The organism is Variovorax sp. Varisp36 (genome assembly GCF_047304235.1).
Classification (GTDB): domain Bacteria; phylum Pseudomonadota; class Gammaproteobacteria; order Burkholderiales; family Burkholderiaceae_C; genus Variovorax.
This window is the reverse complement of the sequence record NZ_JBGLYU010000026.1, coordinates 1-84915: the sequence shown is the minus strand read 5'-3', so window position 1 is coordinate 84915 and position 84915 is coordinate 1. Positions and strand designations below refer to the sequence as shown.

The 84915-nt window shown below is 66.9% G+C and carries 84 protein-coding genes, 1 other RNA gene and 2 pseudogenes; 43 read left to right on the top strand and 44 right to left on the bottom strand.

Going from position 1 to position 84915, the window contains the following annotated elements; translation table 11 throughout:
- Nucleotides 1-451: pseudogene (locus tag ACCD11_RS16885) on the bottom strand (hypothetical protein); the annotation flags it as partial.
- Between the two features lie 179 nt (nucleotides 452-630).
- Here ACCD11_RS16885 and ACCD11_RS16880 point away from each other — a divergent pair.
- From ACCD11_RS16880 to ACCD11_RS16850, 7 genes are all read left to right on the top strand, one after another.
- Entirely contained in the window at nucleotides 631-1128 is a 498-nt protein-coding gene (locus tag ACCD11_RS16880) for a (2Fe-2S)-binding protein (protein WP_413314757.1), read from the top strand.
- Nucleotides 1129-1141: 13 nt separating this feature from the next.
- The gene (locus ACCD11_RS16875; RefSeq protein WP_413314756.1) at nucleotides 1142-3526 is read left to right on the top strand and encodes a xanthine dehydrogenase family protein molybdopterin-binding subunit; all 2385 of its coding nucleotides are present in this window, start codon (nucleotides 1142-1144) and stop codon (nucleotides 3524-3526) included.
- Nucleotides 3527-3545: 19 nt separating this feature from the next.
- The gene (locus tag ACCD11_RS16870; protein ID WP_007829330.1) at nucleotides 3546-4337 is read left to right on the top strand and encodes an FAD binding domain-containing protein; all 792 of its coding nucleotides are present in this window, start codon (nucleotides 3546-3548) and stop codon (nucleotides 4335-4337) included.
- Nucleotides 4338-4404: 67 nt separating this feature from the next.
- Nucleotides 4405-5307, top strand: coding sequence for an AAA family ATPase (locus ACCD11_RS16865; protein WP_007829333.1), 903 nt, complete (start codon nucleotides 4405-4407; stop codon nucleotides 5305-5307).
- Between the two features lie 30 nt (nucleotides 5308-5337).
- Nucleotides 5338-6552: a vWA domain-containing protein gene (locus tag ACCD11_RS16860; RefSeq protein ID WP_413314755.1), complete on the top strand. Its 1215-nt coding sequence runs from the start codon at nucleotides 5338-5340 to the stop codon at nucleotides 6550-6552.
- A gap of 33 nt (nucleotides 6553-6585) precedes the next feature.
- Nucleotides 6586-7194: a CoxG family protein gene (locus ACCD11_RS16855; RefSeq protein WP_413314754.1), complete on the top strand. Its 609-nt coding sequence runs from the start codon at nucleotides 6586-6588 to the stop codon at nucleotides 7192-7194.
- Between the two features lie 16 nt (nucleotides 7195-7210).
- Nucleotides 7211-8224 (top strand): XdhC family protein, encoded by a 1014-nt coding sequence (locus ACCD11_RS16850; protein ID WP_007829339.1) that lies wholly within the window; start codon nucleotides 7211-7213, stop codon nucleotides 8222-8224.
- 98 nt (nucleotides 8225-8322) lie between these two features.
- Here the strand turns inward: ACCD11_RS16850 and mnhG are convergent, their stop codons facing one another.
- From mnhG to gyrA, 21 genes are all read right to left on the bottom strand, one after another.
- On the bottom strand, nucleotides 8323-8679 hold the full coding sequence (gene mnhG / locus ACCD11_RS16845) for a monovalent cation/H(+) antiporter subunit G (RefSeq protein ID WP_007829341.1): 357 nt from the start codon (nucleotides 8677-8679) through the stop codon (nucleotides 8323-8325).
- Nucleotides 8676-8954 (bottom strand): K+/H+ antiporter subunit F, encoded by a 279-nt coding sequence (locus ACCD11_RS16840; protein WP_007829342.1) that lies wholly within the window; start codon nucleotides 8952-8954, stop codon nucleotides 8676-8678. Before ACCD11_RS16840 ends, mnhG begins: the two co-directional genes overlap by 4 nt.
- Nucleotides 8951-9442 (bottom strand): Na+/H+ antiporter subunit E, encoded by a 492-nt coding sequence (locus ACCD11_RS16835; RefSeq protein ID WP_413314753.1) that lies wholly within the window; start codon nucleotides 9440-9442, stop codon nucleotides 8951-8953. The genes ACCD11_RS16840 and ACCD11_RS16835 overlap by 4 nt, the downstream gene beginning before the upstream one ends.
- Nucleotides 9439-11097 carry a monovalent cation/H+ antiporter subunit D gene (locus tag ACCD11_RS16830; protein WP_413314759.1) on the bottom strand — a complete coding sequence of 553 codons (1659 nt, stop codon included), beginning with the start codon at nucleotides 11095-11097 and terminating at the stop codon, nucleotides 9439-9441. Before ACCD11_RS16830 ends, ACCD11_RS16835 begins: the two co-directional genes overlap by 4 nt.
- A 41-nt stretch (nucleotides 11098-11138) precedes the next feature.
- Complete coding sequence (locus ACCD11_RS16825; RefSeq protein ID WP_056510360.1) at nucleotides 11139-11489, bottom strand: Na+/H+ antiporter subunit C; 351 nt, start codon at nucleotides 11487-11489, stop codon at nucleotides 11139-11141.
- A 219-nt stretch (nucleotides 11490-11708) separates the two neighbouring features.
- Entirely contained in the window at nucleotides 11709-14615 is a 2907-nt protein-coding gene (locus ACCD11_RS16820; protein WP_413314752.1) for a monovalent cation/H+ antiporter subunit A, read from the bottom strand.
- Between the two features lie 77 nt (nucleotides 14616-14692).
- Nucleotides 14693-15073, bottom strand: a complete 381-nt coding sequence (gene crcB, locus ACCD11_RS16815; protein WP_413314751.1) for a fluoride efflux transporter CrcB — start codon at nucleotides 15071-15073, stop codon at nucleotides 14693-14695.
- Nucleotides 15074-15104: 31 nt separating this feature from the next.
- Nucleotides 15105-16406 (bottom strand): TRAP transporter large permease, encoded by a 1302-nt coding sequence (locus ACCD11_RS16810; RefSeq protein WP_413314750.1) that lies wholly within the window; start codon nucleotides 16404-16406, stop codon nucleotides 15105-15107.
- Entirely contained in the window at nucleotides 16399-16908 is a 510-nt protein-coding gene (locus ACCD11_RS16805; RefSeq protein WP_413314749.1) for a TRAP transporter small permease, read from the bottom strand. The genes ACCD11_RS16810 and ACCD11_RS16805 overlap by 8 nt, the downstream gene beginning before the upstream one ends.
- 21 nt (nucleotides 16909-16929) lie before the next feature.
- Nucleotides 16930-17898, bottom strand: coding sequence for a TRAP transporter substrate-binding protein (locus ACCD11_RS16800; RefSeq protein ID WP_413314747.1), 969 nt, complete (start codon nucleotides 17896-17898; stop codon nucleotides 16930-16932).
- 145 nt (nucleotides 17899-18043) lie between these two features.
- Nucleotides 18044-18373, bottom strand: coding sequence for a ComEA family DNA-binding protein (locus tag ACCD11_RS16795; protein WP_413314746.1), 330 nt, complete (start codon nucleotides 18371-18373; stop codon nucleotides 18044-18046).
- Nucleotides 18374-18511: 138 nt separating this feature from the next.
- Nucleotides 18512-19681: a lipopolysaccharide assembly protein LapB gene (gene lapB, locus ACCD11_RS16790; RefSeq protein ID WP_413314745.1), complete on the bottom strand. Its 1170-nt coding sequence runs from the start codon at nucleotides 19679-19681 to the stop codon at nucleotides 18512-18514.
- On the bottom strand, nucleotides 19671-20006 hold the full coding sequence (locus ACCD11_RS16785) for a lipopolysaccharide assembly LapA domain-containing protein (RefSeq protein ID WP_007829364.1): 336 nt from the start codon (nucleotides 20004-20006) through the stop codon (nucleotides 19671-19673). Before ACCD11_RS16785 ends, lapB begins: the two co-directional genes overlap by 11 nt.
- Nucleotides 20007-20064: 58 nt before the next feature.
- Entirely contained in the window at nucleotides 20065-20391 is a 327-nt protein-coding gene (locus ACCD11_RS16780) for an integration host factor subunit beta (RefSeq protein ID WP_007829365.1), read from the bottom strand.
- 78 nt (nucleotides 20392-20469) lie between these two features.
- Nucleotides 20470-22158, bottom strand: a complete 1689-nt coding sequence (gene rpsA, locus ACCD11_RS16775; RefSeq protein ID WP_007829366.1) for a 30S ribosomal protein S1 — start codon at nucleotides 22156-22158, stop codon at nucleotides 20470-20472.
- A gap of 231 nt (nucleotides 22159-22389) precedes the next feature.
- Nucleotides 22390-24402 carry a bifunctional 3-phosphoshikimate 1-carboxyvinyltransferase/cytidylate kinase gene (locus ACCD11_RS16770; RefSeq protein ID WP_413314743.1) on the bottom strand — a complete coding sequence of 671 codons (2013 nt, stop codon included), beginning with the start codon at nucleotides 24400-24402 and terminating at the stop codon, nucleotides 22390-22392.
- 1 nt (nucleotide 24403) lies between these two features.
- Complete coding sequence (locus ACCD11_RS16765; protein ID WP_007829368.1) at nucleotides 24404-25294, bottom strand: prephenate dehydrogenase; 891 nt, start codon at nucleotides 25292-25294, stop codon at nucleotides 24404-24406.
- A gap of 19 nt (nucleotides 25295-25313) precedes the next feature.
- Nucleotides 25314-26438, bottom strand: a complete 1125-nt coding sequence (pheA, locus tag ACCD11_RS16760) for a prephenate dehydratase (RefSeq protein WP_413314741.1) — start codon at nucleotides 26436-26438, stop codon at nucleotides 25314-25316.
- A 24-nt stretch (nucleotides 26439-26462) separates the two neighbouring features.
- Nucleotides 26463-27593: a 3-phosphoserine/phosphohydroxythreonine transaminase gene (gene serC / locus ACCD11_RS16755; protein WP_413314740.1), complete on the bottom strand. Its 1131-nt coding sequence runs from the start codon at nucleotides 27591-27593 to the stop codon at nucleotides 26463-26465.
- A gap of 7 nt (nucleotides 27594-27600) precedes the next feature.
- Nucleotides 27601-28191 (bottom strand): DUF2059 domain-containing protein, encoded by a 591-nt coding sequence (locus tag ACCD11_RS16750; RefSeq protein WP_007829373.1) that lies wholly within the window; start codon nucleotides 28189-28191, stop codon nucleotides 27601-27603.
- On the bottom strand, nucleotides 28188-30833 hold the full coding sequence (gene gyrA, locus ACCD11_RS16745; RefSeq protein ID WP_007829380.1) for a DNA gyrase subunit A: 2646 nt from the start codon (nucleotides 30831-30833) through the stop codon (nucleotides 28188-28190). The genes ACCD11_RS16750 and gyrA overlap by 4 nt, the downstream gene beginning before the upstream one ends.
- A gap of 224 nt (nucleotides 30834-31057) precedes the next feature.
- On the opposite strand from gyrA, the gene ompA reads away from it, so the two are divergent.
- From ompA to ssrA, 4 genes are all read left to right on the top strand, one after another.
- A complete protein-coding gene (gene ompA / locus ACCD11_RS16740; protein WP_007829381.1) occupies nucleotides 31058-31708 on the top strand; it encodes an outer membrane protein OmpA in 651 nt (216 codons plus the stop codon).
- A 132-nt stretch (nucleotides 31709-31840) separates the two neighbouring features.
- Nucleotides 31841-32569, top strand: coding sequence for a bifunctional 2-polyprenyl-6-hydroxyphenol methylase/3-demethylubiquinol 3-O-methyltransferase UbiG (ubiG, locus tag ACCD11_RS16735; protein WP_413314739.1), 729 nt, complete (start codon nucleotides 31841-31843; stop codon nucleotides 32567-32569).
- Nucleotides 32569-33234: an HAD family hydrolase gene (locus tag ACCD11_RS16730; protein WP_042672795.1), complete on the top strand. Its 666-nt coding sequence runs from the start codon at nucleotides 32569-32571 to the stop codon at nucleotides 33232-33234. The genes ubiG and ACCD11_RS16730 overlap by 1 nt, the downstream gene beginning before the upstream one ends.
- Before the next feature lie 12 nt (nucleotides 33235-33246).
- Nucleotides 33247-33631: a transfer-messenger RNA gene (gene ssrA / locus ACCD11_RS16725) on the top strand.
- A gap of 66 nt (nucleotides 33632-33697) precedes the next feature.
- Here ssrA and ACCD11_RS16720 read toward each other — a convergent pair.
- Both ACCD11_RS16720 and ACCD11_RS16715 read right to left on the bottom strand, forming a co-directional pair.
- On the bottom strand, nucleotides 33698-33901 hold the full coding sequence (locus ACCD11_RS16720; RefSeq protein ID WP_413314738.1) for a hypothetical protein: 204 nt from the start codon (nucleotides 33899-33901) through the stop codon (nucleotides 33698-33700).
- A gap of 9 nt (nucleotides 33902-33910) precedes the next feature.
- Nucleotides 33911-34186, bottom strand: a complete 276-nt coding sequence (locus tag ACCD11_RS16715; protein ID WP_007829385.1) for a hypothetical protein — start codon at nucleotides 34184-34186, stop codon at nucleotides 33911-33913.
- Nucleotides 34187-34534: 348 nt separating this feature from the next.
- Here ACCD11_RS16715 and ACCD11_RS16710 point away from each other — a divergent pair, with 348 nt between their 5' ends.
- The 12 genes from ACCD11_RS16710 (at nucleotide 34535) to ntrC (ending at nucleotide 48154) form a co-directional block, all read left to right on the top strand.
- Complete coding sequence (locus tag ACCD11_RS16710) at nucleotides 34535-36106, top strand: class I SAM-dependent methyltransferase (RefSeq protein ID WP_237726042.1); 1572 nt, start codon at nucleotides 34535-34537, stop codon at nucleotides 36104-36106.
- Nucleotides 36107-36143: 37 nt separating this feature from the next.
- On the top strand, nucleotides 36144-37880 hold the full coding sequence (gene ggt, locus ACCD11_RS16705) for a gamma-glutamyltransferase (protein ID WP_413314737.1): 1737 nt from the start codon (nucleotides 36144-36146) through the stop codon (nucleotides 37878-37880).
- Nucleotides 37881-37941: 61 nt separating this feature from the next.
- Entirely contained in the window at nucleotides 37942-38691 is a 750-nt protein-coding gene (locus ACCD11_RS16700) for a pseudouridine synthase (RefSeq protein ID WP_007829390.1), read from the top strand.
- 90 nt (nucleotides 38692-38781) lie between these two features.
- Nucleotides 38782-39789 (top strand): YncE family protein, encoded by a 1008-nt coding sequence (locus ACCD11_RS16695; protein ID WP_007829392.1) that lies wholly within the window; start codon nucleotides 38782-38784, stop codon nucleotides 39787-39789.
- On the top strand, nucleotides 39773-40585 hold the full coding sequence (locus ACCD11_RS16690) for a polysaccharide deacetylase family protein (protein WP_413314736.1): 813 nt from the start codon (nucleotides 39773-39775) through the stop codon (nucleotides 40583-40585). The genes ACCD11_RS16695 and ACCD11_RS16690 overlap by 17 nt, the downstream gene beginning before the upstream one ends.
- A gap of 13 nt (nucleotides 40586-40598) precedes the next feature.
- On the top strand, nucleotides 40599-41573 hold the full coding sequence (locus ACCD11_RS16685) for a sterol desaturase family protein (RefSeq protein WP_413314734.1): 975 nt from the start codon (nucleotides 40599-40601) through the stop codon (nucleotides 41571-41573).
- A 50-nt stretch (nucleotides 41574-41623) separates the two neighbouring features.
- Nucleotides 41624-42514, top strand: a complete 891-nt coding sequence (locus ACCD11_RS16680; RefSeq protein ID WP_007829399.1) for an EI24 domain-containing protein — start codon at nucleotides 41624-41626, stop codon at nucleotides 42512-42514.
- Nucleotides 42511-43311: a competence/damage-inducible protein A gene (locus ACCD11_RS16675; RefSeq protein ID WP_413314733.1), complete on the top strand. Its 801-nt coding sequence runs from the start codon at nucleotides 42511-42513 to the stop codon at nucleotides 43309-43311. The genes ACCD11_RS16680 and ACCD11_RS16675 overlap by 4 nt, the downstream gene beginning before the upstream one ends.
- Nucleotides 43312-43457: 146 nt before the next feature.
- The gene (glnA, locus tag ACCD11_RS16670) at nucleotides 43458-44873 is read left to right on the top strand and encodes a type I glutamate--ammonia ligase (RefSeq protein ID WP_007829403.1); all 1416 of its coding nucleotides are present in this window, start codon (nucleotides 43458-43460) and stop codon (nucleotides 44871-44873) included.
- A gap of 135 nt (nucleotides 44874-45008) precedes the next feature.
- On the top strand, nucleotides 45009-45515 hold the full coding sequence (locus tag ACCD11_RS16665; protein ID WP_007829405.1) for a hypothetical protein: 507 nt from the start codon (nucleotides 45009-45011) through the stop codon (nucleotides 45513-45515).
- A gap of 4 nt (nucleotides 45516-45519) precedes the next feature.
- Complete coding sequence (gene glnL, locus ACCD11_RS16660) at nucleotides 45520-46599, top strand: nitrogen regulation protein NR(II) (protein ID WP_056510423.1); 1080 nt, start codon at nucleotides 45520-45522, stop codon at nucleotides 46597-46599.
- A gap of 22 nt (nucleotides 46600-46621) precedes the next feature.
- Nucleotides 46622-48154, top strand: coding sequence for a nitrogen regulation protein NR(I) (gene ntrC / locus ACCD11_RS16655; protein ID WP_413314732.1), 1533 nt, complete (start codon nucleotides 46622-46624; stop codon nucleotides 48152-48154).
- A gap of 102 nt (nucleotides 48155-48256) precedes the next feature.
- Here the strand turns inward: ntrC and ACCD11_RS16650 are convergent, their stop codons facing one another.
- Both ACCD11_RS16650 and xth read right to left on the bottom strand, forming a co-directional pair.
- The gene (locus tag ACCD11_RS16650) at nucleotides 48257-48784 is read right to left on the bottom strand and encodes a hypothetical protein (RefSeq protein WP_413314731.1); all 528 of its coding nucleotides are present in this window, start codon (nucleotides 48782-48784) and stop codon (nucleotides 48257-48259) included.
- Between the two features lie 3 nt (nucleotides 48785-48787).
- A complete protein-coding gene (gene xth / locus ACCD11_RS16645) occupies nucleotides 48788-49573 on the bottom strand; it encodes an exodeoxyribonuclease III (RefSeq protein ID WP_413314730.1) in 786 nt (261 codons plus the stop codon).
- A gap of 417 nt (nucleotides 49574-49990) precedes the next feature.
- Between xth and ACCD11_RS16640 the strand changes: the two genes are divergently transcribed.
- The 6 genes from ACCD11_RS16640 to ACCD11_RS16615 are packed head-to-tail and all read left to right on the top strand — an operon-like array spanning nucleotide 49991 to nucleotide 56300.
- The gene (locus ACCD11_RS16640; protein WP_086012090.1) at nucleotides 49991-51304 is read left to right on the top strand and encodes an MFS transporter; all 1314 of its coding nucleotides are present in this window, start codon (nucleotides 49991-49993) and stop codon (nucleotides 51302-51304) included.
- Nucleotides 51305-51336: 32 nt separating this feature from the next.
- Nucleotides 51337-52530, top strand: a complete 1194-nt coding sequence (locus ACCD11_RS16635) for a serine hydrolase domain-containing protein (RefSeq protein ID WP_413314729.1) — start codon at nucleotides 51337-51339, stop codon at nucleotides 52528-52530.
- Nucleotides 52531-52535: 5 nt separating this feature from the next.
- On the top strand, nucleotides 52536-53264 hold the full coding sequence (locus tag ACCD11_RS16630; protein ID WP_413314728.1) for an aspartate/glutamate racemase family protein: 729 nt from the start codon (nucleotides 52536-52538) through the stop codon (nucleotides 53262-53264).
- A 48-nt stretch (nucleotides 53265-53312) separates the two neighbouring features.
- Nucleotides 53313-54740, top strand: a complete 1428-nt coding sequence (hydA, locus tag ACCD11_RS16625) for a dihydropyrimidinase (protein WP_413314727.1) — start codon at nucleotides 53313-53315, stop codon at nucleotides 54738-54740.
- A gap of 23 nt (nucleotides 54741-54763) precedes the next feature.
- Nucleotides 54764-55525, top strand: coding sequence for an aspartate/glutamate racemase family protein (locus ACCD11_RS16620; RefSeq protein WP_413314726.1), 762 nt, complete (start codon nucleotides 54764-54766; stop codon nucleotides 55523-55525).
- Nucleotides 55526-55583: 58 nt separating this feature from the next.
- Entirely contained in the window at nucleotides 55584-56300 is a 717-nt protein-coding gene (locus ACCD11_RS16615; RefSeq protein ID WP_413314724.1) for a GntR family transcriptional regulator, read from the top strand.
- Between the two features lie 81 nt (nucleotides 56301-56381).
- Here ACCD11_RS16615 and ACCD11_RS16610 read toward each other — a convergent pair whose 3' ends face one another.
- The 3 genes from ACCD11_RS16610 to ACCD11_RS16600 form a co-directional block, all read right to left on the bottom strand.
- Entirely contained in the window at nucleotides 56382-56621 is a 240-nt protein-coding gene (locus ACCD11_RS16610; RefSeq protein ID WP_007829428.1) for a hypothetical protein, read from the bottom strand.
- A 203-nt stretch (nucleotides 56622-56824) separates the two neighbouring features.
- On the bottom strand, nucleotides 56825-57349 hold the full coding sequence (locus tag ACCD11_RS16605) for a dihydrofolate reductase (protein ID WP_193386530.1): 525 nt from the start codon (nucleotides 57347-57349) through the stop codon (nucleotides 56825-56827).
- Nucleotides 57350-57354: 5 nt separating this feature from the next.
- Nucleotides 57355-58197: a thymidylate synthase gene (locus ACCD11_RS16600; protein ID WP_413314723.1), complete on the bottom strand. Its 843-nt coding sequence runs from the start codon at nucleotides 58195-58197 to the stop codon at nucleotides 57355-57357.
- Between the two features lie 70 nt (nucleotides 58198-58267).
- On the opposite strand from ACCD11_RS16600, the gene nthA reads away from it, so the two are divergent.
- From nthA to ACCD11_RS16580, 4 genes are all read left to right on the top strand, one after another.
- The gene (nthA, locus tag ACCD11_RS16595) at nucleotides 58268-58939 is read left to right on the top strand and encodes a nitrile hydratase subunit alpha (protein WP_413314722.1); all 672 of its coding nucleotides are present in this window, start codon (nucleotides 58268-58270) and stop codon (nucleotides 58937-58939) included.
- On the top strand, nucleotides 58936-59601 hold the full coding sequence (gene nthB, locus ACCD11_RS16590) for a nitrile hydratase subunit beta (protein ID WP_413314720.1): 666 nt from the start codon (nucleotides 58936-58938) through the stop codon (nucleotides 59599-59601). Before nthA ends, nthB begins: the two co-directional genes overlap by 4 nt.
- Nucleotides 59598-59966, top strand: coding sequence for a nitrile hydratase accessory protein (locus tag ACCD11_RS16585; protein WP_007829434.1), 369 nt, complete (start codon nucleotides 59598-59600; stop codon nucleotides 59964-59966). Before nthB ends, ACCD11_RS16585 begins: the two co-directional genes overlap by 4 nt.
- A 197-nt stretch (nucleotides 59967-60163) precedes the next feature.
- On the top strand, nucleotides 60164-61384 hold the full coding sequence (locus ACCD11_RS16580; protein WP_413314719.1) for a glutamate carboxypeptidase: 1221 nt from the start codon (nucleotides 60164-60166) through the stop codon (nucleotides 61382-61384).
- A 7-nt stretch (nucleotides 61385-61391) separates the two neighbouring features.
- Here the strand turns inward: ACCD11_RS16580 and ACCD11_RS16575 are convergent, their stop codons facing one another.
- The 4 genes from ACCD11_RS16575 to ACCD11_RS16560 all read right to left on the bottom strand — a co-directional run bounded on the left by ACCD11_RS16575 (nucleotide 61392) and on the right by ACCD11_RS16560 (nucleotide 65681).
- Complete coding sequence (locus tag ACCD11_RS16575) at nucleotides 61392-62096, bottom strand: glutathione S-transferase N-terminal domain-containing protein (protein WP_413314717.1); 705 nt, start codon at nucleotides 62094-62096, stop codon at nucleotides 61392-61394.
- A gap of 82 nt (nucleotides 62097-62178) precedes the next feature.
- On the bottom strand, nucleotides 62179-63015 hold the full coding sequence (locus ACCD11_RS16570; protein WP_413314716.1) for a phosphate/phosphite/phosphonate ABC transporter substrate-binding protein: 837 nt from the start codon (nucleotides 63013-63015) through the stop codon (nucleotides 62179-62181).
- 143 nt (nucleotides 63016-63158) lie between these two features.
- On the bottom strand, nucleotides 63159-64769 hold the full coding sequence (locus tag ACCD11_RS16565) for a class I adenylate-forming enzyme family protein (RefSeq protein WP_413314715.1): 1611 nt from the start codon (nucleotides 64767-64769) through the stop codon (nucleotides 63159-63161).
- A 96-nt stretch (nucleotides 64770-64865) separates the two neighbouring features.
- Nucleotides 64866-65681, bottom strand: coding sequence for a hypothetical protein (locus ACCD11_RS16560; protein WP_007829458.1), 816 nt, complete (start codon nucleotides 65679-65681; stop codon nucleotides 64866-64868).
- Between the two features lie 206 nt (nucleotides 65682-65887).
- Between ACCD11_RS16560 and ACCD11_RS16555 the strand changes: the two genes are divergently transcribed.
- The gene (locus tag ACCD11_RS16555) at nucleotides 65888-66550 is read left to right on the top strand and encodes a DUF1345 domain-containing protein (protein WP_413314714.1); all 663 of its coding nucleotides are present in this window, start codon (nucleotides 65888-65890) and stop codon (nucleotides 66548-66550) included.
- A gap of 21 nt (nucleotides 66551-66571) precedes the next feature.
- On the opposite strand, the gene ACCD11_RS16550 is transcribed toward ACCD11_RS16555, so the two are convergent.
- Genes ACCD11_RS16550 through ACCD11_RS16540 form a run of 3 tightly spaced genes read right to left on the bottom strand, consistent with a single transcriptional unit; the run spans nucleotide 66572 to nucleotide 69651 of the window.
- Complete coding sequence (locus tag ACCD11_RS16550; protein WP_413314713.1) at nucleotides 66572-67513, bottom strand: DMT family transporter; 942 nt, start codon at nucleotides 67511-67513, stop codon at nucleotides 66572-66574.
- 29 nt (nucleotides 67514-67542) lie between these two features.
- Nucleotides 67543-68040, bottom strand: coding sequence for a methylated-DNA--[protein]-cysteine S-methyltransferase (locus ACCD11_RS16545; protein ID WP_413314712.1), 498 nt, complete (start codon nucleotides 68038-68040; stop codon nucleotides 67543-67545).
- A 6-nt stretch (nucleotides 68041-68046) separates the two neighbouring features.
- A complete protein-coding gene (locus ACCD11_RS16540) occupies nucleotides 68047-69651 on the bottom strand; it encodes a DNA-3-methyladenine glycosylase 2 family protein (RefSeq protein WP_413314710.1) in 1605 nt (534 codons plus the stop codon).
- Between the two features lie 111 nt (nucleotides 69652-69762).
- Between ACCD11_RS16540 and ACCD11_RS16535 the strand changes: the two genes are divergently transcribed.
- Nucleotides 69763-71145 carry a phosphomannomutase/phosphoglucomutase gene (locus tag ACCD11_RS16535; RefSeq protein ID WP_413314709.1) on the top strand — a complete coding sequence of 461 codons (1383 nt, stop codon included), beginning with the start codon at nucleotides 69763-69765 and terminating at the stop codon, nucleotides 71143-71145.
- 4 nt (nucleotides 71146-71149) lie between these two features.
- Nucleotides 71150-72532: a 3-deoxy-D-manno-octulosonic acid transferase gene (locus ACCD11_RS16530; RefSeq protein ID WP_007829468.1), complete on the top strand. Its 1383-nt coding sequence runs from the start codon at nucleotides 71150-71152 to the stop codon at nucleotides 72530-72532.
- A 129-nt stretch (nucleotides 72533-72661) separates the two neighbouring features.
- On the opposite strand, the gene ACCD11_RS16525 is transcribed toward ACCD11_RS16530, so the two are convergent.
- The 4 genes from ACCD11_RS16525 to ACCD11_RS16510 are packed head-to-tail and all read right to left on the bottom strand — an operon-like array spanning nucleotide 72662 to nucleotide 76010.
- Nucleotides 72662-74200 carry a TolC family outer membrane protein gene (locus ACCD11_RS16525; RefSeq protein WP_413314708.1) on the bottom strand — a complete coding sequence of 513 codons (1539 nt, stop codon included), beginning with the start codon at nucleotides 74198-74200 and terminating at the stop codon, nucleotides 72662-72664.
- Nucleotides 74201-74221: 21 nt separating this feature from the next.
- Nucleotides 74222-74569: a rhodanese-like domain-containing protein gene (locus ACCD11_RS16520; protein ID WP_413314707.1), complete on the bottom strand. Its 348-nt coding sequence runs from the start codon at nucleotides 74567-74569 to the stop codon at nucleotides 74222-74224.
- A gap of 16 nt (nucleotides 74570-74585) precedes the next feature.
- The gene (locus ACCD11_RS16515) at nucleotides 74586-75263 is read right to left on the bottom strand and encodes a protein-L-isoaspartate O-methyltransferase family protein (RefSeq protein ID WP_007829474.1); all 678 of its coding nucleotides are present in this window, start codon (nucleotides 75261-75263) and stop codon (nucleotides 74586-74588) included.
- Nucleotides 75264-75284: 21 nt separating this feature from the next.
- Nucleotides 75285-76010, bottom strand: coding sequence for a TetR/AcrR family transcriptional regulator (locus ACCD11_RS16510; protein WP_413314706.1), 726 nt, complete (start codon nucleotides 76008-76010; stop codon nucleotides 75285-75287).
- 104 nt (nucleotides 76011-76114) lie between these two features.
- Here ACCD11_RS16510 and msrA point away from each other — a divergent pair, with 104 nt between their 5' ends.
- From msrA to ACCD11_RS16490, 4 genes are all read left to right on the top strand, one after another.
- Nucleotides 76115-76666 (top strand): peptide-methionine (S)-S-oxide reductase MsrA, encoded by a 552-nt coding sequence (gene msrA / locus ACCD11_RS16505; protein WP_413314705.1) that lies wholly within the window; start codon nucleotides 76115-76117, stop codon nucleotides 76664-76666.
- Nucleotides 76667-76688: 22 nt separating this feature from the next.
- Nucleotides 76689-77060, top strand: a complete 372-nt coding sequence (locus ACCD11_RS16500; protein ID WP_042672802.1) for a hypothetical protein — start codon at nucleotides 76689-76691, stop codon at nucleotides 77058-77060.
- Nucleotides 77061-77140: 80 nt separating this feature from the next.
- Nucleotides 77141-79234, top strand: a complete 2094-nt coding sequence (locus tag ACCD11_RS16495; RefSeq protein ID WP_413314704.1) for a TonB-dependent receptor — start codon at nucleotides 77141-77143, stop codon at nucleotides 79232-79234.
- Between the two features lie 154 nt (nucleotides 79235-79388).
- Nucleotides 79389-80342: an AEC family transporter gene (locus ACCD11_RS16490; protein ID WP_413314703.1), complete on the top strand. Its 954-nt coding sequence runs from the start codon at nucleotides 79389-79391 to the stop codon at nucleotides 80340-80342.
- A gap of 139 nt (nucleotides 80343-80481) precedes the next feature.
- Here the strand turns inward: ACCD11_RS16490 and ACCD11_RS16485 are convergent, their stop codons facing one another.
- Nucleotides 80482-80835 carry a hypothetical protein gene (locus ACCD11_RS16485; RefSeq protein WP_413314702.1) on the bottom strand — a complete coding sequence of 118 codons (354 nt, stop codon included), beginning with the start codon at nucleotides 80833-80835 and terminating at the stop codon, nucleotides 80482-80484.
- Between the two features lie 24 nt (nucleotides 80836-80859).
- Between ACCD11_RS16485 and ACCD11_RS16480 the strand changes: the two genes are divergently transcribed.
- Nucleotides 80860-82065, top strand: coding sequence for an OmpA family protein (locus tag ACCD11_RS16480; protein ID WP_413314701.1), 1206 nt, complete (start codon nucleotides 80860-80862; stop codon nucleotides 82063-82065).
- Nucleotides 82066-82077: 12 nt separating this feature from the next.
- Here the strand turns inward: ACCD11_RS16480 and pdxH are convergent, their stop codons facing one another.
- The gene (pdxH, locus tag ACCD11_RS16475) at nucleotides 82078-82731 is read right to left on the bottom strand and encodes a pyridoxamine 5'-phosphate oxidase (RefSeq protein ID WP_007829484.1); all 654 of its coding nucleotides are present in this window, start codon (nucleotides 82729-82731) and stop codon (nucleotides 82078-82080) included.
- A gap of 38 nt (nucleotides 82732-82769) precedes the next feature.
- Here pdxH and ACCD11_RS16470 point away from each other — a divergent pair, with 38 nt between their 5' ends.
- Nucleotides 82770-83330 carry a nucleotidyltransferase family protein gene (locus ACCD11_RS16470; RefSeq protein ID WP_413314758.1) on the top strand — a complete coding sequence of 187 codons (561 nt, stop codon included), beginning with the start codon at nucleotides 82770-82772 and terminating at the stop codon, nucleotides 83328-83330.
- 19 nt (nucleotides 83331-83349) lie between these two features.
- Here ACCD11_RS16470 and ACCD11_RS16465 read toward each other — a convergent pair whose 3' ends face one another.
- Together ACCD11_RS16465 and ACCD11_RS16460 are read right to left on the bottom strand one after the other, a co-directional pair.
- The gene (locus ACCD11_RS16465) at nucleotides 83350-83889 is read right to left on the bottom strand and encodes a superoxide dismutase family protein (RefSeq protein ID WP_007829486.1); all 540 of its coding nucleotides are present in this window, start codon (nucleotides 83887-83889) and stop codon (nucleotides 83350-83352) included.
- Complete coding sequence (locus ACCD11_RS16460; protein WP_081502616.1) at nucleotides 83886-84590, bottom strand: gamma-glutamylcyclotransferase; 705 nt, start codon at nucleotides 84588-84590, stop codon at nucleotides 83886-83888. Before ACCD11_RS16460 ends, ACCD11_RS16465 begins: the two co-directional genes overlap by 4 nt.
- Before the next feature lie 135 nt (nucleotides 84591-84725).
- Here ACCD11_RS16460 and ACCD11_RS16455 point away from each other — a divergent pair.
- Nucleotides 84726-84848, top strand: a pseudogene (locus ACCD11_RS16455) (OmpA family protein); the annotation flags it as partial.
- Nucleotides 84849-84915: the final 67 nt, after the last annotated feature.

The window sequence follows — 84915 nt, the reverse complement described above, 5'->3', positions numbered from 1 at the left end:
GGGGGCCGGGGGGGGGGGGGCGGGTGGCGCGCCCCCCCCGCGCCCCGCGGCGGCGGGGGCGGGGGGGCGCTGGGGGGGGGGGGGCGCCGCCGCCGCCGGGCAGGTTGCCCACGTCGATCACGATGCCGTCGGCATTGGTCAGGATGGCGAAATAGCGGGTGTCGGCGATGGCGCGCGAAAGCCGGTCGATCACCGGCCGGGCCGCGGAAACCAGCGCCCGGTTGTGTTCAGCGACATCGCAGCCGACAGCCCGGCTCACCGGATCGAAGCTGACCCTCTGCTGCGGCCGGCGGCCGGCCTCGATGCAGCGCTGCCAGGAACGGGTGATCCACGAATCGACGCACGCGGCACCGCGCGCACGGGGCGGCGACTCGCCCTCGATCAGTTCGCGGCGGGCTTGGGCAATGGCCAGGGAACGCTCAGGAGGTGGCGAAACGACAGTGGCGGGCATCGTGGTTTTTCGCGCGTGTGGGGCGGCTTTTCCCGGCTCGCCGGGCGGCAAGCTGTTTCATTTTGAGAATTTCGTTCGCTCTGTGCAAGAGTCGAGGGTTTTGCCTAGGATAGTGCGAAAGGTGGGCATCCAAGATGCTTTTTGCTGAACCAGCCATCACCTTTCACGGAGACAGCCAAATGCAGGTCGCTTTCAAGATCAACGGCCGTCAGGTCACGGTCGACGCTCCTCCCAATACTTTCCTCGTCCACGCCATCCGAGAGCACCTCCACCTCACCGGAACCCACGTCGGCTGCGACACCGCCCAGTGCGGCGCCTGCACCGTCCACGTCAACGGCAGGGCAGTCAAGTCGTGCAACATCCTGGTCGCGCAGGCGACGGGCGCGGACATCACCACCATCGAGGGCATCGCCGAGGCCGACGGCACCATGCACCCGATGCAGGCTGCATTCAAGGAGTGCCACGGCCTGCAGTGCGGCTTCTGCACCCCGGGCATGGTCATGAGCGCCATCGACCTTTGCACCCACCATCCCAAGTCGAGCGAGTCGGAAATCCGGGAGCTGCTCGAGGGTAACCTGTGCCGCTGCACCGGCTACCAGAACATCGTGAAGGCCGTGAAGATGGGCGGCGAGGCCATGGCCTCGGGTACGCCGGTCAAGACAACCGTCACGGCGTGAAAGGAGCAACATCATGGGTGCTTCCGACTTCTCGAACCTGCCGCACATCGGCGAGGCCCTGCGGCGCAAGGAAGACTATCGTTTCCTGACCGGCGCCGGCAACTACACGGACGACATCACGCTGGCCAACCAGAGCCATGCGGTCTTCGTGCGCTCGCCGCACGCCCATGCCGCCATCAAGTCGATCGACATCGCCGAGGCGCTGAAGATGCCTGGCGTGGTCGGCATCTTCAGCGGCAAGGACATCGAAGGAAAGATGGGCGGCCTGCCCTGCGGCTGGCTCATCAACAACCCCGACGGCACCCCCATGAAGGAGCCGATGCACCCGATCCTCGCGATCAAGAAGGTGCGCTACGTCGGCGACCACGTCGCGATGGTGGTGGCCGAGACGGTCGAGCAGGCCAGGAACGCCGCCGAGGCGGTGGTGGTCGACTACGAGGTGCTCCCCGCGCTCGTGAGCGTGGCCGATGCGGCGAAGAAGGCGAGCGGCGTCACGCTGCACGACGAGGCGCCCGACAACCAGTGCTACAAGTGGGCGCTCGGTGACAAGGCGGCGGTCGACGCGGTGTTTGCCAGCGCCGCGCACGTCACCAAGCTCGACCTGGTCAACAACCGGCTGATTCCGAACCCGATCGAGCCGCGCGTGGCCATCGGCAGCTACAGCCGCGGTACCGACGACTACACGCTGTATGTGTCGAACCAGAATCCGCACGTCGAACGCCTGCTGATGACGGCCTTCGTGCTGGGCCTGCCCGAGCACAAGGTGCGCGTGATCGCGCCCGATGTGGGGGGCGGCTTCGGCTCCAAGATCTTCCTGTATGCCGAAGACGTGTGCCTCACCTGGGCCGCCAAGCAGCTCAACCGCAACATCAAGTGGACGGCGGAACGCTCCGAGTGCTTCCTCTCGGACGCGCACGGCCGCGACCACGTGAGCCACGCCGAGATGGCGATGGACAAGGACGGAAAGTTCCTCGCGCTGCGCGTGCACACCGACGCCAACCTCGGCGCCTACCTGTCGACCTTCTCGACCGCGGTGCCGACCATCCTCTACGCCACGCTGCTGGCGGGCCAGTACACCACGCCGCAGATCTACGTCGAGGTGGATGCCTGGTTCACCAACACCGCGCCGGTCGACGCGTACCGCGGCGCGGGGCGGCCCGAGGCCACCTATCTGCTGGAGCGGCTGGTGTCGCGCTGCGCCTGGGAAATGAACCTGGGGCAGGACGAGATCCGCAAGCTCAACTTCATCAGCACCTTTCCCTACCAGACGCCGGTCGCGCTGCAGTACGACACGGGCGACTTCCACGCCTGCATGGACAAGGCCCGCGTGCTGGCCGAGGTTGACGGCTTCGCCGCGCGCAAGTCGGCCAGCGAGGCCGCAGGCAAGCTGCGCGGCATCGGCTACTCGAGCTACATCGAGGCCTGCGGCATCGCGCCGTCGAACATCGCCGGCGCGCTCGGCGCGCGCGCCGGCCTGTTCGAATGCGGCGAGATCCGCGTGCACCCGACCGGCAGCGTGACGGTGTTCACCGGCTCGCACAGCCATGGCCAGGGGCATGAGACCACCTTCGCGCAGGTCGTGGCGGCGCGGCTGGGCATTCCGGTCGAGAACGTCGACGTGGTGCACGGCGACACCGGCCGCGTGCCCTTCGGCATGGGCACCTACGGCTCGCGTTCCATCTCGGTGGGCGGCGCGGCCATCATGAAGGCGCTCGACAAGATCGAGACCAAGGCCAAGAAGATTGCCGCGCACCTGATGGAGGCAAGCGACGCCGACATCGAGTTCGCCAATGGCGAGTTCACGGTCAAGGGCACCGATAAGAAGATCCCGTTCGGCCAGGTGGCGCTCACGGCCTACGTGCCGCACAACTACCCGCTCGACAAGCTGGAGCCCGGCCTGAACGAAACCGCCTTCTACGACCCGACCAACTTCACCTTCCCGGGCGGCACCTATATCTGCGAGGTCGAGGTCGACAAGCAGACCGGCGAGGTCAAGGTCGACCGCTTCACGGCGGTGGACGACTTCGGCACCATCATCAACCCGATGATCGTCGAGGGCCAGGTACACGGCGGGCTGGTGCAGGGCATCGGCCAGGCGCTGCTGGAGAACTGCGTCTACGACAACGAGACCGGCCAGCTGCTCACCGGCAGCTTCATGGACTACGCCATGCCGCGCGCAGGCGACTTTCCGCAGTTCAAGCTCGACACCGTGTGCACCCCGTGCACGCACAACCCGCTGGGCACCAAGGGCTGCGGCGAGGCGGGAGCCATCGGCTCGCCGCCGGCCGTGATCAATGCCGTGCTCGACGCGCTGGCGCCGCTGGGCGTCAAGGACTTCGACATGCCCGCCTCGCCCAGCCGCGTCTGGGAAGCGATGCAGGCCGCAGCCACACACTAAAACAAGAAGGAACCACACCATGTACGCCTTCACACTCGAACGGCCCACTTCCGTGGCCGACGCGGCCAAACTCGTTGCCGCAGGCGCCAAGCCGCTGGCGGGCGGCCAGACCCTGCTGGCTTCGATGAAGCTGCGGCTCTCGGCCCCCGATCAGCTGGTGGACCTGAGCGGCATCAAGGAACTCACCGGCATCGCGAAAAACGGCAATGCCATCACCATCGGTGCCATGTCGCGCCATCTCGACGTGGCGAACAACGCCGACGTGAAGGCCGCCTTCCCGGCGCTGGCCGACCTGGCCGCGCGCATCGGCGACCGGCAAGTGCGCGCGATGGGCACCATCGGCGGCTCCGTGGCCAACAACGACCCTGCCGCCTGCTATCCCAGCGCGGTGCTGGGCTCCGGCGCGACGGTCATCACCTCGAAGCGCGAGATCGCGGCGGACGATTTCTTCCTGGGCCTGTTCACCACGGCACTCGAAGAGGACGAACTGATCACCGCGATCCGCTTTCCCATTCCGAAGCGCGCCGTCTACGAAAAGCTGCGCCAGAAGGCGTCGAACTTCCCGCTGGTCGGCGTGTTCCTTGCGCAATACGACAGCGGCGTGCGCGTGGCGATCACCGGCGCGGGCAACGGCGTGTTCCGCCATGCGGGGCTCGAGGATGCGCTCAACAAGAGCTTCACGGCGGCCGCTGCCGCAGCCGTGAAGATCGACGCGAGCGACCTGAACAGCGACCTGCATGCTTCGGCCGCGTATCGCGCGAACCTGATCAGCGTGCTGACGCAGCGCGCAGTCACCAAGGCCCTGGGCTGAAGAAGCCGGGGTTGTTGTTCGCTCTACGGAAGACGCGACAGCCTCGCGTCTTCCGCTACGCTTCGCCATGATCTTCCCGACCATCGATTCCCTCTCCGAAGGTTTGATGCAGGCCGGCTACTTTGCCGACCGCAGGCTGGCCACGGCCGTTTTCCTCGCGCTCAAGCTGCAGCGCCCGCTGCTGCTCGAAGGAGAGCCCGGGGTCGGCAAGACCGAACTGGCGAAGGCGCTGTCGACTGCGCTGAGCCGCGAGCTGCTGCGCCTGCAGTGCTACGACGGCCTGGAGCAGCGCGAGGCGCTCTACGAATGGAACTACGCCGCGCAGCTGCTGCACATGCGCGCCGCCGAGGCCACCGGCGCGGCGCGCGATGTGGAGGCCGAGGTCTACCAGCCGCACTACCTGATCCGCCGCCCGCTGCTGCAGGCGCTGCAGACGCCGCTGCCCGGTGCGGTGCTGCTGATCGACGAGGTGGACCGCGCCGACGAGCCGTTCGAGGCCTTCCTGCTCGAATACCTGGGCGAGTACCAGGTGAGCATTCCCGAACTGGGCACGGTGCGCGCCGTGGTGCCGCCCGTGACCATCCTCACGAGCAACCGCACGCGCGAGCTCAACGACGCGGTCAAGCGCCGCTGCCTGTATCACTGGCTCGACTACCCGGAGCGCGAGCGCGAGCTGGCCATCGTGCGCGCGCAGGTGCCGCAGGCCGGCGAGAAGCTGTCGGCGCAGGTGGCGGCCTTCGTCGCACGGCTGCGCGATGCGCCCTTCGTCAACGCCTTCCAGCGTGCGCCCGGCATTGCCGAGAGCGTCGAATGGGCGAGGGCGCTGATCGCGCTCGACACCGTCGAGCTCGACCCCGAAGTGGTGGTGGATACCGCCGGCATCCTGTTCAAGCAGCGCGACGACGTGGCGGCGCTCACGCGGGAGCTGGCATCGGATCTGCTCAAACCCGAGGAGCCGGTCGCGCGCTGAGCGCGTCCCTGTTCCAGACAGCGATTTCGCATGGCCGGAATCCAGCAACTCGGCGACGTCCGCGGCGGCAAGCTCGCCGGCAACATCGCCGCCTTCGGCCGTGCCCTGCGCCGTGCCGGCGTGCGTACCGATGCCATGCGCATCGCGCTGGCTGCCGAGGCGGCCACGCTGGTGGGCGTGGACGACAGGCTCGACCTGGGCGCCGCGATGGAAGCCGTGATGGTAAGCCGCGAGCAGGACCGCATGGTGTTCCGCGAACTCTTCGACGCCTGGTTTCGCGACCCGGAACTGGCCAACAAGCTGCTCGCGCAGATGCTGCCGAGTGCCGACGGCAAGGCCGAGCCCTCGAAGCGCCGGCCGCGCGTGCGCGAAGCGCTTACCGCACCGCGCAGCCCCGCCAGGCCAGCCGAGCCGGCAAAGCCCGACCGCGAGATCGAGTTCGACGCCGCCATGACGTCGAGCGATCGCCAGCGCCTGCAGCATGCGGACTTCAACGCGCTCGGCGCATCCGAATACCGCCTCGTCGAACGGCTTGCGCGCGACATCCGGTTGCCCATTCCCGAACTGCCGTCACGCCGCCTGCGCGTGGCCGGCGATGCGGGCCAGCAGCATGCGCGCATCCATTGGCCGGGCGTGCTGCACGAGGCGGCGCGCACCGGTGGCGAGATCCTGCGGCTGCCCAGGCTCGCGCGGCGCCAGCAGCCCCTGCCGCTGCTGGTGCTGGTCGATGTGTCGGGCTCGATGGAGCGCTATGCACGGCTGCTTCTGGCGTTCCTTCATGCTGCTACGCGCCGGGCGGGGCGCCGCGACGTGTTCGCCTTCGGCACCCGCCTGACCGACCTGACCCCCGCCTTCCGGCTCGCCGACACCGATGCCATGCTCAGTGCAGCCAGCCTCGCCATCGACGACTTCGCAGGCGGCACCCGGCTCGGCAGTTCCCTGACCGAACTGCGCCGCGCCCACGCCCGCCGCCTGACCGGGCGCCGCACGCTGGTGCTGGTGATCAGCGACGGGCTCGACACCGGCGAGCCATCGCTGCTGGAGCAGGAGCTGCTGTGGCTCAAGCGCCATTCGCGCCGCCTGCTGTGGCTCAACCCCTTGCTGCGTTTCGAGGGCTACGCCCCTCTGGCGCGTGGGGCCGGCGTGCTGCACCGGCAAGCAGATGCGATGCTGGCGGTTCACAATCTCAGCGCACTCGAACAGCTCGCCGCGAGCCTGGCCGCCTTGATGCGGTCCGGCCGCTAGCGTTGCCCAGGAAGGAAGCAAAAGGAAACCACCATGGAAATGCTCGGAAACCGCCGCCTCGGCATCACCCAACAACAGGCATGGGACGCGCTCAACGACCCCGAGACGCTGAAGAAATGCATCCCCGGCTGCGACAAGTTCGAGCTCACGGGCGACAACCAGTACAGCGTTGCCCTCGCGCTCAAGATCGGTCCGGTCTCGGCCAAGTTCAACGGCAAGGTGGTGCTGTCGGACATCGTCGCGCCCGATGGCTACAAGCTCACCTTCGAGGGGCAGGGTGGTGTGGCGGGCTTTGCCAAGGGCTCGTCGAGCGTCACGCTCAAGCCGGTGGCCGAAGCGGAGGCCGCGACGCCGCCGGTTGCCGGCTGCGAGCTCGACTACACCGTGCAGGCACAGGTCGGCGGCAAGATTGCCCAACTTGGCCAACGCCTGATCGACGGCGCTGCCAAGTCGACCGCAGATGATTTCTTCAAGCGCTTCGAGGCCGAGATGCAGAGCCGCTATGGCCCCCCGCCTGCGCCGGTCGAGGAAGCCGCCAGCGCCGAGGCGCCGGCCGAGAAGAGCGGCATGATGTCCGGCCTCATGAAGAAGATCGGCCTCGGCAAGAAAGACGACACCGCTGCGACCGGCGACGCCGGCTGAGGGGGCGAACCGCGCTATGGAAAATCTCGACGTCATGGTGCTGCGCACGCTGCGTGACTGGCGGCGTGCCGGCAAACGCGCGCTGCTGACGACCGTCGTGCGCACCTGGGGCTCGTCGCCGCGGCCCGTGGGTTCGATCATGGCCCTGGCCGAAGACGGTGCGGTGGTGGGATCGGTTTCCGGCGGCTGCATCGAGGACGACCTGATCGCGCGCTACAGCCACGCCCACGGCAAGGGCGAGGACGTGCCGCTGGGCGCGCCGCCCGCGCTCGTGAAGTACGGCATCACCGCCGACGAGGCGCATCGCTTCGGACTGCCTTGCGGCGGCACGCTGGAGCTGCTGCTCGAGTACGCGCCCGATGCCGGGTCGCTCGACCTGCTGGTCGCACAGCTGGAACAGGGCAAGCTCATGCAGCGCACGGTGACGCTCGCCACCGGCGAGGTTCGGCTCGCCGAAGCGACGGCGCCCGACGAGCTCACGGTGAACGACACCGAACTCACCAACACCTTCGGCCCCGAATACCGCATGCTGCTGATCGGTGCCGGCCAGCTCGCCGAGTACCTCGCCACGATGGCCAAGTTCAGCGGCTTCGCGGTGACGCTGTGCGATCCGCGCGCCGAATACCGAACGGCGTGGTCGCTGTCTGGCGTGCACATCACGACCGAGATGCCGGACGACGCGGTGCTGGCCTTCAAGCCCGACCGCCGAAGCTGCGTGGTCGCGCTCACGCACGACCCGAAGCTCGACGACCTGGCGTTGCTCGAGGCGCTGCAGAGCGAGGCCTTCTACGTCGGCGCCATCGGCTCGCGCCGCAACGCCGACGCGCGGCGCGACCGCATGATCGAGCACTTCGACCAGACCGAGGAGTCGCTCGCGCGGCTGCGCGGGCCCATCGGCATCTACATTGGCAGCAAGACACCGCCGGAGATCGCGGTGAGCGTGATGGCGGAAATTCTTGCGGTGAAGAACGCGGTGACTCTGCCGCGTGAAGTCGAAGTGGCTCGGGCCAAGGAGATGCAGCAGTTGTAGCCTGGCCGATGTCTGCGGCATTCGGGGTGCCCTGAGCACGATGGGCGCGGCGCTTGCTCCGAACGATCGCGCCCCGAAACTACGCAGACACAGACAAGTCAGCCCGACTTCGCCTCAGGCGGCACATCGCCACCCTTCTGCCGCTCGCGGAACAGCGCCGCGCGCATCAGGAAGATGGTGGTGATCGGCGCCGTGAGTGCGATGAACAGCACGATCAGCACCGCGTGCAGGAACAGGCTGAAGCCCTGCACCGAGAAGTACACGATGGTGGCCACGGTCATGCACCACACGCCTACCGTCGCGCCCAATGTGGGCGCATGGATGCGACGGAAGAAGGTGGGCAGCCGGATCAGGCCGAACGAGCCGATGGCTGCGAAAGCTGCGCCCAGCACGGCGAACACGGCGGTGACGATCTCGGCCCACAGCGGCAGCGGGCCTGCGATGAAGTCCGTCATTCGATCACCTCCCCGCGCAGCAGGAACTTGGCCATCGCCGTGGAACCCACGAAGCCGAACAGCGCGATCAGCATCGCCGCCTCGAAGTAGACGTTGCTCGCGTAGACGATGCCCAGCACCAGCATCATCAGCATGCCGTTGATGTAGAGGCAGTCGAGCGCCATCACGCGGTCCTGCGCGCTCGGGCCGATCAGCAGCCGGGAGAGCGCGCACAGCATGGCCACGGCCAGCAGGAAGAGCGCGAATTTCAGGGCCCAGAAGAGGATGGGTGTCATAGCTCGAAGATCTCCATCAGGGGACGTTCGTAGCGCTGCTTGATCAGCGCAATGAAGGCAGCATCGTCGTCGAGGTCGAACACGTGGATCAGCAGCGTGCTGCGGTCGAACGACACTTCGCCCCAGGCCGTGCCGGGCGTGAGGCACATGATCATCGCCAGCACCGCGAGCCCGTTGGGGTCGCGCATGTCGAGCGGAATCTGCACGAACTTCGAGCCGATGCGCGAGGTGCGCCGCGTGAGCAGCAGGCGGGCCACGTCGTACGCCGACTTCAGCATGTCGAAGGTCACGATGAAGGACAGCCGCAGCGCGACGCCAGGCCGGCGCATGCGCACCGCCGCCGGACGCAGGCCCTCGGTGAGCAACGGCACGGCGATGGCGAGGACCAGGGCTGCCAGCAGCGTGGCCGCATCGAGCGACTGGTTGAGCAGCAGCCAGACGACGAACAGCGCGAACGACAGCGGCGGGGAAGGCAGAAGGCGCTTCATGGGGCCGTGCCTTCCTTTTTCTTCACTGGGTTCGGGATCTGCCTGGCGCCCAGCACCGCGTTGCGGTAAGCCGTGGGGGTCTTCAGGCCCTCCGCCGTGGCCCTGGCGTGCTGCATCACGGGCTCGGCCCACACGGTCAGCGCCACGCAAGCCGCGAGAAGTCCGGCCACCGGCAGCACTTCGAGCGCGGGCAGCGAAGGCATGGTGGGGTGGAGCTGCGTCCAGAAATGGCGGATGCCGGTGCGGCTCAGGGCGATCAGCGAGAGAAAACCGGAGACGATCAGCAGCGCGAGGAAGATCCAGCTGGCGGTGCCGAGCGCCTTTGCGCCGAGCAAGCCCGAGAGCATCGCGAACTTGCCGATGAAGCCTGACAGCGGCGGCAGGCCCGCGAGCAGCAGCGTGCAGCCCACGAAGCTCAGGCCGAGGAAGGCCACGCCGGCGGGAATCGCGCGGCCGTAGAGCGCTTGCGCCTCGTCGTCGAGGTTCACGTTGTCGAGCGCGCGCAGGTCTTCGGCGAGGAAGGGGGCGTTGCCGGCCGCCTCGTGCGGTGCGACGCTCATGCCGGCGTTGCGCCAGCGTTCGATCATGTCGGTCAGCAGGAAGAAGGCGCTGACCGCGAGCGTGGAGCTCAGCAGGTAGTACAGCGCGCCCGCCCACACGGCCGGCCGTCCGAGTCCGAGCGCCGCGAGCAGGGTACCGGCCGACACCAGCACGCTGAAGCCCGCGAGGTTCGACAGCCGCTGGGTGCCGACGATGCCGAGGGCGCCGACGAACAGCGTGGCAAGGCCGGTACCCACCAGCGCGGCCTGCCCGAAGGCCGCCGAGTCGCCGGTGTCGGGCGCGAAGAGCAGGGTCCACAGCCGCAGGATCGTGTAGATGCCGAGCTTGGTCAGCAGAGCGAACACCGCGCCCACGGGCGACACCGCCGCGCTGTAGGCCGGTACCAGCCAGAAGTTGAGCGGCCATGCGCCGGCCTTCGCGAAGAAGGCTGTCGCGAGGATGGCTGCCGCCGCATGCACCAGCCCGCGGTCTCCCGGCGCGAGTTCGGCGATGCGCACGCCGAGGTCGGCCATGTTGAGCGTGCCGGTCACACCGTAGAGGATGGCCGCGCCGATCAGGAACAGCGACGAGGCCGCGAGATTGATCGCGACGTAGTGCAGCCCGGCCTGCACGCGCAGCCGGCCGGAGCCGTGCAGCAGCAGGCCGTACGAGGCTGCGAGCATGACCTCGAAGAAGACGAACAGGTTGAACAGGTCGCCCGTGAGGAAGGCACCGTTCAGGCCCATGAGCTGCAGCTGCAGCAGCGGATGGAAATGCACGCCCGCACGGTCCCAGCGCGAGGTCGAGTAGATCGATGCGGCAAATGCGATGACGCCGGTGAGCGTGACCATCATGGTCGAGAGCCGGTCGGCCACCAGCACGATGCCGAAGGGCGCGCGCCAGTTGCCCGGCAGGTAGACGCCGATGGACCCGGGGCCGCCGCCGGTGTCGGCCGCGTTGACCCAGCGCAGCAATGCAAGCGCGGCGAGCAGGCCGACGAGGCCCGACACCACGCTGAGGGCCGATTTGGTGCGCCGCCGGCGCTCGCCAAGCATCAGCATCAGCGCGGCCGTGAGCATGGGCACGAGGATCGGCACCGCCACCAAATGCGGCATGCCGAACTCGAGCAACCTGTCGAGCAGATGGGAGATCTCCTTCACTCTGCCTCCTGCCGCTCTTCACCGTCCACATGGTCGGTGCCGGTGAGGCCGCGCGAGGCGAGCATCACCACGAGGAACAGCGCCGTCATCGCGAAGCCGATCACGATGGCGGTCAGTACCAGGGCCTGCGGCATCGGGTCGGCCGTGTTGGCCAGCGTGGCGGTGAAGCCTTTGACGAGCACCGGCTCGCTGTCGACTTTGAGCCGGCCCATGCTGAAGATGAAGAGATTGACCGCGTACGAGATCAGCGTCAGGCCCATGATGACCTGGAAGGTGCGTGGGCGCAGCAGCATGTACACGCCCGAGCCGGTGAGCACGCCGATGGCGAGTGCGAGCACGATTTCCATCCTAGGCTCCCCCCCAGGCTGCGCGCACTTCGTGTCGCTTCGCCAACCCCCTTCCGGGGGCGGCACCTATCGCCCGGCAAAGCCGGATCGATGGTGCCCTGCGCGAGGGAGCCTCCTGTCCCTGGCCAGGAACACCGCGGAACCGGCTTTGCCGGGCCGCTGGTGTTGCCCCCTTGAGGGGGGAGGCGGCTACACGAAGTAAGCAGGCAACGGGGGTGATCATTTTTGTTCGGCCTGCTCGTCGGCCCAGCGGTGGCTGCGTATCGACTGATGGGCCAGCCCGGTGAGGATCAGCATGGTGGCGCCGAGCACCAGCGCGAACACGCCGATGTCGAAGAAGAGGGCGCTCGGCACATGCACCTCGCCCAGCAGCGGCAGGTGAACGTGCGCGGTGTGCGTGGTCAGGAAGGGGTAGCCGAAGAACACCGCCCCGCTGCCGGTGGCGAGCGCGAACAGCAGGCCGATGGCGATCCAGCGGCGCGGATAGATGCGCAAGTGCTCTTCGACCCATTCGGTGCCCGAGACGATGAACTGCAGCACCAGCGCCACCGACATCACCAGCCCCGCGACGAAGCCGCCGCCCGGCGCGTTGTGGCCGCGCATGAAGAAGTAGACCGACACCAGCACCGCCAGCGGCAGCAGCAGCCGCACCAGCACAGCCGGCACCATCAGGTAGCCGACGGCGGTGTCCTTGGCGCGGCGCGGGTTCAGCAGGTCGCTGCTGCCGTCGTCGACCTGCAGGCGCTGCTGTATCGGCAGGGCCATCGACTCGATCGCGGGGCGGAAGCGCCGCAGCAGCGCATACACGGTGAGCGCCACCACACCGAGCACCGTGATCTCGCCGAAAGTGTCGAAGCCCCGGAAGTCGACCAGCATCACGTTGACCACGTTGGTGCCGCCGCCTTCGGTGAGCGCGCGTTCGAGGAAGAAGGGCGAGATGCTCTGCGGGAACTCGCGCGTCATCATGGCCCAGGCCAGCATCGCCATGCCGCCGCCGGCAACAGTTGCCACCAGCAGGTCGCGCCCGCGCCGGCCCCAGGGCCGCAGCCGTGCGCGCGCGGGTTGCACGGCGTCCTTGCTGCGCATCGGCAGCCAGCGCAGCCCCAGCAGGATCAGCACGGTGGTCACGGCCTCGACCACCAGCTGCGTCAGCGCGAGGTCGGGCGCGGAGAACCAGATGTAGGTCACGCACGAGACAAGCCCGGCGCCCGAAGCCAGCATCAGCGCCGCGAGCCGGTGGAACTTGGCCTGCCACGCGGCGGCCAGCGCGCAGGTGCCGCCGATGATCCAGGTCATGGCGAACATCGGCGAGAAGGGCAGCAGCTCGCGCGTGCCGGGCGCAGCGGGCGTGGCCCACAGCGAGGCCGCGGCGCCCGCGATGGCCACGACAACCAGCAGCAGCAACTGCCACTGCATGCGCCGCGTGCCGAGCAGGCGGCGGCTGCGCCGGCCCGCCTCGCTCAGCAGCGCGAGCAGGTGTTCGAAGATGGCCTGGCCGTCGAAGCGGTGCAGCAGCGGCGTGTGCGTGAGACCGCCGTCCGCGCGCCGGCTGCGCTGCAGCAGGTAGAGCGCGGCGCCGCCCGCCAGCGCCACGAAGCTCATCGCGAGCGGCAGGTTGAAACCGTGCCATACGGCCAGGCTGTACTCGGGCAGCGTGCCGCCCACCACGGGCGCCGCGGCCGCCGCCAGCAGCGGGCCGATGGACCAGGCCGGCGCCACGCCCACGACCAGGCACAGCAGCACCAGAAGCTCGACCGGCACGCGCATCCAGTGCGGCGGCTCATGCGGTTGCCTGGGCACGTCGGGGCCGCAGGGCGGACCGAAGAACACGTCGAACACGAAGCGGGCGGAGTAGGCCACGGTGAAGACGCCCGCGACGGTGGCGATGATCGGCAGGCTCCAGTCGATCCATGGCGTGGACTGGATGAACACCGTCTCGGCGAAGAACATCTCCTTCGACAGGAATCCGTTGAGCAGCGGCACGCCGGCCATCGAGGCGCTGGCGATGATGGCCAGCGTGCCGGTGATCGGCATCAGCCGCAGCAGGCCGCTGAGCTTGCGGATGTCGCGCGTGCCGCTCTCGTGGTCGATGATGCCGGCCGCCATGAACAGCGATGCCTTGAAGGTCGCGTGGTTCATGACGTGGAACACCGCCGCCACTGCCGCCAACGGGCTGTTCAGGCCCAGCAGCAGCGTGATGAGCCCGAGATGCGAGATGGTCGAGTAGGCCAGCAGTGCCTTCAGGTCGCGCTGGAACATGGCAATGAAGCCGCCGAGCAGCAGCGTGACCGCACCCGCGCCGCCCGCCATCCAGAACCACTGCTCGGTGCCCGAGAGCACGGGCCACAGCCGCGCCATGAGGAACACGCCGAGTTTCACCATGGTGGCCGAGTGCAGGTAGGCCGAGACCGGCGTGGGCGCGGCCATGGCGCGCGGCAGCCAGAAGTGGAACGGGAACTGCGCGCTCTTGGTGAAGGCGCCGAGCAGCACCAGCACCAGCGCGGCCGGGTAGAGCACATGCGCGCGGATGAGGTCGCCCGAGGCCAGCACCACGTCGAGCTCGTAGCTTCCGACGATGCGGCCCAGCACCAGCACGCCGGCCAGCAGGCACAGCCCGCCCGCGCCGGTGACGGTGAGCGCCATGCGCGCCCCGCGCCGCGCATCGCGGCGGTGGTGCCAGTAGCCGATCAGGAGGAAGGAGAAGAGACTGGTGAGCTCCCAGAACAGCGCCATCTGGATCAGGTTGCCGGAGAGCACCACGCCCATCATCGCGCCCATGAACGCGAGGAAGAACGAGAAGAAGCGCGGCACCGGGTCGGAGGCCGACATGTAGTAGCGCGCATAGAGCACCACCAGCGCGCCGATGCCCAGCACAAGCATGCAGAACAGCCAGGCGAAGCCGTCCATGCGGAACACGAGGTTGAGGCCGAGGGCCGGGAGCCATTCGATCTCCTGCCGCAGCACGTTGCCGTGCGCGATCTGCGGAAAGAGCCACGCGGTCTGTATCGCGCAGCCCAGTGCGACCAGTCCCGCGAGGGTCGACTCCCTGTTGCGCGCGTTGGATGGCATCAACGCGGCCAGCACGCTGGCAATGAAGGGGAGTGCGACGAGAAAGACCAGAGGCATTGGGATCGATTCTATCGATCGACCCTTTGGGAAGCCCTATCCATAACCGCAAGACATAAGGCGCATTTATGCCCTGTTCAAGCCGAGAAGATCCGCACGGTCCGGATGCCGAGCCAAGTGAAGAAGAGCGAGCCGCCCAGGTGGGCCGAGGCCGTGACCATGGCCACGCCCAGCCGGCCTTCGAGCAGCATGGTGGTGACCTCGATGGAGAAGCTCGAGAAGGTGGTGAGGCCGCCGAGGAAGCCGGTGATCAGCGCGAGCCGCCAGACCGGATCCAGGTCGGGCAGCAGCTGGAAGGTGGCAACGGCCACGCCGATGAGGTAGCCGCCGATCAGGTTGGCCGCCAGCGTGCCCCAGGGCATGAGGCCGCCCATGCCCAACCAGAGGGCAAGGCCCCAGCGGGCCAGAGCGCCGATCGAGGCGCCGATGCAGATGGCAAGAATCGGTAGAAGAAGCATGCGTCTATTGTCGGCGCGCCGCCCCGCGGTTTCAGGGCGCCATCTGCTGCGGCAGCCAGGTCACCAACTGCGGCACGAAGTAGATGATCAGCACGGCCGCGACCATCAGGAAGAACATCGGCAAGGTGACGCGCGCGATGTAGAGCAGATCCTTGCCGGTCATGCCTTGCAGCACGAACAGGTTGAAGCCCACGGGTGGCGTGATCTGCGCCATCTCGACCACCAGCACGACGAAGATGCCGAACCAGACCGGATCGATGCCGGCTGCCGTGACCGTCGGCATGATCACGCCCATGGTCAGCACCACCATCGAGATGCCGTCGAGGAAGCAGCCCAGCACGATGTAGAAGGCAGCCAGCGCCAGGATGAGCTGGAACTTCGACAGGCCCAGCGAGCCGATCCATTCGGCCAGGTGCCGCGGCAGGCCGATGTAGCCCATGGCCAGCGTGAGGAAGGCCGCGCCCGCGAGGATCAGCGCCATCATGCAGTACAGCCGCGTGGCTCCCAGCAACGCGTCCCTGAAGCTTTGCCAGGTGAGCGAGCCCTGCGCGCCCGAGATGATCATCGCGCCGACCACGCCCACGGCCGCCGCCTCGGTGGCGGTGGCGATGCCCGCATAGATGGAGCCGAGCACCGACAGGATGAGCAGGGCCACCGGGATCAGCGACATCGAGGCCTTGAGCTTTTCCATGAAAGGAAGCTTCGCGTCGGCCGGCGGGACGCGGTCGGGGTGGCGCAGCGCCCAGAACACGATGTAGCCCGAGAACAGCAGCGCAAGCATGATGCCCGGGATGACGCCCGCGATGAACAGCCGAGCGATCGATACGTCCGCGCTCACCCCGTAGACGATCATGATGATCGACGGCGGAATTAAGAGGCCGAGCGTGCCCGCGCCGGCCAGCGTGCCGATGACCATGTCGTCGGGGTAGCCGCGGCGCTTGAGTTCGGGCAGGCTCATCTTGCCGATGGTGGCGCAAGTGGCCGCGCTCGACCCGGAGACCGCGGCAAACACCGCGCAGCCCACCACGTTGGTGTGCAGCAGCCGGCCCGGCAGGCTTTGCATCCAGGGTGCGAGACCCTTGAACATGTCCTGCGAGAGACGGGTGCGAAACAGGATCTCGCCCATCCACACGAACAGCGGCAGCGCGGTGAGCGTCCAGCTCGAGGCCGATCCCCAGATGGTCACGGCCATGGCGTCGCCGGCTGAGCGCGACGAGAAGATCTGCATGGCGATCCATGCCACGCCCGAGAGCGTGAGGCCGATCCAGACGCCGCTGCCGAGGATCAGGAACAGCGCGGCGATCAGGAGGCCTGCGACGACGAGGTCACTCATGGCGAAGGGCCTCCGTCTCGACGGCCTTGGCGGGGCGGCCACGCCACTCGATCACGAGTTCGTCCAGCGACGCGACGGCAAAGACGATGGCGCCGAGCGCCATAGACAGTTGCGGCATCCACAGCGGGGTGGCGTCGTTGCCGGTGGAGATGTCGTGGAAGTCGAACGACTGCCAGGCAAGGCGCACGCTGTACCAGGCGAACAGCAGCGCGAGGAGCGCCGCGGCGGCCATCGCCCAGCGCTCGAGCCAGCGCTGCGCCGCGGGCGGCAGGGTCTGCAGCACCAGCGTCACGCGGATGTGCTCCCCGCGCTTGAGCGTGTGCGCGAGCGCCAGAAAGCCCGCGCCGGCCATCAGGTAGCCGGCGTAGGCATCGATGCCGGGAATGTTGAAGTGAAGCTGGCGGCCGAGGATGGACAGGAGGACCATCGCCAGCAGGGCGACCATGAAGAGCGCCGCCAATGCGGCGGCACTCGTGTAGAGAAGGTCAAGCGTCTTGCGCATCGGGTGCAGTTCGAGTCCGCCTCACATCTTCTTGTAGGCGTCGACGACGGCCTGGCCCTCGGCACCGGCCTTCTCGGTCCACTCCTTGAGCATGGTGTCGCCGACCTTCTTCATGTCGGCCTTGAGCTGTGCGGAGGGCACGTGCACCGTCATGCCGTTCTTCTTGAGCAGGTCGAGGTATTCGAGGTTCTTTTTCTTCGACAGGTCCCACCCGCGCTTCTCGGCCTCCCCCGCCGCTTTGAGCACCGCGTCCTGCGTGGGCTTGTCGAGCGCATCGAAGGCCTTCTTGTTCATGAGCACCGCGTTTTTCGGCAGCCAGGCCTGGGTGTCGTAGAAGTTCTTGATGTATTCGTAGGTCTTGGTGTCGTAGCCGGTCGACCCCGAGGACATGTACGACTCGATCACGCCCGTGGCCATGGCCTGCGAGAGCTCGGCCTGCTGCACCGTGACGGGCTGCGCGCCGACGAGTTCGCCGATGCGCGCGGTGGCGGGACTGTAGGCGCGCCACTTCACTCCCTTCAGGTCGGCGGCCGATGCAATTTCCTTCTTCACGAAGATGCCTTGCGGCGGCCAGGCGACCGTGTAGAGCAGCACGATGCCTTGCTCGGCCAGCTTCTTCTCGAGCACAGGCTTCTGTGCCTGGTAGAGCTTCCAGGCGGCGTCGTAGCTGTCGGCCAGGAAGGGGATGCCGTCGGCACCGAACAGCTGCCATTCGTTCTGGTAGTTCACGAGGAGGATCTCGCCGAGCTGCGCCTGGCCACCCTGCACTGCGCGCTTGATCTCGGGTGCCTTGAACAGCGAGGCATTGGCGTGCACCGTGATCTTGAGCTTGCCGCCGCTGCCCTTGTCCACGTCGCTCGCGAACTGGGTGACGTTCTCGGTGTGGAAGTTGCTCGCCGGGTAGGCGGTGGGCAGGTCCCACTTGGTCTGCGCGAAGGCTGCGGCGCCAAGGGTCAGGCCAGCGAGGGCGATGCCGAACTTGTGATTCATGAGCTCTCCGGAACGTATGAAAGTGAAAACGAAAACGAGCATACGAGCAAAATCCGGACCATCCCTGAGGCATTTCCCTGCCTTGGTGCATGCATGAAAAAAGCCGCCCACAGGCGGCTTGCTTGCTATAGGACCGGGTAGGAAATCAGGGCTTGGCGGCTTTGGCTACCTTGCCTGTCTTGCCTTCCTTGGGAGCGGCAGCTGCCGCTCCACCGAAGGCCTGGCCATTGACCGTCAGGCCTTCGGCTGACAGCTTGGCGGCCTTCTTTTCCTTGACGCCCTTCACGCGCTGCATGAGGTCGGGCCAGTCCTTGAACTCGCCTTCCTTGCGCGCGTCGAGAATGCGCTTGGACATGGAAGGGCCGACGCCCTTGACACCGTCGAGATCGGCGGCCGTGCCCTTGTTGACGTCGACGGCGGCGAACGAAACGACCGCGAACAGCATGGCCGTTGCGGCCAGGATTTTCTTGAACATGATGGGAACTCCCTTTGTCTTGTTGATATGACTGACAGCCGACAAGAGCGCCGGCCCAGGCTCAACGAGGCACAAAAGAAGCGCGTTGACCCGTGGAAGCCGCACCGGCCGCCACGTGACCATTGTTCAAAAATGTGATCAGAGTTCTTCGACGCGGCGCGGCGGATAGCTGTCCCAGGCCTGGCAGCCGGGGCAGTGCCAGAAGTACTGGTGCGCCTCGAAGCCGCAAGCAGCGCAGCGATAGCGCATGAGTGGCCGCGTAGCCTGGTCGAGCGCGCGCTGCACCTGCGGATGGAATTGCTGGTGTTCGAAGTGTTCGCCCGCGAGCCAGCGCGAGGCAGCGACCAGCGAGGGCTGCTGTGCAAGATGCGCGATGTAGCCATCGCGCGGCGTGGGATTGGGTTCTTCGGCGGTGGCGGTCGGTGTGCCGCCGAGCGCCATCAGTGCTTCGAGCACGTCGATCGACGGCGACTCCACGTAGCGGCGTTGCAGCAGCGCGAGCGCCTCGCCTTGGCGGTGCGCGGCCACGGCGGCCTGCTGCAGTGTGGCCGCATAGAGCGGCAGCGCCAGCGGTGCTGTGTCGCTCAGGGCCACGAGCGTGTCGAAGGCCGCGGCCGCTTCGCCTTTGCGCAACTGCAGGTTGGCTGTGTCGATGGCGGGGCGCGGTGCTTGCGGCGCAAGTCCAACGGCCTGCGCGAGCAGCTTCGCCGCGCTCGACAGGTCGCCTGCCGCCACGCGCTCGGTCGCCTGCTCGCAGAGGTGATGCGCGCGGCGCGTGCTGTAGCTGGCCTGGTCGGACTCGTCGAGCTTCTGCGCTACGTCGGCGGCCTGCGCCCATTCGCGCGAGCGCTCGTAGATGGCCAGCAGAGACAGCCGCGCCTCGTTCTCGTAGCGCGTGCCTTCGAGCTTCTGCAGTGCGGCTTCGGCGCGGTCGAGCAGGCCGGCGCGCAGGAAGTCCTGTGCCAGCGCGTGCTGCGCGCGTTCGCGGTCGCTGCGGCTCAGGTCGCCTCGGCCCAGCAGGTGCTCGTGCACGCGCACCGCGCGCTGGTACTCGCCGCGGCGGCGAAAGAGGTTGCCGAGCGCGAAGTGCAGCTCCTGCGTGTCGGGGTCGTTCTGCACGGCCTCGATGAAGGCGTCGATGGCCTGATCCTGCTGCTCGTTGAGCAGGAAGTTGAGGCCGCGGAAGTAGGCCTTGGGTGCTTGCCTGTTTTCGAGCTTGAGCTGGCGGATGTCGAAGCGCGATGCGAGCCAGCCCAGCACGAAGGCGACGGGCAGGCTGATCAACAGCCAGCTGGGATCAAAGTCCATGTTGACGTACGGCGGGAAGGTCGGTGGCGGAGATGGACGGCGCCGATGCAGGAGTGCTCGTGGCGACCGACGGCGCGGATGGCTGGGCCTCGGAGGCGGCGGGCAGTTGCGCCGCTGCGGTGCGATGCTTCCACCAGCCCGGCAGCATGCCGAGCGCGCCCACCACGAGCCCGCCGGCGAAGGCCGCGAGCACCACGAGCACCAACGGCGCGCGCCAGTAGGTGCCGAAGAAGAAATAGACGGTTGCGTCGTGCTGGTTGTTCAGCGCGAAAGCAAAGAGCGTAAAAAAAATGGCTGCCTTGAGCAGCCACAGGAGGTATTTCATGCACGTTCCCGTTGGCGGGACGATTCTACGTTTTGCGGCCGTCGGGACGGGCCGCGGGTCAGGCCTTGCGGCCCTTGGTTTCCTTGCCGGCGTCGAGCTCCGCGGTGCGTGCATCCACGGCCTCGCGCAGCGCCTTGCCGGGCTTGAAGTGCGGCACACGTTTCTCGGGGATCTGCACGCTCTCGCCCGAACGCGGATTGCGGCCGATGCGCGGCGGACGCCGGTTGACCGAGAAGCTGCCGAAGCCGCGGATCTCGATGCGGTGCCCGCGCACCAGCGCGTCGCTCATCGCGTCGAGGATGGTCTTGACGGCGTATTCGGCATCGCGGTGCGTGAGCTGTGCAAAGCGCGCTGCGAGTTCTTCGACAAGGTCTGAGCGGGTCATAGGCCGAACATAAACGAAAAACGTGGACGAAAAAAAAGACAGAGCGGCCCCAGGGCCTGCTCTGTCTTCGGACTCAGCTTACTTGCTGTCGTTGTTGTCGAGCTTGGCGCGCAGCAGGGCGCCCAGGCTCGTCGTGCCCGCGTTTTCGCGTGCCGACTGCTGGCTCAGGCTGGCCATGGCGCCTTGTTCGTCGACCATGTCCTTCTGCTTGATCGACAGCTGGATGTTGCGGGTCTTGCGATCCACATTCACGACGATGGCGGTGACTTCGTCGCCTTCCTTGAGCACGTTGCGGGCATCTTCGACGCGGTCGCGCGAGATTTCCGAAGCACGCAGGTAGCCGATGATGTCTTCGCCGAGGTCGATTTCAGCGCCGCGGGCGTCCACGGTCTTGACCTTGCCGGTCACGATCTGGCCCTTGTCGTTCACGGTGGTGAACGTGGTGAACGGGTCGCTGTCGAGTTGCTTGATGCCCAGCGAGATGCGCTCGCGGTCGACATCCACAGCCAGCACGATCGCTTCGACTTCCTGGCCCTTCTTGTAGTTGCGAACGGCGGTTTCGCCGGCTTCGTTCCACGAGAGGTCCGAGAGGTGAACCAGGCCGTCGATGCCGGCAGCCAGACCCACGAACACGCCGAAGTCGGTGATCGACTTGATCGGGCCCTTGACGCGGTCGCCACGCTTGGTGTTTTGCGCGAACTCTTGCCACGGGTTGGCCTTGCACTGCTTCATGCCCAGGCTGATGCGGCGCTTGTCTTCGTCGATCTCGAGGACCATGACTTCGACTTCGTCGCCCAGCGAGACGATCTTGTTCGGAGCGATGTTCTTGTTGGTCCAGTCCATTTCGGAGACGTGCACCAGGCCCTCGATGCCGGGTTCGAGTTCGACGAACGCGCCGTAGTCGGCAATGTTCGTGACCTTGCCGAACAGGCGGGTCGATTGCGGGTAGCGGCGCGAAACGCCCATCCACGGGTCGTCACCCATTTGCTTGAGACCCAGCGAGACACGGTTCTTCTCGGTGTCGAACTTGAGGATCTTGGCGGTGATTTCCTGGCCGGCCTGAACGACTTCGCTCGGGTGGCGAACACGGCGCCATGCCATGTCGGTGATGTGCAGCAGGCCGTCGATGCCGCCGAGGTCCACGAACGCACCGTATTCGGTGATGTTCTTGACCACGCCGCGCACGACTGCGCCTTCCTTCAGCGTTTCCATCAGCTTGGCGCGTTCTTCGCCCATGCTGGCTTCGACCACGGCACGGCGCGACAGCACGACGTTGTTGCGCTTGCGGTCGAGCTTGATGACCTTGAATTCGAGGGTCTTGTTCTCGTACGGGGTCAGGTCCTTGATCGGACGCGTGTCGATCAGCGAGCCCGGCAGGAATGCGCGGATGCCGTTGACGAGCACCGTCAGGCCGCCCTTGACCTTGCCGCTGGTGGTACCGGTGACGAAGTCGCCCGATTCCAGGGCCTTCTCCAGGGCGAGCCACGAAGCCAGACGCTTGGCGGTGTCGCGCGAGAGGATGGTGTCGCCGTAGCCGTTTTCAACGCTGCCGATGGCAACGGAAACGAAATCGCCGGCCTGGACTTCGAGTTCGCCCTTGTCGTTCTTGAACTCTTCGATCGGCACATACGCTTCGGACTTCAGGCCGGCGTTGACCACGACGTGGTTGTGTTCGACACGCACGACTTCGGCCGTGATGACCTCGCCGGTGCGCATTTCGGAACGCTTCAGGGACTCTTCGAATAGGTCGGCAAAAGATTCAGACATTTATGGTTCCTTCCGTCATGCAGGGTTGGCAGGCGCTCATGCGAAATTGCGTGCGGCTGCTGTGGGTCTGTAGACGGCGGTTGGTTGTGGGCATGAGCCCGGTTGGTTGAACAACCAGCAGGCCGGTGCGCTGTCGCGCGGAAGGAGCCTGCCGGAGCGGTAGGCGCCAACCCGGAAAACCCGGTTGGCGCGAGCCCCTCAAGCGGACTTGAAGAGCTGCACTTCAACCGCTCAAGCGGGCTTGAACGGTTGAATTTCTTGCCACCAGTTCAACACCGTGTCGATCGATTGTTCGATTGACAGCTGGGAGTTGTCGAGGTGGCGAGCGTCTTGCGCCGGCTTCAGAGGTGCCACGCTTCGGGAAGAGTCCCGGGCGTCGCGTGCTTCCAAGTCGGAGCGAAGACTGTCGAGTGTAGTCGAAATACCCTTTGAAATCAACTGCTTATGGCGCCGTTCGGCACGCTGGGCGGCGCCGGCCGTGAGGAACACCTTGAGCTCCGCATCGGGGAAGATCACGGTGCCCATGTCGCGTCCGTCGGCCACCAGGCCGGGCAGGCGGCGGAAGCGGTGCTGCAGGTCCTGCAGCGCCTCGCGCACGGCGGGCAGCGCGGAGACACGCGAGGCGTCCATGCCGGCGGCTTCGGTGCGGATGTCGTCGCTTACGTCTTCCCCGTCCAGCAGCACCTTTCCCTCGGTGAACTGCAAGGGCAGCGCGGCGGCGAGGGTGGCGATCTGCGGTTCGTTCGCGGCATTGGCGTCCAGGCCGGCGCGGCGCATGGCGAGGCCGGTCACGCGGTACAGCGAGCCCGAATCGAGGTAGTGGTAGCCCAGCAGGCGCGCCACTTCGGCGGCCAGCGTGCCCTTGCCGGAGGCGGTCGGGCCGTCGATGCAGATCACCGGCACCTCGGCGGCCTCGGCCACCGAGAACAGGGTCTCGAAGTAATCGGGGAAGGTCTTGGCGACGCAGTGCGGATCGAGGATGCGCACCGGCACGCCGGCCGGGTTGAAGGCCGCGAGCGAGAAGCACATGGCCACGCGGTGATCGTCGTAGGTGCGGATGCTTGCCGGTAGCCAGCCGGACTGCGCCAGCGGGTGCACGCGGATGAAGTCGGGGCCCGCTTCGACGGCGGCGCCAAGCTTTTTCAGCTCGTTGGCCATGGCGTCGATGCGGTCGGTTTCCTTCACGCGCCAGCTCGCGATGTTGCGCAGCGTGCTCGGGCCGTCGGCGTAGAGTGCCATCACGGCCAGCGTCATCGCGGCGTCGGGGATGTGGTTGGCGTCGAGGTCGATGGCCTTGAGCGGCCACGCCCCGCGGCGTACTTCGAGCCAGTTCGGGCCGCTGTCGACCAGCGCACCCATCTGGCGGGCGGCGTCGATGAAGCGGATGTCGCCTTGGATCGAATCGGCGCCCACGCCCTCGATCCGGATGCCGTTCCTGCCCGAGACGCCCGTTGCGATGGCGCCCAGTGCTATGAAATAGCTAGCGGAGGAGGCATCGGCCTCGACGTGGATGTCGCCCGGCGAGCTGTAGCGGCTGCCTGCGGGAATGGTGAAACGCTCCCAGCCGTCGCGCTGCACCTGGATGCCGAAGCGCGCCAGCAGGTTCAGCGTGATCTCGATATAGGGCTTGGAGATCAGCTCGCCGATCACCTCGATCACGATGTCGTCGGCTGCCGCAAGCGGCAGCGCCAGCAGCAAGGCAGTGAGGAACTGGCTCGATACGTCGCCGCGGACGCGGATCGGCGCATCGAGCGCGAGTTCGCCGTGCGGCACGGGGTGGATGCGCAGGGGCGGGTAGCCGGGGTTGCCGAGATAGTCGATGCGGCAGCCAAGCTGGGTCAGTGCATCGACGAGGTCGCCGATCGGGCGCTCGTGCATGCGCGGCACGCCGCTGAGCTCGAACTCACCGCCCAGCAGCGACAGCGCCGCGGTCAGCGGGCGCATCGCGGTGCCGGCATTGCCGAGGAACAGCGGCAGCAGCGTTTCGTTGGGCTTCAGCTTCCCGCCCAGGCCGGTGATGCGCAGCGCGCTGCCCGCAGGGTCGATGCCGCAGCCGAGCGCGCGCAGGGCGTCGAGCATCACGCGCGTGTCGTCGGAGTCCAGCAGGTCGTGGATCGTGGTGGTGCCGCTCGCGAGCGCAGCGAGCAGCAGCACGCGGTTGGAAATGCTCTTGGAGCCCGGCAGCCGGACCGTGCCGGCCGCGCCTGCGAGAGGCGGGAGATCGAGGAAGGCCGTCGAGAACATCTCAGTTGTCCTGCTGCTGCGACGAGGTGTCGGTGGCCGGCTTCCAGGCCGCGCGGGTCTTGCTGGCGGCGGCGATGGATTGCTCCAGTGCCTGCAGGTCGCCTGCGGTCATCAGTGCTTCAAGGTCTTCCAGCGCCTTGCGGAAGGCCTTCGACTGCTGCAGCACCTGTTCGCGGTTGGCCAGCAGCACATCGCGCCACATGACGGGGTCGCTCGCGGCAATGCGCGAGAAGTCGCGAAAGCCTGGGCCCGCGAGGCTCAGGAACCGGTCGCCCTGCGGCTGGCTGGCGATGGCGTTGGTGTACGCGAAGGCCAGCAGGTGCGGCAGGTGGCTCACGGCGGCGAAGGCGGCGTCGTGCTCGTCGTGCGTCATGGTGACGACATGCGCGCCGATGCCGCTCCATGCCTGCGAGGCCCGCTGCACATTGGAGCGCAGCGTGGTCTTGACGGGCGTCAGCACGACCTGGCGGCCGGTGAAAAGCGAAGCCTCTGCATGCTCGATGCCCGAGAGCTCCTTGCCGGCAATCGGATGCGCCGGCACGAAGTTCGCGAACTGCTTCTGCAGACCGTTGCGTGCGGCCTCGATCACGTCGCCCTTGGTCGAGCCCACGTCCATCACGAGCGTTTCGCTCGATATGCCATGGCGGATGGCCTTGAATGTGGCTTCCGACGCCGCCACCGGCACCGCCAGCAGCACGATGTCGGCGCCCGATACCGCCAGCAACGCCGAAGGCGCCACCACGTCGATCACGCCCAGCTGGCGCGCCCGCTCGGTGGTGGAGGGCGACTTGCTGTAGCCCACCACGCGTTTCACCAGTTTCGCGCGCTTGAGTGCGAGCGCAAACGAGCCGCCCATCAGGCCGCAGCCGATCAGTCCCAGTTGTTCGAACATGCTTCTGCTTGCCTGCCGCTCAGGCCTTGACGGGATAGGCGCCCAGCACCTTGTAGAAGGCGCAGAGTCCGCGCAGTTCGGCCAGCGCCGCGGCCACGTTGGGCTGCGAAGGGTGACCGTCGAGGTCGATGTAGAAGTAGTACTCCCACTGGCCGGTGCGCGCGGGACGCGACTCGAAACGCGTCATTGACACGTTGTTGGCCTTCAGCGGCACCAGCAGGTCGTGCACCGCGCCGGGCCGGTTGGGCACCGAGACGATCAGGCTCGTGCAGTCACGGCCCGAGGCCGGTGGCATGGCCAGCGTCTGCGGCAGGCAGATCACCGAGAAGCGGGTGCGGTTGTACGAGTCGTCCTGGATGGCATGCGCCACGATGTGCAGGCCGAAGCGGGTGGCAGCGCGTTCGCCGGCCAGCGCGGCCCAGGCCGGGTTGGTCGCCGCGAGGCGGGCGCCTTCGGCGTTGCTCGATACGGCGCGCCGCTCGGCGTTGGGCAGGTGCTTGGACAGCCAGGTCTGGCATTGCGCGAGCGCCTGTGGATGGGCCAGCACGGCCTCGATGCCTTCGAGCGAATTGCTGCTGCGCAGCAGGTGGTGGCGCACCAGCAGGCTGACTTCACCGACCACGTGGGTGGGCGAATGCAGGAACAGGTCGAGCGAGCGCGTGACCACGCCTTCGGTCGAGTTCTCGACGCCGACGACGCCGTACTGGGCGCTGCCCGCGGCGGTGGCGTGGAACACCTCGTCGAAGCTGGCGCAATAGATCAGGTCGGCGGCGCCGCCGAAATACTCGATGGCCGCCTGCTCGCAGAAAGTGCCTTCGGGGCCGAGAACGGCCACGCGTTGCGGCGATTCGAGCGCCAGGCAGGCCGACATGATTTCGCGCCAGATGGCCGCCACATGGAGATCCTTGAGCGGACCGCCATTGCTTTTCTTCATCTTCTCGATGACCTGCGCCACGCGGTCGGGGCGGAAGAACGGCGTGCCCTCGCGCTTCTTCACCTCGCCGACCAGTTCGGCAACGTGGGCTCGTTCGTTGAGCAGGCTCAGCAGCTGCTGGTCGAGCGAGTCGATCTGCACGCGCAGATCGGCCAGGCTTTCTGATTTATCGGAAGGAGAAGAGGGCGTTGTGGGTGTGGAGGCGGTCATCGTGCGAGCAGCTAGGGCATGCGCCTAGGCATGCGATCGCTCGAATTCTCGCATGTAGCTCACAAGTTCCTGTACGCCTGCCAGCGGCATGGCGTTGTAGATGCTTGCACGCATGCCGCCCACCGACTTGTGGCCCTTGAGCTGCAGCAGCCCGGCCTCGCGCGCGCCGGCCAGGAAAGCTTCGTTGCGGCTTTCGTCCGCCAGGAAAAACGGCACGTTCATGCGCGAGCGGCAGCCGGGGTCGATGCGGTTGGCATAGAAGTCGGAGCCGTCGATGAAACCGTACAGCAGCTTCGCCTTGGCGATGTTGCGCTGCTCCATGGCGGCGATGCCGGTGTGCGTGCCTTCGGTCTGCTGCAGCAGCCATTGGAACGTGAGCCCCGCCATGTAGATGCCCCAGGTCGGCGGGGTGTTGTACATGGAGTTGTTGTCGGCCACGGTCTTGTAGTTGAACGCGCTCGGGCAGATCTCGAGCGCGTGGCCCAGCAGATCGTCGCGCACGACCACGATCGTCAGGCCGGCGGGACCGAGATTCTTTTGTGCGCCGCCGAAGGCAAGGCCCACGCGGCCCCAGTCGACGCTGCGCGAAGCAACGTGCGAGGAAAAATCGATGACCAGCGGGGCATTGCTGCCGAGCGCGGCCAGGTCGGGCAGTTGCTGGAATTCGATGCCGTTGATGGTCTCGTTGGAGCATACGTGCACGTACGAGGCATCCTTGGAGAGTTGCCAGGTCGACGGATCGGGCAGCTTCGTATGCTGGTCCTCGGCATTGCTGGCGGCCACGCGCGCCGTGCAATAGCGCTGCGCTTCCTTGTGCGACTTGATGCTCCAGCTGCCGGTGAGGACGAAATCGGCGGTTTTGCCGCGCGACAGGTTCATCGGCACGATGGCGTTTTCGCCAAGGCCGCCACCCTGCATGAACAGGATGTGGAAATGCGAAGGCACGGCCAGCAGCGTGCGGAAGTCGGCTTCGGCCTGCGTGCAGATGGTGCCGAATTCCTTGCCGCGATGGCTCATTTCCATCACGCTCATGCCGCTGCCCTGCCAATCGAGCATTTCGGCGGCGGCGCGTTGCAGCACCGCCTCCGGCATGGCAGCCGGACCGGCCGAGAAGTTGTAGGGGCGCTTGCCGGCCGGCGTCTGCTGCTGGGTCACGTTGCTTTTACTTCTTGGCTGGAGCCTTGGCAGGTGCCTTGGCGGGAGCGGAACCTTGGGCAGCACCGTCGGTCGGCGCGCCGAGTGCCTTGGCGACGGCGGTGTCGAGTGCGCGCATCTTGGGTTCGACCGAGGCGCGCGTGTCGGACACGAGCTTTTCCGTCAGTGCGGTCTGCATCTTCGGGTTCAGGTCCTGGTACTTCTTGCTCAGGGGCGAGTTGATCCAGGCCAGCAGCTGCTTGAGTTCGTCTTCGTTGAAGTTCTGCTCCAGCAGCGGGGTGAGGGCGCCTGGGGCCAGTTGAATGGCCTTGTCGCGAACGATCGGATAGGTCTCGTCGAAGTACTTCTTCAGTTCGGCGTCGGCAGCCTTGGCGGCGGCTTCGCGCTTGGCTTCAGGCACTTGCGTCTGGAGGTACTGCGAACCCGCCTGTGCGATCGGAGCGCTCGATTGCTCGACCAGGCCGCGTGCCAGCGATTCGATGCCGGGGCGCTGGATGTCGATGAACTGCTTGATGAGCGTGGCCTTGTCCTGGGCCATGGCGGCCATCGAACTGCCAGCCAGGGCGACCGTCAGAAGCGCGAGTTTGATTTTTTTCACTGAGGATTCTCCGTTGAAGATGAGGAAGTACCGTCCGCGTCAGGCTCGGTTTCGCCATTCGCGTCGTTTTCGACGATACGTTGTAGCCCGCTGAGTTTGGCGCCTTCGTCGAGCCCGATCAGCGTAACGCCTTGCGTTGCGCGACCAAGTTCGCGAATTTCGGCAACCCGGGTGCGCACCAGCACGCCCTTGTCGGTGATGAGCATGATCTCATCATCCGCATGCACCAGAGTGGCGGCAACGACCTTGCCGTTGCGCTCACTCTGTTGAATCGCGATCATGCCTTTGGTTCCCCGGCCGTGGCGGGTGTATTCGGTAATGCTTGTCCGCTTTCCGTAACCATTTTCCGTGGCGGTGAGCACGCTTTGCTGCTCATCCTCGGCCACCAGCATGGCGATCACGCCCTGGCCCGGCTCCAGCGACATGCCGCGCACGCCGCGGGCGTTGCGGCCCAGCGGCCGGACGTCTTCCTCGTCGAAGCGCACGGCTTTTCCGTTGTCGCTGAAGAGCATCACGTCGTGCTTGCCGTCGGTGAGTGCCGCGCCGATCAGGTAATCGCCTTCATCGAGGTTCACGGCAATGATGCCGCCTTTGCGCGGGTTGTTGAACTCGTCGAGCGCCGTCTTCTTGACCGTGCCCATCGAGGTTGCCATGAATACGTATTGGTCGGCCGGGAAGTTGCGCTTATCGCCGGTCAGGGCGAGGGCGACGTTGATCTTCTCGCCTTCCTGCAGCGGGAACATGTTGACGATGGGGCGTCCGCGCGAGCCGCGTGAACCCGCCGGCACTTCCCACACCTTGAGCCAATACAGCCGGCCGCGGTTCGAGAAGCACAGGATGTAGTCGTGCGTGTTGGCGATGAAAAGCTGGTCGATCCAGTCGTCTTCCTTCGTGGCCGTGGCCTGCTTGCCGCGACCACCGCGTTTTTGTGCGCGGTACTCGCCCAGCGGCTGGCTCTTGATGTAGCCGCTGTGCGAGAGCGTGACGACCATGTCGGTCGGCGTGATCAGGTCTTCGGTCGAGAGGTCGTAGGCGCTGTGCTCCACCAGGCTGCGGCGCGCGCCGGTCTTCGACTGGCCGAACTCCTGCTTGATGGTGCCGAGTTCTTCGCCAATGATGGTCGAGACGCGTTCGGGCTTGGCGAGGATGTCGAGCAGGTCGTCGATCTCGGCCATCACGTCCTTGTATTCGGCGACGATCTTGTCCTGCTCGAGGCCGGTCAGGCGCTGCAGGCGCATCTGCAGGATTTCCTGGGCTTGCGTTTCCGACAGGCGGTAGAGGCCGTCGCCGCCCATGCCGAACTCGCGCTCGAGGCCTTCGGGGCGGTAGTCGTCCGCGTTGATCACGCCGCCGTCGGCGCGCGTGCGCGTGAGCATTTCGCGCACCAGCTTGCTGTCCCAGCTGCGGGTCATCAGCTCGGCCTTGGCAACGGGTGGCGTGGGCGATTCGCGGATGATGCGGATGAATTCGTCGATGTTGGCGAGCGCCACCGCCAGGCCTTCGAGCACGTGGCCGCGTTCGCGGGCCTTGCGCAGCGTGAAGACGGTGCGGCGCGTGACCACTTCGCGGCGGTGCTGCAGGAATACCTGGATCAGGTCCTTCAGGTTGCACAGCTTGGGCTGGCCGTCTACCAGCGCCACCATGTTGATGCCGAAGGTGTCCTGCAGCTGCGTCTGCTTGTAGAGGTTGTTGAGCACCACCTCGGGCACTTCGCCGCGCTTGAGCTCGATCACCAGGCGCATGCCCGACTTGTCGGACTCGTCCTGGATGTGGCTGATGCCTTCGATCTTCTTCTCGTGCACCAGCTCGGCCATGCGTTCCTGCAGCGTCTTCTTGTTGACCTGGTAGGGGAGCTCGTCGACGATGATCGCCTGGCGCTGGCCGCGGTCGATGTCCTCGAAGTGGCACTTGGCGCGCATCACGACCTTGCCGCGGCCGGTGCGGTAGCCGTCCTTCACGCCGTTGATGCCGTAGATGATGCCGGCGGTGGGGAAGTCGGGCGCCGGCACGATTTCCATCAGCTCGTCGATGCTGGCTTCGGGGTTGCGCAGCAGGTGCAGGCAGGCGTCGACAACCTCATTCAGGTTGTGCGGCGGGATATTGGTGGCCATACCGACCGCAATACCGCCGGAGCCATTGACCAGCAAATTCGGCAACTGGCTGGGCAGCACTTTCGGTTCTTTTTCCGAACCGTCGTAATTGTCCTGAAAGTCGACAGTTTCCTTATCGATATCGGCCAGCATTTCGTGCGCAATTTTGGCCAGCCGGATTTCCGTATACCGCATTGCGGCCGCGTTGTCTCCATCGACCGACCCGAAGTTGCCCTGGCCGTCGACCAGCATGTGGCGCATCGAGAAATCCTGGGCCAGTCGCACGATGGTGTCGTAGACCGACTGGTCGCCGTGCGGGTGATATTTACCGATCACGTCACCGACGATACGGGCCGACTTCTTGTATGGCCGGTTCCAATCGTTGTTGAGCTCATGCATCGCGTACAGCACGCGCCGGTGCACGGGCTTGAGGCCATCGCGGGCGTCGGGGAGCGCTCGGCCCACGATCACGCTCATGGCGTAATCGAGATAGCTGCTGCGCATTTCCTCTTCGAGACTGATGGGCAGGGTTTCTTTTGCGAAGGAGGTCATGAGCAAGGGGCTGGCGGCAGGAAGGCGAAATTTTACGCTGTGAGGGGTGTCGCACCGCCGCAACACAAGCGGCCTATTCCGCCTCCGTCCTACGCTTCCGGGCTGTCCAGCGGCCTGTTTGCCAAAGACCCTATGGCACAATCGCCTCAACGTTTTGGGTGGTGGTCACTTAAAGCGTCCTTGATTCGCAGCGCGGCTGCGGCTTTTTCCCCAAGAGGAGAACCATGAAGAAACTGAATAAAGTGGCGATGATGTTTGCAGTCGCTGCGCTCGCCACTGCCGCCGGCGCGCAGACCCGTGTCACCGCTGCGGACGGCGGTCCTACGATCGACAACTGGCAAAACGGCACCGGCGAACTGGTTTGGAAGAACGGCACGAACGAACTGTGCTGGCGCGATGCCAACTGGACGCCGGCTACGGCTGCCGCTGGTTGCGACGGCGCTCTGGTTCCTGCTGCTCCGGCTGCTGTTGCTCCGACCCCTGCTGCTCCGGCCGCACCGGCCGCGCCGCAAGTCGCTGCCAACAAGGTGACCTTCGCTGCTGACGCCTTCTTCGACTTCGACAAGTCGGTTCTGAAGCCCGAAGGTCGCGCCAAGCTGACCGACCTGGTCGAGAAGATCCGTGGCGTGAACCTCGAAGTCATCATCGCTGTGGGCCACACCGATTCGATCGGTACGGACGCCTACAACCAGCGTCTGTCGGTGCGTCGCGCCGAAGCCGTCAAGGCCTTCCTGGTCTCGAAGGGCATCGAACGCAACCGCGTCTACACCGAAGGCAAGGGCGAGAAGCAGCCTGTGGCTGACAACCGCACCAAGGAAGGCCGCGCCAAGAACCGTCGCGTGGAAATCGAAGTGGTCGGCACTCGCGCCAACTAATCAATCGATTCCATCGATCATGAAAACCCCGCCTAGGCGGGGTTTTTTTATGGCCGTCGAATTCGCGATTGATCCTTTGTCGGCAAAGCCGACACGGTGCTTATCGGTCATTGCTCGTTTCATAATCGCTGTATGACAGAAAACGTGAATGCGGATCCCGCCGAACTGGCCAAGTTTTCAGAGCTCGCACATCGTTGGTGGGATTTGGAGAGCGAATTCCGCCCGTTGCATGAAATCAATCCGCTGCGCCTGGACTGGATTGACGGAATTGCGCCAATTTCGCAGCGCCGCGTGCTTGATATCGGCTGCGGCGGCGGCATCCTGGCCGACTCGATGGCTCGCAAGGGTGCCGAGGTGCTGGGCATCGACCTTGCGGGCAAGGCGCTCAAGGTCGCGCAACTGCATGCGCTCGAGGCCGGCACCCGCGGAGTGAAGTACCGCGAAATCAGTGCTGAGGCGCTGGCCGCCGAACAGCCCGGTAGCTTTGATGTCGTCACCTGCATGGAGATGCTCGAGCATGTGCCGCAGCCAGCCTCGGTGATCCAGGCCTGCTCAGCGCTCGTCAAGCCGGGGGGTTGGGTGTTCTTCTCGACGATCAACCGCAATCTGAAGTCGTTCATGTTTGCGATCGTGGGCGCCGAGTACGTCCTCGGCATGCTGCCGCGCGGGACCCACGAATATGCAAAGCTGATCCGGCCCAGCGAACTGGCCGGCTACTGCCGCGCGGCGGGCTTGGATCTGCGGCACACCCGCGGCATGGAGCACAACCCGTTGACCCGGCGCTACTGGCTCAGCGGCGACACCAGCGTCAACTACATGTTCGCCACGCAGAAGCCGGCCTCGCCGGATCCAAGGAAATGATGGGCGCGCAGACGCGGGCCGTGCTGTTCGACCTCGACGGCACGCTGATCGACAGTGCGCCCGATCTGGGTGCTGCAGCCGACAAGATGCGCACCGATCGCGGCCTCCATTCATACCCGCTGGAGCGCTACCGCCCCATGGCCGGAGCAGGCGCGCGCGGCATGCTCGGTATCGCTTTCGGCATCACGCCGGATTCGCCCGAGTTCAATGAGCTGCGCGAAGAGTTCTTCGTGGCTTATGAGCGCCGCATGCTGCTCAACACGCAGGTATTCGACGGTATCCAGGCGCTGATCGAGGCGCTGCGCGAGCTTGGGTTGCTGTGGGGCGTCGTCACCAACAAGTCGATGCGCTTTACCGATCCGCTGACGCGCGCCATTCCGCTTTTCGCGAGTGCGGGCGCGGTAGTGAGCGGCGACACCACGCCATTTGCGAAGCCGCATCCCGAGCCCTTGCATGAGGCGGCGCGCCGGCTCGGCGTGCCATCGGAGGCATGTGTCTACGTCGGCGACGACGAGCGCGACATCATCGCGGGCCGGGCTGCGGGCATGCGCACGGTTGCGGCGACCTATGGCTACATGGGGCCGCAGGCCGATTCGACGCTCTGGCAGGCGGATGCTTCAATCTCTTCGCCCCTTGAGCTCTTGAAGTTACTCAATAGAGCCTAAAATGTGAGGCTTGGGGCTGCACTGGTTTCGACGTGGGTTCGGAGTCGCAGCGGGGCATGTCGAGCTGAATGCGCTCGTAAAACAGATTCAAACAAACTAACTGCAAACGACGAACGTTTCGCACTCGCTGCTTAATTGCCAGTGAGCCTTGCAACAGTTGGCCGATGGGCTGGGCAAGGGGGTCTGGAGCAATCCTGACCTCCCGGCTGCAAGGATAATTACATGGGCTGGCTCCGATCCGGGTACCTTGGGTCGGGGCGAGAAAATAGGGTGCTGGCGTCCGGTTTAGCGTGTGACTGCGCGACTCCGGAAGCGAGACTCAAATCAGATCACTAAACATGTAGAACTGCGCGATGAAGGCTTGCGGACGGGGGTTCAAATCCCCCCAGCTCCACCACATTTCTCAACGCGGGCCTCACTGAACAAGGGCTTGCAGATGCTGGACCATGTCCAGCGCCCAGACTCAGTTGCACTGGAACAGGACGCCCTGTTCTGCAGGCGCCTTGCCGAGCCAGCGCGGCGTCTTGCTTCGCGCGTCGCAATAGTCCGAGGCTTGTACGTATGTCTTGGCCCGCAGCACGCCGTCGCGAACCTGCGTCACTTCGTTGGGGGGTGTCGAGCAGCCGGTGAGGACCAAGGCAAGCGGAAGCAGTGTGCGCCAATTCATCGGGTCATTCTAAGACCGGCGATCGCTGGAGCCGGGCCCGCGCTCGGGGTAGAGATACTTGAAGTATTCACCGGACTTGCCGAACAACTGGTGCGCCAACCGCACGGGATCTTCACTCTTGTGCTTCTCGTAGAGCACAGGCCCCCAGATGATGAAGCCGTCGATGCTGAGGCTTCTCGGCGAAGGCTCGATGGCCTTCCACGCGTGCGCGAACTTCGAGATCCAGGCCAGCGCTTCCTTGAGCGCGTGGTTGGGCGCAGCGGTTGTTTCTTCGGTCAGAGACATGGCAGGTATCCTTTCTGAAAAGACTGTATAAATATACAGTAAACTGTGTCCCAGCCGAAATTTCTCCTTGACGGGTAACCGTCCCCCGCTGGTCAACCTGTGCGGGGACCTCGATGCATGCCAAGCAGAGAGGCTTTCAAGCCCAGCCCTCGCGGCTGGGCTTTTTTCTGTGCCATTCGCGCGGCCTGCGCGGGCTCGTTTTTTTTGCCCGAACGCGGGCTATAGTCGGCCAGCGTTGTCACATTGCATTTGCTGCAATCCATCGCTGCCCGCGGTGCCCGTACCAAGGCACTGCCGCTTGCCCAGATCCCGAAAAGGACGCCCGTGCCGGATTCGCTGACTTCAGAGTTGACCACTTACTACGACACGGTGCCCTATGACTCGCATCCGTTTCCACAGTCGGCAATGGAGCATCTGGAAGCGCTGGCATTTCTCTTCGGGCTCGATGTTCCGTCCCCTGCAACGGCCCGCGTGCTGGAGCTCGGCTGCGCGGCCGGCGGCAACCTGATTCCCTTTGCGGCGCGCCACCCCGAGGCTTCTGCGATCGGCGTCGACCTCTCGACGGTGCAGGTGGCGCAGGGCATGGCGGCCATCGGGCGCGCCGGGCTGTCGAACATCGAGCTCAAGGCCTTCAACCTTGCGGACATCGACGCCTCGTTCGGCCAGTTCGACTACATCGTGTGCCACGGCGTCTACAGCTGGGTGCCGGGCCCGGTGCAGGACGCGATCCTGCGCATCTGCTCGGAGAACCTCGCGCCGAGCGGCGTGGCCTATGTGAGCTACAACGTGTACCCCGGCTGGAAGGCGCGCGAGATCGTGCGCGACGCAATGATCCTGCGCGGTGGCCCACGCGATACGCCCGACGAAAAGCTGTCCTATGCACGCGGCATGCTCGATTTCCTCGAGCAGTCGGCCCGCGCCGACAGCGTGCTCAAGAAGACGCTCGAGGAGGCGATGCCGATCGTGCGCAGCGCCAACAGCTCGTACCTGCTGCACGAGTTCCTCGAGCCCTGCAACGCCCCGTGCTATTTCAAGGAGTTCGTGGCGCGCGCGAACGTTCACGGCCTCGCCTACCTGGCCGATGCGGAGCCGTCGACGATGTTCGTGCAGAACTACGGCGACAAGGTGCGCGATCCGCTGCTGCGCGAATGCGGCGGCAGCCAGGTCATGATGGAGCAGTACCTCGACTTCCTGGTCAATCGCACCTTCCGCCAGACCCTGCTGGTCAAGCAGGAGCAGGCCAGGCATATCCGCTACAAGCTGGAGCCCGCGCGCATCCGTTTGCTCGAGTTCGCCGGCGTCTTCAAGGCCGACGGCGGCGAGGCGCTCACGCTCGATGCCCGCGAGCAGCCGTGCAGCGCGATCCAGGGCCGCAAGGTCACGCTGCGGGTACCGGTGCACAAGGCGGTGGCGCATCTGCTCGACATGCGTTATCCGGCGTCGATGTCGGTCCCGGCCCTCATCGAGGCCACCTCCGCGCTCACGGCGCAGCCGCCCGCCGAAGTCGAGGCGGCCGTGCTGGCCATGCTCGAGGAGCTGCTGATCCTCGGCGCCCTGCGCATCCGCCGCACTGCGGTGCCGGCGGCCGACGCGATTTCCGACCGGCCGCGGGTCCTGCCCGCTGTTCGGGGTGCTTCCGGCCTTGCGTCAGGCGCCGGTGCCACAGCCAACACCTGCAATCAATGGCACGAGCCCGTGGTGCTGACGCTGCTCGAGCGAAGCCTGCTGCCGCTGCTCGACGGCACACACTCGCACGACGCCCTGGCTGAGCATCTCGAAGCGGAAGTGCGCAGCGATCGCCTGCGCTTCGTCAAGGACGACAAGCCGCTGACCGACCCGCCGGCAGTCAAGGAATTCGCCCGCCAGCAGGTCGCGCTGGCGCTCGACGCCCTGCGCCGCAAGGCACTGCTGACGGCCTGAACTTCATTCTTCATCACGCCCAAGAGGAGACTTTCACATGCAACAAATCCAATGGACCCCGAAGCTGCGCGCTGCCGTCGCCGCGGTGCTCGCGCTGGCGGCCGCCGGCGCGGCGAATGCCGCGTCGGTGGCGCCCGTCGCATCCGAGCACGGGATGGTCGTGAGCGCGCAGCACCTGGCCAGCAAGGTCGGTGTCGACGTGCTCAAGCGCGGCGGCAACGCGGTCGATGCGGCGGTGGCCGTGGGTTATGCGCTGGCGGTGGTGTATCCGGCCGCCGGCAATCTCGGCGGCGGCGGCTTCATGACTGTGCAGCTGGCCGATGGCCGCAAGACCTTCCTCGACTTCCGCGAGAAGGCGCCGCTGACCGCCACGGCCAATATGTACCTCGACAAGGACGGCAACGTCATCAAGGGCCTGAGCACCAACGGGCACCTCGCCGTGGGCGTGCCGGGCTCGGTCTCCGGCATGGAGTACGCGCGCGAAAAGTACGGCACGATGAAGCGCGCCGACCTGATCGCCCCGTCGATCCAGCTGGCCGACAAGGGCTTCGCGCTGGAGCAGGGCGACATCGACATGCTGCTCACGGCCACCAACGATTTCAAGAAGGACCCCGTCTCCGGCGCGATCTTCCTCAACAAGGGCGAGCCTTTCGCCGTCGGCCAGAAGCTGGTGCAGAAAGACCTCGCCAGGACGCTGAAGGAAATCAGCGCCAAGGGCACCGAGGGGTTCTACAAGGGCTGGGTGGGCCAGGCCATCGTGGCTTCCAGCCAGGCCGGCAAGGGCATCATCACGCAGGCCGACCTCGACCAGTACAAGACGCGCGAACTCGCGCCGGTCGAGTGCGACTACCGCGGCTACCGTGTGGTGTCGGCGCCGCCGCCCAGCTCGGGCGGCGTGATCATCTGCGAGATGCTCAACATCCTCGAGGGCTATCCGCTCAAGGACCTGGGCTTCCGCTCGGCGCAATCGGTGCACTACCAGATCGAAGCCATGCGCCATGCCTACGTGGACCGCAACAGCTACCTGGGCGACCCCGACTTCGTGAAGAACCCGCTCGAGCGACTGCTCGACAAGGGCTACGCCGAGAAGATCCGCGCCGCCATCGACCCGAAGAAGGCCGGCGTCTCGAAGGACATCAAGCCCGGCGTGGCGCCGCATGAAGGCAGCAACACCACCCACTATTCGATCACCGACCAGTGGGGCAACGCGGTGTCGGTCACCTACACGCTGAACGACTGGTTCGGCGCCAAGGTCACGGCTGCCAAGACCGGTGTGCTGCTGAACAACGAGATGGACGACTTCACCGCGAAGGTGGGTGTGCCCAACCTCTACGGCCTGGTGCAGGGCGAGGCCAACAAGATCGAGCCGGGCAAGCGCCCGCTGAGCTCGATGAGCCCGACCATCGTGTCGAAGGACGGCAAGCCGGTGTTCGTGGTCGGCACGCCGGGCGGCAGCCGCATCATCACGGCTGTGCTGCACACCATCCTGAACGTCGTCGACTACGGAATGAACGTGCAGGAGGCCGTCGACGCGCCGCGCTTCCACCAGCAGTGGCTGCCCGACGTCACCAACGTCGAGACCTTCGCGCTGAGCCCCGACACGCGCAAGATCCTGACCGACATGGGCCACAACCTGGGCGTGCCGCAGCCGGCCAACCACCTGGCGGCGATCATCGTCGGTGCGCCATCCCTTGGCGGCAAGCCGGTCGGCGCCAACCGCTTCTATGGCGCCAACGACCCCCGCCGCAACACCGGCCTGGCCGCCGGCTACTGATACTGCGGCAAACTAGAAGGCGGTCGTGCCCTTGTCGGCACGGCCGCTTTTTTCATTTTTCATGCACCTGCAAGACATCCTCTACACCCAAGGCTTCGGCACGCGCCGCGTGTGCGCGGGCCTGGTCCAGCAAGGCCACGTGACCGTCGCGGGCCAGGCCGTGACCGACCCCTTTGCCGATCTCGATCCCGACGGCCTGCTTTTCACCGTCCAGGGCACCGCGTGGGCGTACCACGAGAAGGCCTATCTGATGCTGCACAAGCCGGCCGGCACCGAGTGCTCCCAGAAGCCCTCGACCTACCCGAGCATCTACACGCTGCTGCCGTCGCCGCTGCGCCTGCGCCCCAACAAGGGGGCGGTGCAGGGCGTGCAGGCGATCGGCCGGCTCGACCAGGACACCACCGGCCTGCTGCTGATGACCGACGACGGTCAGTTCATCCACAAGATGGGTTCGCCCAAGCATCATGTGCCGAAGGTCTATGAAGTGACGGCCAAGCACCCGGTGGACGAAGCGCAGATCGCGAAGCTGCTGGCCGGCGTCGTGCTCGACGACGACCCGAAGCCCGTGCGCGCGGCCGCTTGCGAATCCGACAGCCCGCTGCACCTGCGGCTCACGCTTACCGAGGGCAAATACCACCAGGTCAAGCGCATGCTGGCGGCGGTCGGCAACCGGGTCGAGGGACTGCATCGTTCGCGCATCGGCGACCTGGCGCTGCCCGGCGACCTGGCGCCGGGGCAGTGGCGGTGGCTGACGGCCGAAGAGGTCGCGGCGCTGCGCGCGCCGGCCAAGCCGGCGAAACCGGCGAAATAGAGGGGAAAAGCGAGCGAAAGAGCGTATTCCCGGTCAGCCAGCCATAAGACCTGGCCGTTAAGATTCGCAGCTCTCTCTCGGAACCTTCCCTTGCGACTCCCTGCTCGACCGAACGGCCGCACCGCGGCCTTCCTGCTTTCCTGTCTGACGGCCCTGGCGGCACACACCGCTGCTGCCGCGCCGGCCGAACCTCCGCCGATCTTCGTGCTCAACTCGCTGGATGCCAACGTGAGCGTGATCAATCCGGTCGACTGGACGGAAAAGCAGCGCATCGCCACCGGCAAGGAGCCGCACCACCTCTACATGACGCCCGACGAGAAATCGGTCATCGTGGCCAACTCGGCGGGCGATTCGCTGACCTTCCTGAACCCCCGCACGGCCGAAGTGCAGCGCGTGGTCTACGGCATCATCGATCCGTACCAGCTGCAGTTCTCGCGCGACATGAAGTGGTTCGTCACGGCGGGCAACCGCCTGAACCACGTCGACATCTACCGCTGGGACGGGAAAGACCTGAAGCTGGCCAAGCGCATCGCCAGCGGCAAGACGCCCAGCCACATCTGGATCGACAACACCAGCACCATCGCCTACGTGACGATGCAGGACAGCGACGAGATGATCGCCATCGACCTGCCGACGCAGACCGTCAAGTGGCGCACCGCCACCGGCACCATGCCGGCCGACATCTTCGGCGTGCACAACGACAAGACCCTGCTGGTGGGGCTGACCGGCAGCGACGGCGTGCAGGTGTTCGACGTGGCCGGCGCCGAGCCGAAGCTGGTCGGCAAGATCCCCACCGGCAAGGGCGCCCACGCCTTCCGTTCGGCCGGCGACGGCAAGAGCGTGTTCGTGAGCAACCGCGTGGCCAACAGCATCAGCCGGATCGACCTGGCGACGCTGAAGGTCATCGCGAACTATCCCGTGCCCGGTGGCCCCGACTGCATGGACGTCTCGGCCGATGGCAAGACGCTGTACGTGACTTCGCGATGGGCCAAGAAGCTCAGCGTGGTCGACCTGGCCAGCAACAAGGTCGTGCGCCAGGTCAACGTCGGCCGTTCGCCGCACGGTGTCTGGACGCTCGATCATGGCAAGCGCATCTAGCCGCATCGGCGCGGCCCTCGCGTTGTCGCTGGCCGGGGCCCTGGCGCCCGTGGCCTGGGGCGCGCAGCCGGGCGCCACCTGCGAAAAGCCCGTGTACCTGACCTTCGACACCGGCCACATGGGCGTCGCCCCGCTGGTGGCCGACGTGCTCAAGCGGCAGGACGTGCGCGTCACCTTCTTCGCCGCCGCCGAGCGCACCCAGACCGACGGCGACAGCCTCGACGACCATTGGGCGCCGTGGTGGAAGGCGAGGGCGGCCGAGGGCAACGAGTTCGGCTCCCACACTTACGACCACGCGTACTGGCGCGCCGACGTCAAGGGCGCGCCGCCGAGCTTCCGCATCAAGCCTTCGGCCGGCCCGCAGGACGGCAAGGAATCGACCTGGAGCGCGGCCGAGTACTGCGCCAACATCCGCAAGTCGTCCGACCGCCTGGCCGCCATCACGGGCAAGAAACCGCTGCCGCTGTACCGCGCGCCGGGCGGCAAGACGTCCCCCGCGTTGCTGGCCGCCGCCGAGGGCTGCGGCTACAAGTACGTCGGCTGGGCACCCGCCGGCTTCCTCGGCGACGAACTGCCGAGCGAGAAGTTCAGCAACGCCAGGCTGCTGACGCAGGCGCTCGACACCATTCGCCCTGGCGACATCCTGCTCGCGCACCTGGGCATCTGGTCGCGCAAGGACCCGTGGGCGCCGGCCAACCTCGAGCCGCTGATCGTCGGTCTCAAGGCCAAGGGCTTCTGTTTCCAGACGCTGCGCCAGCATCCGGACTTCCGCGCCTGGATCGCATCCCACCCCTGACCGAGTTGCCGCCATGATCGATTGGCTGACAGACGCCTTTTCCGCCCTGCAGGGCTGGTTCTTCGAGACCGCCGTGCAGCCGCTGGTCTATGCCGTCGGCCTCGGCGGCTGGACCGAGGACGCCTTCGATGCCACCGGCTGGCTGCTGGTCGGCCTCATCCAGATCCTGGTGCTGATCGCGGTCATCGGGCCGCTGCAGCGCTGGCGCTCGGTGGAGCCGGTGGTCGATCGCCATGCGGTCCGCATCGACGTGCTCTACACGCTGATCCACCGCCTCGGCCTGTTCCGGCTGGCGCTGTTCTTCACGCTGCAGCCCTTCTTCGACGACGCACTGGGCAGCTTGCGCACGGCGGGGTGGGGCACCTTTCATCTCGACGAGGTGTGGCCCGGCGTGACCGACGTGCCGGTGGTGGCCTTCGCCATCTACCTCGTGGTGCTCGACTTCGTCGGCTACTGGATCCATCGCGGCCAGCACCAGTTCAACTGGTGGTGGGGCCTGCATTCGCTGCACCACTCGCAGCGCCAGATGACCATGTGGAGCGACGACCGCAACCACCTGCTCGACGACATCGTCCATGACACGCTGATCGTCATCGTGGCGCAGCTGATCGGCGTGGCGCCGGGGCAGTTCATCGCCTTCGTCGCCTTCACGCAGCTCAGCGAAAGCCTGCAGCACGCCAACCTGCGGCTGAGCTTCGGCGCCATCGGCGAGCGGCTGTGGATCAGCCCGCGCTTCCACCGGCTGCACCACAGCATCGGACTGGGGCACGAGTCGAACGGCAAGAGCACGCTGGGCGGCCACAACTTCGGCGTGCTGCTGCCGTGGTGGGACATGCTGTTTCGCACCGCGAACTTCGAGGACCGCTACGACCCGACCGGCATCCGCGACCAGGTCGAGCCGGACGCGACTGGGCGCGTGCGCGACTACGGCCGTGGCTTCTGGGCCCAGCAGTGGCTCGGCCTGAAGCGGATGGCCGGTCGCGGCTGAGGGGCTCCGGGCCCTGAAAGGCGCGTCCGACGCGTTATCCTCGCTGCCTCATGCGCCTGCTCCTCGACTCCTTCTGGCGCGCGGTCGCCTATTGCATGCTGCCGCGCGTGATCGTGCTGTCGCTGCTGCCTTTGGGCCTGATGGTGGTGCTGGCCGCGGGGCTCGGTTACTTCTACTGGGACGACGCGGTCGTATGGACGCGCGGCGCGCTCGACGCCTGGCCGCTGCTGTCGAGCTTCTGGGCCTGGATCGGCCGTCTTTTCTCCGGTGACGTCACTTCCGCACTGGCGTCCCTGGTCGTGGTGTTTGCCGCCACCCCGGTGATCGTGGTGCTCTGCCTGCTGATCGTGGCCGGCTTCATGGCGCCCGCGCTGACCAAGCTGGTGGCCGAGCGGCGCTTTCCCTCGCTCGAACAGAAAAAGGGCGCTTCGTTCTTCGGCAGCGTCGCGCGTTCGCTGGGCGTCACCATCCTGGCGCTGATCGCCCTCGTGGTGTCGATGCCGCTGTGGCTCATTCCGCCGCTGGTGCTGATCCTGCCGCCACTGATCTGGGGCTGGCTCACCTACCGCGTGATGAGCTTCGATGCGCTGGCCGAGCATGCCAGCCCCGAGGAGCGCACCGCGCTGCTGCGCGCGCATCGGCTGCCGCTGCTGTGCATCGGCGTGCTTTGCGGCTACCTGGGCGCCGCGCCCAGCATCGTCTGGGCATCAGGCCTGCTGTTCGCCGCCGCCTTCTTCGTGCTGGTGCCGATCGCCATCTGGATCTACACACTGGTCTTCGCCTTCTCGGCGCTCTGGTTCGCGCACTACTGCCTCGACGCGCTGGCGCAGCTGCGCGCCCAGCGCGCCGTGGCCGAAGCGTCGACCGCCGCCGGCACCACGTCGGCCCTCGAAGCCGAGGGAGCCAGCAAGGCCGCACTCTCTCAATGGGGTTCACCATGACACGCGCATTCGGTCTCATCGTCGTCGGCGACGAGATCCTTTCCGGCAAGCGGGCCGACAAGCACATGGCCAAGGTCATCGAGCTGCTCGCCGCGCGCGGCCTGCAGCTCGGCTGGGCGGAGTACGTGGGCGACGAGCCCACGCGCATCACCGCCGCGCTCATGCGTGCCTTTGCCTCGGGCGACATCGTTTTCTCGACCGGCGGCATCGGCGCCACGCCCGACGACCATACCCGCCAGTGCGCTGCGCAGGCGCTGCGCGTGCCGCTCGCGCTGCACCCCGAAGCCGAGATGCTGATCCGCGAACGCATGCGGGACACGGCGGACGAACAGGGCCTGCCCTATGAGCCCGACCGTCCTGACAACATCCACCGCCTCAACATGGGCGTGTTCCCGCAGGGCGCGACCATCATCCGCAACCCGTACAACAAGATTCCGGGTTTCAGCATCGACCACGTGCATTTCGTGCCGGGCTTTCCGGTCATGGCCTGGCCCATGATCGAGTCCGTGCTCGACAGTCGCTACGCCGACCTGTTCACCCGCAATGCCGTCGCCGAGAAATCGGTGATCGTTTTCGGTGCCATGGAAGCCACGCTGACCCCGCTCATGCAGGCCATCGAGGCCGCGCACGCCGGCATCAAGGTGTTCAGCCTGCCCAGTGTCGACCACCCTGAATATGGCCGGCACATCGAGCTGGGCGTCAAAGGCGACCCCGGCCGGCTCGATGCCGCCTATATCCAGCTGATCGAAGGGTTGCACACCTTTGATGCCAAGCTTGGCCCAGAATTGGTGCGCTGATGTCGATTGCACCAATTTGGTGAATTTCCGCCTCTATTTGGGGTTTGCAGCGCTCGCCAAAGCGTCGTCCGGTGAGGCGACAATGGCACAGAAACTGCATCCCTCGTCCCTGTATTCCTAACCACCATCCAACTCAGGAGAAACTGATGGCAAAGACCGTCGCCGATGTACTCAAGCTCGTCAAGGAAAACGAGGTCAAGTTCGTCGACTTCCGCTTCACCGACACCCGTGGCAAAGAGCAGCACGTCACCGTGCCGGTCTCGGCTTTCGATGAAGACAAATTCACCTCGGGCCACGCGTTCGACGGTTCGTCCATCGCCGGCTGGAAGGGCATCGAAGCTTCGGACATGCAGCTCATGCCCGACCCGAACACCGCCAACATCGACCCCTTCTTCGAAGAAACGACGCTGATCCTGACCTGCGACGTGATCGACCCCGCCGACGGCAAGGCCTACGAGCGCGATCCGCGTTCGCTCGCCAAGCGCGCCGAAGCCTACATGAAGGCCTCCGGCCTGGGCGACACCGCCTTCTTCGGTCCGGAACCCGAGTTCTTCGTGTTCGACGGCGTCCGCTGGAAGAACGACATGTCGGGCTGCTTCGTGAAGATCGACTCCGAAGAAGCCTCGTGGAACACCGACAAGGAATACGAGCACGGCAACACCGGCCACCGTCCCGCAGTCAAGGGCGGCTACTTCCCGGTTCCCCCGGTCGACAGCTTCCAGGACATGCGCTCGGAAATGTGCCTGGTGCTCGAATCGCTCGGCATCCCGGTCGAAGTGCATCACCATGAAGTGGCCAACGCCGGCCAGATGGAACTGGGCACCAAGTTCAGCACGCTGGTCCAGCGCGCCGACTGGGTCCAGCTGCAGAAGTACGTGATCCACAACGTGGCCCACGCCTACGGCAAGACCGCCACCTTCATGCCCAAGCCCATCGTCGGTGACAACGGCTCCGGCATGCACGTGCACCAGTCGGTCTGGAAGGACGGCAAGAACCTGTTCGCCGGCGACGGCTACGCAGGTCTCTCGGACTTCGCCCTGCACTACATCGGCGGCATCATCAAGCACGCCCGCGCCCTGAACGCCATCACGAACCCCGGCACCAACAGCTACAAGCGCCTGGTGCCCGGCTTCGAAGCCCCGGTGAAGCTGGCTTACTCGGCCAAGAACCGCTCGGCCTCGATCCGCATTCCGTTCGTGGCCAACCCGAAGGGCCGCCGCGTCGAAGCGCGCTTCCCCGATCCGCTGATGAACCCGTACCTCGGCTTCGCTGCGCTGCTGATGGCGGGCCTCGACGGCGTCGAAAACAAGATCCATCCGGGCGAAGCCGCCAGCAAGGACCTGTACCACCTGCCGCCGGAAGAAGACGCGCTGATCCCGACCGTCTGCCACAGCCTCGACCAGGCCCTGGAATACCTGGACAAGGACCGTGCGTTCCTGACCAAGGGCGGCGTGTTCACCGATGCATACATCGATGCGTACATCGAGCTGAAGATGCAGGAAGTCACGCGCTTCCGCATGGCGACCCACCCGGTCGAGTTCGACATGTACTACTCGCTGTAAAGGCGAGCCCCTGACGGGGATTCAAGACAAAAGGACGGCCTCGGCCGTCCTTTTTCATTGGCCTGGAACATTTGGTCACGGTTGGCATCGAATTGCACGAAAATGCACCTTTGTCGCCGCCCTCCACCGATACACATGAAGACTGCTTCTCTCATTTTTCTGGCCGGTTCATTGATCGCGCTACCGGCGCTCGCGCAGGAGCGCGTCTGGCGTTGCGGCAACGAGTACACCAACAACGCCACCATCGCCCAGCAGAAGGGCTGCAAGGTCATGGAAGGCGGCAACGTCACGGTCGTGCAAGGCACGAAAACTTCTGGCGGCTCCGCGTCGTCCGGTGGCTCCTCCGCGGCACGCGCACCGGCGGGCAGCCCGCGTGTCGAAGGTGTCGACCAGCGCGCGCGCGACGGCGAGGCGCGCTCGGTGCTCGAAGCTGAACTCAAGAAGGCGGAGGCACGCCAGGCCGAGCTGCAGAAGGAATACAACAACGGCGAGCCTGAAAAGCAGGGCAGCGAAGGCCGCAACTACCAGAAGTACCTGGACCGCGTCGCCGAAATGAAGGCCGAGCTGGCGCGCAACGAAAGCGACATCGCCGGCATCCGCCGCGAGATCGGCCGCCTGCCGAACAAGCAGCAGCCGCAATAGCCATATGGTGTTCGGGAAGAAGGCGAGCGGCGCCAATCCGCGCTTCCAGTCCTTCGACCTGCTGTCCACGCTGATCGCGGTGGTCAACAGCAACGGCTCGGTGCTGTTTGCCAATGCAGGCCTCGAAGACGCACTGGGCACATCGCGGCGCACCCTCGAAGGGTCGCAGTTCGGTGCGTGCTTTCACGAGCCGCAGGTGCTGCGCACGGCGATCGACGGCGCGAGCAGCAACGACTTCGCCACCCTGCGCTACGAAGCCTTCCTGCGCCGCGTCAACCACGAGCTCATGCCGGTGCAGGTCACGCTCGCGCATGGCGACAAGAAGGGCGAACTCATCATCGAGATGTCGCCGCTCGAGCATCAGGTGCGGCAGGACCGCGAAGAGCGCCTCATCGACCAGGCGCAAGCCAACAAGGAACTCATCCGCAACCTCGCGCACGAGATCAAGAACCCGCTCGGCGGCATCCGCGGCGCGGCACAGCTGCTGCAGATGGAGGTCGAATCGCGCGACCTCATCGAATACACCCAGGTCATCATCCACGAGGCTGACCGGCTGCAGACGCTGGTCGACCGGCTATTGGCACCGCACCGCCGTCCGCACGTGGTGGGTGACGTCAACATCCACGAGGTGTGCGAGCGCGTGCGCTCGGTCATCCTTGCGGAGTTTCCGCGCGACCTGCACATCGAGCGCGATTTCGACGTGTCGATTCCCGAGTTCCGCGGCGACCGCGAGCAGCTCATCCAGGCCACGCTCAACATCACGCACAACGCTGCGCAGGCGCTGGCCGAGCGCCGCGCGGCCGGCGATGCGCAGATCACTTTCAAGACGCGCATCGCCCGCCAGGTGATCTTCAACAAGCAGTGGTATCGACTGGCACTGGAATTGCATGTCATCGACAATGGACCGGGTGTGCCGGACACGATCAAGGACCGCATCTTCTATCCGCTGGTATCGGGCAGGGAAGGCGGGACGGGGCTGGGATTGACGCTCGCACAGACTTTTGTGCAACAGCATCACGGCGTGATCGAGTGCGACAGCGTCCCGGGCCGAACCGATTTCAAGATATTGATACCGCTGCCCTAGCAGCCCGGCAACAAGGAGATGCATGAAGCCGATCTGGATAGTTGATGACGACCAATCGATTCGCTTCGTGCTCGAGAAGGCTCTGCTGCGCGAAGACTTGCCCACGCGCAGTTTCACGAACACGCGCGAGGTGCTCGCAGCACTCGAACAGGCCGCCGACGACGATCAGCAAGGTCCCCAGGTCCTGGTGAGCGACATCCGCATGCCCGGCGGCTCCGGGCTCGACCTGCTCGACAAGATCAAGGCCAAACATCCCGGCCTGCCCGTCATCATCATGACGGCCTTTTCAGACCTCGACAGCGCCGTCTCGGCCTTCCAGGGCGGCGCCTTCGAATACCTGCCCAAGCCCTTCGACCTGCCGCGCGCGGTCGAGCTCATCCGCCGCGCCGTCGACGAAAGCCAGCGCGAGGAAGTCGCCGAAGAACGCATGGTCGCCGCGCCCGAGATGCTCGGCCAGGCGCCCGCCATGCAGGACGTTTTCCGCGCGATCGGCCGGCTCTCGCAGAGCAACGTCACGGTGCTCATCACCGGCGAATCGGGCTCGGGCAAGGAACTGGTGGCGCGTGCGCTGCACAAGCACTCGCCGCGCGCCAACGGCCCCTTCGTGGCCATCAACACCGCGGCCATCCCGAAGGACCTGCTCGAGAGCGAACTCTTCGGCCATGAGCGCGGTGCCTTCACCGGCGCGCAGACCATGCGCCGCGGCCGCTTCGAGCAGGCCGAGGGCGGCACGCTGTTCCTCGACGAAATCGGCGACATGCCCTTCGACCTGCAGACGCGCCTGCTGCGCGTGCTGAGCGATGGCCATTTCTACCGCGTGGGCGGTCACAACTCGGTGAAGGCCAACGTGCGCGTGATCGCCGCGACCCACCAGGACCTGGAGCAGCGCGTCAAGCTCGGCGGCTTTCGCGAAGACCTGTTCCACCGCCTCAACGTGATCCGCTTGCGCCTGCCGGCATTGCGCGAACGCGGCGAAGACGTGCCCGCGCTCACGCGCCACTTCCTGCAGGTGAGCGCGCGCCAGCTCGGCGTCGAGCCCAAGCGCATTTCCGACGCGGCGCTGGCCAGGCTCGCGGCCTTCAGCTTTCCGGGCAATGTGCGCCAGCTCGAGAACATCTGCCACTGGCTGACCGTGATGGCACCGGCCCAGCTGATCGAAGCGAAGGACCTGCCGCCCGAGGTGATGGCCGTCGGTGCAGGCGCCGAGGCCCACGTGCCCGAAGCCGTGGCTGCCGCGCCGGCTGCGATGGCCCAGCCCGTCGCATCGCCGCCGATTGCGGCCAGCGGTGAGTCAGCGCCCGTGCCCGCCGTATCCGAATCCACCGAAGCGCATGCAGGCGTGAGCAGTTGGGAAAGTGGCCTGGAGGTCGAGGCGCAGGCGCTGCTGGCGGCGGGCCGCACCGACGTCTGGGACGTGCTCACGCGCCGCTTCGAGTCGAGGCTGATCCTCACGGCCCTGGCCAACACGCGAGGCCGCCGCATCGAGGCCGCGCAGAAGCTCGGCATCGGGCGCAACACCATCACCCGAAAGATCCAGGAACTCGGGATCGAATGAGAAGGCCCTTCGGGGCTTTTTTACGACGCGACCCCAGCAGGGATGCCGCGGAACCGGCTTTGCCGGGCCGCCGGTATCGCCCCCTGCAGGGGGTGTGCCAAGCTACCTGCTGCGCTGGCCGAGCGTCAGCGAATCGATCTGGAATTTCCCGCTCTTGTCCCAGAGCCAGGTGTCAACGTACGTGTGACCGCCCAGCTTGCCCGGATTGGGCAGCGGCGACGTGGCCTTGATCAGTTCGGCAATCATCGGCGGCACTTCGGGCGCATGGCTCGGCGTGCGGCTGAACGTGACGTTCACTACCTTCCCGGTGGCGTCGATCTCGGTCTCGACCACCACCACCGCATACACCAGCGGCGGTATCTTGCCCTTGTAGATGCGGCTTGCGTACTTGTTGTAGATGTGGCGCGCGCCGATCTTGCGGTACGTTCGCACGGCCGGCGTTTGTGCAGTGATCAGCCGCACGGTGGGCACGTTGCGGTCGTCCGCCACGGCTTCGCCGGCGGGGGCGGTCGCGGTGGCGCCCGTACCGCCTTCGGCCTTGTCAGTGGGCTTCAGCAGGGAGCAGGCGGACAGCGCGAGTGCGGTGGCCGCCAATGCGATGCGGCCTGCGATGCGGGTGGGCGCGGCCATCGGTCAGGCCCCCTGGTCCAGATCGAGCACCACCGGCGCATGGTCGCTCGGCTTTTCCCATTTGCGCGGCACGCGGTCAATGACGCAGCCCTTCACGCGCGGCACCAGCGGCTGGCTCACCAGGACGTGGTCGATGCGCAGCCCGCGGTTCTTCTGGTAGCCCAGCATGCGGTAGTCCCACCACGAATAGCTTTTCTCGGGCTGCTCGAACATGCGAAAGCTGTCTGTCAGGCCCAGGTCGAGCAGCGCCTTGAAATGGTTGCGCTCCTCGGTCGTGTGGTGGATCGTTTCCTTCAGGCCCACCGGGTCGAAGCTGTCGCGGTCTTCCGGCGTGATGTTGAAGTCGCCCAGCAGCACGAGGTTCGGGTTCGACACCATTTCCTGGCGCAGCCAGTCTCGCAGCGCGTCGAGCCACTTCAGCTTGTATTCGAACTTGTCGGTGCCCGGCGCCTGGCCGTTCACGAAGTAGCCGTTGACCACACGCAGCGGACCCGACGGCGTTTCAATGGTGGCCGCGATCACGCGCGACTGGTCGTCGGTGAAGCCACCGATGTTCTTCACCACGTCGCGCATTGGTGCAAGGCTGAGGACCGCCACGCCGTTGTAGGTCTTCTGGCCAAACACCGCCGCTTCGTAGCCGGCCGACTTGAGCACGTCGAGCGGGAACTTGTCGTCGGTCATCTTGAGCTCCTGCAGGCACAGCACGTCGACCGGATTGGCGATGAGCCAGTCGAGCACGTGCTGCAGGCGTGCGGTGAGGGAGTTGACGTTCCAGGTGGCGATTTTCATAAATTATTGTAAGTCATTGATTTCAAATGAAAATTTATCATTTTCAGAGCGTCTTTGGCAGCCTGCACCCCTTGGTGTGCCCGTTCGGCGTTTCGCTTTGCCTCGGTTGGCGTGCATGCAACTGATCAGCTTAGCAAAAGCACTCGAACTTCCATTGCTTCTCGGGTAAGCGGGCGCAACAGCAGCGGCACCGCAGGGCGACGCCGCCGCTAGGTGCTTACCACTATCGTCAACAATATTGTCAACAATAATGTTGACGTTAATTTCAACAAAGCCTAGATTACGCCCGACAGCCTCGGTGGTGCACTGGCCCGGACCAGCCCGACCCGCGACTGCAAAGTTCGCCAGCGTGCCGGGTCCTTTTCCTGCAGGCTGGCATCCGTGCCACTGCAAGGAGACAAACCGATGCAAAACACCATGACGGACGGCGCCAAGGCGACCGCCGCAGCCCCCGACGCCGCCCACCAGCCCACCAAGGTGCGCTGGAAGATCTTCCTGATGATGTTGTTCCTGATCTCGATCAACTACATCGACCGGGCCTCGCTTTCGGTGGCCATGCCGCTGATCGCCAAGGAATTCGACATCGGCCCGGCCGTGCAGGGCCTGCTGCTCAGTTCGTTCTTCTGGACCTATGCGCTGATGCAGATCCCGGGCGGCATGCTGGCCGACCGCTTCGGCCCGCGCGTCGTCATCGCTGGCGCGACCGTGGGCTGGGGCGCCTTCCAGGCCATCGCTGCCCTCTGCACGGGCTGGGTTCCCTTGCTGTTGACGCGGCTGGGCCTGGGCGCGGCGGAGGCGCCGATCTACCCCGCGGGCGGCAAGCTCAACGGCATCTGGATGACCCAGACCGAACGTGGGCGCGGCGCCACCTTGCTCGACGGCGGTGCCCCCCTGGGTGCCGCGTTGGGCGCGATCCTGATCTCGGCATTGATCGCCGTGCTCGGGTCCTGGCGCCTGGCGTTCGTCATCGCCGGCGTCGGCACCGTGGTGGCAGGCTACTTCGCCTGGAGCTACATCCGCAACCATCCACGCCAGCATCCCGGTGTGAACGAGGCCGAAGCGCGCTACATCGAGGCCAGCCACGCCGCCGACGCCGCCAAGGAATCGGCCGACGCGAGCGGCCGGGTGCTCGACTTCTTCCGCTACCGCTCGGTGTGGGGCATGTTCTTCGGCTGGATGTGCTTCAACGCGCTGTTCTACGGCCTGCTCACGTGGATGCCCAACTACCTGTCGAAGGTGCACGGCTTCGACATCAAGCAGATGGGCGGCGCGGTGTTCATCATGTTCTTCTCGGGCTTCGTCGGCGAGATGTTCGGCGGCTGGCTGGCCGACAAGTGGCAGGCGGCCGGTGCCTCGCAGAGCAAGGTGCTGCGCACGCTGTTCGGCATCTCGTCGATCATCGCCACCATCGCCATCTTCATGGTGACCCAGATCAAGGACCCGGTCGCCGTGGTCGTGCTGCTGTCGGTGACGCTGTTCTTCCTGCGCTGGTGCGGCCTGTTCTGGTGCGTGCCGTCGATCCTCGGCACGCGTGCCCGGGTCGGCTTCCTCGGCGGCACCATGAACCTCGGCGGCAATGTCGCGGGCATCGGCGTGCCGATCGTGGTGGGCCTGATCGTGCAGGCGACCGGCTCGTACTTCATGGCGCTGATGCTGTTCACGGCGGCCGGTGCCGGCCTGTTCGTCTGCTCGACGATGCTGATCGACTACAGCAAGAAGCTGCCGGTCTGAAGCACGCAACCGAACCGGAAGGAAACGCTCCCATGTTTGTTTCTCATCTTCGTCTCGCGGCGGGTGCGGTTGCCCTGCACCTTGCCTTCGCCGGCGCGGCCCTGGCCCAGCCGGCGGTCGATGCCGAGCCCGGGATTGCCGTTGCGGTGCCCGAGGCCGTGGGCGTCGACTCCCAGCCGCTGGTGCGGCTGTCGGAGTGGATCCGCAAGGAAAACCTCGACGTGCGCAGCTTCCTCGTGGTCAAGGACGGCAAGCTGGTCTTCGAGCGCTACAGCCAGGGGCTTACGCGCGACCACAACTACGAGCTGTACTCGATCACCAAGAACGTCACGGCGCTGGCGGCCGGCGTGCTGATCGACGAGGGCCGCTCACGCCTCGACGAGAAGATCGCGCCCATTCTGGCCAAGGCGCGTCCCGACCTGAAGGACGCGCTCGCAGACAAGCAGGCCATCGAACTGCGGCACGTGATGTCGATGTCGACCGGCCTGTTCTACGACTTCAAGCCGACCGACGACCCGATCTACTACGGCGCGCCGGACCGCCTGAAGCTCGCGGCCGGCACCACGCCCCGGCGCCCGCCCGGCGAGGCCTTCGACTACACCGACGTCAACCCCATCCTCGCGAGCGCCACGCTGGGCGCCGATGCCGGCATGCCGCTGCAGGCCTTCGCCGAGCAGAAGATCTTCAAGCCGATGGGCATGGTGCACTACGCCTGGGAGCGCGCGGACGACAAGGGGCTCGTGTCCTCCGGCTGGGGTCTGCGGCTGCGCGCCGTCGACATGGCCAAGCTCGGCATGCTGGTGCTGTCGGGCGGCCGCTGGAACGACCGGCAGATCACGTCGCAGGCCTGGATGCGGACCATGACCGCGCCGTCGTCCGCGCCCTGGTACGGGCAGTACTGGTGGATCAACGACATCGTCGCCACCGAGCCAGAGGTGCATGCCATGGGCTTCAAGGGCCAGTTCATCGTGGCGCTGCCGCAGCGCAATGCGGTGGTCGTCATGACGAGCATGCTGCCCATCGAGGGCGGCCTGCGCGAGTCGAAGAACGTGCTGGCGATCCGCCGCATGGTCAACGACTTCGTGCTGCCCGCGCTCGACAACGCCTCGCATGCGAGCCCGACGCCCGCGCGCCGCAAGGCCCTGGCGCGCGAACTCGACCTGGCCGCGCACCACCAGGGCAAGCCCGGCGCACCGGCCGACCCGACCGATACCCCCCGGCTCTGACGACCATGACGCAACGAAAGCTCATCGGCGTGCTGACGCCTTCCTCGAACACCGCGCTCGAACCGCTGACCAGCGCGATGGTCGCGGGCGTGCCTGGCGTCTCCGCGCATTTCTCGCGCTTCACCGTCACCGAGATCTCGATGCGCGACGCCTCGCTGAACCAGTTCGACGACAGCAAGATCCTCGACGCCGCGCGGCTGCTGGCCGACGCGCGTGTGGACACGATCTGCTGGAGCGGCACCTCGGCCAGCTGGCTCGGCTTCGAGAAAGACCAGGCGCTGTGCGCGCGCATCACCGAGGCGACCGGTATCCCGGCCACCACCTCGGTGCTGGCGCTCAACGAACTGCTGGCCGCGCAGGGCGCGCGCACGCTGGGCCTGGTATCGCCGTATGTCGAGGACGTGCAGCAGCGCATCGTCGCCAACTACGCGGGCATCGGCATCGACTGCGTGGCCGAGCGCCACCTGGACCTGACGGTGAACTTCGCGTTCAGCGAGGTCGAGCCCGACACGCTGCGCCGCATGCTGCGCGAGGTGGCACAACAGCGCCCCGACGCGATCACCATCATGTGCACAAACCTCAGCGGCGCGCAGCTGGTCGAAGAAATGGAGCGCGAGCTAGGCATCCCGATCTACGACTCGGTGGCCACCGTGGTCTGGCACGCGCTGAAGACGGTCGGCGTCGATCCGAGCGCCGTGAAGGGCTGGGGCCGGCTGTTCGACGCGAAGGCCTGAACGGCCACCACCGACCATCAGACACAGACATAAAAGCAAAGAAAGACCATGACCTTCCGCGACCTCGATCTCGTGGTGCGCAACGCCCGCGTTGCCACCGCCAGCGACACCTTCGATTCGGACATCGGCATCCGCGACGGCCGCATCGTGCAGCTCGGCCTCGGCCTGCCGCCGGGGCGGCAGGAGATCGATGCCGCCGGCCGCTACGTGACGCCGGGCGGCGTCGACGCCCATTGCCACCTCGACCAGCCGATGGAGCCGCCGGTGCGCATGGCCGACGACTTCGACACCGGCACCCGCGCGGCGGCCTGCGGCGGCACGACCACCGTGATCCCGTTCGCGGCGCAGCACAAGGGCCAGTCGCTGCGCGCCGCCGTGCAGGACTACCACCAACGCGCCGAAGGCCGCGCCCACGTGGACCACGCCTTTCACCTGATCGTGAGCGACCCGACCGAGGAAGTACTCAAGCATGAGCTGCCGCAGCTCATCGCCGAGGGCTACACCTCCTTCAAGATCTACATGACCTACGACGATCTGAAGCTGGACGACGGCCAGATCCTCGACGTGCTGGCGGTGGCCAGGGAGCAGGGCGCGATGGCCATGATCCATGCCGAGAATGCCGACTGCATCGAGTGGCTGACCAAGCGGCTCGAAGCCAGCGGACGCACTGCGCCGCGCTTTCATGCGCATGCGCGGCCGATGCTGGTCGAGCGCGAGGCGACGCACCGCGCGATCGCGCTGTCGGAACTGGTCGACGTGCCGATCATGATCGTGCACGTGTCCGGGCGCGAAGCCGTCGAGCAGATCCGCTGGGCGCGCGCACATGGCCTGAGCGTGTTCGCCGAGACCTGCCCGCAGTACCTGTTCCTGACCGCCGAAGACTTGGGGCTAGACGACAGCTACCAGGGCGCGCGCTGCGTCTGCAGTCCGCCGCCGCGCAACCGCGAGAACCAGCAGGTGATCTGGAACGGGCTGTCGGACGGGCTGTTCACGATCTTCTCTTCGGACCATGCGCCGTTCCGCTACGACGCACCCGAGGGCAAGAAGCCCGGCGGCGAAGAGGTGGCGTTTCGCCACATTCCGAACGGCATTCCCGGCATCGAGACGCGGCTGCCGCTCTTGTTCTCGCACGGCGTGCTCGATGGGCGCATCACCATCAACAAGTTCGTCGAGCTGACGTCCACCAACCCCGCCAAGGCCTACGGGCTGCACCCGCGCAAGGGCACGATCGCCGTCGGCGCCGATGCCGACCTCGTGGTCTGGGGCACCACGCCGCGCGCCATCCGCAACGCTGATCTGCACCACGACGTCGACTACACGCCCTACGAGGGCATCGAGGTGAAAGCCTGGCCGGCGCTGACGCTGGCGCGCGGCGAGGTCGTGTGGGACGGCGAACGCTTCCATCCGCGCGCCGGACGCGGAGAATTCCTGCGCCGGGGCGAGCCCACCTTGCTGCCGAGCCGCCGACCGGCCTGAGCCAATCGCCTGGAGACATTGCCATGAACCTGCTGCTGATCAACCCCAACACCTCGCAAAGCGTCTCGGACCTGATCGCGGCCGAAGCCCGGCGTGCGGCCGCGCGCGACACGCGCATCGAGGTGCTGACCGCACCCTTCGGTGTCGCCTACATCGAGACCCGCTTTGAATCGCTGATCGGCGCCTATGCCGCCGCTACGCTCGCGGCGGAGCACCACGCGCGGCACGACGCCATCGTGGTCGCGGCCTTCGGTGACCCCGGCATCGACGGCCTGCGCGAGGCGCTCGACATCCCCGTGGTCGGCCTGACCGAGGCCGCGCTGATGAGCGCGTGCCTGCTGGGCAAGCGCTTCTCGATCGTCGCGATCTCGCGGCGCATCACGGCGTGGTACCGCGAGTGCGTGCAGGCCAACGGCCTGATCGACCGGCTGGCGAGCATCCGCAGTCTCGACGGTCCGCTCAAGGACATCGGGCACGTGCAGGACGACCACGGCCAGCGACTGGAGGCGTTGTGCATGTCGGCCATCGAGGACGACGGCGCGGATGTGATCATCATCGCCGGCGCGCCGCTGGCGGGCCTGGCTCGTTCGATCAAGGACCGCATTCCGGTGCCGGTGGTCGATGGTGTGTCGAGCGCCGTGTGCCATGCCCAGACGCTCGTGTCGCTGGCGCCTGCGCCGGCGCGCCGGGGCAGTTTCGCGCCGCCGCCGATCAAGCCGAACCAGGGGCTGCCAGACGCCTTGGCGCGGCTGCTGGCGCGCGATGCCGGACGCAGCACGGGCTGAGGTTGCGGGTCCCGTAGCGCTCTGCAGCGTAGGGGGCCCGCCGATAGAATCGGCGCCGATGTCCACCAAAGCCCCAGCCCGCAAGACCAGCGCGAACGGCGCGGCCAACGCCCGCGAACACAGTGTCGAGGAGATCGCCGAGAAGATCTCGGCAGCCATCCTCGAGCACCGTCTCGCGCCCGGCACGAAGCTGGGGGAAGACCGGCTGGCCACGATCTTCGCGACCAGCCGCGCCAAGGTGCGCGAAGTGCTGGCCCGGCTGGCTCACGAGCAGATCGTCGAGCTGGTGCCGCAACGCGGCGCCTTCGTCGCCAAGCCCACCATCGAGCAGGCGCAGGACGTGTTCGAGGCGCGCCGCCTCATCGAACCCGGCGTGCTGCGCCGCCTCATCCGTACGCTCGACGACACCAAGAAGCAGCGCCTGCAGCGCCACATCGAACTCGAGGCCGACGCGCGACGCCGCGACGACAAGCGCGCCATCGTCCGCCTGTCGGGTGAGTTCCATGTGCTGCTGGCCGAACTGGCCGGCAACTCGGCTCTGGCGCGATCGATGCGCGAGCTGTCGGTGCTGACCTGCCTGATCATCTCGCTGTACGACGCCCCCACGGCCACCAGTTGCCGCGCCGACGAGCACGAGGAAATCGTCGCTGCCGTGAACCGCGGCGATGCCCAGCGCGCCGAGAAGCTGATGCTGCATCACCTGGACCACATCGAGCAGAGCCTGAAGCTGGACGACAGCGCCGAAGAGGTCGACCTCGAAAGCGTGTTCAGCTGAAGCAGGAACGGTGCAGGCGAGCCGTGCGCCCCGGAATTGGCACGCTCAATGACATCGTTCATGCGCCGCAGGCGCGGCTTCCTACAGTTCGATGAATGCCGACGTGGCTTTGTTGAGCGCCAGCTTGCCCTTGGCGGTGATCGATTCGACCTGGGCCAGCTGGCGTATCGCGCGCGCATCGGGCGCGCGGTCCGAGGGCGGAATGAAGGCCGTCACCAACTCTGCCGCACGCAGCACGCGCAGCCTGTCGATGTCTGCCGGCGTGTGAATGACGTATGGCAATTTCTGCTCGGCGATGACCCGAAGAAATTCCATGGACATGAACCGTCTCCTTGGGTTGAGGGCGGGAGCGACATTTTGCGCACAAACAATGGCGTTGTCTAAACCCTGAGCCGCGCATGCCTTTACACGCGTGTACCGAAGTGTTCCTTTCGCGCTGAAAGGAGCGACGAAGGTGCCAGTTTGTTTCTGGTAACCGGGCGACTATTTTTGTTGAGCGTCAGGGCCGGCCAAACTGTCGCCGCTCATCCGTTCGGGGATGCGATGCGCTCGTAGGTCACGAAGCTGAAGCCCAGGCCTTCCTTGGCCGAGACATGCGATTCGCGCTGCGTCTCGCGCCACACGGCTGCGTCGAGATCCGGAGCATAGGCATCGCCTTCGTAGTTGCGCGCAACCTCGGTCACGACCGCGCGCTGCGCGAGCGGCTCGGCTTCGGCGTAGATCTGCGCGCCGCCGATGACCCATACGGCGTCGGCCTTCGATGACGATTCGCAAAGCGACAGTGCCTCCTGCAGGCTGCCCGCGCGCAGCGCGCCGTCGGCCTGCCAGCCGGGCTGCCGTGTCACCACGATGTTCTGCCGGCCCGGCAGTGGCCGGAAGCGTGGCGGCAGCGAGTCCCAGGTCTTGCGGCCCATGATCACCGGCGCGCCCACGGTCTGCTGCTTGAAGTGCGCCATGTCCTCCGGGATGTGCCAGGGGATCGTGTTGTTCGCGCCGATCACGCCGTTGGCGGCGCGCGCGAAGATGAGGTTGACGCGGGGCTTGCTCATTCCGTTCACACCGCCACGGGCGCCTTGATCGGATCGCCGTGCCGGTAGTCCAGCACCTCGAAGTCTTCGTACTGGTATTCGAAGATCGACGCCGGCTTGCGCTTGATGTTCAGCGTGGGGTAGGGGTAGGGCGTGCGGCTGAGCTGCAGCGCGACCTGCTCGGCGTGGTTGCTGTAGATGTGGCAGTCGCCGCCGGTCCAGATGAAGTCGCCCACGTCGAGGTCGCACTGCTGCGCCACCATGTGCGTGAGCAGCGCGTAGCTCGCGATGTTGAAGGGCACGCCCAGGAAGATGTCGGCGCTGCGCTGGTAGAGCTGGCAGCTGAGCTTGCCCCGTTCGCCTTCGGCCTGCGGCGGCGCCACGTAGAACTGGAAGAAGGCATGGCAGGGCATCAGCGCCATCTTCGACAGCTCGGCCACGTTCCATGCGCTCACGATGATGCGGCGCGAATCGGGGTTGGTCTTCAGCGTCTTGATGACGTCGGCGATCTGGTCGATGTGGCCGCCGTCGGGCGCGGGCCAGCTGCGCCATTGCACGCCGTATACCGGGCCCAGGTCACCGTCCTCGCGCGCCCATTCGTCCCAGATGGTGACGCCGCGTTCCTTGAGCCAGTTGTTGTTGCTCGACCCGGTCAGGAACCACAGCAGCTCCTGGATGATGGACTTCAGGTGCACCTTCTTCGTGGTGACCAGCGGGAAGCCCTCGTTCAGGTCGAAGCGCATCTGGTGGCCGAACACGCTCTTGGTGCCCGTGCCCGTGCGGTCGCTCTTGAAGACGCCATGCGTGTCGACGTGGCGCATGAAGTCTTCGTACTGGGAGCGGACGGGGCGGGCGGGCGTGGAGGTCATGGGCGAAAGGCTTCCGGGGGATCTGGCGGGAGGCTTCGAATTTTAAGTGCCCGGGCGTAGCATCGCCGGAATGAGCGCAGACCACCCCCACGACGACAGCGGCCACGGTCACCACCACGGCCACGATCATGACCACGAACACAGCGAACTCGGCGAGATGGACCTGCGCGTGCGTGCGCTCGAAAGCGTGCTCGCGCAGAAGGGCTACATCGACCCGGGCGCGCTCGACGTGCTGATCGACACCTACCAGACCCGCATCGGCCCGCGCAACGGCGCAAGGGTGGTGGCGCGGGCCTGGGTCGATCCGGCCTTCCGGCAGTGGCTGCTGGCCGACGCCACGGCAGCCATCGCCTCGCTGGGCTACACGGGGCGGCAGGGCGAGCACATGGTGGCAGTGGAGAACACCGGCGATACGCACCACATGGTGGTGTGCACCCTGTGCAGTTGCTATCCGTGGCCGGTGCTGGGCCTGCCGCCCACCTGGTACAAGAGCGCGCCGTACCGCTCGCGCGCGGTGAAGGACCCGCGCGGCGTGCTCGCCGATTTTGGCGTGACCCTGCCCGAGACCACGCGCATCCGCGTGTGGGATTCGACCGCCGAGGTGCGCTACCTCGTCATCCCGCAGCGGCCCACCGGCACCGAAGGCCTGAGCGAAGAAGAGCTCGCCGCATTGGTTTCACGCGATTCGATGATCGGCACGCGGCTGGCCGGTGCACCAGTTGAAGCCGGGAGCGACGCATGAGCTACGCGACGAAGGCCGACCTCGGCGGACAGCCCGGCTTCGGCAAGGTGGTGCCCGAAGCCGAGGGCGAACTCTTCCATGCCGATTGGGAGCCGCGCGTGCTGGCGCTCGTGCTGGCCATGGGCGCGACGGGCTCGTGGAACATCGATGCGAGCCGCTCCGTGCGCGAGACGCTGCCCGACTATGGCGAGCTGAGCTACTACCAGATCTGGCTTCGCGCGCTGGAGCAGCTGATGCTGCAGCGCGGGCAGCTCTTTCCCGACGAGATCGCCAGCGGCGAGGTGAGCCATGCTGCCGCGCCCGTGGCCCGCGTGCTGCGCGCGGCCGATGTGCAGTCGGTGCTCGCCAAAGGCTCGCCCGCCGAGCGGCCGGCGCCTGCACCGGCCCGCTTTGCCCTGGGGCAGAAGGTGCGTATGCACCTCGGCAAGGTCGACCATCACACGCGGCTGCCGGCCTATGTGCAGGGCAAGCGCGGCACCATCGTTCACGTACATGGCGCGCATGTGTTCGCAGACACCAACGCGCAGGGGCTCGGCGAGCAGCCGCAGTGGCTCTACACGGTGGAGTTCGACGAAGCCGAACTGTGGGGCGACGATGCGCCGCGCCAGAACCTCTCGGTGTCGGTGGATGCGTGGGAGAGCTATCTGGAGGCCGCGGCATGAGCGGCGAGCGCATGCCGCTGTCGCCCGGCATGCCGCGCGATGCGGACGGGCCGGTGTTCAGCGCGCCATGGGAGGCCCAGGCCTTCGCGATGACGCTTGCGCTGCACGAGCGCGGCCTCTTCACATGGCCCGAATGGGCCGAGGCGCTGGCGGCGCAGATCTCCGAGGCTCAGGCCGCGGGCGACCCCGACACCGGCCAGACCTACTACCTGCACTGGCTGGCCGCGCTCGAGAAGCTCGTGGCCGCCAAGGGCGCCAGCTCGGGCGACGAACTGGCCCGCTACCGGCATGCCTGGGAGCACGCGGCCGGCCGCACGCCGCATGGGCAGCCGATCGAGCTGCGCGGGGAAGACTTTCCGGGTTGAACTTTTCCGGCTGAAGTGTCTGTAGAGTGCGTGCGGCAGCGCCCGCATCGTGAGCCTGATCCGTTCGCGAGTCGGGTGATAGCCTGCCGCGCTTTCCTCGACATTCCTTCAACAGAACGGACAACATGACGACTCACTCGCGCCATCCCGCTTCGGCTTCTTCGGCCATGAAATCCCGGACTCCCGCTCGCCGCCACATGCTCGCCATCGCCCAGTGCACCGCGCTCGCGTGCGCCCTGCTGGCTGGCAACGCCATGGCCCAGAAGCCGCACCAGGGCGTGCTCGACGCCGCCACGCAAAGCAAGGACGAGGCGCTGAAGATGCTGGAGCGCATGGTCAACATCGACTCCGGCTCGGCCGACACGGCGGGCCTGGACAAGGTCCGCGAGATGGCGGTGGAAGAGCTGCGCAAGCTCGGCGCGCGCATCGAGACCTTTCCGGCCGATCCGCATCCCGGCACCAACGTGGTGGCCACGCTGACAGGGCAGGGCAAGAAGAAGATCCTGATCCTCGCGCACATGGACACCGTCTTCAAGGAAGGCACGGCCGCGGCCAAGCCCTTCTACATCAAGGACGGCCGCGCCTACGGCCCCGGCGTGATGGACGACAAGGGCGGCGTGATCGCCGGGCTCTATGCGCTGAAGATCCTCAAGCAGGTCGGCTTCCTGGACTACGGGCAGATCACCTTCCTGCTCGACACCAACGAGGAGGTCGGCTCCGTCGGCACCAGCGCGCTGATCGAGCGCATCGCCAAGCAGCACGACGTGGCGTTGAACCTGGAGCCGGGCCGACCGGCCGATGGCCTCGTGGTCGAGCGCAAGGGCTCGGCCACCGCGCTCGTCGAGGTGAAGGGGCTGGCCGCTCACGCGGGCGTGGCGCCCGAGGCCGGCCGCAATGCGGCGATGGAAGTGGCGCACCAGGTGCTGCAGCTGTCGAAGACGGCCGATGCCGCGAAGAAGACCACGGTCAACTTCACGGTGCTCACGGCCAATGGACCGACCAACGTGATTCCGGCGACCGCGAGCGCCAAGGGCGACGTGCGCGCGGCCACGCCCGAGGAGCTCGACCGCGTCGAGAAAGACCTGGTCCGCATCTCGCAGAACAAGCTGATCCCCGAGACCGAGGTGCGCGTGCGACTGATCCGCGGCCTGCCGCCGATGCCGCGTTCGCCCGCGTCCGACAAGCTGGTGCGCATGGCCGAAGGCATCTACGGCGAGATCGGCAAGAAGCTCACCATCGAGAGCAGCGGCGGCGCGGCCGATGCGAGCCTGGTGGCAGGCGTCGGCGTGCCGGTGCTCGATGGCTTCGGCATCGTGGGTGGCGGCATCCACACGCCGGAGGAATATGCGGAGGTAGAGAGCGTGGTGCCGCGCCTCTACCTGCTGTCGCGCATGCTGATGGACCTGAGCGCGAACTGAGAGGCGCTCAGCCGCGCTTCGGAATGCCCAGCCCCGCCACCACGGCGGGGCGCGCCACGAAGGCTTCGAGCGCGCGCGCCACGTTCGGAAAATCCTTGAAGCCCACGAGGTCCGCTGCCTCGTAGAAGCCGATCAGGTTGCGCACCCACGGGAAGGTGGCGATGTCGGCGATGGTGTAGCTGTCGCCCACGATCCACGCGCGGTCCGACAGGCGCTTGTCGAGCACGCCGAGCAGGCGCTTCGATTCGGCCACGTAGCGGTCGCGCGGGCGCTTGTCTTCATAGTCCTTGCCGGCGAACTTGTTGAAGAAGCCGAGCTGGCCGAACATCGGGCCGATGCCGCCCATCTGGAACATCACCCACTGCAGGGTTTCGTAGCGGCCGGCGGCGTCCTGCGGAATGAACTTGCCGGTCTTCTCGGCGAGGTACATGAGGATGGCGCCCGATTCGAACAGCGCCAGCGGCTTGCCGCCCGGGCCATTGGGGTCGAGGATGGCCGGGATCTTGTTGTTTGGGTTGAGCGACAGGAACGCCGGCGACGTCTGGTCGTGGGTCTCGAAGCTCACGAGGTGCGGCTCGTACGGCAGGCCGGTCTCCTCCAGCATGATCGACACCTTCACGCCGTTGGGCGTGGGCAGCGAGTACAGCTGCAGCCGGTCAGGATGCTGCGCGGGCCATTTTTTCGTGATGGGAAAGCTCGAGAGATCGGTCATGGAGGGAGTCCTTGGGAGGGAGACGGCAAGCGCCGGATTCTGCCCGGGCCGGGCAGGCGGCGTGCGCGTACGGCCTTGCCTCTCAGATCCCCAGCCAGCTCATCAGCGAGGACTCGACGTCGGACGAAGGCGTGACGAAGCCGACATAGGTGGACGCAGCGAGCGCGCGCTTGCCGGCGTCGGTCTGCGCCAGGCTCAGCAGCGCATCGCGCGCCGCGTTCACCGTGGCCGCATCGAGCTTGCGCGACGCGAGCCACTGCTTGATCGGCACTGCGCGCGATTCCGCGCAGACCTTGCCGCCGCCGTCTTTCCAGGTCTTGATCACGCCGGAGGCTGCCGTTGCACCGTAGGCTGCAAAGCCGTTCTGCACGTAGAAGGGCACGGCCTCCTGGAAGCGCGTGTTGGTGACCTTGACCGCAGTGCCCTGCAGTCCCTGCTCGCGCAGCATCGCGCGCGTGATCACCGCGGTGATCGAGTCGGCGTCGGGCATGACCAGCTGCTTGCCGGCCACGCTCTTCCAGTCGGAGATCGGCTGCTGTTCCTTGCACAGGAAGGACACCTTGTAGTCGGTGTAGCCGGTGGTCCAGGCGAATGCGCTGTACTGCCCGCCCTTGATGGCGCCGAGCGCCACGTGCGACGGGTGCACGAAGGCGAAGTCGACCTGCTGCTGCTTCAGCGCGTCGCGCGCACCGTTGTACGAATTGAGGATCTTGATCGTCACCGGCTGCTTGAGCGCCTTCGACAGCACCTCGGCGATGGGCTCGAAGCGGGCGGTGACCTGCGCGTCGGACACGTTGTAGCTCACGCCTTCGCTGACACCGATCACAAAGGCGTGTGACGAAGCGCAGGCTGCGAGAAGCAGCGCGGCCGTACCGCGGGCGATGGTGCGAGGTGAATGGAGGGCGGCGCGGTGTTTCATGGGGACTTTTTCCGGAGGGTGGTGTTGTAACTAAATTATTACATTCATCCACTCGAAGGAACAAGCCCGGACCGCAGGGTTAGCACTGATGAAACAACACTCCGGCGGCCCGCGGGCCGACGGGGCGAGGCGCCATCGCCGGGTCAGCCCCGCTGATAGAGGGCCTGGTGTGCCTTGCGCAGCTCGAACTTCTGGATCTTGCCGGTGGAAGTCATTGGCAGCGCAGGCAGGAAGATGATTTCCTTCGGCACCTCGAAGCTGCCGAGGTGCTCCTTGCAGTGCGCCGCCAGGGCGGCCTCGGTGAAGTCCGTTGGCGCATCGGGCCGGCGCGTGACGAAGGCGGTGATGGCTTCGCCCCAGCGTTCGTGCGGCAGGCCCACCACCGCCGCATTGAGCACGGCGGGGTGCCGCAGCAGCACTTCCTCGACCTTGATCGACGGCACGTTCTCGCCGCCCGACTTCACCATGTCCTTCAGCCGGTCGAGGAAGACCAGCTGCCCGTCGGCGTCGAACTTGCCCAGGTCGCCCGAGTGGTGCCAGCCGAAGCGCTGCGCGTTCGCCGTCGCCTCCGGGTCCCTGTAGTAGCCCAGCATCACGTTGGGTCCGCGAAAGACGATCTCGCCGACCTGCTCCGGCCCGAGCAGGTCGCCCTCATCGCCCATCACGGCGACCTCGTTCACCAGCGTGCCCACGCCCCAATACGAGCCGAAGCGCTTGCGCTGCTCCTGCACCTCGAAGATGGTGGCGCCGGGATACATCTCGGTCTGGCCCGAGACGAGTGCGAAGTTGGGGCAGAACCCGTCGAGCAGGCGCAGCAGCTGCGTGCGCGACATCGGCGCCATCGCGTAGACGCACAGCCGCAGGCTCGACAAGTCGCGCGCGGCGCGCTGCGGGTGCGCGAGGAGCGCACCGTACATCATCGGCAGGCCGACCATCACCGCGATCCGGTGGCGCTCAATGGCGGCGAGCACCGCGCCGGGGTCGAAGCCGCGCAGCACGACGAGCGCGCCGCCCACCGCCAGCGCCGACATCAGCACCGTGTGCTGGCCGCAATGGAACAGCGGCAGCACGCAGCTCCACACGTCGGCGCGCTCGGGGCTGCTGCCCCATTCGATCATGTTGCTCAGCAGCACCGAGTGCACGGACGCATGCGAATGCATCACGCCCTTCTGGCGCCCAGTGGTGCCGCTGGTGTACATGATGAGCGCAAGCTGTGTGCTGCCGATGGGCACTTCGGGCAGCGTGTGAGGTCCCTGCGCGATGGCCTGCGGCACGGTCGGCAGGCCGGCGGGCGGCGCATCGCCATCGAGCACGCACAGCATCGGCGCGATGCCTTGCGCTGCCAGCAATTCGCGCAGCTCGGGCTTCGCATGCAGCGCGGTGTCGATCACCAGGTGGCGCACGCCGGCATGCGCGAGGATGTAGCCGATGGCGTCCACCGCCAGCGCGGTATTGATCGGCACCCACACCAGCCCGGCCTTCTGGATGCCCAGCATGGCGACCACCATCTGGATCGAGTTGTTGCACAGCATGCCCACGCGCTCGCCGCTCGAGAGGCCGAGGCCCAGCAGGTGATGCGCGAAGCGGTTCGACGCGGCGTCGAGTTCACCGTAGGACATGCGGTGTTCGCCCTCGATCAGCGCGGTGCGCGTGCCGAAGCGGCGCGCGCTGCGGTGGATCACGTCGCCCAGCGCGATGCGCGAGATGCGCGGATGGAACTGCGGCGGCGCGAGGCCGGTGGCGGCTGCAGGCATGCTCTGTGTCTCCGTTCTTCGGTGATGGGCGCAGCCTAAGGCTGGCCGCCGCACCGCGTCTTGCGAAGACTGGCTACACGCAGAACGACCCAGGGCCTAGAAGCGTGCCTTGAGGAAAGCCGAAGGCCCCTGCAGGCGGACCTTCAAGCGCGAATCGGCAGAGCCGCTCTCGCGCGTCAGGTCGATGTTCGTCAGGCCATAGGCGAGCACCAGGCCCACGTTCTTCACCGGGAACCACTCGACGCCGGCGGAGGCGTTGTAGATGTTGCCGTGGAAGCGGCCGCTGCTCTTCCACACGCCCGAGGCGTCGGCGAACAGCCGCAGGTCCGGCGTGATGGCGTGGCGCACGCCCACTTCGAGCAGCGGCGCCACGGCGTTGTCGCTGGAGCTTTCGTTCAGCGTTCTGACCTGTCCGTTCACCCCGGCGAGCGCAGTCGCGCCGAGCGTCGCACGGTAGTAGGCGGCACCGGCGCCCAGGCCGAGCACGGTGTTGCCCGAGCCGATCCACCACTTGTACGAGAGCTTGGCAAAGTCGAGCTTGGTGTTGACGGTGGCGTTGCCGAAAGTATTCAGCGAACCGAAGTTGCCCAGGGACGTGGTGTTCGCGACGCCGCCGGAGTAGTCGCGCCGGTACTGGTAGTAGTCGAACGAGATTCCGTGGCTGTCGCCGATCAGCACGTCGGCCGTGATGCGCGGCATGGTCACGCGGCCCGGCTTGATGTCGCCAGATTGCAGCGTGCCATACGGCGTGCTGACCGAGGCGTTGAACTTCGGATCGGCGCTGAAGGCACCGACCGAGAAGCTGAACCGGTCGAGCGCGGGCGAGGGATCGGCCAGAGCCGGCGCGGCGGCAAGCAGGAGGCCGGAGCCGAACAATGCGCCGAAAGCGGGGCGAGGGCGGAGCAGCAGCATGGATGAAATCCTTGGTGACCCGGATGGGAAATGGATGCCGCGGGCACGCGATGAAATGGCGCAGGCCTGAGGCCTTGCGCTGTGCTTCCGGGCGAAGCTCCCTTGAACAGCGAGAACCCTAGTGGCGCGCGTGAGCTTTCTCGATGCGCGGAATGCCGCTGTACTTGTAGGACTCCTTCTACGCTACGGCGCTACAGTGCTCGCCCATGCGCCGACATCTTTCCACCACCACCGGTCCCCAACGTCTTCTCTATGGCGCGGCCACCGGCTGCGCCGTTGCGGCCGCGCTGATGCCGCTGTCCATGAGCGGCATGGCGCGCGGGCTGGCCGGATGGTGCGTGGGCGTGGGGGTCTACCAGCTGCTGTCGTGGTGGCTGGCCGACACCTTCGATGCGAAGCGCACGCGCGAGCGCGCCCAGTCGCTGGACCAGCCCAACGTGGTGATCCTGGTCTCGATGCTGGTGGTGGTGGGCATGAGCGTGGTGGCCATCGCGATGCTGCTGCAGCAGGTGAAGGGGCTGAGCGGCTGGGAGCGCGCGGCGCATGTCGCGCTGGGCCTGGTGGCGCTGGCAGGGTCGTGGCTGACGATGCACACCATCTATGCCTTTCACTATGCGCACCGCTACTACATCGACCAGCGGGACGGCACCCCTGATGGCGGGCTCGATTTTCCGGGCGGGCACGACGCCCCCGACTACTTCGACTTTCTCTACTACTCGTACGTGATCGGCATGACCTCGCAGGTGTCGGACGTGCAGGCGACGTCGAAGGAGATGCGGCGCATCACGCTGCTGCACAGCGTGCTGGCCTTCGCGTTCAACATGCTGGTGCTGGCGCTCTCGGTGAACGTCGTTGCGGGTGCCGTGTAGGCGCCCCGCAAGAAAACGCGCTCAGGCCGAGGCCCTGCGCGGCAGGGCCAGCTTGACGATGCCGCTCGACAGCGCCACGCCGCAGACGATGACGCCCGCGCAGATCAGCATCCACTGCGTGATGTTTTCTCCGAGGAACACCGCGCCGTAGAACAGCGCGAACACCGGCACCAGGAAGGTCACGGTCAGCGCGCGGGCCGGCCCGGCGCGTTCGATCAGCCGGAAGAACAGGATGTAGGCGACGCCCGTGCAGGCGATGCCCAGCGCCAGCAGCGCCAGCCACGCGCGCAGGCTGGGCATCTGCGCGGGCCAGAGCCAGAAGGCCGGAATGGCGAGGAACAGCGTGGCACCGATCTGGCTGCCGGTAGCGGTGGTCAGCGCGGGCACGCCGCCCAGGTGAGCGCGCGTGGCGCTGGCCGAGATGCCGTAGCACAGGCATGCGCCCAGGCAGGCCAGCACCGCGAAGAGCGCGGCATGCCCGCTGGCGCCAGCATGCAGGCCGGCGCTGCGGCTCGCGAGCATGGCGACGCCGGCAAAGCCGATCGCGAGACCGATGAGGCGCGATCCGTTCGGGCGCTCGCGGAACCAGGCCCACGCCACGAGCGCGCCGAACATCGGCGTGGTGGCGTTGAGCACGGCGGCCAGGCCGGTGTTGATGGTCAGCAGCGCGAAGCAGAACAGCGCGAACGGCATGCCCGAGTTGAAGACGCCGACCGTGAAGCTGGCCTTCCAGTGCTTCGCCAGGGATGGCCCCTGGCCGCGCAGCAGTGCGATGGGCAGCAGGAACAGCGCGGCGATCGCCACCCGCACCGCCGCCGTCGGCAGCGCACCGAACTCCGCCGCGCCGATGCGCATGAAGAGGAAAGACGCGCCCCAGAGCGCGCCCAGCAGCACGAGGTCGATGAGCCAGGTGCTGGGCGCGAGGGGCTTGGCGGCGGCGATGTTGTTATTCGTAGGGGTCATGCGTCTTTCGCTTTGCTACTTGTGGCTGCTCAGAGCGCTCCCTCGAGTTCGAGCAGGGCGGTCTTGCGTTCGAGCCCGCCAGCGTAACCGGTCAGCGAACCGTCGGCACCGAGCACGCGGTGGCAGGGCACGATCACGCTGATCGGGTTGCGCCCCACGGCTGCGCCCACCGCGCGCACCGCGGCCGGATTGCCCACGTTCATGCTCAGCTTGCCGTAGCTCGTGGTGGCGCCGGCCGGAATGGCCAGCAGCTGGTGCCACACGCTCTGCTGGAAGGCGGTGCCGTGCGACAGGTCGAGCTTCATGTCGAAGCGCTCGCGCTTGCCGGCGAAGTAGTCGCGCAGCTGGGCCGCCGCCTCGGCGAGCGCGGGATGGTCGTCCTTCGTGATCCAGCCCGCGGTGTCGGGCCAGTGGCGCTGCTGGTCGAACCAGACGCCGGCCAGGCCCCGGTCGGTGGCCGCCATCGTGATGCCGCCGAGCGGCGTGTCGATGTGCGAGGTGTAGATGACTTTGCTCTTGAACTTCATGACATTTCAGGCGGTGAGGCCTGCCGTAGTGATGAGAGGGGATTCCGTGATCGCCACGTCGGTGGCGGCCACGGCAGGAGAAGGAGAAGAGGGCGCGTGCCACGCCCGCAGCACCGCATAGCTGCGCCACGGCCGCCAGGCTTGCGAGGCCTCGCTGGCCGCGCGCGCGGTGGTCACGCCCAGCGCCTTCTGCAGCGCAACGTCGCCGGCCGGGAAGGCGTCGGGCCAGCGCAGCGCGCGCATGGCGATGTACTGCGCGGTCCACGCGCCGATGCCGGGCAGCTCCTGCAGCGTGGCGATGGTCGAGGGCACATCCGCGCCCGCATGCAGCGCCAGCTTGCCGGCCGCGACCTCGCGCGCGATGGCGTGCAGCGCCGTCTGCCGCTGGCGCACGATGCCGAGCTGGCCCAGTGCGTCGCCGCTCGCGTCGGCAATGGCCACGGGCGTGGGAAACAGGCGATCCAGTCCTTCGACGGGCGTCGCAAGCGGCTCGCCGAAGGCCTCGACCAGCCGCGAGCCCAGCGTGCGCGCTGCGGCCACCGTGATCTGCTGGCCCAGCACCGCACGCACCGCCAGCTCGAAGCCGTCGACCGCGCCGGGCACGCGCAGTCCGTCGCCATGCGGGAAGGCCGCGTGCAGCGCCGCGTTGATGGCCATCGGCTCGGCGTCGAGGTCGAACAGTGCGCGGGCGCGGCTGATGACGATCGGCAGCACCGCGGCCAGCGAATCGCTGATCGACAGCAGCACCTGTTCGCGCTCGAAGTCGAAGCGCAGCTGCAGCCAGCCTGCGTGCGCCTGTCCGCCCTGCTGGATGCGCAGCGTGCGGGTGAGCTTCACGTAAGTGGGCGTGCTGCCCTTGGCGGGCTCCTTGCCGTCCGATGTCGAGACGACTTCGACGCCGCGCAGCGCACGGCGCGCGAAGAAGCCGAGCATGGCGTTGGCGTCATAAGGCGGACGAAAGCCCAGCCGTACCTCGATGGCCTTGCCTTCGCCGCCCTCGGCCGTGGCACCGCCGGCGCGCCGCAGGGCGCTCGGGTTCAGGCCGTAGTGTTCGAGGAAGGCCGCATTGAAGCGCCGCACGCTCGCGAAGCCGCTGGCCAGCGCCACCTGCGTCATCGGCAGGCGGGTGTCGGCAATGAGCTGCTTGGCGGCCAGCAGCCGGCGCGTCTGCAGGTACTGCAGCGGGGACACGCCGAACTGCACCTCGAAGATGCGCCGCAGGTGGCGGTCGCTCACGCCGAGCCGCGCCGCGATCTGCGCAGCGCCCGGGCCGTCCTCCGACCACGCGTCGGGCTCGTCGATCAATCGCGCCGCCTGCAGCGCGAGGATGCGAGAGGCGTCCTCGGTCGACCAGGTGGCCGCGCGCGGCGCGAGTTCGGGCCGGCAGCGCAGGCAGGGGCGAAAGCCCGCGGCCTCGGCCTGCGCCGCGTGGCGGAAGAACCGGCAGTTCTCGCGCCGCGGCAGCTTGACGCGGCAGACCGGGCGGCAATAGATGCCGGTGGAGGTCACGGCGGTGAAGAACGACCCGTCGAAGCGCGCATCGTGCGTCTTCATCGCCAGGTAGCAGGCGTCGCTCTCGAGCGCTTCGGTGGAGGTGTGGCTGGTGGGCATGGGGAAATGATACGGTTTCGACTCGTTTCAACTGGCCGTTTTCGGACATGTGGGCGCCCGGAGCCTTGCCTACAATGCCTCGTTCCAAAAACCAACAGGGAAACGCCTTTCATGCAGCTCAGCGCGTCCATCTTCAAGGCCTATGACATTCGCGGCGTCGTGCCCGCCACTCTCGATGCGGAGGTGGCCGAAGCGCTCGGCAGGGCCTTCGGCAGCGCCGCCCGCGCCGCAGGCGAGAAGTCCGTGGCCGTGGGACGCGATGGCCGCCTGTCGGGCCCCGTGCTGGCCGAGGCGCTGATCAAGGGCCTCGTCGCCACCGGCCTCGAGGTGATCGACGTGGGCGCCGTCACCACCCCGATGCTGTACTTCGCGGCCCACACGCTGTGCACGAGCGGCATCCAGGTCACCGGCAGCCACAACCCCAAGGACTACAACGGCTTCAAGATGGTGCTGGCCGGACGCGCGATCTACGGCGACGAGATCCAGGGCCTGCGCAAGACCATGGAAGCCGGCACCGCGCAACTCGCCCCCGGCGGCAGCGTGCGCAAGGTCGACGTGACCGAGGCCTACGTGAAGCGCATTGCCGGCGACATCAAGCTGGCACGCCCGATGAAGATCGTGGTCGATTCGGGCAACGGCATCGCGGGTGCATCGGCCCCGGCCATCTTCCGCGCCATCGGCTGCGAGGTGACCGAACTGTTCAGCGAAGTCGACGGCGACTTCCCCAACCACCATCCCGATCCGAGCAAGCCCGAGAACCTCAAGGACCTGATGGCCGCGCTGGCCGCGGGCGATGCCGAACTGGGCCTGGCCTTCGACGGCGACGGCGACCGCCTGGGCATCGTCACCAAGGACGGCCAGAACATCTTTCCCGACCGCCAGATGCAACTCTTTGCGCAGGACGTGCTGTCGCGTGTGCCGGGCGGCACCATCGTCTACGACGTGAAGTGCTCGCAGCGCCTGGCGCCGGCCATCGAGGCCGCGGGCGGCGTGCCGATGATCTTCAAGACCGGCCATTCGCTCATCAAGGCGAAGATGAAGGAAATCGATTCGCCGCTGGGCGGCGAGATGAGCGGCCACATCTTCTTCAAGGAGCGCTGGTTCGGCTTCGACGACGGCACCTATGCGGGCTGCCGGCTGCTCGAAATCCTGAGCAAGAGCCCGAACGCGAGCGAGGTGCTCAACGCGCTGCCCACCAGCTTCTCGACGCCCGAACTGAACGTGCCCTGCGCCGAAGGCGAGCCGCACACCGTGGTCGACAAGCTCGTGAAGGGCGCGAGTTTCGCGGCCCCGGCCAAGGTCTCGACCATCGACGGGCTGCGCGTCGACTGGCCCGATGGCTTCGGCCTGATCCGCGCATCGAACACCACCCCCGTGCTCGTGCTTCGCTTCGAAGGCCAGACCGATGCCGCGTTGAAGCGCATCGAAACCGAGATGCTCGCGCTGCTGCGTACGGCCAAGCCCGACGCCAAGCTCGCCGAAGCGTCCCACTGAGCCTGTGCGTTCCCTGCTGCTGCGCCTCTACGGCGTCTTCACCACCGTTGTGCAACCGCTCGTGCGCCGCAAGCTGCGGCGCCGCGCGGAGGCCGAGCCGGGCTATGGCGTGGCCGTGGAAGAGCGGTTCGGCCATTACGACGAAGCCACCACCGGCAAGGCCCAATGCTGGGTGCATGCGGTTTCCCTCGGCGAGACGCGCGCGGCCGCCATCCTGATCGCCGAGCTGCGCAGGCAGTACCCGGGCATCCCGATCCTGCTCACGCACGGCACCGCCACCGGCCGTGAAGAAGGCGCCAAGCTGCTCGAACCGGGCGACACGCAGGTCTGGCAGCCGTGGGACACACCGGGCGCGGTGGCGCGTTTCCTGGATCGCTTCGAGCCGCGCATCGGCGTGCTGATGGAGACCGAGGTCTGGCCCGAAATGGCCGCCGCCTGCGCCGAGCGCCGCATTCCGCTGGTGCTGGCCAATGCGCGGCTCAACGAGAAATCGCTGGCCGCGGCCGAACGGCTCGCATGGCTCGCGCGGCCCGCCTACTCGGCCCTCGCGGCCGTGTGGGCGCAGACCGAGGCCGATGCGCACCGGCTGGTGTCGCTCGGCGCCAAGGTGGCCGGCATCTACGGCAACCTCAAGTTCGACGCCACGCCCGACGTGCGCCAGCTGAACGCGGCCGTTTCGCTGCGCGAGCACCTGCCGCGGCCGATGGTCGTGCTCGCGAGTTCGCGCGACGGCGAGGAGCGGATGCTGCTCGAAGTGCTCAAGCGCTTCGGCGCGACCTCGCCCGTGCCGCCGGAGCAGGGCGCGATCCGCTCGATCGCCAAGCGCGTGCACGACGTGCAATGGATGATCGTGCCGCGCCATCCGCAGCGCTTCGACGAAGTGGCGGCGCTGATCGAGGCCGAAGGCTTCGCCGTGGCGCGCCGCAGCGCGGCGGGCCAGCCGGCCGAGGCAGAGATCTGGCTCGGCGATTCGCTGGGCGAGATGGCGCTGTACTACGGCCTGGCCGACGTGGCGCTGCTGGGCGGCAGCTTCGAGCCGCTGGGCGGGCAGAACCTGATCGAGCCGGCGGCCTGCGGCTGCCCGGTGGTCATGGGACCGTCGACCTTCAACTTTGCCGAGGCGGCGCAGCTGTCGCTGGCGGCCGGTGCATCGCTGCGCGTCGAGAACATGGAGCAGGCCGTGACGGCCGCGCTGAAGCTGGTCGAGAACCCCGAGCGCCGCGCCACGATGGCGCAGGCCGCGCTGGCGTTCTCTTCGTCGAATCGCGGGGCGGCCGAACGCACGGCCGCTGCGGTGCTTGCGATCGCGCAGGCGGCGGAGCCTGTGGCGTCGGGACTCGCGCCGCTCGAAAGCGAGCCGCCGCGCGCCGAACCCACACTCGACTGAGTTTGCATGGCTCCCTCCCCTCCGGGGGAAGGCTGGGATGGGGGCAAGCGCCCAACGGGCGCAGCAGTGGGGCCGAGGCCGCCGCGCCTCCACCCCAGCCCTCCCCCGGAAGGGGAGGGAGAAAGAATTTCAGCGCACCGGCGGATTGAGGATCACCGGCGGCACCGGTGCCGTCGGCATCGTCGGCGCCGGCGGATTGAACGGTGGTACCGGCACCGGCGGAATCACCGGGATGCTCGGCGGCGTCACGGCAGGCGTCGTTGTGTTGCGATCCGGCCCCGTGGCCGGAGGCACCGCCGGCACGCTGCCGCTGCTCGCCAGCGTCGCGTTGATCGCGTTCATGTCGTCGATCGTCAGCGTACCGTTGGCCTGGCGCAGTTTCAGGTTGCCCAGCAGCACGTTGTAGCGCGCCTGCGCGAGGTCGCGCTTTGTCTGGAACAGCTGGCTTTGCGAATTCAGCACGTCGATGTTGATGCGCACGCCCACCTGGTAGCCCAGCCGGTTGGCATCGAGCGCGCTCTGGCTCGAGGCCTCGGCCGCTTCCAGCGCCTTCACCTGCCCCGCACCCGAGACGAGCCCGAGGTACGCCGCGCGCGTGGCCTGCGCCACGCTGCGCTTGGTGCCGTCGAGCACGCTGCGCGACTGGTCCTCGAGCGCCAGCGTTTCCTTGATGCGGTTCTCGGTGGCGAAGCCGGCGAACAGCGGCAGGTTGAACGTGACGCCGACCGTGGCCGCGTTGATGCGCGTGCCCACGGTGCTCGTGCTGGTGCCCGTCGGGTTGCGCGTGACGTTGTAGCCCAGGTTGGCGTCGAGCGTGGGCTTGTGGCCGGCCTTGGCCTTCTCCACTTCGAGCCCGGCCACGTCGAGCCCCAGGCGGGCCTGCTGGATGGCGGGGTGCACCTCGTCGGCCTGCGCGACCCAGGCGTTGATGTCCGCGGGCATGGCGGTGGGCAGCACCACCGGCACCCGCAGCGGCACCGGCACGCTGCCGGGACGGCCGACCAGCTGGTCGAGCACCACCTTCTTCACCTGCAGGTCGTTCTCGGCCGCGATTTCCTGGGCGATCACCAAGTCGTAGCGCGCCTGCGCTTCGCGCGAGTCGGTGATGGTGGAGGTGCCGACCTCGAAGTTGCGCTTGGCCGATGCCAGCTGCTCGGCCACGGCGACCTTCTGCGCGCGCACGAGCGCCAGGCTGTCCTGGCTCGCGAGCACGTCGAAGTACGCCTGGCTCACACGCACGATCAGGTCCTGCTCGGCAATGGTGAGCACCGCCTGTGCGATGTCGGCCTGGCGCTTGCCCTGCTCGTAGGTGGCCCAGTTGGCCGGCCGGTACAGCGGCTGCGTGGCGTTGATGCCGACGTTCTGCGTGTTGAAGTCGCGCGGCGTGGTGGTGCCGCGGCCGGCGCCGGTGAGGGTTTCGATGTCGAGGTCGCTGCGCGTCACGCCGGCCGTGAGTCCCACGGCGGGCAGGATGCCGGCCTTGGCCTGCGCGGCGCGCGCGATGCTGGCGTCGTACTGGGCCCGTGCGCCCTGGTAGGTGGCGTCGAAGCCGCGGGCGGATTCATAAAGCTCGTTCAGTGTCTGGCTCTGGGCCGGCGATGCGAGCAGGGCTGCGAAGATGCTTGCGAGCGCTGCGGAAAGAGGCGAAAGCCGGGGCCTGGAAGGCATTGAACGTCCTTGGAGAAAGAATCAGTAGCGCGGCACGGAAGGGTCGTGCTGCGAAGACCAGGCGTCGATGCCGCCCGCCACGTTGGCGAGCTGGTCAAAGCCGTTCTGGTTCAGGAAAGCGGCCACGCGCTGGCTGCGTGCGCCGTGATGGCACAGGCAGGCAATTCGAAGTCCGGGCTGGCCGTCATTGAGCTCGGCCAGCCGCCCGGGAATCTCGTTCATCGGAATCGCGACCAGGGTGAAGCCCTGGGGCACGACGCTCGCCGTCTGCAGTTCCCAGGGTTCGCGCACGTCGAGCAGCACGGGGGTGGCGTCGGCGTCCTGGGCGAACCAGGCGGCAAGGTCGGCGGGGCGGACTTGGTCGATCATTCGGTGGACCGCCCGTTCAGAACGAGAAGCGCGAGGGCTCGGGGAAGTTCAGCAGCCGTGGGGCCACGGTGTCCCAGGGCTGGATCGTGTCCCACTTGCTTTCGCTCGTGCGGGTGACGAAGTGGGCGCGCATCATCGGCTCTTCGCCCACGATGGCCGAGAGGCGGCCGCCGACCTTGAGCGAACCCAGCAGGTTCTGCGGAATGCGAGCGACCGAGCCGCTGAGCACGATCACGTCGAAGCTCGGGCCGCTGGGCAGCGGTACGGCGCCGTCGGCATGGCGCACTTCGACGTTGGTCACGCCGTTCTGGCGCAGCGTCTCGGCGGCGCGAGCGGCCAGCACGGGGTTGATTTCGAGCGTCAGCACCTGGGCGGCGCGGGCGCCCAGCAGGGCGGCCATGAAGCCGGAGCCGGTGCCGATCTCAAGCACCGATTCATGCTTCTGGATGTGCAGGTCCTGCAGCGTGCGGGCCTCGACCTTGGGCGACAGCATGATCTCGCCGGGCACGGAGCCGTCGAGCAGCGGCAGTTCCATGTCGAAGAACGACAGCGTGCGGTGCGCGTCGGGCACGTAGTCTTCGCGGTGGATTTCGGCCAGCAGTTCGAGGATGTCGGTATCCAGCACATCCCAGGGGCGGATCTGCTGTTCGATCATGTTGAAGCGCAGGCGCTCGAGGGTGGGGGTGGGGTTCATGGCGTGGCTTTCCTTGTGGGCTCAGGACAAACCTTCAATTTTAGGCGTCGCCGATGACGCCTCCGCCGCGGCCGGCCTTCCGGGGCGCACGCAGAGTCCGTTGATCACCACCTCGGCCTGGGTGGCGAGGTATTTTTCGGGGTCGAGGGCCGATTCGCCGTCGACGCAGACCATGGCCGAATGCTTCCAGAGCATGAGGAAGACCATGGGTGCCACCACCGAGTAGATCGCGTGGTCGACGTCCATCGGAGCGAACTCGCCGCTGTCGATGCCGCGCTGGAAAATGCGCCGCAGCAGCTCGTGGCCGGGGCGGACCACTTCGCGGCGATAGAACTCCGCCAGATCGGGAAAGTTGGCGCCCTCGCTCATCATGAGCTTGGTCAGGCCCGAGGCCTGGGTCATGCCGACGCGTTCCCACCACACTCTCATGCAGTAGCGCAGCATGTCGGCCGTGGTGCCCTCGAAAGCCGCGAATTCGGCGTTCCACTCGGTGAAACGGCCGCCGAGGCTTTCCATGACGACGGCCTTGAACAGCTCTTCCTTGCTCGGGAAATAGAGAAAGAGGGTGCCCTTGGAGACGCCGGCGCGCACCGCTACTTCCTCTGAGCGGGTGGCGGCAAAGCCTTTTTCGACGAACAGGTCGAGTGCGGCGGCCAGCAGTTCGCCGGGGCGCGCCTCTTTGCGGCGCTCGCGCTTGGCGCGCACCGGGCAGATGATCTTGTCGACGAAGGAACGGGGCGGGGACATGGGATGTTAATGACTCGCGGGTTAGTAATGTAGTGACCGATATCCGTCACGTCAAGCCGCCACAATACCGGGCTCATCCTTTTCCAACCTCCCGGAGCCGCACCATGTCCACTTCATCGCCGCCCACCGAAACCATCGTGCTCGGCGGCGGCTGTTTCTGGTGCACCGAGGCGGTGTTCGACCGGGTGCAGGGCGTGCTGGACGTGGAGTCGGGCTATTGCAACGGCCAGACCGTCAATCCGACCTACGAGCAGGTCTGCACCGGCCGCACCGGCCACGCCGAGGTGGTGAAGCTCGAATTCGACCCCGCGCAGATCAGCCTGCGTGAAATCCTCGAGATCTTCTTCGTCGTGCACGACCCGACCACGCTCAACCGCCAGGGCAACGACGCCGGCACCCAGTACCGCAGCGGCATCTACTACACGAGCGACGCGCAGAAGCAGGTGGCCCAGGAGGTCATCCGCGAGATCGGGGCCAGCAAGACCTACAGCTCGCCTGTCGTGACCGAGGTGGCGCAGCTCGCCAACTACTCGGCGGCCGAGGCCTACCACCAGGACTACTTCCTGAACAACCCGAACCAGGGCTACTGCGCGTTCGTCGTGGGACCGAAGGTCGAGAAGTTCCAGAAGACCTTCGCATCGCGCGTCAAGGCCTGAGCGCCGATCGGTACCTCGCCCCGTGCATCTCTCCATCCGCCAGCCTCGGACCCGTTCGACCCGCGCGCTCGTCATCGCGCTGATGGTCGCGGTGTGGTTCGCGGGCACGCTCGGGTTGATGCACCGCTCGCTGCACGTGCCGGGCCTGCCGGCCGCCGCGGCGCAGGCTGGCCACAAGCATGCCGTCCCCCAGCTGGCCAGCCTGTTCGGCGAACACAACGACGCCGAGTGCCGGCTGTACGACCAGCTCTCGCACGGATCCGGCGTGCCCGGCGTGCCGCTGGTGGTGCTGCCGATGCTGCTGCCGTCGGCCGTCTTTGCTTTCCTGCAGGGCGAAGCCGTCGCCCGCTGGGTCGCGCTGTTCGACGCGCGCGGCCCGCCTTCCACTCGCTGAATCCCCTGTGTTCCGGCTGCCGCACCCGCTTCTCGCGCGGGCGGCGGCCGGTCGTTTCCCGATTCAACGAGTGTTCCTTCATGACTCCCAAATTCCGTCGCAACGCCATCGGCGTTGCCGTTCTTTCGCTCGCCTCCTTCGCAAGCATGGCCCAGGACCAGGCGCAGGTTCAGGCCCAACCCGCCGACGCCGCCAGCCTGCGCGAGGTCACCGTCACCGGCAATCCGCTCGGCGCCTCCGAACTGATCGCTCCCACCACCACGCTGTCGGGTGACAAGCTGCTGCTGCGCTCCCAGTCGACGCTCGGCGAAACGCTGGACAACGTGCCCGGCGTGAGCAGCAGCTACTTCGGCCCCAACGCCAGCCGCCCGATCATCCGCGGCCAGGACGGCGACCGAATCCGCATCCTGCAGAACGGCGGCGGCGCACCCGATGCCTCCGCGCTGAGCTACGACCACGCGGTGCCTGTCGATGCGCTGGTCACCGACCGCATCGAAGTGCTGCGCGGCCCGTCGGCGCTGCAGTACGGCGGCAGCGCCGTCGGCGGCGTGGTCAACGTGATCGACAACCGCATTCCTTCGGAGCCGATCAACGGCTTCGGCGGCCGCGCCGACCTGGGCTATTCCACCGGCAACAAGGAGAAGAATGGCGGCGTGGTGCTCGAAGGCGGCAACGACCGCTTCGCACTGCACGTCGACGCCTTCAACCGCGACTCGAAGGACGTCTCGGTGCCGATCACCCTCGAATGCAGCAAGCCCGGCTCGCCGTGGACGGCGCGCAAGATCTGCAACTCGGCCAACGAGGCGCACGGCGGCGCGCTCGGCGGCACGATGTTCTTCGACCAGGGCTACATCGGCGCCTCGGTCGGCACTTACCGCAGCACCTACGGCACCGTGGCCGAGGACGACGTCACCATCGGCATGAAGTCCGACCGCTATGCGCTCGAAGGCGAGTGGCGCCCGGGCGGCTTCATCAGCAGCATCCACGCCAAGCTGAGCCACACCGATTACCGCCACACCGAGTTCGAGGGCGGCACGCCCGGCACCACGTTTTCGAACATGAGCAACGACCTGCGCATCGAGGCGCGCCACCAGAAGATCGGCAACTTCGAGGGCCTGGTCGGCTTCAGCAGCGAAACCAACCGCTTCGCCGCCGATGGCGAAGAGGCCTTCGCGCCGCACAGCCGTACGCGCTCCAATGCGCTGTTCATGTACGAGGAGTACGGCACTTCGTGGGGCCGGCTGAGCTTCGGCGCGCGCACCGAGCAGGTCCGCATCCGATCGCTGGGCTATCCGGACGATCCGACGGTCACGCGCTTCGCCATCGGCGAGCGCACCTTCAATCCGCACAGCGCGGCCTTCGGTGCGCTGGTCAACCTCGCGCCGCAGTGGCAGCTGACTTCGAACCTCGCCTACACCGAGCGCGCGCCGAAGGACTACGAACTGCTGGCCAACGGCCCCCACGTGGCGACCGCCGCGTGGGAGGTGGGCGACCCGAACCTGAAGAAGGAAAAATCGACGGGGCTGGACCTGGGCGCGCAATGGAAGTCGGGGCCCAACACGGCCCGCGTCAACGCCTACGTCACGCGTTTTCGCAACTACATCGGCCTGACGGCATCGGGGCGCAGCCTCGATGAAGAGGGCAACGTGGCCGAGCCCGGCGCCACCGATGCGCTGGCCGAGTACGTCTACAGCGGCGTGCGCGCGCGCTTCACCGGCATCGAGGCCAACGGCAACCTGCGCCTGCTGGGCAGCGAAGGCTTCGCGCGCATGGACGACGCCGGCACGCTGGACCTCGAATGGCGCGGCGACATCGTGCGCGCGAAGAACCTCGACACCGGCGAGCCGCTGCCGCGCATCGCGCCGCTGCGCCTGGGCGCGACGCTGGCCTATGCCAACGGTCCGTGGGGCGCGCGCTTCGGGTTCGACTACAACGCGGCGCAGCACCGCATTCCGTCGGTGGGTGCGCGCGAGACCGATGCCTACACGCTGTGGAACGCGGCCATCACCTACCGCATGAAGGTGCAGCGCGCCAACCTCACCTGGTACGCGCGCATGGACAACATCACGAACAAGCTGGCCTACAGCGCGACGTCGATACTGACGACGACGGTGTATCCGAACGCGCCGTTGCCCGGGCGCACGCTGAAGGTCGGTTTGCGCGTGACGTTCTGATCTTGTGTTGCTCCCTCCCCCGTTGGGGGAGGGCAGGGGGTGGGGGCAAGCGGCCTTTGACAGGGCCATGGCTCCTGCGAGTGCCGCCTGCCCCCATCCCGACCTTCCCCCAGAGGGGGAAGGAGCAAGGCACTCACTGGGCTATCCTCGCCGAGTGAATTCCTTCGTCATCTCCTCCCTGCTCCCCGTCGTCCTGCTCATCGCCGCGGGCTACCTCGCCGGCAAGCGCCGATGGATCGGCGGCAATGCGGTGAAGGACCTGTCGCATCTCATCTTCCTGCTGCTCGCGCCCGCGCTGCTGTTCCGCGCCATGAGCACGGTGCATGTCGAGCAGCTGAGCCTGAAGCCGGTGGCGGCGTACTTCGTTGCTTCGGGCCTGCTCTTCGCGGCCACGCTGGCGCTGCGCGGGTTCAATCGCACCGCGGCGGTGATCGCGCTGGCCAACACGTACAGCAACACGGTGATGATCGGCATCGCGTTGATCGGCCTGGCGTATGGCGAGGCGGGCATGGTGGTGCTGCTCACGCTGATCTCGCTGCATTCGCTGGTGCTCCTGACCAGCGCCACGGTGGTGCTGGAGCTGGCCGTCGCGCGCGAGCACGCGGGTGTCGGTGGCGAAGACAAGCGCCCCTCGATGGCACGCACCGTGATGCGTGCGCTGCGCAACGCCATCATCCACCCCGTGCCGCTGCCGATCATCGCGGGCCTGTTGTTCGCGCAGACCGGGCTGATCATGCCCGAGTTCATCGACAAGCCGATCCAGTTGCTCGGCCAGGCCTTCGGCCCCATCGCGCTGGTGATGGTGGGCATCACGCTCGCGCTCACACCCATCGGCCGGCATTGGCGCGGCGCGCTGATGCAGGCGCTGGTGAAGAACCTGCTGCATCCGCTGCTGGTGGCCGTCATCGGTTGGCTGCTCGGCGTGCGAGGCATTCCGCTCACGGTGATGGTGGTGGCGGCGGCGCTGCCGATCGGCGCCAACGTGTTCCTCTTTTCGCAGCGCTACCGCACGGCCGAAGACCTGGTGACGGCCAGCGTCGCGATGTCGACGGTGCTGGGGCTCGCCACGCTACCGCTCGTGATGGTCTGGGTGCAGTGGTTGCCCTGAGCCCTTCGGTTCTCTCTTCGTAGAACCTCGCAGACTTTCGCCTTAGCGCGGTTCGCCGCACGCCTATGCCGTTCGGCAGGGTGGCCGTTTGGAGAGATGGCGCGCGGCCTCTGCCGCCCTACATTTGCCGGCTGATGATTCACCCGGCGCGCTCTTCGCCCCTTCTTGCTATGGCGGTGGTCGCGACGACGATCGCCGCGCTGCAAGTTCGCCCCGCGCAGGCCACAGGCGAGGCCAGGCCGTGCCGCACGCCGTGCCTGTCGGCGAACGTGCCGCGCGAGCCCGCCGAGCCGCCGCCCGCCGAGAAGGCTGAAAGGGCCGACGAGGGGCCGTCGAAGCCGAGGCCGGTGATCAGGACGCGCACACAGCCAGCCGCGTCGGCACCGCCGCCGGTGCAACGGGAAGCGGCGGTATCAAAGCCTGCGCCGTCGAAGCGCTGCAGCGAGATCAACATGCGCGCCGCCGTGGGCGAGCCGCTGTCGGACCAGGACATGAAGACATTGAGGAGCCAATGCTGATGACGACCATCGCCACCCAACGAGTCCGCCTGGCGCTGCGCGCGCTCGCGCTGTGCGCCGCCGTGCTTGCCGCCGCCTGCGCGCACCGCCCCGCGCCGGGCAACGCCATGCCCTTCGACCAGGCCGTGAACCAGGCGGTGGACGACCTGATGGTGCAGACGCAGAAACTGCCGGCCTTCCTGGCCAAGGTGGAGTCGACGCTCACGCAGCGCCGCATCGTGATCGACCCGCTGCTCGAAGGCGCGAGCGGCCAGCAGACCGAGGTGACGCGCGTGGCCGAGCAGCGCATCGTGCAGCGCATGCAGGCGCAGTTCAGGCAGTTCACCGTCACGCCCTTCAACGCGAGCGAGATCGGCAGCGCGCAGTACGTGCTCAATGGCACGCTGGTGCGCGACAGGGACGCTTCGGGCGCACCGTACCGACTGAACCTTGCGCTGACCGAGATCCGCAGCGGCATGGTGATCGCGCAGTCGGTCACGCGCATCAGCGATGCCACGCTCGACACACGGCCCACCGCCTTCTTCCGTGACAGCCCGGTGAATGGCAAGGACCGCGGCGTCGAGGGCTACATCCGCACCGCCGAGACCCAGCCCGGCCAGGCCGCGGACGCGCTGTACCTGGAGCGCCTGCCGACCTCGACCGTGCTGCAGGAGGCCACCGCCGCCTACGAGGCCGGCCGCATGAGCGAGGCGCTCGGCCGCTACGAGGCTGCATCGAAGCGGCCCGACGGCCAGCAGCTGCGCATCTACAGCGGGCTGTACCTCACGCAGTCGCAACTCGGCCGCACGGCCGATGCCGAGAAGACCTTCGGCACCATCGCGCGGCTGGGGCTCGAAACCAACAACCTGAGCGTGAAGTTCCTGTTCAAGCCGGGCTCGACCGACTTCCTCGCCGATCCGAAGATCAGCGCCGCCTATCCGATGTGGCTGCGCCAGATCGCGCGGCAGGCGGCGCAGATCGATTCGTGCGTGGTGGTCACGGGCCACACGAGCCGCACGGGCTCGGAGGCGGTGAACGAGCGGCTGTCGCTGCAGCGCGCAGTGAGCGTGAAGACCCGGCTGGTGGGCGAGGCGGCGCCCCTGTCGAAGAAGCTGCGGGAATCGGGCATGGGCTTCCGCGAGAACATCGTCGGTACGGGGGCGGACGATGCGAGCGACGCGCTGGACCGGCGCGTCGAGTTCAAAGTCGTGAGTTGCGAGGCCTGACGACGATCCGCCTCACGGAGCCAGGCGCTCGCGCACCCAGTCGCTACCGTCGAGCCGGTAGCGCAGCCGGTCATGCAGCCGGCTCTTGCGGCCCTGCCAGAACTCCCAGCGGTCGGGCACCAGCCGGTAGCCGCCCCAGTGCGGAGGGCGCGGCGGCGAGAGCATGTGCTTGGCCGCGGCAACGGCGGCGTTCTTCACCAGCACGTCGCGTCCGCTGATCACCTCGCTCTGCGGACTGGCCCAGGCGCCGATGCGCGAATCGAGCGGGCGGCTCGCGAAGTAGGCGTCGCTCTCTTCGGCGCCTGCCTTCTCGACGCGGCCCTCGATGCGCACCACGCGTTCGAGTTCGACCCAGTGGAACTGCAGCGACGCATACGGATTGCCCGACAGCTCGCGGCCCTTGCGGCTCTCGTAGTTGGTGTACCAGACGATGCCGCGCGCGTCGTAGCCCTTGATGAGCACGATGCGGCTGGACGGCCGCAGGTCGCTGCCCACGGTGCACAGCGTCATCGCATTGGGCTCGGGCACCTGCGCGTCGATGGCTTCGGTGAGCCAGCGCTCGAACTGCTTCAGCGGATCGCCGGCGCTGTGGGCTTCGCCGAGTTCGGCGCGCTCGTAGCTCTTGCGCAGCGCCGCCAGTGCGTCATTGGAGAGGGGGGAGGTCATGCCGGGATTGTTGCGCACATACTCGGCCCATGACGACCATGAAGGTGAATTCCCCGGTGGTGATCGTGCTGGCCTCGGGCCGCAGCGAACGCTTCATCGCGGCCGGTGGCGCGGGCTCGAAGCTGAAGGCGTTGCTCGCCGGCAGGCCGGTGCTGGAGCGCACGCTCGACGCGGTGCGCGCCAGCGGCCTGCCATGGCACGTGGAAGATGCGGGGCACCCCGGCATGGGCGATTCGATCGCGGCCGCAGTGCGCGCAACGCCCGATGCGGCGGGTTGGCTGATCCTGCCGGGCGACCTGCCGCTGGTGCAGCCCGCGACACTGCAGGCTGTTGCAGCAGCCCTGGGCGGCCGGGTGAATGCCGTGCAGCCGCAGTACCGGGGCGAGCGCGGCCATCCGGTGGGCTTTGCCGCCGGGTGCGGTGCGCAACTCGCCATGCTGGAGGGAAGCCTGGGCGCATCGTCCATCCTGCGGTCGATGCGTGCCATCGATTCGGTTGCCGACCTGGTGGTGGACGACGTCGGCGTGATCACCGACATCGACACACCCGAGGCGCTGGCGCAGGCCGAGACGCTGTGGCTGGCGCGCGAGGGCGCCTAGCTTTTGCCGCCCGTTTCGATCAGGGCTTGGTGATCACCGCACAGGCGATGCGCGGGCCCGAGTTGCCTGACGGCTGCGTCGTGAAATCGTCGCGGTCGCGATGCACCACCAGGGCGCGGCCCACCACGTTGTTGGCGGCGCCGTCCGTCAGCGAGATCGAGTGGTCTTCCACGCTGAAGCGGGCCACGCCGCTGGCATCGGCCACCAGGCTCGGCAGTTCGCCGGCATGGCTGCCCGCGGCGGCGAACTTGCCGTGCGTGCCGCCGGTCGGATTGAAGTGGCCGCCCGAGGCGTCGCCGTTGTTGCCGCAATCGCCCTTCTCGTGGATGTGGAAGCCGTGCTCGCTGCCCGGTGCCAGCCCGCGCACTTCGCCCGACACGCGCACGCCGTGGTCGAGCGCGGCGAAGGTCACCGTGCCGCGCGTCGGGTTGGGCGTGATGGCGCCGGTCGGCACCAGCTCGACGGCGGTGCTCGGCTTGCCGCCCATGCTGCCGCAGGCGGCGAGAAGGGCGCAGGCGAGGAGGGCGGCGCCGGCGGCGGCGAGACGACGTTGGGTCATGTGTTTTCCTTGGATGATTCGGAAGGTTGGGAAGAAGAGTCTGAAGACCCCGGAACATATACCGGAGGCTGCGGCGCCCCGCAATCGGCGGCGGCCTCGGTTTGCTGCTGGCGCTGCTGTTCCTGAACGGCGGCCAGCGCCACCAGGCGGGCCAGCGCCGCGTCGTGGATCGAGTGGCGCTGCAGTTCGAGCAGCGTCTGGCGTGCGTAGTCGAGCGAAGTTCCGTAGCGGCCGACGGCGTTGGCGAAGATGTGGCGGTAGCGCTCGTCGCTGAGTTCGCCCGTGAAGTTGGGGCTGCGCCGCGACAGGGTGAACGCCAGCGCACGCACAGGCCCTTCGGCCGTGCCGCAGCGCAGCCATTTCGGGTCGTACACGCCAGTCGGCATCTCGCGCAGCCAGAGCCGGCGCAGCGTTTCCAGACCCTCGGCCCTGGGCACGCGGAACACCATGCCACGGCAGCTGCCGCCCGAGAGCAGTCCGAACACGAGGCCGGGCACCTGGACGCTGCCGCGGTTCACGCGGCTCCACATCTTCAGCGCGCGATGCCAGCCGCGCACCCAGGCCTGGCGCCGTTCGACGAAGTCGAACTCGGGCCGCCAGATCAGCGAGCCATAGCCGAAGAGCCAGAGATCCTCATGCCCGCCCCAGTCGGCGATGGCGCGCTCGAGCATCGGCTGCGGATCGCGCAGGGGTTTGGGCATGGGGTCGAGTCCCGGCGGACCGGGGTTCGGCGCAGGGTCCGACATGGGGATGCCGGGGCCGCCGCCTACAATTTCCTGATCATGGTTCACCGCACCATTATTTACCTACCCCTTCCCTATGGAGCAAGATCCCCGATGAGCGATGACGACAGCCAGCAGAATTTCATCCTCGGATTCGTCATGGCGCTGATCGCCCTGGTGATCTTCTTCGTGGTCGGCATCGTGCTCTGGCACAGGGGCCACAACCCGGCGGTCGCGAAGTAGAAGTTCACCACGCCGTCGACCACGCGGATGCTTGCGCCGTCGGGGATCGTGACCGTCACGG

What these genes read in the sequence shown, in the direction of transcription:
- ACCD11_RS16880 (WP_413314757.1), top strand. Translation starts at nt 631, where the DNA reads ATGCAGGTCGCTTTCAAGATCAACGGCCGTCAGGTCACGGTCGACGCT.
- ACCD11_RS16875 (WP_413314756.1), top strand. Translation starts at nt 1,142, where the DNA reads ATGGGTGCTTCCGACTTCTCGAACCTGCCGCACATCGGCGAGGCCCTG.
- ACCD11_RS16870 (WP_007829330.1), top strand. Translation starts at nt 3,546, where the DNA reads ATGTACGCCTTCACACTCGAACGGCCCACTTCCGTGGCCGACGCGGCC.
- ACCD11_RS16865 (WP_007829333.1), top strand. Translation starts at nt 4,405, where the DNA reads ATGATCTTCCCGACCATCGATTCCCTCTCCGAAGGTTTGATGCAGGCC.
- ACCD11_RS16860 (WP_413314755.1), top strand. Translation starts at nt 5,338, where the DNA reads ATGGCCGGAATCCAGCAACTCGGCGACGTCCGCGGCGGCAAGCTCGCC.
- ACCD11_RS16855 (WP_413314754.1), top strand. Translation starts at nt 6,586, where the DNA reads ATGGAAATGCTCGGAAACCGCCGCCTCGGCATCACCCAACAACAGGCA.
- ACCD11_RS16850 (WP_007829339.1), top strand. Translation starts at nt 7,211, where the DNA reads ATGGAAAATCTCGACGTCATGGTGCTGCGCACGCTGCGTGACTGGCGG.
- mnhG (WP_007829341.1), bottom strand. Translation starts at nt 8,679, where the DNA reads ATGACGGACTTCATCGCAGGCCCGCTGCCGCTGTGGGCCGAGATCGTC.
- ACCD11_RS16840 (WP_007829342.1), bottom strand. Translation starts at nt 8,954, where the DNA reads ATGACACCCATCCTCTTCTGGGCCCTGAAATTCGCGCTCTTCCTGCTG.
- ACCD11_RS16835 (WP_413314753.1), bottom strand. Translation starts at nt 9,442, where the DNA reads ATGAAGCGCCTTCTGCCTTCCCCGCCGCTGTCGTTCGCGCTGTTCGTC.
- ACCD11_RS16830 (WP_413314759.1), bottom strand. Translation starts at nt 11,097, where the DNA reads ATGCCGCATTTGGTGGCGGTGCCGATCCTCGTGCCCATGCTCACGGCC.
- ACCD11_RS16825 (WP_056510360.1), bottom strand. Translation starts at nt 11,489, where the DNA reads ATGGAAATCGTGCTCGCACTCGCCATCGGCGTGCTCACCGGCTCGGGC.
- ACCD11_RS16820 (WP_413314752.1), bottom strand. Translation starts at nt 14,615, where the DNA reads ATGCCTCTGGTCTTTCTCGTCGCACTCCCCTTCATTGCCAGCGTGCTG.
- crcB (WP_413314751.1), bottom strand. Translation starts at nt 15,073, where the DNA reads ATGCTTCTTCTACCGATTCTTGCCATCTGCATCGGCGCCTCGATCGGC.
- ACCD11_RS16810 (WP_413314750.1), bottom strand. Translation starts at nt 16,406, where the DNA reads ATGAGTGACCTCGTCGTCGCAGGCCTCCTGATCGCCGCGCTGTTCCTG.
- ACCD11_RS16805 (WP_413314749.1), bottom strand. Translation starts at nt 16,908, where the DNA reads ATGCGCAAGACGCTTGACCTTCTCTACACGAGTGCCGCCGCATTGGCG.
- ACCD11_RS16800 (WP_413314747.1), bottom strand. Translation starts at nt 17,898, where the DNA reads ATGAATCACAAGTTCGGCATCGCCCTCGCTGGCCTGACCCTTGGCGCC.
- ACCD11_RS16795 (WP_413314746.1), bottom strand. Translation starts at nt 18,373, where the DNA reads ATGTTCAAGAAAATCCTGGCCGCAACGGCCATGCTGTTCGCGGTCGTT.
- lapB (WP_413314745.1), bottom strand. Translation starts at nt 19,681, where the DNA reads ATGGACTTTGATCCCAGCTGGCTGTTGATCAGCCTGCCCGTCGCCTTC.
- ACCD11_RS16785 (WP_007829364.1), bottom strand. Translation starts at nt 20,006, where the DNA reads ATGAAATACCTCCTGTGGCTGCTCAAGGCAGCCATTTTTTTTACGCTC.
- ACCD11_RS16780 (WP_007829365.1), bottom strand. Translation starts at nt 20,391, where the DNA reads ATGACCCGCTCAGACCTTGTCGAAGAACTCGCAGCGCGCTTTGCACAG.
- rpsA (WP_007829366.1), bottom strand. Translation starts at nt 22,158, where the DNA reads ATGTCTGAATCTTTTGCCGACCTATTCGAAGAGTCCCTGAAGCGTTCC.
- ACCD11_RS16770 (WP_413314743.1), bottom strand. Translation starts at nt 24,402, where the DNA reads ATGTTCTCGACGGCCTTCCTCGATCTCCCGCCTCTCGCAGGCGCGGCC.
- ACCD11_RS16765 (WP_007829368.1), bottom strand. Translation starts at nt 25,294, where the DNA reads ATGTTCGAACAACTGGGACTGATCGGCTGCGGCCTGATGGGCGGCTCG.
- pheA (WP_413314741.1), bottom strand. Translation starts at nt 26,438, where the DNA reads ATGACCGCCTCCACACCCACAACGCCCTCTTCTCCTTCCGATAAATCA.
- gyrA (WP_007829380.1), bottom strand. Translation starts at nt 30,833, where the DNA reads ATGACCTCCTTCGCAAAAGAAACCCTGCCCATCAGTCTCGAAGAGGAA.
- ompA (WP_007829381.1), top strand. Translation starts at nt 31,058, where the DNA reads ATGAAGAAACTGAATAAAGTGGCGATGATGTTTGCAGTCGCTGCGCTC.
- ubiG (WP_413314739.1), top strand. Translation starts at nt 31,841, where the DNA reads ATGACAGAAAACGTGAATGCGGATCCCGCCGAACTGGCCAAGTTTTCA.
- ACCD11_RS16730 (WP_042672795.1), top strand. Translation starts at nt 32,569, where the DNA reads ATGGGCGCGCAGACGCGGGCCGTGCTGTTCGACCTCGACGGCACGCTG.
- ACCD11_RS16720 (WP_413314738.1), bottom strand. Translation starts at nt 33,901, where the DNA reads ATGAATTGGCGCACACTGCTTCCGCTTGCCTTGGTCCTCACCGGCTGC.
- ACCD11_RS16715 (WP_007829385.1), bottom strand. Translation starts at nt 34,186, where the DNA reads ATGTCTCTGACCGAAGAAACAACCGCTGCGCCCAACCACGCGCTCAAG.
- ggt (WP_413314737.1), top strand. Translation starts at nt 36,144, where the DNA reads ATGCAACAAATCCAATGGACCCCGAAGCTGCGCGCTGCCGTCGCCGCG.
- ACCD11_RS16700 (WP_007829390.1), top strand. Translation starts at nt 37,942, where the DNA reads ATGCACCTGCAAGACATCCTCTACACCCAAGGCTTCGGCACGCGCCGC.
- ACCD11_RS16690 (WP_413314736.1), top strand. Translation starts at nt 39,773, where the DNA reads ATGGCAAGCGCATCTAGCCGCATCGGCGCGGCCCTCGCGTTGTCGCTG.
- ACCD11_RS16685 (WP_413314734.1), top strand. Translation starts at nt 40,599, where the DNA reads ATGATCGATTGGCTGACAGACGCCTTTTCCGCCCTGCAGGGCTGGTTC.
- ACCD11_RS16680 (WP_007829399.1), top strand. Translation starts at nt 41,624, where the DNA reads ATGCGCCTGCTCCTCGACTCCTTCTGGCGCGCGGTCGCCTATTGCATG.
- ACCD11_RS16675 (WP_413314733.1), top strand. Translation starts at nt 42,511, where the DNA reads ATGACACGCGCATTCGGTCTCATCGTCGTCGGCGACGAGATCCTTTCC.
- glnA (WP_007829403.1), top strand. Translation starts at nt 43,458, where the DNA reads ATGGCAAAGACCGTCGCCGATGTACTCAAGCTCGTCAAGGAAAACGAG.
- ACCD11_RS16665 (WP_007829405.1), top strand. Translation starts at nt 45,009, where the DNA reads ATGAAGACTGCTTCTCTCATTTTTCTGGCCGGTTCATTGATCGCGCTA.
- glnL (WP_056510423.1), top strand. Translation starts at nt 45,520, where the DNA reads ATGGTGTTCGGGAAGAAGGCGAGCGGCGCCAATCCGCGCTTCCAGTCC.
- ntrC (WP_413314732.1), top strand. Translation starts at nt 46,622, where the DNA reads ATGAAGCCGATCTGGATAGTTGATGACGACCAATCGATTCGCTTCGTG.
- ACCD11_RS16650 (WP_413314731.1), bottom strand. Translation starts at nt 48,784, where the DNA reads ATGGCCGCGCCCACCCGCATCGCAGGCCGCATCGCATTGGCGGCCACC.
- xth (WP_413314730.1), bottom strand. Translation starts at nt 49,573, where the DNA reads ATGAAAATCGCCACCTGGAACGTCAACTCCCTCACCGCACGCCTGCAG.
- ACCD11_RS16640 (WP_086012090.1), top strand. Translation starts at nt 49,991, where the DNA reads ATGACGGACGGCGCCAAGGCGACCGCCGCAGCCCCCGACGCCGCCCAC.
- ACCD11_RS16635 (WP_413314729.1), top strand. Translation starts at nt 51,337, where the DNA reads ATGTTTGTTTCTCATCTTCGTCTCGCGGCGGGTGCGGTTGCCCTGCAC.
- ACCD11_RS16630 (WP_413314728.1), top strand. Translation starts at nt 52,536, where the DNA reads ATGACGCAACGAAAGCTCATCGGCGTGCTGACGCCTTCCTCGAACACC.
- hydA (WP_413314727.1), top strand. Translation starts at nt 53,313, where the DNA reads ATGACCTTCCGCGACCTCGATCTCGTGGTGCGCAACGCCCGCGTTGCC.
- ACCD11_RS16620 (WP_413314726.1), top strand. Translation starts at nt 54,764, where the DNA reads ATGAACCTGCTGCTGATCAACCCCAACACCTCGCAAAGCGTCTCGGAC.
- ACCD11_RS16615 (WP_413314724.1), top strand. Translation starts at nt 55,584, where the DNA reads ATGTCCACCAAAGCCCCAGCCCGCAAGACCAGCGCGAACGGCGCGGCC.
- ACCD11_RS16610 (WP_007829428.1), bottom strand. Translation starts at nt 56,621, where the DNA reads ATGTCCATGGAATTTCTTCGGGTCATCGCCGAGCAGAAATTGCCATAC.
- ACCD11_RS16605 (WP_193386530.1), bottom strand. Translation starts at nt 57,349, where the DNA reads ATGAGCAAGCCCCGCGTCAACCTCATCTTCGCGCGCGCCGCCAACGGC.
- ACCD11_RS16600 (WP_413314723.1), bottom strand. Translation starts at nt 58,197, where the DNA reads ATGACCTCCACGCCCGCCCGCCCCGTCCGCTCCCAGTACGAAGACTTC.
- nthA (WP_413314722.1), top strand. Translation starts at nt 58,268, where the DNA reads ATGAGCGCAGACCACCCCCACGACGACAGCGGCCACGGTCACCACCAC.
- nthB (WP_413314720.1), top strand. Translation starts at nt 58,936, where the DNA reads ATGAGCTACGCGACGAAGGCCGACCTCGGCGGACAGCCCGGCTTCGGC.
- ACCD11_RS16585 (WP_007829434.1), top strand. Translation starts at nt 59,598, where the DNA reads ATGAGCGGCGAGCGCATGCCGCTGTCGCCCGGCATGCCGCGCGATGCG.
- ACCD11_RS16580 (WP_413314719.1), top strand. Translation starts at nt 60,164, where the DNA reads ATGCTCGCCATCGCCCAGTGCACCGCGCTCGCGTGCGCCCTGCTGGCT.
- ACCD11_RS16575 (WP_413314717.1), bottom strand. Translation starts at nt 62,096, where the DNA reads ATGACCGATCTCTCGAGCTTTCCCATCACGAAAAAATGGCCCGCGCAG.
- ACCD11_RS16570 (WP_413314716.1), bottom strand. Translation starts at nt 63,015, where the DNA reads ATGAAACACCGCGCCGCCCTCCATTCACCTCGCACCATCGCCCGCGGT.
- ACCD11_RS16565 (WP_413314715.1), bottom strand. Translation starts at nt 64,769, where the DNA reads ATGCCTGCAGCCGCCACCGGCCTCGCGCCGCCGCAGTTCCATCCGCGC.
- ACCD11_RS16560 (WP_007829458.1), bottom strand. Translation starts at nt 65,681, where the DNA reads ATGCTGCTGCTCCGCCCTCGCCCCGCTTTCGGCGCATTGTTCGGCTCC.
- ACCD11_RS16555 (WP_413314714.1), top strand. Translation starts at nt 65,888, where the DNA reads ATGCGCCGACATCTTTCCACCACCACCGGTCCCCAACGTCTTCTCTAT.
- ACCD11_RS16550 (WP_413314713.1), bottom strand. Translation starts at nt 67,513, where the DNA reads ATGACCCCTACGAATAACAACATCGCCGCCGCCAAGCCCCTCGCGCCC.
- ACCD11_RS16545 (WP_413314712.1), bottom strand. Translation starts at nt 68,040, where the DNA reads ATGAAGTTCAAGAGCAAAGTCATCTACACCTCGCACATCGACACGCCG.
- ACCD11_RS16540 (WP_413314710.1), bottom strand. Translation starts at nt 69,651, where the DNA reads ATGCCCACCAGCCACACCTCCACCGAAGCGCTCGAGAGCGACGCCTGC.
- ACCD11_RS16535 (WP_413314709.1), top strand. Translation starts at nt 69,763, where the DNA reads ATGCAGCTCAGCGCGTCCATCTTCAAGGCCTATGACATTCGCGGCGTC.
- ACCD11_RS16525 (WP_413314708.1), bottom strand. Translation starts at nt 74,200, where the DNA reads ATGCCTTCCAGGCCCCGGCTTTCGCCTCTTTCCGCAGCGCTCGCAAGC.
- ACCD11_RS16520 (WP_413314707.1), bottom strand. Translation starts at nt 74,569, where the DNA reads ATGATCGACCAAGTCCGCCCCGCCGACCTTGCCGCCTGGTTCGCCCAG.
- ACCD11_RS16515 (WP_007829474.1), bottom strand. Translation starts at nt 75,263, where the DNA reads ATGAACCCCACCCCCACCCTCGAGCGCCTGCGCTTCAACATGATCGAA.
- ACCD11_RS16510 (WP_413314706.1), bottom strand. Translation starts at nt 76,010, where the DNA reads ATGTCCCCGCCCCGTTCCTTCGTCGACAAGATCATCTGCCCGGTGCGC.
- msrA (WP_413314705.1), top strand. Translation starts at nt 76,115, where the DNA reads ATGTCCACTTCATCGCCGCCCACCGAAACCATCGTGCTCGGCGGCGGC.
- ACCD11_RS16495 (WP_413314704.1), top strand. Translation starts at nt 77,141, where the DNA reads ATGACTCCCAAATTCCGTCGCAACGCCATCGGCGTTGCCGTTCTTTCG.
- ACCD11_RS16485 (WP_413314702.1), bottom strand. Translation starts at nt 80,835, where the DNA reads ATGTCCTGGTCCGACAGCGGCTCGCCCACGGCGGCGCGCATGTTGATC.
- ACCD11_RS16480 (WP_413314701.1), top strand. Translation starts at nt 80,860, where the DNA reads ATGACGACCATCGCCACCCAACGAGTCCGCCTGGCGCTGCGCGCGCTC.
- pdxH (WP_007829484.1), bottom strand. Translation starts at nt 82,731, where the DNA reads ATGACCTCCCCCCTCTCCAATGACGCACTGGCGGCGCTGCGCAAGAGC.
- ACCD11_RS16470 (WP_413314758.1), top strand. Translation starts at nt 82,770, where the DNA reads ATGAAGGTGAATTCCCCGGTGGTGATCGTGCTGGCCTCGGGCCGCAGC.
- ACCD11_RS16465 (WP_007829486.1), bottom strand. Translation starts at nt 83,889, where the DNA reads ATGACCCAACGTCGTCTCGCCGCCGCCGGCGCCGCCCTCCTCGCCTGC.
- ACCD11_RS16460 (WP_081502616.1), bottom strand. Translation starts at nt 84,590, where the DNA reads ATGCCCAAACCCCTGCGCGATCCGCAGCCGATGCTCGAGCGCGCCATC.